The following is a 115,343-nucleotide window of genomic DNA, read 5'->3' as shown; positions in this document are numbered from 1 at the left end:
CGCCCATCGGCTTAAACGTGACATGATCCGGGAACGCGTCAAACACCGCTTTTTCTCCGGTCGTCATCGCGCCTTTCACGAACTGGACCACGCCCACCTTCTTGCCATGGCCGATGGCGCGCACGACCATGCCCAGCGCGGCGGTCGTCTTGCCCTTCCCCTTGCCGGTGTGGACGATCAACAGGCCCTTTTCCTGCGTCTTGGTGGCCATGATCTTGTCGTGCGCGGCCTGTTTCTTCTTCATCTTTTCGGCATGTTGTTCGGGCGTGCGTTCAATCATGATTGGGATCCTTGACTTGAGAGAGGAGCATGGCGGCGCTGTTGGACTTCGGTTTCCACATCCCCCGGTCCAGCGCTTCGAGCAGGCGGGCGGCGGTTTCGCGCAGGGCGGCGGGGTTCGCTTGCGCCATGAAGTCCCGCACTGCTTCATCCTCGATGAAGGCGGCGTGGACGGCGTCGAAATGATGATCGCGTACCGCATGGGTGGTGGCGGCGAAGGCGAAGAGAAAGTCGACGGAGGCGGCGATTTCGAACGCGCCCTTGTAGCCATGGCGCATCATGCCCGCGATCCATTTGGGATTGGTGACGCGCGCGCGGACGACCCGGCCGATCTCATCTTCCAGCGTGCGCACGACCGGGCGTTCCGGGCGGCTATGGTCGTTGTGGTAGCTGAGCGGCTTCTTGCCGGACAGATGCTCCACCGCCGCCGCGATCCCGCCTTCGAACTGATAATAATCGTCGCTGTCGAGCAGGTCATGCTCACGATTGTCCTGGTTCTGGACCAGCGCGTCGGCCCCCGCCAGCCGCCGCGCGAAGAGGCCGCGCTCGGCGTCCCCCTCCACCCCGCCGCCATAGGCATAGCCGCCCCAGTCCAGATAGATGTTGGCCAGGTCGGCGCGATCATGCCACAGCCGCTCGTCGATCATCGCCTGAAGCCCCGCGCCATAGGCGCCGGGCTGCGATCCGAAGACGCGGCTTCCCGCGCGGCGCTCCGCCGCCTTTCGGGACGCGCCCTCCGCCATCAGGGCAGCAGCTTCCGTGCGATGCCGGGCGGCGGCGGGATTGTCCTCGTCCGGTTCGTCCAGCGCCATGACCGCGCGCGCGGCGCTGTCGATCAGGTCGATCTGTTCAGGAAAAGCGTCCCGGAAAAAGCCCGACACGCGAAAGGTCACATCGACGCGCGGGCGATTGAGCTCCGCGATCTTCATGACCTCAAAGCCGATGACGCGCCCCGATGCCCAGTCCCAGCGTGGCCGCACACCCATCAGCGCCAGCGCCTGCGCAATGTCGTCTCCGCCCGTGCGCATATTGGCCGTGCCCCATGCGGACAGGGCAATCGCGCGGGGATAGTCGCCCTCGCGCTGAAGATAATCCTGCACGATCAACTCGGCGGATCGCTGGCCCAGGTTCCAGGCGGCGACCGTCGGCACGGCGCGGGTGTCCACCGAATAGAAATTGCGCCCGGTCGGCAGTACATCGGGGCGGCCGCGGGTCGGCGCGCCGGAAGGGCCGGGCAGGACGAAATGGCCGTCCAGCGCGTTCAGCAGCGCGGCCTTTTCCGCGTCTCCGCAGGCGTCGATCCGTGGGCCAAGGTCTTGCGCCATCGCCCGCAAAACCGCCGCGCTTCGGGGGCCTGGCGCTTCGGCTTCGCTGTCGAGCAGGTGGATGGCGTACAGCTCAAGCCGCTCCACCGTGTCGCCGGTCGTGCGCCATGGCGCAGGGTCAAGGGGGTGCAGCGGCGCGGGGCGCGGCCCTGCCCAGGGCGCGCCCATCGTGCAGTCCAGCGGATCGAAGTCCAGCGCCAGATCGTCCGCCAGCGCGCGCAGCAGCGACAGCTGGCCATCCTGATCCATCCCCCGTGGACAGCGGGCCAGTGCGATCAGCAGGTCACGGCGCAGCGGCCCCTCGGGTGATCGCGTAAAGATATGCAGGCCATCCCGGATCTGCATTTCCTTCAATTCACACAAATAGTTGTCAATCGCTGCTAAGGCATCGTCTCCACTGCCTTGCGCGCCTGCATCCTTGTCCAGCCCCTGTGACGCGGCCAGCGCCAATATATCGCGGCGCAGCGTTTCTAGACGGCGCGGGTCCATTCCCGCCGCCAGATAATATTCATCGACCAGCGCCTCCAGCTCCTTGAGCGGCCCATAGGTTTCGGCGCGGGTCAGCGGCGGCGTCAGATGATCGATGATGCAGGCCCCGATGCGCCGCTTCGCCTGCGTCCCTTCGCCCGGATCGTTGACGATGAAGGGATAGATTTGCGGAATGGGACCGGCGCAGATTTCGGGAAAGCAATCGGCAGACAGCGCGATGGCCTTGCCCGGCAGCCATTCCAGATTGCCGTGCTTTCCCGCATGGATCACCGCATGGGCGCGAAATTCCTGCGCCAGCCAGATGTGAAAGGCCAGATAGCCGTGCGGCGGCGGCAGGGCGGGGTCGTGATAGCTGCTCTTGGGATCGATATTGTAGCCGCGAGAGGGCTGGACCGCGACCGCGATCTTGCCAAAGCGATGGACCGGCAGGTGGAATGCCCCGTCCCGCATGAAGGGATCGGAAGCCGGATCACCCCAGCGATTGGTCACGGCCTGCCGCACCCCCTCCGGCAATCGCATGAACGCCGCCTCATATTGCCCAAGCGGCAGCATGACTTCCGCCGCGCGACCGGGGCAGGCATTGGTGACGCCACCGGTCATCACCTGCATCAGCGCAGCGCCGTCACGCGGCGCATCGCCCGTCGCATAGCCCGCGTCCGTCAGCGCGCCCAATATGGCGGCGGCGCTTTCCGGCGTATCCAATCCAACGCCATTGCCGATCCGGCCATTCTTGTTGGGATAGTTGGCCAGGACCAGGGCGACGCGGCGGTCATGGACAGGCGTGCGGCGTAATTGTGCCCATGAAGCAGTCAATTGTGCAACGAAGCTGACACGATCTGCCATCACATGCGGCACGACGATGCTGCATTCGGTCCGGGCATCGAACCGGGCAGCGGCCTTGAACGCAACGGCTCGGGTGAACAGCCGCCCGTCCACCTCGGGAAGGGCAACATGCATGGCAAGGTCGCGCGGGCCAAGCCCGCGTGCGCTCGCCCCCCACACGCTCTGCTCCGCGCTGGCGAACAGGGTCTGGAGAATGAGGCAGTCCGCTCGCTCCAGGATGGAGAGCGTACGCGGATCGCCCGGCGCGGAGGCGGCAAAGGCGGTGGCGTTCAGGATGACGTCAGGCGGCGTCCCGTCCATCAGATTGTGCAGATAGTCCCGGACGAACGGCTCGCGCAGCGCCCGGACATGGACTGGCAGGACATTCAACCCCGCCTGCTCCAGCCCCGCAATCATCGCGTCCACCGCGTCGAGCGTGCCGGCGATCAGCAGCGCGCGGTAGAAGAGGAAGAGGGCGGTGGGCCGACCGGCGAGCCACCCTTCCTTCACCTGATCCAGTGTCGGTCGCTCGACGCCCGGCCGGTAAAGCCCGGCGTCCGCGACGGGAACAGGCGCGTCCGGTGCCCCGGCGTCAAAGCCCGCGACCCGCGCGGCTGTCTTGAGGAAGGCGGTCGCGTTGGCAATGCCGCCCTGCCGCAGATAGTCGCGCAGCCGGTCGCACATGTCGGGTGGCAGGGTGGACGCAGAGCGCAGGTCGGGATCGTCCTCCCGGCCATCTGCTATGGCGGCAAAGGCGATGCTCTTTTCCCGTGCAATATTGGCAATTTCCTCAATGCCATATGGCCAGTAGCTCTTACCGCCCAACAGGACTACGCAGACGAATTTGGCGTGGGCGATCACCTTTTCGACATAGAGATCGACCGAATAGGGATGCTTGAGTTGCAACAGGTTCGCCAGACGCACGGTGGGCGCGTTCGGCCCCAATGTCGCGGCGGCGTTGGCAAAGCAGGCAAGGTCGCTGTCGGCCACAGTCAGCAGCACGATGTCGCCCGGACTCTGGCCAAGGTCGATCGCTTCCTCGCCGTTGGAAACGGTGCCGGGCGTGGCGGTCAGCAGGTGCATCAGGCGGCGACCGGTTGCTGCCTGAGCATGGCCGCGATCGCGGCGCGGTCCATCCCGGCCTGACCGATCACCACCAGGCGGGAACCGCGCTGTTCCTGCGCCTGCCAGTGGCGGTCATAATGATGCTGGATGCGCGGGCCGACCGCCTGGATCAGCAGCCGGGCCGGGCGTCCCGCAACCGCGACGAAGCCCTTGATCCGCAATATGTCATGCGCGGCGATCGCCTGTTCCAGCGCCGCCAGCAGTGGTGCGGGATTGCCCAGTTCGCCAAGCTCCAGGACGAAACTGTCGAAATCCTCATGGTCATGATCTTCCTCATCGTCATGATGCGATGGGCGGGCGTCGATCTGATCCTCCACGCCTGCGTCCAGGCCCAGCAGGACAGCCGGGTCGATCTCCCCGCGCGCGGTGCGCAATATGCGCACGCCGGGGCGGATCTCGGTAACCAGAGAGGTTTCCAGCTCCGCCAGCCTGCCGGGTTCCACCAGGTCGGTCTTGTTCAGCAGCACCAGGTCCGCGCAGGCCAGCTGGTCCTCGAACAGCTCCTCGATCGGACTGTCATGGTCCAGCGTCGGATCGGCCGCGCGCGCGGCGGCCAGCGCGTCCTCGTCATGGGCGAAGCGGCCCGCCGCCAGCGCGTCTGCGTCGATCAGGGCGATCACGCCGTCCACGGTGGCGCGGGTGCGGATGCCGGGCCATTGGAACGCCTTGACCAGCGGCTTTGGCAGGGCAAGCCCGGAGGTTTCGATGATGATGTGATCGGGCGGCACATCCCGGTCCAGCAGCCGCTGCATGGTGGGCAGGAAATCGTCCGCGACGGTGCAGCAGATGCAGCCATTGGCCAGTTCGATGATGTCCTCGTCCGGGCACGCCTCGTCGCCGCACCCCTTAACCAGCGCGCCATCGACGCCGACATCGCCGAACTCGTTGATGATGAGGGCAAGGCGGCGACCCCCTGCATTTTCTATCAGGTGGCGGATCAGCGTCGTCTTTCCAGCGCCCAGAAAGCCGGTGATGACGGTGGCGGGAACCTTGCTCATATGGATTGTCCTTGTTTGGCGAGGAGCACTTCGATCTCGTCGAAGCGTTTCCAGCGGTAGATGGCCCAACTCACCAGCCAGCAGGCGGCGAACAGGCCGATGATGAAGAAGCCCAGGCTGTTGAAATGTTCGCCAAGATTGGCGGCGATCGACCAGACGCCGCCGGTCAGGCCCAGTTTGTCGCCCAGCAGCGCCGCCGCTTCGATCCCGCCGATGACGATGGCGACCAGCGCGGACACCAGCGTGATGGTGATGTTGTAGTAGAGCTTACGGATCGGCTTCACGAACGCCCATTGATAGGCGCCCATCATCAGTGCCCCGTCCGCCGTGTCGATCAACGCCATGCCCGCCGCGAAGAGCAGGGGGAAGATAAGGACCGTCGCGATTGAAAGCCCGCTCGCAGCCTGCCCCGCCGACAGGCCGAGGATCGCGACTTCCGTGGCGGTGTCGAACCCCAGTCCGAACAGGAAACCCAACGGAGCCATGTGCCAGCTGCGCGTGACAAGCCGGAACAGCGGTTTGAAAATGCGTGCCAGAAACCCGCGATTGCCCAGCAATATGTCCATATCCTCATCGACATAGGCACCGCCGCTGCGAACATGGTTGAAGGTCTTGAGGACGGATCGCAGGATGATGAGGTTCATCGCCGCGATCGCGAACAGGAATGTGGCGGAGATGATCGTGGCGATCGTGCCGCCCACTTCGCCTACCGCCTCCACCCGGCTCAGCGCGCTTGCCGCCACGGCGATCAGCACCGCCGCGATCAGGACGATGCCGCTATGCCCGACCGCGAACCACAGGCCCACGGTCAGCGGCCTTTGCCCTTCCTGCATCAACTTGCGCGTCACATTGTCGATGGCGGCGATATGGTCGGCATCGACCGCATGGCGCATCCCCAGGCTCCAGGCGAGCAGGGCCGTGCCCAGCATCATCGTGCTGTCGGCGAAGATCAGCGCGGCCCACAGCCATAGCGCCAGGTTGGCGGCGATCAGGGCGGCGAACATCCACGTGGCGCGACCACGCAGCGCCGCAAAACTCATGTCCATCGGAGACCAGTCTCCCGTCGGCGTCAGCGAACCTTGACGGGAACCTCCGCATCGCGGCCGACAGCACGCGCCGGACGGACACCCAAACGGCGCCCGGCACGCATGCCGGTGCAGCTCCCGCCGCACGCGTCGCTCAGACGGAAAACCGTGCCCCGGCCATCCCCTGGACCAAAGCAAGAGCGACCAGACGCTGGCAGGTCTCCTGGCTTGCGGGTCATCGCTCGACACATGGCCTTCCCAGGCCTCGCAGGATTTAGCGTCCGGCCCAGTGGCTGACCCCCGATCGTCACGGAAGGTCGATATGCGTCTCGCTCACCGCTTACAGTTGCAGGGACAGCCGCGGATTTGGACGCCGTAAGCATCCGCACCGCATTCCCATTTTAAGCCCCTTGCGAGGCACCGGCGCGATCAATGCCGTCCATAGAGAGCTTGGGGGACAAAGGGAAGCGGGAAGGAATTGAAATAAAAGAGTCACACGTCGGTCACGCATCCGTCATCTAAATGAAATAGCGGCCCGCTGCACAGAGACATGAGGGAGTTTAGCAAGTGCAAGGTTTAAGGGCGAGTGGCGCGGCGATGATGGTGAGCTTGCTGGCGTTGATGCCGGAAGTGGCGCAGGCGCAGAGCAACGAAGCGTTGCAGCGCCAGATCGACGAACTCAAGGCGCAGGTTCAGGCGCTCACGAGTGCGCTTGCCGCAAACAAGGGCGCGACTCCTGAGACCGCTGCTGCGGCTCCGGCTCCCGCTGCTCCGGCGACACCGGCTCCTGCCACGCTTGCCACCGCCCCCGCGCAGCCGCCTGCGGCCGCGCCAGAGGCGGCCACTGCTCCAGCGCCCAAGTCGAAGGCCTGGTATGAACGGCTGTCGCTGCGCGGCTACACGCAGATGCGCTATAACGCATTCCTGTCCGGGGATGATACGGCGCCCGCTGGCCAGTCCCGCCTCCGGTCGGTCCATGACAGCTCGATATCCGATCGCGGCAGCTTCTCTCTACGCCGCGCGCGCCTTGTGGTTCAGGGCGATATTTCCGACCGCGTCTCGCTCTATCTGCAATCGGACTTCGCGACTGCCGTGAGTAATCAGGCAGGCAGCGAGCGCCGCGAAGGCTTCGCCCAGCTGCGTGACGCCTATGCCGATGTGTTCCTTGACAAGGCCAAGACCTTCCGCCTGCGCCTCGGCCAATCCAAGGTGCCCTATGGCTGGGAAAATATGCAGTCCTCCTCCAACCGCCTGACGCTCGACCGCAGCGACGGGATCAACAGCGCGGTTCCGGGCGAACGTGATCTGGGCGTCATCGCCTTTTATACCCCGCCTTCAGTCCAGAAAATCTGGGACCGGCTGGGGGATGACGGGCAAAAGCTGTTCGGGAATTACGGCGCATTTGGCTTTGGCGTTTTCAACGGCCAGGGCATCAACCGGACGGAACAGAATAAGGGCCTGATGAAGGTCGCCTTCGCCACATGGCCCATTGAACTCGACGGCCTGGGCGATGCTTTCGCTGGCCAGGTGTTCGAAATCGGCGGATCGGCGATGATGAACGATTTCCAGCCTGAACTGCGCAGCGGGTCAGTCGGTGGACCCGTTGACGACAACCGCGCCGGCATCCACGCGATGCTCTATCCGCAGCCCTTCGGCATTCAGGCCGAATGGAACTGGGGCAAGGGACCACAGTATGATCCGCTCAGCCTGTCTGTGGAATCGAAAAAGCTCAGCGGCGGCTATGTCCAGATGATGTACCGCGCCCCGACGGAATCGATCGGCTCGCTGATCCCCTACGCCCGCTGGCAACATTATCGTGGCGGTTGGAAAGGCTCCACCAGCGCGCCGCGCCTGGAGACCGACGAATTCGAACTGGGCGTCGAATGGCAGCCGTGGAAGGCGCTCGAAATCACGCTGGCCTACGCCCGCATGAAGCGCGCCGAAGCGGATGAACGCCGCGCCGGGCGCGCGGAAGGCAATCTCATCCGTACGCAGGTGCAGTGGAATTATTGATTGGTGCCTGGAACGGCGCGGCGGGTGTTTTGTCGCGCCGCTCCGGCTTGGATCATTTCAATAGCGTGAAGGGGTGACTTGGCTGCATATTGCAGCACCCCTCCAGCGCGCGTAGATCGTGGCCATGCCCTCAAACTTTTCCTTCACCCGGATCGCGTCCGGCGGCGCGTTTTCGGTGGAGGAACGGGAACTGGCCGATGAAGTGCCGGTTGCCATTGAATTCAATGGCGTCGGCTATGCGGTGTTGATGGCGACGCCGGGCGACATTGCCGAACTGGTGCTTGGCTTTGCTCTTTCCGAACGACTGGTCAGTCCGGCGGACGCGCCATTCACGGTCGATGTTCACACGACCGCCCAGGGGGTCGTCGCCCGCGCGACTTTGCCCCCCGACCGTGTCGAAGGGCTGCTGGGCCGGATACGCCATCGCGTGTCGGATTCTTCCTGCGGCCTGTGCGGCGTCGAAAATCTGGAACAGGCCATCCGCCCGCTGCCGCCCGTTACCGCGCAATCGCGGGCGGATCGTTCCGCGATCTTCCGCGCACTTGCCGCCCTTTCGGGTCATCAGCCGCTCAATGCCCGGACGGGCGCGGTCCATGCAGCCGCGCTGGTCGGTGCCGATGGTTCGATCCGCCTGGTCCATGAAGATGTCGGCCGCCACAATGCGTTCGACAAGCTGATCGGGGGGATGCGGCTTGACGGGATGGACTGGGACGGCGGCTTTGCGCTGCTGTCATCCCGCTGTTCCTACGAACTGGTGGAAAAGGCGGTACTGGCTGGCTGCCCCTTGCTCGTCACCATTTCCGCCCCGACCCGCCTGGCGGCGGAACGCGCCGAAAGCGCCGGCCTGCCGCTGGTTGTATTGGCGCGGGCGGACGCGATGCTGGCGACGATGGTCATTCCCGAATGAAGATCGCCCCATAGGCGGGCAGTGTGCCGATCGACGCGCCATTGGTGGCGAACAGGACGGTCCCTTCCGCTGCTCTCTCCTCTGGCCATGCGACGGGGCTGTCCGACAGGTTGAACAGGCACATTATCCTGTCCGCGCCCTCGGTCCGCCGGAACAGCAACCGGCTTTCATCCGCCAGCAGCACCTCCATGCTGCCGTAACGCAGCGGTGCGTTCGCTTTTCGCAGGGCAAGCATCTTCCGGGTAAAGTTCAGCAGCGACCCTGCATCGGCCTCCTGTCCATCCACCGCCAGCGCCAGATTGTCATCCCCCACCGGCAGCCAGGGCGCAGCGGTGCTGAACCCCGCTTCGCTGGCGGCCATTTCCCAGGGCAGTGGCGTGCGTGCCCCGTCGCGCGACAATGTGAGCGGCCAGTTCGCGATCGCTTCCGGGTCCTGCAACCGCTCAAAGGGGATATCGACCTGCGTGATCCCCAACTCCTCGCCCTGATACAGGATGGCATTGCCGCGCAGCGCCATCAGCAGCGCTATCTTCATCCGCGCGAAAGCGGCGCGATCCCCCGCCTTGCACCATCGCGACAAGGCGCGCGGGGCGTCATGATTTTCAAACGCCCAACTGGGCCAGCCCATGCCCGGTTCATTCGGCCAGCGCGCCGCCGTCTCCGCCACCAGCGCCGGGGTGAGCGCGGGGGCATAGAGGAAATCAAAGCCATAGGCGCTGTTCAGCAGATCGTCCCCTGCCGTGTACGCCTTCATCTCCATCTCGGCGCGGTCGCCCCCGACTTCCGCCATGGTGAAGATCGCGCCATAGCGGTCGGTCAGCGTCCGGATGCGCTCGACAAAGCCCACCACATCGGGGTGCGACTGGCTGTAACGGCGGATCTGATAGTCGAAGGGGCGGGTGCGCGGCTTGCCGTCGTCGGGGGCAGGCGGGTTGTCGCGCAGCAGCGGGTCATGCATCGCATGATTGAGCGCATCGAGCCGGAAACCGTCCACGCCCCGGTCCAGCCAGAAGCGCATGGCGTCCAGCAGCGCGTCCTGCACCGCCGGGTTGTGGACGTTGAGCTGCGGCTGGCTGACCAAAAACTGGTGCATATAATATTGCCGCCGCCGCGCATCCCAGGTCCATGCCGGGCCGCCGAACACTGACTGCCAGTTGCAGGGCGGCGACCCGTCCGACTTGGGATCGGCCCACACATACCAGTCCTGCCGCGCATTGGTCCGGCTCTCGCGGCTTTCCCGGAACCAGTCATGCACGTCCGATGTATGGGCATAAACCTGATCGATCGTGACTTTCAGGCCCAGCGCATGCGCCCGCGCCACCAGCGCGTCGAAATCCTCGATCGTGCCGAAAATCGGATCGACCCCGCAATAATCGGCGATGTCATAGCCAAAGTCCCGCATGGGCGAAGTGAAGAAGGGCGAAATCCAGATCGCGTCCGCGCCCAACCGGGCAATATGCTCCAGCCTCTGCGTGATCCCCCGCAGGTCGCCAATCCCGTCACCGTTGGAATCCTGAAAGCTGCGGGGATAGATCTGGTAGATGACGGCGCCCTTCCACCATGGCTGGCCGGAATCGCTCATGCGCTGCTGCTCCCTTTTGCTGCGGGTGCAGCATACACATGTCCGCGTCGCCATCTACCGCTTGCGGGCGGCGCGCGTGCGCTTTATCAGCAGGCCCGCGACAGGTTCCCCCACCAGGGATGAAAAGGGAAGTCGGGTGTAAAACCCGCGCTGCCCCTGCAACTGTAAGCGGTGAGCGGACTGGCCACAGCGCCATTGGGGAATGAACGTCCCCGAGAAGGCGGCCGGAACGCACTGACCCGTGAGCCAGGAGACCTGCCTGACGCAGTCGTTCTTCGACCGGACAGGGTGTGCCGGGCGGACGGGGTTTCCCTCGCGTAGCGACAGCCATCGCCTTGCCGGTTCGGTTGTGCAGTCCTCTGCGCGCCCGCGCCCACAGGCTGTTTGCGGGTCAGGAAAACGAAGGGGACCATCATGACGGTCTTTCATGTCACTATGGTTATGGATTGGCGGCGCTGATGCTGCGCCCGGTGGAAAACCGCGCTTCGGTCGTCGTCTGCTCGACGTGCCGCCTCTCGGCTGACGCGCGTGAGGATGGCGAAGGACGGCGCGGCGGCGCGCTGCTCGCCGACGCGATGCGCGCGCTTCAGGCCGGTGATCCAGCCTATGCGGCGGTCGATGTTCAGGACATGCCATGCCTGTTCGCGTGCCAGCGCCATTGCGCCGTCCATTTGCGCGGGCCGGGCAAGGTCGGCTATGTGCTTGGCGATTTCACCCCTGACGCAGACGCCGCGCGCGCGATACTCGACTACACGCTGCGCCACGCCGCCAGCGAAGAGGGCGTCGTGCGCTATGCCGATTGGCCGCAGGGGGTGAAGGGGCACTTCATCGTCCGCACCCCGCCAGAAGGCTTCATCTGCACATGATCCATTTTCAGGATGGGGCTGCCTTCGCCCGAGCGCTGGAGGCGCTGCCGGGACCGGACGAGCAGGCGATCGCCGCCGCCGCCGCACGACAGGCGACGCTGACCAAGCCCGCCGGTTCGCTCGGCCGGCTGGAGGAAATCGCCCTGTTCATGGCGGGCTGGCAGGCACGGGAACGGCCCCGCGCCGACCGCCTCCACGTCGCCATCTTCGCGGGCAACCACGGCGTCGCCGCGCGCGGGGTCAGCGCCTATCCGGCAGCCGTCACCGCGCAGATGGTCGCGAATTTTCGAGGCGGCAGCGCGGCGATCAATGCGCTCGCCGCCGCATGCGGGGCGGAGCTGTCGATCGTCCCGCTCGACCTTGACCGCCCCACCGCCGACATCTGCGAAGCCCCCGCGATGAGCGAGACGGACTGCCTCGCCGCGCTCAATGCAGGCGCAGCGGTCGTCCACGCGGATTGCGACCTGCTGATCGTCGGCGAAATGGGCATTGGCAACAGCACGCCCGCCGCTGCCCTGTGCGCCCAGTCCTTTGGCGGCCTGCCGCGGGACTGGATCGGGCGCGGCACCGGCGTCGATGAAGCCGGTCTGGCGCGAAAGGCCGACGCGGTCGCGCGCGCCCTTCACCTCCACGCGCCCCATTGCACAAACACCTTCGAAACGCTCCGTCGCCTCGGTGGACGAGAGATTGCCGCCATGGCCGGCGCCGTGCTCGCGGCCCGGCAGATGCGCGTGCCGGTGCTGCTCGACGGTTTCATCTGCGGCGCGGCGGTGGCCCCTCTCGCGCGCGACAATCCCGCCATCACCGACCATTGCATCGCGGGCCATGTGTCGGCGGAGGCGGGCCATGCGCGCCTGCTCCGCGCCTTCGGGCTAACCCCGCTGCTTCAACTCGACATGCGCCTTGGCGAAGGCAGCGGCGCAGCGGTTGCGGCACAGATCGTCCGCTCGGCCCTCACCGCGCACGATCAGATGGCCACCTTTACCGAAGCCGCGGTCTCAGAAGCCGTATGAACGCCCACATGCTTCACCTGATGCGCCACGCCGCGCCGCAGACGACTGGCCTGCTGCTTGGCCAGCTGGACATGCCGCCCGATCCTGACGCCGTGCCGCTCTGCGTCGAACGGGCCCGCGCCATCCATTTCGCGCAGGTCATAAGCTCCGACCTCACCCGCGCCAGCCGCCCCGCCGAGCGGATCGCTGCTGCCGCCCAGGTGCCCCACCATGCCGATCCCCGATGGCGCGAATTGCATTTCGGCGCGTGGGAGGGAGCCGACCCTTCAACCCTTCCCGCTGCTGAAACAGCCCGCTTCTGGGATGCCCCCGACGACAATCCTCCACCGGGAGGAGAACGCTGGTCCGACCTGCGCCGCCGTGTCCAGGGCGCGCTCGTCCATATCGACCAGCCGACCTTGGTGCTGAGCCATGCCGGATCCATGCGTGCGGCGCTGTCACTGCTCTGCGGCTTTTCCTATCGGCAGGCCTGGGCCATCGACCTGCCCTATGCCGCGCTGCTCTCCCTGCGCGTCTGGCCCGGAGATGCTCCGAACGCACAGATAACGGCGCTGACTACATGAAGCGGCTGATCCTCGCCCTGCAACTGATGACCAGCCTGCCGCTGCCATCCGTCAAGGCGGACGACAGCGACTTTGCCGCCTCCATCCGCTGGTTTCCCGCCGCCGGTATAGCGGTGGGCGGGGCGGCCGCGATGGCGATGATGCTCGGCCTGCGCGCGGGGCCGTGGGCGGCGGCGCTGCTTGCGCTGCTGGCATGGGTAGCGATGACCGGCGCGCTGCACCTCGATGGGCTTGGCGACATTGCCGATGGCGCAGGCGCGGCGCATGGCGACCGGGCCCGGCTATCTGCCGTGTTGGCCGATCCGCATATCGGCAGCTTCGGCGTGGTCGTGATCGTGCTCCAGCTGCTGACGAAATTGATCCTCCTGCGCATCTGGGCGGAGCAGCTTGCCCCTTGGACTCTCATCCCGCTTGCCCTGATCGCGCGGATCGGCCCGCTCGCCTGGACACTGTGGCTGCCGCCGCTGCATGAAGGGCTGGCCAGCCGCTTCCGCCACGGGGTCAAGCGCGCGCATCTGCTCCCATGGTCCGCGCTGGCGCTTGCGTCATGCGTCATGCTCCCCGCCCTTGCATCCGCTGCCCTGTTCATCCCGCTCTGGGCATGGTGGCTGCGCAGCCGGATCGGCGGCATTTCGGGCGACGGCCATGGCGCGGGCATCGAACTGGTGGAAAGCGCGCTGCTCGCCGCGCTGGTACTTGCCCAATGAGCGATATGTTCCGCTGGCATGGAGGGCGCCTTGCGCAGGCCCGCGATCATTATGGCGCGGACGGTCAGCCCTGGATCGACCTGTCCACCGGCATAAACCCGCGGCCATGGCCCGGTGCTGCCCATATTGCGCCGGACTGGCAATCCCTTCCCGATCCCGCAGCGCTCGCCGACATGGAAACCGCCGCCGCCAGTCATTTCGGCGTCGCCCCCGCCCATGTCTGCGCGCTTCCCGGCAGCGAGATCGGCCTTCGCATGCTTGGCAAGCTGCTGGATCGGCCCGGCTGTCATCTCGTCCCCTCCTACCGCACCCATGCCGCCGCTTTCCCCGGCTCCCTGCCGCTCGATGCGCCGGAACAAGCGCCGCCGGGCACGGCATTGCTGCTCGCCAATCCCAACAATCCCGATGGCCGCCTGTTCGCGCCAGCAAAGATGCAGGCACTGCTCGCCCGGCAGGAGAGGGACGACGGCTGGCTGATCGTGGATGAAGCCTTTGCCGACAGCGTCCCCGGCTCCAGCATCGCCGGTGAAGCGGGGGAGGGCAGGCGCCTCATCCTGCTGCGTTCCTTCGGCAAGTTCTTCGGCCTTGCGGGTGTCCGCCTTGGCCTCCTTGTCGGGCCACCCTCAATCATCGCCGCGTGTCGCGCCATGCTGGGGGACTGGCCCTTGTCGGCGGCAGCGATCGACTTTGGACGCGCCGCCTATCGCGACCGGCTCTGGATCAACCGGACCGTCGCGGATTTGCGCAACCGCGCCGCCCATCTCGACCGGATGCTCGCCCGGCACGGCCTCAACCCGCGCGGCGATTGTCCCTTGTTCCGCCTCGTGGAAACGCCCGCCGCCGCCGCGCTGTTCGACCGTCTGGCGCGTCAGGCCATCCTGACCCGGCCGTTCGACGATCAACCGGACTGGCTGCGCCTGGGCCTGCCTGCGGACGATGCCGCCATGGCCCGACTGGACGAGGCGCTTGGTTGAACTGGTTGCCCTTATCCTTGACGCGGCGCTTGGCTGGCCGGGGTGGCTCTATGCGCGCATCGGCCATCCGGTTGGCGCTTTCGCGCGGATCATCGCCGCCTGCGAACGCCGCTGGAACCGGCCCGGCCTTGGTAACGGGCGCAGGCGGATGGCGGGCGTCGCCACGTTCCTGATCCTGCTGCTGGTCGCAACCCTTGGCGGGTGGCTCATCCAATCGGCCCTTCGCCGTCTGATGGGCGCATGGGCCTGGACAGGGATCGCGCTCGCGGCCTGGCCCGCGCTCGCCCAACGCAGCCTGTTCGATCATGTCCTGCCCGTCGTGAAGGCGCTCAAGACCGGCGATCTTCCGGCAGCGCAGCAGGCTGTCGGGCATATTGTCGGCCGCGACACCGCGTCGCTTGACGAGGCTGGCGTCGCCCGCGCGGCCATCGAAAGCCTCGCCGAAAGTTTTTGCGATGGCGTCGTAGCGCCGCTCTTCTGGCTGTTCGTCGGCGGCCTTCCCGGCGTCTGGGCCTACAAGGCTGTGAACACCGCCGACAGCATGATCGGCCATCGGGAAGAACCGTTCGCCGCCTTTGGATGGGCCGCCGCGCGTTTCGACGATCTCCTGAATCTCGCCCCGGCGCGCCTGTCTGCCATCCTCCTTTGCGTTGCCGGGCCGGGGGGCTGGCGCGTCCTTCGCCGCGATCACGCCCTTCACGCTTCGCCCAATGCCGGGTGGCCAGAGGCGGCGATGGCGGGCGCGCTGGACGTCCGCCTTGCCGGGCCGGTTCAATATGATGGCGTTCGCCATGACAAAGCGTGGATCGGGGGCGATGGCGCGGAAGCGACACCGGCCGCCGCCAGCGCCGCGCTTGCGCTTTATGTTCGCGCCTGCCTCCTGCTCTGGCTGGTGGCCGCGATGATCGGAGGTATCGGTTGATGACCGCATTTCGCAGGCTTCTGGTGCTGGGCGGCGCCCGTTCGGGCAAAAGCCGGCTTGCGGAAACGCAATGTGAAGCGATGCCGGGCGCGCTCACCTACATCGCCACGGCCCAGGCGTTCGACGCGGAAATGAGTGACAGGATCAGCCATCACCGCGCCCGCCGCAGCGCCCGGTGGCATACGGTGGAAGCACCCATCGACCTGCCGGCCGCCATTGCCGGCGCGCATGGATCGGGGGCGATCCTGGTTGATTGCCTGACCCTCTGGCTATCCAACCTGCTGCTGGCGCAAGAGGATATCGCGGGCTGGACCCGCGCGCTGACCGCCGCCATTGCGGATTGTGGCCCGCCCATCCTGTTCGTCAGTAATGAAGTCGGCCTTTCCATCGTCCCCGAAAACGCACTCGCCCGCCGGTTTCGGGACGAATCGGGCTTGCTCAACCAGCATATCGCCAAAGCCTGCGACCGGGTTCTGTTCGTTGCGGCGGGCTTGCCCTTGATCCTCAAGCAGGACGGGCGCGCCATCATATCGTCTTAATAATGCATTCAACTTCGCATTGATGCGGGAACCTCAGCCGGCATTTTCGTCGCAGCCGGGAACGTCGGCTGCGCATGGATCGGGGCATATGCGGGGAAATAGCAGGGCTATTCGCATGGGCGGAATAAATTCATTGTGCGAATCGTCGGGGTGATATTTGGGTGCGACCGGCTTGCCTGCGATCGATCGGATCAATATGGCACCGCCCAAGAATATTTGGAGGGGTTTTATGGAAGCCATCAATCATGGCAGGGGCGATCGGCCCCGGACTGGCGGAAATGGGAAGACCACCAGCGTCTCGACCGGATTGCGGCTTCTGGACAGGGGATATAGCAAGTGAACGCTCTTAACGCAGATTATCTGTTCGTCTTCATATTGGCGGCTTTCGTCGGTTTTCAGCTGATCAAGAAGGTGTCGCCGCTGTTGCACTCGCCGCTGATGTCGCTGACCAATGCGATCGCGGCGGTTGTCATTGTCGGGGCGATCGCGATCACGGGTGAAGAAGGGGCGACGCCGCTTGGCAAGACGCTTGGCTTCATCGCGGTATTCTGTGCGACGGTGAACCTGGTCAGCGGGTTCATGATTACGGACCGCATGCTCAAGATGTTCAAGCCGCGGGGGAAGTAACCGATGGACGCCTTCGTTCCTTTCGCGGCAATTGCCGCCTCGTCCCTGTTCATCCTGTCGCTGATGTGGATGAGCCATCCTTCGACTGCCCGTCGCGGCGTGCGCGCGGGCGAGATCGGCATGGTCATCGCAATCATCGGCGCGCTCGTTCACCATGAGGTGGTCGATTATAACCTGATCCTCATCGCGATGGTTGCCGGTGCGGCTGTCGGCATTCCGATGGCGCTGCTGATGCCGATGACGGCGATCCCGCAGCGGACCGCCATCTCCCACGCATTCGGCGCGCTCGCCGTCGGCCTGATCGGCGCCGCCGAATATTACAAGCATGCCCATGCCGAATATGCAGGCAGCTTCGTCATGTGGGCGCTGATGTTCGAAATGGCGCTGGGTTTCCTGACCTGCACCGCATCGGTCGTCGCGTTCGCCAAGTTGCAGGAATTGATGGGCAGCCGTCCGGTGTCCTTCCCCGGCCAGCGCATCGTCAACGGCGCCGTCGCGCTTGGCGCGGTCGTCGTGGCGGTCGTGCTTGCGCTGGACCCGACCCAGACCTGGCTGTTCCCGGTCTTTGCGGCTCTCGCATTGCTGTTCGGTATCCTGCTGGTCATCCCGATCGGCGGGGCGGACATGCCGACCGTCATCGCGCTGCTCAACAGCTATGCGGGGCTTGCCGCCTCGGCCATGGGCTTTGCGCTTGGCAACAAGCTGCTGATCGTGGCGGGCGCGCTTGATGGTGCGTCGGGCTTCATTCTGGCCGTCATCATGTGCAAGGCGATGAACCGCAGCTTCGCCAACGTCATGTTTGGTGGCTTCGGTACTGTCGCCGCGGGCGTCGCAGGCGGCAAGGATGACCGCGTCGTCCGCTCCGCCTCGGCGGAGGAAGCCGCCATGCAGCTGGAAAACGCCAGCACCGTGGTGATCGTGCCCGGTTACGGCATGGCCGTCGCGCAGGCGCAGCACAAGGTCAGCGAACTCTACCAGGCGCTGACCAAGAAGGGCGTGGATGTGAAATTCGCGATCCACCCGGTCGCTGGCCGCATGCCAGGCCACATGAACGTGCTGCTGGCCGAAGCCAACGTGCCCTATGAGCAGCTGGTCGATCTGGACGACATCAACCCGGAACTGCCGCAGGCGGACGTCGCGGTGATCATCGGCGCGAACGACACGGTCAACCCCTCGGCGCGCGACGATCCCAAGAGCGCGATTGCGGGCATGCCGATCATCGAAGCGGACCGGGCCAAGTCGGTGTTCATCATCAAGCGTTCGATGAATGCGGGCTTCGCCGGGATCGACAATCCGATCTATTATAACAGCAACACCCAGATGCTGTTCGGCGACGCCAAGGACATGGTCGGCTCCATCGCCAAGGAATTGAGCGGGGGCAGCGGTCTTCACTGACCCGCGCTTTCGCACCGAACAGGGAAAGCCCGCTGCCCCGCGCAGCGGGCTTTCTTTTTGCCTGCCAAAATGCCCATCGGGTCCGATTCTACCGCCATTTTCGCCATCACATTCCAAAGTGCCGACAATGACACTTTACCCTCCGGCAAAGTGTCATTGGTGACAAAAGCGACCGGCGGCATGATCAGGGGATTCACATTGGCCTCTACCTGTGCTTGATTCATCCCCGTTATGTTTCACGGTTCGATCAAGCCTCGCTCTGCTGGCAGCGGAGACCTTTCCGCCCTGCTGGACCGGCTTGCCCATGCCAGCACGCGTCCGCGCTATGCGTTCATGCTGCTCACACTGATCGCAGAAGTGGCGCGGCCGGACGGCAGCGCCGGACCTTTCATAGCCAAGGATGGCGCGTTGGAGCCGCTACGCGACTGGCTTTGCGATGCGCTGACGCCGATGGGCGGTCGCGATCCGCGCCGCCTTGCCCTTGCCGAGCGGGTGCGCGCGGAACTGGCGGGGCAGGGGATGTTGCCCGCCGATCCTGGCGCCGCCAGCGCTGCGGTCGAAGAAGAAGTGAAGCTGCGCGTGCGGGCATCCGGCAAGACCAATCTAAGTCGCGCCGTGTCGGAAATGGTCGCCGCTGGCCTCCTGCGCCGCCATTATCAGGGTTACAGGGTCGATCATCATAATCGTGGAGCGCGGCGGCAGGCGGTCTACACCCTGACCGGCCTTGCCCGCATCCTGATCGCACCCGTCGCGCCGCAGCCAATGGGTCCGCCACCCGCGCCAAAGCTACAGCCGCGTCAGGGCGAACTCAGCCTTTGAACGGGTCGCTGCGCCCTCACATCCCGCCTCTCTTCCGTTAGCGCCAAAGCGCGTCCAGGAGCGGCAGCGCCCATCCTTGCGGCCTGTGACGGAAGCAGTCATGCGCCAGATCATTCTTCAGCGGCTGGGCGGCGCGCGCGCGTTTCCGTGCCACTGGTCGGCTGCATCGTCAGCCTCCGCCTGACCCGCGACGCATCGATCATGCCACGGCAAGCGCCACCGGCGAGGCGGGTCAGTAGCAATCAAGGCAAACGAGCCATCGCCTTGTGGGCAACGGCTCGTCTTGCATCTTTCAGGAAATAACGATCAGCCGACGGTTTCCGTCGGGGCCGGGGCCGGAGCAGCCTTGGCGCGAGGCTTGCGGGCCCCTTTCTCGGCCTTGACCGCTTTTGCCGCCTTGGGCGCGTCGACCGACTTTGCCGGAGCCTGTGCCGGAACCTTGGCGGCGGGCTTCGCAGGCGCCTTGGCCGGCTTTGCTGCCTTGACCTTGGCCGCAGGTGCTTTCGCTCCGCTTGCCGCTGCGGCCTTGGGCGCCTTCACCGTGGCGTCGGCCGCCTTGGGCGCTGCCGCCTTCTCTCCGCCAGCCGCAGGCGCGGGCTTGCGGCCAAGGCCAAGGCGCGTGGCGACGGCGCGGCGGGCCTCGGAATAGCTCGGCGCGACCAGCGGATAGGATTTGGGCAGATTGTAGCGCTGGCGATAGTCGTCCGGCGAAAGGCCGTGGGTCGCCAGATGCCGTTTCAGCGTCTTGTACGGCTTGCCGTCGATCATGCTCAAAATATGCTCGGGCGACGACAGGCTTTTGCGTACGGAAACTGCGGGGGTGTAAGTCGCGGCCTGCGCATCGCCAGCATTCGGCGACAGATCATCAGTCAATGCGGCGCGCGTTGTACGGATCAGGTCGGCCAGCGTTTCGCTGGGAACCGAGTTGTTGGAGACAAACGCGCTCAATAGCTGAACAGTGAGCGTCGTGATGTCAGGCTGCGAATTTTCAGACATTGGCACGCTTCTCCACGCAAAATAACGACGGTGGCCTTCTGCGCGCTTTGCATTCAAATGTAAATCGCCTTTGCCGGTCGAATCTCCGACATATCTGTCCCTCTCGTGGACGTTTCTGATCTTTCGGCGACGTCGCGGTGTATATCAAATGTTCGTCTTGGCAAAATGGGCCGGCGACATGTCAGGCCAAGATGTCAATTGCCGTGCAAGCAGGGAAATATTGTCATGCTGCTGGTCGATGCAACGGCAAGTCATATCATTGCATGGGCTTTGCGGCGGATGACAAAAAAAAGGCCGGTCCCGAAGGACCGGCCAGCTGAGTTTTTAGGAGAGGATGCCTGAAAGGCAGGGACGCCTCTGGCCCCCCGGGCCTCTCCTGACAATTGTTTAGATCGCTACTTCGATTGCATGTCATGCAATCGTAACATAGCGGCGCTCACTCCCTTTCAGGAGGCGCGCGGCGTTCAGCCGTTCAGCTGGTCCTTGACCGCCTTGGCAGGCGTGAAGGTCAGCTTCTTGGAAGCGGCGATCTGGATGGTGGCGCCGGTCGACGGATTGCGGCCTTCGCGCGCGGGCTGGTCCTTGACCTTGAACTTGCCAAAACCGCTCAGCGAAACTTCTTCACCCTTGGCGGCGGCGCTGGCGATGGCGGCGAAAACCCCATCGACATATTTGCGGGCATCGGCCTTGGTCAGGCCATGCTCGGCGGCAACAGCTTCGGCGAGTTCGGTATTGTTCATGGATCGTCTCCCTTTCGTGGACGATGCGTCTTAACCTGTCTCATCGCCCGCAACTAGGGGGGTTTTGGGCCGTTAACCGATATTTTCGGGCCGGATTCGTGTTATTTGGCCTGACTTTACCTCTGATTGCCCTTGTCCGCCCTGCCGAGTCTGCCGTCGCGCGCGATTCAGGCCGGTCGAAACCACTTCATCCGCGACCAAAAAGCCGCCCGCCCATCGCGCCGTCCTTCAACACCACGCGCGCCGCATTATGGCCCGGCACGCCGCTCACCCCGCCGCCCGGATGCGTACCCGCGCCGCACATATAGAGTCCCTTCACCGGCCCGCGATAGGCGCCATGCCCCAGCACCGGGCGTGCGGCCCACAATTGGTCCAGCGTCATCGCGCCATGCATGATGTCGCCGCCGGTCATCCCGAATGTCCGCTCCAGATCGAGCGGGGACAATATGTCCCGCGCAATCACGGACTGTGCAAAACCCGGCGCATAAGCGTCCACCGTCGCGATCACATCATCGGCCGCCGCCTCGCGCACATCGTCCCAACTGCGCCCGTGAGGCAATTCAGGCGCGAACTGCTGGCAGAATAGGCTCGCCACATGCGCGCCGGCCGGCGCCAGGCTGTCGTCGATGATCGAAGGTATCAGCATTTCGACGATCGGCGCGCGCGACCAGCCCCGCGCCTTCGCATCGGTGAAAGCCTGATCCATATAATCCATGGTCGGCGCGATGATGATCCCGGCCTGCAAATGCTCGCCCGTCCCCGGCAGGCAGGAAAAGCCGGGCAGCGCCGACAGGGCGACGTTCATCCGGAAACTGCCCGACGCCGTCCTGAACCCCCGGATACGTTTCAGGAAATCGGGCGGCAGGTCGCCGGGCGTCATCATCCGCTCATAGAGCAGCTTTGGCCCGACATTGGCGATGATCGCGCTACCCATCACTTCCTCGCCGCTTTCCAGCCTGACGCCCACCGCGCGGCCGCCATCGACCAGCACGCGCGCGACGGGAGCATCCAGGCTGATCTCCACGCCCATGGCTTCGACAATGCGCGCCATGGTCTGCGTGATCGCGCCCATGCCGCCGACGCAATGGCCCCATGCGCCCTTTTTCCCGTTCACCTGGCCAAAGACATGATGCAGCAGCACATAGGCGCTGCCCGGCGTGTCGGGGGACGCATAGTTGCCGACCATTGCGTCAAAGGCGAAGGCGGCCTTCACCGCCTCGCTCTCGAACCAGCCATCCAGGAATCCGCGCGCCGATTTCAGGAACAGGTCCATCACGTCGCGCTTCTGCTCCAGCGACAATGATCCGACACGCCGCCCCTGGGAAAGCGCCGCCATCACCATGGACAGCCCGTCGCCAACATTGGGCGGTGCTTTCAGCAGCATGTCGCGCAGCAGGCTCGCCACCACCTCCAGCGCATCCTGATAGGCGGGCAGGGCGGCGGCATCCTTCGCGCTGAACTTTGCAAATTCGGCCTGCGTCTTCTCCATCCCGCCGCCGACCTTCAGATAGCGGCCATCGGGCTGCGGCAGGAAATTGGCGATCGGCCGCTCGATCACGCGATAGCCATGGTGGGCCAGCCGCATGTCGGCGATCACCTTGGGATGCAGCAGGCTGACGGTATAGCTTGCCACCGAATTGCGGAAACCGGGGTGAAACTCCTCCGTCACCGCCGCGCCGCCGACAATGGGCCGCCGCTCCAATATGCGCACCTTGTACCCGGCCCGCGCCAGGTAGAATGCGCAGACCAGCCCGTTATGCCCGCCGCCGATGATGACGGCGTCGCGCCGCCTGCTCATCAAGCTTCAGCCTGCCTGTTTACGCGTCCCCCGACACCCATCCCCTCGCACCCTCCTTGTCGAACTTATACATATGTATAACAGTCCCGGACGAGCGCGCAAATCGCTTTCAATTCTCTATTTCATTCGCGACTTTGCCATAACGCCGCGCCAATCCCGCGCACACCATCAGCTGAATCTGGTGGAACAACATCACTGGCAAAAGTATCGGCCCAACCGCACTTGCGGGGAACAGCACGCCCGCCATCGGCACGCCGGTCGCCAGGCTCTTCTTCGATCCGCAGAATTGCAATACGATCGCGTCCTCCCGCGACAGACCCAGCAAGCGCGCCAGGCCCCATGTGAAAAGCAGCACGACCGCCAGGATCGCGATGGACAGCAGCGCCAGCAGCAAGAGTTCCTCCCGCGACACCTTCTGCCATAGCCCCTCGACCACCGCCGCGCTGAAGGCTGAATAGACGATCAGCAGGATCGACCCGCGATCCACCCGCCCCAGCATCGCCCGGTGCCGTTCGACGATCCCGCCGATCCACGGGCGCGCCAGATGGCCGAGGACGAACGGCAGCAACAGTTGCAGCACGATCCCCTCCGCCGCCGACAGGGAAATCAGGCCGCCCGTCCCCCCGGCGCCTTTCTGCATCAGCAGCGCGACCAGCAACGGCGTCAGGATAATGCCCAGCAGGTTGGAAAAGGACGCGCTCACCACCGCCGCGGCGACATTGCCCCGCGCGATCGCGGTGAAGGCGATCGACGACTGCACCGTTGAAGGCAGCAGCGTCAGGAACAGCAGTCCTGCCCGCATCGCGACCGGGATCGCCTCCACCTGTTGCGTCGCGAGGCCGACCAGCGGGAACAGCGCAAAGGTCGTCCCCAGCGTCGCCAGATGCAGCTTCCACGCCCGCGCCCCGATCCAGATCGCGTTGCGCGACAGCTTCGCGCCATGCAGGAAGAACAGCAATACGATCCCCGCATCGGCAAGGATGCCGATGACATACGCCCCGTCGCCCCGCGCTGGCAGGAAAGACGCCAGCACGACCATCGCTATCAGCAACAGCAGGAATGGGTCGGCGAATTCCCGAAGTCGGCTCATCCGCGCGGCTGTAGTCAGTCCTGCATGAAAAGGATAGACGGCAGGCGATTGGGCCGCTTAGGTCGAGCAGGGCAGATGGAGAAAGTCATGAGTAGCGGGGTGGAAATTGTCGAGCGGGACGACGTGCTGGAAATCCACATCGATCGTCCGGAAAAGAAAAACGCGCTTACCGCCGCCATGTACCGGACCATGATCGCCGCGCTTGCCGACGCGTCTGCGCGGGCCGGGATCGGCGCGGTCCTGATCGCTGGCAAGGGCGACGTCTTCTGCGCGGGCAATGACCTCAAGGATTTCACCCAGGGTCCGCAAGGTGGAGAGGCCGCCTTCGCATTCATCCGCGCCATCGCCCGTTTCGATAAGCCCGTTGTCGCCGCAGTGCAGGGACTGGCCGTTGGGGTAGGCACCACGATGTTGTTCCATTGCGACCTTGTTTATGCTGCGCCGGACGCTCGCTTCATCACGCCGTTCGTGAATTTGGGTATCGTGCCGGAAGCCGGTTTCAGCCTTTTGGCCCCTGCCACCATCGGCCACGCCAAGGCGGCGGCGATGTTGCTGCTCGGCGAACCCATGGATGCCGATACCGCCGATCGCGCGGGGCTAGTAACCGCGATCGTACCCGCCGAACGCCTGCTCGACCATGCGCGGGGTAAGGCTGCGCTACTCATGAGCAAGCCGCCCCATGCTCTCGCGGCGACTCGTCGCCTGCTGAAGGGGGATCAGGCGGTGCTGCTTGAACGTATCGAAGAAGAAGCGCGACTGGTCGAGGACATGCTCGACGCAGCCGAAGCGCAGGAAGCCTTCGCCGCCTTCTTCGAAAAGCGCCCGCCAGTTTTCCGCCGCGACTGAAGCAGAAGCCCTGATCCGAAGGCCATTGGATCGTTGCGAGGCCGGCATTGCCGCCCTTCGCGACGATGGACAGAAACGGGGAAGCTGCTACCTGAAGCCAGGCCATGACAGGCCCTGAAAGCAGAAGAAGGAAATGTGGATGAGTGATGAGGCGCGGGCTGTATCCGATACCGCGCCTGCGGCTGCACGCTTCACCCTGCTGGAACCGCTGCGCCAGCGGACCTTCCGCACGATCTGGATCGCAAGCCTCATTTCCAATTTCGGTCAGCTGATCCAGGGCGTCGGTGCCGCATGGCTGATGACGAAGCTGAGCTCGTCGCCGCAGATGGTGGCGCTGGTGCAGACCGCCATCATGCTGCCGCTGATGCTCGTCGCCCTACCCGCGGGGGCGATCGCGGACATGTTCGACCGGCGCAAGGTTGCGCTGACGGGGCTGGCCTTCGCCTGTGTCATGGCGATCTGCCTGACGCTGCTGAGCTGGGCCGGGTTGGTTACTCCCTGGATATTGCTGCTTTTCTGCTTTCTGATCGGTACGGGCGTGGCGCTTTACGCGCCGGCCTGGCAAGCATCCATCGGCGAGCAGGTAAAGGGTGAACATCTGCCCGCCGCGATCGCGCTGGGCACGATAAGCTATAATGTAGCGCGCAGTTTCGGGCCTGCTGTCGGCGGCGTCCTGGTGGCCGCGCTGGGGGCCATGGCCGCCTTTGCCGCCAACGCATTCTTCTACCTGCCCTTGTTTCTGGCGTTCCTGTGGTGGAACCGCGACCATCAGCCCTCGCGGTTGCCGCCCGAACGGATCGATCGCGCGATCGTGTCGGGCGTCCGCTATGCGTTTCATTCGCCCCCGATCCGCATAGTGCTGATCCGCACCCATGTGGCGGCGCTCGCGGGTGCATCGGTATCCGCATTGACGCCGCTGATCGCGATGGATCTGCTGCAAGGGACAGCGAGCACCTATGGGCTGTTGCTCGGCGCCTATGGCGTCGGTGCGGTTCTTGGCGCCATGGGGCTGGACCTGGTCCGCCAAAAACTACGGCCGGAACAATCCGCCCGTCTGCTGGCCGTCCTGCTTGGCGCCATGATCGTCCTGACCGGCGTCAGCACGCATATAGTTATCACCTGCGCAGCTCTGCTGGTTGCGGGCGCGGCATGGATGATGCTGGTCGCGCAGTTCAACGTCGCCGTGCAGATGTCGGCGCCCCGATGGGTCACGGCGCGCGCGCTCGCCTGCTATGGCTCGGCGGTGACTGGTGGTCTGGCGATCGGTGCGTGGGGCTGGGGCTCTGTCGCCGGTGCGCTCGGCACGGGGCAGGCGATGATCCTGTCTGGCGCAGCCATGGCGTTGAGCGCCTTGTTGGGATTTGTCATTCCCTTGGCCCGGTCCGTACCTGACGGGCTGGAAGAAAGCGTGCTGGCGCATCAGCCCAAGGTGTCGCTGGCGTTGACCCCCCGCAGCGGCCCCGTGGTCATCGAGATCGATTACCGCGTCGATCCGGACCAGGCCCGCGACTTCTACGTCGCGATCCAGAAGTTGCGCGGCGCCCGGCTGCGCAGCGGTGCGTTTGGCTGGTCGGTGGCGCGCGACATCGCCGATCCAGAGCTATGGACGGAACATTATTACTGTCCGACCTGGGGCGATTATCTGCGCCAGCGCGATCGCATGACGACAGGTGACCGTCAGGTGGAGGACGCCGCGAACAAATTCCATACGGGCGAAAGCGAAGGGCGGGTGCGCAGAAGGCTTGAACGGCCAACCGGTTCGGTCCGGTGGCGTTCCGATACCCCCGACCGGCGGGACGAGGGCGTCGATTTTTTCTATCGGTAAGGCAGGCGGACAGACGCCCGGCGGCATGCGTTGTCAATATCGCCGGCGGCGCTAAAGTCGCTCTGGGTCGAAGTAGGAGAGCGGCATGCCAAGACAGGCGAAACGGACGGTGGGACGTCCTCGAAGGCTGACGCTGGAGGCGATCGTCGATGCCGCCTGCGATGTGGGTATCGCGAAGCTGGAGATGAGCCTGGTGGCCGAAAGGCTGAATACCGGCGTCGCCACGCTATATGGCTATGTGCGTGGCCGCGACCACCTTCTCGAACTGGTGGCGCAGCGTCTGGTGGGGCAGGCGCTGATCAAGGATGAAGGGCAAAGCTGGCAGAATATCCTGCGCGAACATGCGACGATCACCTACCGCCTGTTCCGATCCCTGCCGCACCTCATCACCAATCTGATGGGCAAGCAGCCGGAGCAGCATTCGTTCGACTATTCGCGCAGCGTGCTGGCCCTGATCGAGTCCAGGGGCGTTCCCGAAACGGCTGCCGTGAACGCCTATATCGAAATCAATCAGGTCGTGATCGGGGCGGCCATCAATATGATGCGGCGCGAGGCGCTCGAAAATGTGTCTATCGACGACGAGGGACGTCGCGTGCTGCTGCCCGAGATTCTCGGGGATTATCGACCGACTCTGGAGCGTATCATCTCCGGCTATGAGGCGGGACTGACCACCGGTGATGGCGACGGGACCGACTAACGGTCAGGCTACCCGGCCTGAAAGAACAGGCTCCAGCACTGCAAAAATCGCTTGTCGCGCTTTTCTCCCATTTGGGAGGTTTGATGATTCCCGCCTTCTGTCATTCCGAAACTCCCGAAAGGCTGGAAAGATGATGACTGATAGCAAAACGCTGACCCACCTGGCGCGCCTGGAAGCGGAGAGTATTCATATATTGAGAGAGGTTGTCGCCGAAGCTGAAAAGCCGGTGATGCTGTATTCCGTGGGCAAGGACAGCGCCGTGATGCTGCATCTCGCCCGCAAGGCATTTTACCCTTCGCCGCCGCCGTTCCCCCTACTCCATGTCGATACGACATGGAAGTTCAAGGCGATGTACGACCTGCGCGACCGCATGGCGCAAGAAAGCGGCATGGAACTTCTGGTATATCAAAACCCCGAAGCAAAGGAGCGGGGGATTAACCCGTTCGACCATGGCGCGCTTCACACCGACATGTGGAAGACCGAAGGATTGAAGCAGGCGCTCGACCTCTATGGTTTCGACGCAGCCTTTGGCGGCGCGCGCCGCGACGAGGAAAAGAGCCGCGCCAAGGAGCGCATCTTTTCCTTCCGCACCGCTTCGCATGGCTGGGATCCGAAAAACCAGCGCCCGGAACTGTGGAACCTCTACAACGCCAAGAAGAACAAGGGCGAGAGCATCCGCATTTTCCCCATCAGCAACTGGACCGAGCTGGACATCTGGCAATATATCCACCTGAACGACGTTCCGATCGTGCCGCTGTATTTCGCCCAGGAACGGCCCACCGTCGAGCGCGACGGCATGCTGCTGATGGTCGATGACGAACGCTTCCTGCTGAAGCCCGGCGAAGAGCCGGTGATGCGGTCGATCCGTTTCCGCACGCTGGGTTGCTACCCCCTGACCGGCGCGGTGGAAAGCAGCGCCCAGACGCTGCCGGACGTCATCCAGGAAACGCTTCTGACGACCACGTCCGAACGCCAGGGTCGCGCCATCGACAAGGACGCGGGCGGCGCCGGCATGGAGAAGAAGAAGCAGGAAGGGTATTTCTGACCTGAGCCGTCATCCCAGCGAAAGCTCGGATCTCAGGCCGGCAGAACCTTCCCCAGATCAACGAGATCCCAGCTTTCGCTGGGACGACGGGACTAGACCAATGACCGACACTCTCGACGAACCTATCTACAAGACCGATGCCCTCATAGCCGAGGATATCGACGAATATCTGAAAGTGCATGAGCACAAGACGATGCTGCGCTTCATCACCTGCGGGTCGGTGGACGATGGCAAATCGACGCTGATCGGCCGCCTGCTCTATGACAGCAAGATGATCTTCGAGGATCAACTCGCTGCACTGGAGGCGGACAGCAAGCGCGTCGGCACGCAGGGGCAGGAAATTGATTTCGCCCTGCTGGTCGATGGTCTCGCCGCCGAGCGCGAGCAGGGGATCACGATCGACGTCGCCTATCGCTTCTTCGCGACCGAAAAGCGCAAGTTCATCGTCGCCGACACGCCCGGTCATGAACAATATACGCGCAACATGGTCACTGGCGCTTCGACCGCCGATCTCGCCGTCATCCTGATCGACGCGCGCAAGGGCGTGCTGACGCAGACCAAGCGTCACAGCTATCTGGCGCATCTGATCGGCATCAAGAACATCGTTCTGGCGGTGAACAAGATGGATCTGGTCGATTATGACCAGGCGGTGTTCGACGGCATCGTCAAGGATTATACTGAGTTCGCCCGCTCGATCGGCATCCAGCATTTCGTGCCGATGCCGATTTCCGGGTTCAAGGGCGACAATATCACCGGTCCTTCGGAAAACACGCCCTGGTACAAGGGACCGACACTGATGGCGCATCTGGAGACCGTGGAGGTCAACGGCGCGACTGACGCGGAAAAGCCGTTCCGCATGCCCGTGCAGTGGGTGAACCGCCCCAATCTGGACTTCCGCGGCTTTTCCGGGCTGATCGCCACCGGCGCGGTCAAGCCGGGCGACGCGATCCGCGTCCTTCCCTCGGGCAAAACCAGCACAGTGACGCGGATCGTGACGCTGGACGGTGATCTGGGCCAGGCGGTTGCGGGTCAGTCAGTGACCATCTGCTTCGCCGATGAGATCGACTGTTCGCGCGGAGACGTCATCGCGCTTGCCGACAGTCCGCCCCAGGCCGCCGACCAGTTCGAAGCGACGATTGTCTGGATGGCTGACGAGGAAATGCTGCCCGGCCGTCCATATTGGCTGAAGATCGGCACGCAGACCGTGACAGCGACCGTGCAGCAGCCGAAATATCAGGTGAACGTCAATACGATGGAGCATCTGGCGGCCAAGACGCTGGATCTGAACGCGATCGGCGTTGCGAACCTGTCGACCGACAAACAGATCGTGTTCGAGCCCTATGAGCAGAACCGGACGCTGGGCGGTTTCATCCTGATCGACAAGATCACCAACGCCACGGTGGCGGCAGGCATGCTGCACTTCTCGCTGCGGCGGGCGCAGAATGTCCATTGGCAGGCGACCGATGTCACCCGCGAATTCCATGCAGGGCTGAAGAACCAGAAGCCGGCTGTGCTGTGGTTCACCGGCCTGTCGGGCGCGGGCAAGTCGACCATCGCCAATATCGTCGAAAAGAAGCTGGCGCGGATGAACCGCCACACCTTCCTGCTCGACGGCGACAATGTGCGGCATGGCCTGAACAGGGATCTGGGCTTCACCGACGCCGACCGCGTGGAAAATATCCGCCGCGTGGGCGAAGTGGCGAAGCTGATGACCGACGCGGGACTCATCGTCATCACCGCCTTCATTTCGCCCTTCCGTTCGGAGCGCGAAATGGTGCGGCAGATGATGCAGCCTGGCGAGTTCATCGAGGTGCATATCGACACGCCGCTCGCCGAAGCCGAGGCGCGCGACGTCAAGGGCCTCTACAAGAAGGCGAGGGCGGGGGATCTCAAGAACTTCACCGGGATCGACAGCCCCTATGAAGCGCCCCAAGATCCTGAAATCCGCATCGACACCACGTCGCTGACTGCGGATCAGGCAGCTGACCTGATCATCGCCAGGCTGATCCCGTGAGCGCCGCAATGGATGACGGAGATCTCGCCGCGCATCTCGCCGAAGTGGCCGGGCGGATCCTGATCAATGTCCGGCAGTCCGGGCTGTTCAGTCCCACGGCGCTGGGCAAGGCGGGGGATCAGACCGCCAATCAGTTCCTCGTCCACGCACTGCGCGAAGTGCGCCCGGACGATGGGCTGTTGTCGGAAGAGGAAAAGGACAATCCGGAGCGGCTTTCCAAGAGCCGGGTATGGATCGTCGATCCGGTCGATGGCACGCGTGAATATGGCGAAGAACGGTCCGATTGGGCCGTGCATGTCGGCATGGCGTTGGATGGCGCGGCGGTTCTCGGCGCCGTCGCGCTGCCCGGCCTTGATCTGACCGGCACTGGCGGTGGGACTGTGCTGCGGTCCGATCAGCCACGCTCCGTGCCTCCGGCGCCCGAAAAGCTGCGCATGGTCGTGTCGCGCACCCGGCCCGCGAAGGAAGCCGTGGCGGTGGCCGAACGGCTCGATGCGGAACTGGTGCCGATGGGGTCTGCGGGCGCAAAGGCGATGGCCGTGATCCTGGGGCAGGCTGACATCTACCTGCATTCGGGCGGCCAATATGAATGGGACAGCATGGCCCCGGTGGCGGTAGCGCAGGCGCATGGCCTGCACTGCTCCCGCATCGACGGCAGCCCGCTGGTCTATAATCAGCAGGATGTATATCTGCCCGATCTGCTGATCTGCCGGAAAGAACACGCAGAGGCGGTTCTGGGCCTCATTGCAGAGGTGGCAGTAAGCGCCTGAGGAAAGGGCCGGTTGAGCCATTCGACTGCGCCCATGACGGGCTGAAGCCGTCCGGTCGCATCGCGCGACCGGATAGGCCCGGACCTCGTGCTGGTGATGCATTCCGCGCTCGGCCCCGACAGGCTGATCGGGCAGCGGGCGCTGGACCTGGCGCAGCTTGGTTTCGTTGCGCTGGCTACGGACGCCGACGGGCTGGGCGCCGCAGGTCCAGATTTGGACTGTGCCGCTCTTTCAGCAGTTTCAGGAGCAGCCCGACTTTCTGCGCGGACGCATTCTTGCCGGATATGATGCGCTGCGGACGCTGCCCGAAGTGATGCAGGGCGTATTTCGGCGATCGGCTACTGTTTTGGCGGCCGGTGCGTGCTGGAATTGGCGCGCAGCGGTGCCGATGTGCGGTCAGTGATTAGTTTTCCGCAGGGTGGATAATGCTGCCTATTGGCCATGCTCAATGAAAAAGGAGGCGGAGCCGTTCAGTCGGGCCCATCTAGTCTCTAAAAAGGGACTGCTGTCTTCCTTCCAGCGCCCCTTGCGGGCACGCGAGTCTGTCACACGCGATGATGGAAAATCATAGCAATTCTTTGAATATAACGGAAAAGCTGAAAATGGCTGGGGCGGCAGGATTCGAACCTGCGCATGGCGGCATCAAAAGCCGCTGCCTTACCGCTTGGCGACGCCCCAACATGCATACCGGTTTTGACCGGTGCGGATCGCCATATAGCGTCTGTTGCGCGAAAGGAAAGCCTAGTCATCACTGTTTCGCTACGCCAATATGGCCGTGTTGTGACCCGATTTCTGGATGACCGGCATGAGTGCAAATAATTCTCCCGCAACCGCATCGGCATCACAGATTTCGCCGGCGTCGCCGCTGTTCCTGCGTGAGGATGAGATCAGGCGGGGGATCGAAATGCTGTATTTCGGCTACACCGCCCTGACCCGATCGATCGACGAAAGGCTGGCGGCGCAGGGGCTTGGCCGGGCGCATCATCGCGCGCTGTATTTTATCTCACGCCAGCCGGACCTTACGGTCAAGGACCTGCTGCGCTTGTTGGCCGTCACCAAGCAATCGCTGGGCCGCGTGCTCAATGACCTGATCGAGCAAGGCTATATCGAAACGCGCCAGGGCGCGATCGACCGGCGACAAAAGCTGCTCCGCCTCAGCGCGGCGGGCGCAGCGCTCGAAGCGGAACTGTTCCGCGCGCTGCGAGAGAAAATGGCTGCGGCCTATGCCCAGGCAGGTCAAGGGTCGGTCACCGGTTTCTGGCGCGTTCTGGAAGGGTTGATACCCGATGCCGACCGATCCATGGTCTTTGGCCTGCGCAGCCGTTGAACTGCGACGCAACCATATCCGCCTGACGGCGGTTAAACACGTGCGTTCAATCGCAAAAAGAGGGACATCATGAAGAGAATATTGCTCGGAACTGTGGCGATCGTGGCGGCAACCGGCCTGACCGCCTGCTCGGAAAAGGCTTCGGACAGCCTTGAAAATGCGGGGTCGGCAATCGGCAACGACGTCAGCCGGGCGGTAGACGAGGCCGGAGAGAAAATCGACAACGGCTTGGACGAGGCGGGTCGGGCCATTGATGACAGCGCGGACAGCATGGGCGCAGCGACCGAGAATGCGGCGCGTGACGCACGGCGTGAAGCTGGCGAAGCGAAGCAGGATGTCGGGTCCGCCATGGAGCGGGCAGGAAACGACCTCAAGGACGAGTGACGATGCCGGTGCGGGGCATATGGGAAGCCCCGCGCCAGCAACGACCGGATCAGGATTGCCCGGCGAGCCGGTCGAGCGCCTGAGTTATGTAGCGGCGGCGTTCCGGCTCCCGGTTGATTTCCAGCATCGCGGTCAGGCTGGCGCGGGCCGATTCCACTTTGCCATGCACCAGTTGCAAGCGTGCCAAGGCCCACCATCCGGCGTCATGCTCAGGCGCTATGACGGTCATTCTTTCGTACAGCATGCATGCGCGCCATGTGTCGCCCGCCTGCTCGGCTCGCAGGCTCTGGTTAAGCAGCATGCGGACCAGCGTCATACGGTTCGACATCGGCTCCAGAGGTTCATGGCCGGTCTGGGGGAAGGCGTCTGACGCCTGCGCAGGCAGGGCCGACAGTTGTTCGGGTTGCACCAGCGCCCCCCGATTAAACGGATCTATCACCGCTTCGCGGTCTTCAGGACCGATACTGACAAGGACATGGCCGGGCGTGTTGAGCGCGTAAGCGGTCCAGCCCATGCGCCGGGCGGCCGCGACATAAAGGATGGATAGACTGACCGGCAGGCCTCGCCTCCGGTCCAGAACCCGGATCATGTCGGCGTTGAGCGGGGCGTCATAGGTCGCTGTGTCGCCCGCGAAGTCAAACTGTGCGCCAAGGACGCGAGCAAGCAACGCCCCTTGCGCTTCCCCCGAATCCAGCGCAGCTTCCCCGGCGTCCTGCCGTTCGGCGTCCACGGCGGCGCTGATCGTGCGGAGCAGGCCGAGATAGGAATCAAGATCGACCCCTTCATGATCGAGGCCGCTCAGCGCCAGCGCGGCACTGTCCAGTTCGATCTCCGCGTCCGCTAGGAGGCCAATATAGGTGATGCTCTCGTTCACGACCGGACCCGCTCCTGGCGTTGGCCCGGTGCGTCGCGGCTAATTCGATCATTGATCCTGAATCTATCCATATGACCAAGATGGGTGTCGATTGCGCCGCTTTCCACCTGTCGTGCTAAACAAGACGCATGGCAAAGCGAAAGAAGCGATATCTGATAGCCGCCATGCCGGACGGATATGTAAAGCGGATCGGCCCGACGGCCGACCCGTTTACGCATTATTGGCGGATCGTCGGCGAACTGGAAAATGGCAGGACGGAAGTATTCTGGGGCCATGCGAAGTCATTGGCGGAAGCCAGGAAGAAGCGCGCTGCCGCCACCGACGCGTCGAAGGCGCGGGGTTGGCGCAGCTTTGCGTTCGAGGTCACCGAACTGGTCGAGGAGCCAGCTTAAGGATCAAGGAGTGGGCCCGACTTCCTGAGCAGAGACGGCAAGAGCCGCCAGCTTGGATGCACATTGGACCAGCGATTTGCGATCGAACGGCTTGCTGATCAGTGGCCGATCCTCTGAATATCCGGGCAGGCTTTCGCGACCATATCCAGTGACGAAAGCGAAGGGAAGCTGCCGGGCCGTCAGCGCAGCGGCGACAGGATCTACCGGCTCGCCCTGAAGATTGCCGTCCAGCAGCGCGGCGTCAAAATCGCCGGTCTGAAGCAGGGTCAACGCTTCGTCGGCGGACGCGGCGATGGTGACGACGGCGGCCTCATCCTCCAATATGCTGGCAATTTCCATCGCCACCAGCGGCTCATCCTCAATGATCAGGAAAGATCGGCCCGATATCGCCCCCTCGCGCCCGGCTGCCATGTCCTCATCCGAGCTGGCGGGGGAGGCGGCGGTGTTGATCCGGCTGATGCGCGGGCCGCAGGGCAGGGTCATCGTCCACCGAACGCCAGCCTTGTCATAAGCGACGCTGGCCTGCCCGCCCTCAGCCTTTAGGCTTCGTTCTATGAGCGCGGTGCCGAAGCCCCTGCGCGTTGGTGGAGCGACAGCAGGGCCGCCATCTTCGGCCCAGATGATCGCCAGTTGCTTGCCGTCAATCGTCCACGATAGTGACACCGTTCCGGCCGGCGTGCATAGAGCGCCATATTTGTGGGCGTTGGTGACAAGCTCATGCAGGATCAGGGCGACGTGCAGCGCCAGTTCGGGCGCCAGTTCAAGGTCCGGCCCCACGATGTCGAGCTGGGTCGGGTCGATCGCCCCGATCTCAAGCTGGCCGCTGATCAGTTCACGCAGCGAAGCACCCTGCCATGTGGTACTGCTCAGCAGGGAGTGTGCTCGCGCCAGCGCATGGATGCGCCCGGTAAAGGTCGGCGCGAAGTCGGATGGGCCGGACGAATGGCGCAGTGTCTGCACCGCGATCGCTTGCACGGAGGCCAGGGTGTTCTTCACCCGATGGTTGAGTTCGCCGATCAGCAGGCGCTGCGTATCTTCCGCCCGCTTTCGTTCCGTGACGTCCAGCACCTGAACATTGATGGAAACGAGCCGACCCTGTCCATTGAGCAGCGCGGAGCAATAGCATTCGCACTCCAGCGTCAGGCCTTCAGCCGTTCGCATCCGCAAATGCTGCATCGCCCGGACGGATCGCCCGGCGATCAGGTCGCTCGTCAGTTCATCGAACAGTGCCTCGTCTTCCGGGTCGATCCAGTCCAGCTCGACAGCCCTGAAGCCCGCGACTTCTGGCGCGCGCCATCCAAAGAGGCGCTCTGCCCCCTTTGACCAGGCGACGATATGCCGCCCGGCATCGAATTCGATGATAGCCAGCGGGGAATTGTCGCTATGGGCGTTCAGCCGCGACAGCGCCCCGGCAAGCTCGTCGCGCTGCCGGGCGAGTTCTTCCCGCTGGCGGAACAGTTCGACGAATATGGCGGTCTTGTTGCGCAGGATGTGCGCATCGACGGGCTTCAGCAGATAATCTACAGCGCCTGTCTCATACCCCCGGAAGCGGCGCCGTTCATCGGTCGCGACGGCGGTCAGGAATATGATGGGGACGCGGCGCGTGCGTTCCGTGCCGCGCATGAGTTCGGCCAGTTCAAAGCCGTCCATCCCCGGCATCTGAATGTCCAGCAGCGCCAGCGCAACGTCATGCACCAACAGCAGTTCGAGCGCCTGCACCCCCGACCGCGCCTTGAGCAGTTCGACGCCTTCTTCCGCGAGCAGCGCCTCAAGCGCGGTCAGATTTTCCTCGATATCATCGACGGCCAGGATCTTGGCGGGTTCAGGCGGCATCGCTGAATTCCTCCAGTGCCTTGAGGTTGCGGCGATATATTTTTTCCGCCTCATGGAAATCGGCAAAGGCGTCGGAATAGCGGGAGAAGCGCAGCGTTTCTTTCGACCCCAGCCCCAGGAAGCCGCCGCGCACCAAGGCCCCGCCGAACAGGCCCAGCGCGCGATCTTGCAATTCCCGGTCGAAATAGATGAGGACGTTGCGGCTGGACACAAGCTGGACCTCGGCGAATACCTGATCGCTGGCCAGATTATGTTCGGCAAAAACCGCCCGGCGGCGCAGCGACTTGTCGAACACGGCCGCGCCATAGGCTGCGGTATAATAGTCGGACAGCGATCGCTTGCCCCCGGCCAGACGATGATTTTCGGTAAATTGCTGGATGCGGTCCAGATCGTAGATCCCCGCCTGCGCCTTTTGAAGCGCCGCCGGGCTGATGTCGGTGCAATAGAAAATCGTACGGTCTTCCAGCCCCTCTTCGCGGAACAGGATGGCGAGGGAGTAAAATTCCTCGCCATTGGCGCACCCGGCGATCCATACTTTCAGCGACGGATAGGTTTTCAGATGCGGCACCACCAGTTCCCGCAGCGCGCGGAAGTAGGCCGGGTCGCGGAACATCTCGCTCACCTGGATGGTCAGGAAACCCATCAGGTCGGCGAACACGGCGGGGTCTCGCAACAGCAGGTGCTGGAGGTGGGATAGGCTGTCGCAGTCATGCCGTTGCTGCGCGCGGGCCAGGCGGCGGTGGAGGGAGCCGCGCGAATAGCCGCGAAAATCATAATGATAATGCCGCCAGATCGCCTCCAGCAGCAGGTCCAGTTCCAGTTCCTCGTGCGCGGCGAAAGCCTCCTCGCTCATCGCGGCATCCACACGCGGGTGAGGCTTAGCAGCTTGTCGACGTCCAGCGGCTTGGCGAGATAGTCATTGGCGCCCGCGTCCAGGCAATCCTGTTGATCGCGCGCCATCGCCTTGGCCGTCAGGGCTATGATCGGCATCTGCTTGCCCCACGGTTGGGCACGAATCTCGCGCGTGGCGGTAAGGCCGTCCATCTCCGGCATCATCACATCCATCAGCACCAGATCGACAGCGTTGGACAGGCCGCGCGCAGCCTCATCAAGCGCCTGGAGCGCTTCCCGGCCATTCCGCGCTATCCGCACCTTGGCTCCATGCGGTTCGAAGATGGATGTCAGCGCATAGACGTTGCGGATGTCGTCCTCGACAACCAGGATCTCGCGCCCGTCCAGCGCGGCGTCGCGGTTGAGCGATTTGGCGATCAGCGCCTGTTGCGGCTCGGGCAGGTCGGACACGACCTGATGCAGGAACAGCGTGACTTCGTCCAGCAGCCGTTCGGGTGATTTGGCGCCCTTGACGATGATGGACTTGCTGTACCTTCGCAGCCGCATCTCCTCTTCCTGGGCGAGATCACGGCCAGTATAGACGATGACCGGAGGGAAACCGACAGCTTCGTCCGCGCTCAACCGCTCCAGAAGGTCGAGGCCGGAAGCGTCGGGCAGGTTCAGGTCCAGCACCATGCAGTCGAATGTTTCGCGGCCCAGCAGGTCGAAACATTGCGCGGCCGAACGCGCCTCAACCGTCTCGACGTCGCGGGATGCGAGCAGCAGCTTGACGCTTTCGGCCTGCTGCGCGTCATCCTCCACCACCAATACGCGGCGCAGGCGCTGCGACATCCGGGCTTCCAGCCCCTCCAGCATCTCGACCAGCGCATCGCGCTTCACCGGCTTGAACAGATAGCCGATCGCCCCGCTGGACAAGGCAGCCTGGCTGTCATCATCGACCGATACGACATGGACGGGGATGTGCCGGGTGCGCACGTCGCGCTTTATCCGGTCCAGCACGGACAGACCCGTATGGTCGGGCAGGTTCATGTCCAGGATCACGGCATTGGGCACATATTGCCGCGCCATCAGCGCGCCTTCATCGGCGGTGCTGGCGATCAGGCACTGGAAGTTCAGTTCATGCGCCACATCGCACAGGATTTTGGCGAAGACCGGATCATCCTCAACGATCAGGATGACGCGGGCGTCGCCCGACAATTGTTCGCGGTCGTCCTGCGTCACCACGGTCGGGCGGCGTCGCGCGGGCTTGGGGTTGGATGGCCGGGGCCGCGCCTGCTCGACGGGCGGCGGCAGGTCAGCCCGCACCGCGGCTGCGCCATCATATCGCTCGGGCAGGATCAGCCTGAAGGCGCTGCCTTCTCCCACCACGCTCTGCACTTCCACTTCGCCGCCCAGCAGTCTGGCCAGTTCGCGGGAAATGGACAGGCCAAGGCCGGTGCCGCCATATTTCCGGCTGACCGTGCCATCGGCCTGGCGGAAGGCGTCGAAGATCAGCTGTTGATGTTCGGTCGGTATGCCCACGCCCGTATCACGCACGGTGAAGGCGATGCGGCCATCGGCCAGCCTGTCGGCTTCCAGCGCCACTGATCCGCTATCGGTGAACTTGATCGCGTTCGACAGGAAATTCTTCAGCACCTGTTCGATGCGCTGCGGGTCGCTTTCCATTTCGACTGGCGCGGTCCCCCCGGCGCTGAAGGCAAGGCCCTTTGACTGCGCAGAAGGTGCGAAGATCGCATCCATTTTTTCCAGCAGCGCCGGAATGCTCATGCAGCGCGGCTGCAGTTCCAGCTTGCCTGCCTCTATCTTCGAAATGTCGAGAATATCGTTGATCAGCGCCAGCAGGTCGTTGCCCGACGTTTCGATCGTCTCTGCATGCCGCACCTGTTCCGCCGACAGGTTGCCGCCCCGGTTTTCCGCCAACAATCGCGCCATGATGAGCAGCGAATTGAGCGGCGTGCGCAGTTCGTGGCTCATATTGGCGAGGAATTCGGATTTGTAGCGGCTAGCCTGCTCCAGTTCCCCGGCCTGATTTTCCAGTGAACGCTGGGCGCGGGTCAGGTCATCACGCTGAATTTCCAGCTGCCTTGCCTGTTCCTCCAGCTGGGAATTGGTCTGTTCCAGTTCGGATTGCTGGGCCTCCAGACGGGCAGCCGATTCCTGGAGATGGCGGCTCTGCTGCTCCAGCTCCTCATTATTCGCGCGCAACTCCTCGCTCTGCGCCTGCAGTTCTTCAGCCTGCTGCTGCGTTTCTTCAAGCAGTTCACGCAGGCGGGCGCGATATTTGCCGGATCGGATGGCGACGCCCAATTGTCCGGCGATCCGTTCGAGCAGGGCGAGCGCCTCTGCATCCGCGCCTTTGGGCAGGCCCAGCTCAACCACTGCATTGATGACGCCATCGGCCTGGGTGGTTGCGATCAATAGGCTTTCCGGTTTGGCCTGTCCCAGCGCCGATCCATAACAAAGATAGCCGTCCGGCACATCATTCAACAAAAAGCTGCGCCGGTCGGCCACTGCCTGACCCAGCAGCCCGTCGCCGACATCAAATCGTTCTGGAAGCAGCGCGTCCGCAGGCACCGCGTAGGTCGCATAGCGGCGGAAGCCCTCGCCATTGGCGATGTATAGCGCGCCCGCCTGCGCCTTCAGATAGTCGGCCAGAAAAGTAAGGGCGCTGGTCGCCAGCGTATCGAGCGGCTGCTCGCCGCCCACCGCCTTGGCAAGGCCCACCTGTCCGCCCTGCATCCACTCCTCCCGCGCGATGGCCAGGCGATTGCGGATGAAAAAAAGGCCGACAATCGCAAGTGTCCAGCATGTGAAACAGGCCAGTGCACGGTTGGTGATCGCGACTTGCGGATCGACGCCTGCCGGTGCCAGGGGCATGCCGACGATCATCAGCACTGTCGCACCCGCCGCGACGAAAAGAGGTAATTGAGGCCGCGCCGCCACATAAGACAGCACGACCGGCAGCAGATACGCCACCCACACAGCCGTCCCCAAGGGGAAGATCAGGTCTGCGGCGAAGGGGAGGGCAAGCAGCAGGATCAGTGCGGCATGAAGCCAGACTCGCGTGTTTAACGACTTTGTTTGCAGCATCTTCCAACAGAGACGGTGTGCGCCTCTCGACGCGGCACCTTACCCCCCAACCCCCTTCGCAATAACTTCACCGGCAAGGCCGCCAAGGCCCAGCCGGATTCCAATTCACCTTGGCGCGTTCAAACCAACGAAAAGAAAATTGGTTCCCTATTCTGACCTATTGGACGCCGTCCGCGCCAGAAATGTGACTTTGTTCGATTCATCCGGACAGTCTGATTAACAGGCGATTGAATTTCGCGGAGAAGGTCGTAAGCTATTGGCTGCGGACCGGGCCCCTCTGGCGCGCTTGCCTTGGCTTTGGCGCGTGATGTCGGACCGCATCGGATGATCCGGTGCGAAAGGCATGGGAGTAGCTTCTGCTTTTCCTTCGTTTCTGAATCTTCCGATCAACATGATGTTGAACTGGAGGAGCGTTTTCATGGAGTTTCTGTTTGCCGACTGGTTGGGCACGCCCGCCTGGTTCTGGCTTGTATTCATCGCGTTGGTCACAGCCCTGACCGCTTTCGACCTGGGTTTCCTGCATAAGGATGACCGGGAAATCGGCATTCGGGAAAGCCTGGGCCTTTCGGCTTTTTACATCAGCGTGGCGATGCTGTTCGGCGGCTGGATATGGTTCGCGCGCGGGCCGGAGCCGGGGATGCAGTATTTCACCGGCTTCTTCATCGAAAAGGCGCTGTCGATCGACAACGTATTCGTGATCAGCCTGATTTTTTCCTATTTCGCTATCCCGGCCCGCTATCAATATCGCGCGCTGCTATGGGGCATCATCGGCGTGATCGTGCTGCGCGGCCTGATGATTGCGGGCGGCGCGATGCTGCTGCATGAAGCCTATTGGGTGCTCTATCTGTTCGCTGTTTTCCTGATCTTTACCGGGATCAAGATGCTGTTTTCGGGCGATACGCCCATGGACATCAGCAATAATCGCGCGATCAAATTCATCGCTGCGCATATCCGCATGACGCCGGAACTGCATGGCGAACATTTCTTCGCCCGCACGCCCCATCCGAAGACGGGCAAGATGGTGCTTGCCGCCACGCCGCTGTTCCTGGCGCTGGTGATCATCAACTTTGCGGACCTCGTCTTTGCGGTGGATAGCGTCCCGGCCATATTCGCCATCACGACCGACACGTTCATCGTCTACACCTCGAACGTCATGGCGATCCTTGGCCTGCGCGCGCTCTATTTCGCGCTTTCGGCGATGGTGCATCGCTTCCATTATCTGAAATATGCGCTGGCGCTGATCCTGGTCTATATCGGCACGAAGATCTTCGTGGCTGATTTCCTGCTGGACGGCGGCAAATTCCCGCCTGTGCTGAGCCTGGGCGTCACTTTCGCGCTCATTGCCGGTGGCGTGGGCTGGTCGCTGTGGAAAACGCGGCAGGAAGCGCGCGGCGTCGTGTGATCATTCGGGCCGGGGTGGGCACATCCGCCCCGGCTCCTCTGATGCCCCTTGTTAATTCCGCCCCTTCGCCTCTATGCAGGCGTCTGGCACATGAAGGGCAGGAGGGGGCATGCCTACCGGATCAGCAGCAGCGACGGTGAAGGCCGCGCCACCGGGCGTCAGTCGGCGTGAATTGCGCACCGTCGTGGGCGCCAGCGTGATCGGCACGACGATCGAATGGTTCGACTTCTTCATCTATGGAGTCGCGTCGGCTCTTATTTTTAATCGGTTGTTCTTCCCGTCCTTCGAACCGCTGACGGGCACGCTGCTGGCATTTTCCACCTACGCGCTGGGTTTCCTGGCGCGGCCGTTGGGCGGCGTGATCTTTGGTCATTTCGGCGACCGGATCGGGCGCAAGACGTTGCTGATGATCAGTTTGCTGATGATGGGTCTGTCGACAACCGCCATCGGCCTACTGCCGACATACGAACAGATCGGCAGCTGGGCGCCGATCCTGCTCGTGTTGTTGCGGCTTATCCAGGGCTTCGCCGTTGGAGGCGAGTGGGGCGGGGCCGTGCTGATCGTAGCGGAAGTAGCGCCGCCATCGCAGCGCGGCTTCTGGACGAGCTGGCCGCAGGTGGGTGCGCCGGCGGGCAACCTGCTGGCCGCCGCGGTGTTCGCCGCTGCGTCGGCGCTGCTGACCGAGGCGGATTTCATCGCCTGGGGCTGGCGCATCCCCTTCCTCCTGTCGATCGTGCTGGTGCTCGTGGGGTGGTGGCTGCGCCGGGCCGTCTCGGAAAGCCTGGTTTTCGCCCGCGAGGCGGCGGAGGCGGGAGTGGAACGCTTTCCGGCGGTGGAGGCGATACGGCGTAAGGGCCGCGCGCTGCTGACCGGCGCGGGCCTGCGGTTCGGCGAGAACATATGCTACTATGTCGCCGCCACCTTTTCCATGACCTATCTCACCGAAATCCGGGGCGGCGACCGGTCGCTCGTGCTGAATGCGGTGCTGATCGGCTCCGCGCTGGAATGCCTCACCATGCCGTTCTTCGCGATGCTGTCCGACCGGGTAGGGCGCAGGCTGGTCTATGGCGGCGGGGCTTTGTGCATGGCGGCCTGGTTCCTGATCTTCTTCACGCTGCTGGATCAGGGGAATGCGTGGAGCGTAGGGGCGGCGATTACTGTCGCGATGGTGGCGCACGGGGCGATGTATGCGCCACAGGCCGCGATGATAACCGAACTCTTCCCCACCCGCTTGCGCTATTCAGGGGCAAGCATCGCCTATCAGGCTACCTCGATCATGGCAGGGTCGCTGGCGCCCCTCATCGCCCTGTCCCTTTATCAGGCGAGTGGCGGGACGACGCTAGTGACGGCTTATGTCGTCGGCAGCCTGATCCTGACAATCGTGGCTGTCATCGCGGCGTCCGAAACGCGCGGCGTCGATCTCGCCAAAGTGGAATAGAATCTCGTTGATATAAAAGACTTCATGACGGACGACGAAGTTCAATCCAAGGCGGCCGGGAACAAGGTGATGAGCTGATTGTTCAATGTCCGTCAGGAGGAGGTTGATTATGGCTGAAGTTCATAGAGATCCTTATACCGGTGATCGGACCGTCGTTCACAAGAGCAAAGGCGGCAGAACGCTTGCCATTGTGCTGATCGCCATTCTGGCGATCGTCGGTATTCTGTTTGCGACTGGATTCTGGAAGGCCGACGTTTCGGGCGGCGATGTGCCAGAAGTGAGCGTCCAGGGCGGCGAGCTACCCAATGTGGATGTGGACTCCAAGGAAGTGGTGGTCGGCTCCAAGCAGGAAACGATCGATGTTCCAACCGTTGGCGTGAAGGATAATGGCGAAGAGTAACCTGCATATCCAGGTTGCTTGTTGAAAGCCGTCAGGGTCAGATGTCATCGATGCCGATGCGGCCCAGGTGATGTCTGGCCCGTTTTGGTGCGCCCGCCGGGCCGAACGATCAGGCCCTTCCGCCCCTGTCCAGCCGACCGCCATCGCCGGATCGATACGAGCCATCGATCAGCGCTTCTGTCGTCGCTTCGGGCTCGTTCCAATATTCCGTCATAAGGCTTGGCCCGCTGACGCAGATTTCCCTCGGCGCGTCGATGGCAGTAGTGCGCCGTCCGGTCCCGGATCGCAATGGCAAAGCCGGGTAGGGGGCGACCGACCGCAACAGCGTAGGGTTGCGCGCATCATGCTGATCCGGCCCCATCCCGCCCAATATGCCGAATACACCCTGGATGAAGAAGGGCGGCTTGACCATTCGCGCTCGACAAAATGCGCAAGATTGTAGAGATGGCCGACATCACAGCATTCGAACTCGAACCTTGTACCCTGATCTGAAAGTTCGATCATGGCGCGCTCTATCTGGGCGAAGGTGTTCGACAGGATGAAGTCCCTGGTCATCTCCAGATATGGCTTTTCCCAATCAAACTGCCAGTCCGAAATCTTCCCGGCCGCGCCCGAATGTTGAAATTTACCGAACCCATGTTAATCGAACAGACTTCGGGTCGGAACCGCTTGGCGGGAGCCAGCTGGTCTTCTAGTGTCATGCCTAGTCCGCCCACCGTGGTGATATTGACGATGGCGTCGCAGGACTGCTTGATGCGCGGAAGGAATTGAGCGAACAGGTCCGGGTCTTGCAAAGGCTGGCCCGTCTGGATTGCGGGCGTGCAGGTGAAGCATGGTCGCTTCCGCTGGCGCAATCGCATCGGCCGCGATTTGGTCGGCCGTGATCAGCAAATGCGGCGACATCGTCGGCGTGTGGATCGACTCCGTAATCGCGCAGGTGATGACCACCTTGTCAGTCTTTTCATGCCTTATTGGCGCCTCGGCGACACCCTTCGCAACTCTTGCTGCCTGTGTCCAATCCGGTGTGGCGTGTCAGTCGATTTCGGCGAGTATCGTCCCGGCTTCGTAGGTCTCGTCGGTCTGCTTGAGAATCTTCAGCGTTCCCGTTGCCGCCGCTTCGACCTCCTGAGCGGATTTGCCGCTCTCGAGAGCAAATAGGAGCTGGCCTTCCTTGACTTTGGCTCCGTCTGCCACCAGTCATTCGGACAGCATGCCTTCGTTCATCGAAATCCCAGCTTCGGCAGGATAACCTTAACAGCCATTTTAAATCTCCACACTATTGCAATGTCGCCCTTGGTCGACCGGTCTGGCCCTCATGGTATTTAGGCATGCCGTCGCCGACCAACGAATCCATCCGTTAGCCCGACGCCTTTTCGGCAATTGCCTCTAGCGCGAAACCATCCTATGAGATATATGGTACGCAAGCAATCAATATACGCACGAACAGATTTGGAGGGAGCATGCTGATACCTGCCGACCGGCTGTTGGAATCGGCGTGCCGTGAATTCTCTCGCCTCACGCCCCTCTGGGCCTTTGTCCGCGACGCGAGCGGCGCGAACGTCCTACCCAAGAGATTGACCTCCAGCCGAGCCGGTGATCTCAATCCCGGAATCTTACCATTTCTAAAAGGTGCGCCAGCCCTGAGCGAGCAGTCCATTTGACTGACACGGTGGACATTCACGGACGCTATGTGTCCCTCGCGGACGCCGTGCACGCACAGGGCTTGCGCCTCGTTGTCACGGCGGGCATCCCTGGCCCTTGGGTGGAAGCGGCCAAGAGCATCTTGTGGGTCAAGCGTATCGACCATCTGCGCGTCCATCATCAGGCGGGTGCCGTCAACGCGCCGCTTACCGAATGGACCGGGGCCAACAGCGCCCCAGTTGCCATCTTCGAGGACGAGCCGCCGCGTGCGGGGTGGGCGGAGATCCTGGCGCTGGCGGAGCGTATCGCGCCCCTACCGGCGCTGATCCCTGCCGACGAGCGCGACCGTGCGACGATGTTCGGCCTTGCCCATGCGCTGTGCGGCGAAGACGGTTTCGGCTGGAACAAGCGCTTGCTGTTTTTCGCACGCGCCGAGGTGGCGATGGCCGCCGCGCCTGACGAGGCGCGCGAAGGCTTCGACCGGATGCGGCGCAAGTACGGCGCCGGCGATGCTTACCGCGCCCATGGGCGCGTCCTTTCGGTGCTGGGTCTCCTGACCGATCGATTGCGCGAACAGATGGCGCGGGGCAGCCGCTATCTTGTGGGCGACACGCTGACGGCGGCGGACATCTATTGCGCCTGTTTCATGGCGATGGTTCGACCCTTGCCGCAGGACCATTGTCGTCTCGATGACGCGATGCGTGCGACCTATACCGAGCATGACCCGGCACTGGTCGAGGCGGCCGCCGACCTTCTGGCGTTCCGCGATCGCATCTACGCCGATCATCTCGAACTGCCGATGCGTCTGTGACGCCAGGGCAGGAATGCGCCACGGTCCAGAGGACGGGGACGACGTGGCCAATGCGCTGTTCATGGCCGCCTGCGGTAGGGACGAGGCGCGGGCGAATTTTTCAGAAATTCGGTCTGAAATAGGGCCACCAGCCAAAGGCGGGAGAATGACGGGATGACACAAGCGATGCAGGGTAAGGCGATCATCGTGACCGGCGCGTCAAGCGGAATTGGACGTTCGATCGCCGTGGAACTGGGCCGTGCGGGGGCCGAGCTATGGCTGGTGGGTCGCGATGCCGGAGAGCTTGCCGCAACGACGCGGTTGATCGCCGAAGCCGGCGGGCCGCAGGCGCATGCGGCACCCATGGACCTGCGTGAACGCGGCCCGCTCGCCACGCTGGTGGCAGAGGTGGCAGGCGCACATTCGCATCTGTTCGCGCTCGTGAACAATGCCGGCGTCATGTACCCGGAACCGATCCTGAGCGGCACCATCGACCGGTGGCAGGCGATGTTGGACATCAACGTCATGGCGACGCTCGAAGGGTGCAAGGCGGCGGTCGAGGCAATGCGCGCGCATGGCAAGCCCGGCCACCTCGTCAACATCGGTTCGGTGCAGGCCCGGTTCGAGGTTCCCGGCGTCTACGGCATCACCAAGCGCGCTGTGCTCGCTATCGGCGATACCTTGCGCGAGGAGCTTGAGCAGGACGACATCCGCGTCTGCTCGCTGGTCCCCGGCGGTTTCGCGACCCAACTTGCACGCGGATTTCAGCCGGAGCAGCTTGCGACAATCGCCGCTGCTTTTGCCGAGAACGGCTTTGAATTCGGCGGTCCCGGCACGGAACGGCTCATTTCCGACCCGCAGCATATCGCCAACATGGTGCGCTATGTTCTCGAACAGCCCATCGACATCAATCTGCAGGAAATCGTCATCCGGCCTCCGGTCAGCACGAAGGCTTGAGGCATCAGGAGAATATACATGGAGATCGAACTTTCCGCCGAGCATGAGGCGATCCGGGACGGCGTGAAGCGCGTGGTCGACCGGTTCGATGACGAATATTGGTCGGATAAGGAGGAGACAAAGAGCTTCCCCTTTGAATTTCACAAGGCGATGGCCGATGCGGGCTGGCTCGGCATCACCATGCCCGAGGAACTGGGCGGCGCCAATCTGGGCGTGACCGAAGCCGCGATCATGATGCATACCGTGACGTCGGGCTGCGGCGGCTATAATTCGGCAAGTACGCTGCACCTCAACCTGTTCGGGCCGCACGCCGTCGTTGTGTTCGGCACGCCGGAGCAGAAGGAGCGGATGCTGAAGCCGCTGATCGCGGGCACCGATCGCGCATGCTTCGGCGTGACCGAGCCCGATGCCGGCCTGGACACCACCAGCATCAAGACTTTCGCGACCAAGGTCGACGGCGGCTACCGCGTCACGGGGAGAAAGATCTGGACCTCGTCGGGCCAGGTCGCGAACAAGATCCTGCTGCTCACCCGGACTACTCCAAAGGAGGAGTGCCGTAAGCCGACCGACGGCATGACGCTGTTCTACACCGATCTCGACAAGTCGCAGATTGAAGTGCGGCGCATTCCCAAGATGGGCCGCAACGCGGTCGATTCCAACGCCACCTTCATCGACGATTACTTCGTTCCGGACGAAGACCGCATCGGCGAGGAGGGCAAAGGCTTTCACTACATTCTGCATAGCCTCAACCCCGAACGGATCCTTGTCGCAGTTGAGGCTGTCGGTTTTGGCCAGAATGCCCTGTCGCGCGCCGCTCAATATGCCCGCGAGCGACAGGTGTTCGGCCGCCCGATCGGCCAGAACCAGGGCATTCAGCATCCGCTCGCCGAGAACTGGATTGAGCTGGAAGCCGCATTCTGGATGACCATGCGGGCTGCTTATCTGTACGACGCTGGAAAGCCCTGTGGCGCGGAAGCCAATGCCGCCAAGCTGCTGGGTGCCCGCGCCTGTTTCGAGGCATGCAAGCGCGCGGTAATGACTCATGGCGGCATGGGCTATGCCAAGGAATATCAGGTGGAGCGATTGTTCCGCGAATCGATTCTGCCGGTGATCACGCCCATTACCGAGCAGATGATATTGAGCTTCGTTGCGGAAAAGGTGCTGGACCTGCCGAAATCCTACTGATTCCGGTGTCGGCGTCTGCTGCCGATGCGACAGAAGCCGACATCGACATAGAATTCGCGGCCTGAACTTGCCTCAATCGATTCAGAAAAAACAAGTGATATGCGGAGAGAAACGATGTCTGCGGGATCAACGGACGAGCATCGGGTACCTGTTTCGTCTGGCCGCGCATGGTATATGGTCTGGGTTCTTGTCGCGGCCTATTCGCTGTCCTTCGCGGACCGGATGGTGATGAGCCTGCTCATCGACCCGATCAAACAGAGCTTTGCCATCTCCGACTTTCAGGTGAGCCTCCTCATCGGCGCGGCGTTTGCTCTGTTCTACGTCATCATGGGGGTGCCCTGCGGCTATCTGGCGGACCGGATAAACCGGCGTAATCTGATCGTCACTGGCATATTGATCTGGAGCGTCGCCACCGCAGCATGCGGCATTGCGGGGAGTTTCGCCGCAATTTTCATCGCGCGCATGATCGTCGGAGCGGCGGAGGCCACATTATCGCCGTCGGCTTATTCGATGATATCGGACAGCTTTCCTCCCAACAAGCTCGGGCGCGCCATATCGACCTATGTGATTGGTAATCCTCTGGGAACGGGTGCGGCGCTTGCCATTGGCGGAAGCGTGATCGCTTTCGCTTCGAGCGTCCCCTTTGTCACCTTGCCGATCGTGGGAACGATTGAGGGCTGGCGCCTCGTTTTCGTCGCGCTCTGCCTCCCCGGGATCATACTGTCACTTCTCCTCCTGCTCACGGTGCGCGAACCTGCGCGCCGGGTGCATCCGGAGCGGGTCGGCAAGTCCGTGAGCTGGTTGGAGGCACCGCGATATATCCGCAGCCACGGCCGCGCCTTTCTCTTCCAGTTTGGCGGAACTTGCATGCTGTCCCTTGCCGTCTATGGATCGATGGCTTGGATTCCCGCCTTTTTCATCCGCAGCCACAGTATGCCCGCCTCGACGATCGGCATCTATTTCGGCGTGCAGTTGGGCGTTTGCGGCGTCGTTGGCCTTCTGTTGGGAGGCGTCCTCGGCGACCGGATGCTGCAGGCGGGATACAAGGACGCCTATCCCCGGGTCATGGCCTTTGCCGCGGTCCTGGCCCTGGCACCGTCCGTGAGCATGTACCTGGTCGACAGCGTGAATCTGGCATTGGGCCTCATGGCGTTCAGCCTCATGGCAACCGGCCTTACGACAGGCATAGCCGCTGCTGCGGTGCAGTATATCACGCCATCGCATCTCAGGGGGCAGATGGGCGCCATCTATATCCTTACCGCGAGCGTCGCGGGGGTGGGCCTTGGCCCCACGGCAGTCGCCGCGCTGACTCAATTTGTCTTTGGGGAGGAGGCGTCGCTGCGTTATGCTTTGGCCGTGCTTGCGGGCGTTTCCCTGCCGTTGGCGGCCGTCCTTCTCACCGCTGGCCTGCCGGCTTACCGTGCCTGCGTGTCGGCGCAAGTGTGGCCGTCCGAAGAAGACCGATGATGTCCGACCAGAGCCAAGCCCGAACCACTGACATGCAATCTGGTCGCCAGACATGAATTTCCGTCGACTTCAGTGTTTTCTCGCCGCCGCCGATGAAGAACATTTCGGTCGCGCCGCTGATCGTCTGAACATCGTCCATTCCGCCTTCTCCCGGCAAATCCAGCATCTGGAGGCGGATCTGGGCGTGGAACTGTTCGAACGGTTCGGACGACGGGTGAAGCTGTCTGCGGCCGGCGTCATATATGCGGACCGGATCCGCGGTCTCATGGCTGCCTTCGAGAAGGCCAACGAGGATCTGCGCGCCTTTGCCGCGACCCAAGAATCCAGCCTTCGCATGGGGCTACAGGAAGATATCGGACGCAAGAGCCGGCTCGCTGCCATCCTGCGCGACGTGCGCCTCGACGTTCCTGGTCTGACCGTCAGCTATGTGCCCATGCCTTCTATGGACCAGCCGGGGGCGTTGCAACGACGTGAGATCGACATCGGCCTGATCTACGGCGATCCTGCTCTGACCAAAGATGTCGAGCATTTGACGGTCGTGCAGGACCGCTACCTTCTGGCGCTGCAGAGGGATCACAGGCTTGCCGGTCAGGATGTTGTGCGGCTCGAGGAACTGGCCGATGAAAATTTCGTCCATATCGCGACCGACCGCAATCCCGGCCTGCAACAGGATCTTCTCGAAAAATGCCGCGCGGTCGGCTTCGAGCCGCGCATCGCCAACCGGGCGGCTACGATATCAGGTATTTTGACGTTGCTGGCCACAGAAGGCGGTGTCGCCTGGATGCCGGAGTTGATCGGAACACCCGAAGACTTCAAGTGCGTCGTCGTGGAGGGAATCGAAATCAGCATACCCGTCGAGATCATCTGGCGCAGGGGCGATAAGAGCCGCTGGCTGGCGCGCTACATCGATGCCTGGCGCCGCCTGGTGGACGCCAATCGGCAATCGGTCGTGGCGTGACATGGGCGGTCAAGCCCTCAGTCGTCGGGGCGCGCGCTCTTCAGCTTTGCTGGTATCGCCATGCTGTTGCCGATCGTCAGGCCCCCGTCGACAGCGAGCGTTTGGCCGGTGACATAGCTGGCAAGACCTGAACACAGAAACACAACCGGTCCCGCGATCTCGTCGACCGTTCCGCGCCGCTGCATCGGCATCGGGCTGGCCTCGACCCGTTCGCGCCAGTCCGGCGTATCGGGCAAGCGCGGCGTGACGATCGTGCCTGGCGCCACGGCATTTACGCGAATGCCGTGAACGGCCCATTCCGCTGCCATCGTCTTGACGAGGTGCATGAGACCAGCCTTGGCCGCGCCATAAGGGGCGTGCCTGTTGGCCGCCATCATTCCGCTGACTGACGCGACGGCGCAAATTGCCCCGCCACCGCCAGCCGCGACCCGCGCGGCGGCGAATTCGCGCGCCACGATGAATACATAGCGCAGGTTGATCTGCTGCTCTTTGTCCCAGTCGTCGGCGCTCGTTTCCAGAAGCGGCCGGAACGCCGTCGATCCGACCACGGTGATCAGAATGTCGACGGGGCCGAGCGCCTGCTGGGCTGAAGCGACGACGCCAGCGGCCTCATCGTCATCGAGAATGTTTGCCGCGATCGCGCAGGCACTGACCCCCAAATGGCGCGCCTGCCCGGCAACTGCCTCGGCCCGTTCGCCATCCACATCCACACAGGCGACGTTGCAACCGTGCCGTGCCAGAAGCCCGACGATCGCTTCGCCGATGCCCGCACCAGCACCAACCACTAGCGCGGTGCGGCCTGAGAAATCGAGGCCTTCGCCTTTGTTCATCATAGTCTCCGAAAATGCACGAAGCGCCCGGCACCTTTGGCGATGCCGGGCGGATCAAATTAGAATTGCGTCGCGAGCGTCAGATACCATTCGCGCGGTGGCTGATAGCTGCGCGTCTGATTCTCGGTGCCAAGCAGATAATAGGTCTTGTTGGTGATGTTGGTGCCGCCCAACGTGACGGTGTAGCGCTCGTCTTCGCTGCGATAACCGATATGGGCGTTGACGAGCGTATAGGCGCCGCTCTTCTGATCGATGGTGTTCGCGACATTACGAAACGCCTTCCCCTGATACCGGACATCGGCGCCCAGGAAAATGTTGCCTTTGATCTGCGGCACGCCTTGATCGTAATTGAAGCCAAGCAGAAAGCTCTCCCGCGCCAGATGCTTAAGCCGCCGCGCGTAGAACAGACCCGGCGGCTGCTTGAGATACTTGTCTTTCATCAGCGCGAGGTTGCCGAAGATATTGAGGCCCGGGAGCGGCCGAACCGAGGCTTCCAGCTCCAATCCCTGAATGCGGGCATCGGAAGTGACCACGATGGTCTGACCGTTGGCGGTCAAAGTCGCCTGAAGGTTGTTATACTCGGCCTGAAATGCAGCGAGATTCAGCGTCAGCCTGCGGTCGAAGAACTGCGACTTGATCCCGGCCTCGTACGATTTCTCGTCCTCGGTTCCAAATTCCAGCATCAGATTTGCGAGCGACGTCGCTGTGGTGTTGGCCCATCCAGCCGAGCGATAGCCCTGGGAATAGGTTGCATAAAGCAGCGCATCTTCGAGTTGATAGCTGATGCCGATCTTTGGCGTGAAAACGTCGGTCTTGATGCTGCCCTTATAGGTCAGGCTGGGAGTCGTGGAGGCAGTGGTCGGAAACAGCTGGCGGTCGACATCCTTGTTGTCCCACGACATCCGTCCGCCAAGCGTCAGTTCGAGACGCTCCATCGGATGGATATAGATCTCGCCGTAGACGGCATAGCTGTTCGTTTTCTGCGAATCGAGATTGAGGCGGGGCAGGGGAAGCGGCCCGGCTCCCGCACCGATCTGTGTGCGGTAATCGGAATCGACCTTCTCATTGTAATAGAACAGGCCGACCGTGTAATCGATGAAGGACCGGCCATTGGAACTCAGTTGAAACTCTTGCTGGAACTGCCGTTGCTTGAGCCGGTTGACCAGGTTGACGTTAAGCGACGGCAGCGGCTTTGCATAAAGAGCGCTGACAAAGATATCGCGGAACCCGCGATATCCGGTGACCGACTTCAACGTGGCCCAGTCCAGATCATAGGCGATCGTGCCAGATATGCCGGCCGAGTCAAACTTCGGATCATTATAGTTGAACGGGCCAATGTAGCTTGCATAGGGATCATTGTAGAACAGCGGGCAGCGTTCCAGCTGCCCCGCATTGACCTGTCCGGGGCCGAAGCTGTCCGTCGCTGCATCATACACCGTGCCCGGGCGCGTGCCGAGTGCGGCGCAGTTAGTCGGTGTCAGCGACTGAAGCCCCGAACGATTGTGCGAATAATCTCCTGTAATATCGATCGTCATCGCATCGCTAGCCTGGTAGCGCAGGGCAAGGCGATAATCCTGGACATCGCGTGCGTTCGAACGCAGTCCCGTGTCGGCGCCAGCGGCGTCGTAGAGGGTGATATATCCCTCCTGCTTGTGCCACTGTGCGCTTGCGAGCAGGGCAAGCTTGTCCGGGACCAGCACGATATTGGCCGAGCCGCGTAAGGTGACGCGATCGCGACTCCCGACCGTGGCGGAGAATTTCGCGCTGCTGTCGTCAAGGTTGGGCTTGACGGTCACGTATTTCACTGCGCCGGCGGTGGCATTGCGCCCGTAGAGCGTGCCCTGCGGCCCGCGCAGCACCTCGATGCGTTCCATATCAAGAGCGCCGACCATCGATCCGACCAGGCGGCCGATGAAAATATCGTCAAGATAAACGCCAACCGTGGGATCGGTGTTAAAGCCGGTATTGTCGATGCCGATGCCGCGCAGGAAGATCTGTGATCCCGAGGATGAGGTGGTCGCCTGCTCGACAGTCACGTTCGGCACATACCCGCTGAGGGCGCGAAGATCCGTCACCGCTCGGGTTTCCAGCGATTCGCTGCCGACCGCTGTGACCGTGGTCGGCACGTTCTGGATCGTTTCTTCCCGCTTGCGTGCGGTGACCACGATTGCATCGTCGACCGGACTGCCCTGCGTCTGCTGAGCGGTGGCGGGTTGCGTTGTGCCCTGCGCCTCGGCCACGGTCGGCAACGCAATCGCCGCCATGGCCAAGGCCATCGTCGAGACACTGCGGCAAAATGTTAGACTGGATGTCATTATATGTCCTCCCCATTCAAAAAAATTGGCCATGCTTTACTGTCGGCGACCTGATGGCCGTCCGGCTGACATGAACCGGCCTTTTATGTCGCTGTCATAGACCCACTCCGGTATGCCGGACGGACAGGGCTGCGCCTGCCTCCGGTTGACCAGGATTTACCTCGCGGTGCTTGCGCTCCTGATCTGGGCAGGCGGGGGCCGAGGCCCTGCTCTTCGACGGAATGAAGAATCGCGAAGGCGCAGCCGAAATCGGCTCTGCCGCTAGCTTCGGTTTGGCCTTGGCATTCATACCCATAGCGCGCGAAGGCACTGGATACTGCAAATGCTGGCGCGATTTGGCGATAATGCCCGATGCGGCGCCAGTCGCAAGCGTGCGACCCCATATAGATTCGGCACAACTCCCCCTCTCTTCGCCGCACTGCCGGCATCAGGCAGATTTTTTGCCAGTGCCGAAGCTCAGGGGCGAAGACATGTTAGTATATAGATTGTAACTATGCGCACCATATGGTGCGATGGTGTGTCGGTCAAATGCACTCTGGGCAACTGCTTGTTGTCTTTCTTGATGTCATTGACAGACGTCGCTGCTCCATGGCCGCAACTCATGCTTTTGGAAAGGCGACGGTTCCCTGCTCCCTGATGTCCTTTGCATTGTCGGCCCTGAAAAAGGTGCGTCCGCTTCTGCCACTTGCACAAAAAGGCATCAAGCTGTGGCTCAACGAGCGATGGACGAAGGCCGACCTCTGCGGCGATATCGTTCGCATCGTTACCACAGCATCACGCAGGCCCCCACAGGGTCGCACAAGGAGAGGAAGGGCATGCCCAGTACCATTGACGTAGCAGCGTTCGATCCGGCGCTCGTTCGCCGCGCGCTCGACATGGCGTCCATGAACGTCCTGCGGATGGCGATTCATCAGCTTACCGGCGATCCGGAACTCGCAGCGATTCCCACGATCGAGTCCCCGATCCGCGGCGGAGCGCTGGTCGCCTACGCGACGCCGCCCGAATATCAGCAATTGATCAAGGACAAGGCGCTCGAATGGGTGGAAAATCACCATAGACGAGATCTCCTTCCCCCGCCGCCCTCACGCGCCGAGGCAGCGACGCTGATGGCAATCTTTGCAGGCAAGCCGCTGTCGGAGAATGATGAGCGCTTCGGTTACGAGGAACTCGCCTTCGAAGACTATCCGCGCGACGTTCGGTGGTCCGGCGGCTCCGTGCCGCCGAACGCAGACAAGTTCGACATCATGATCGTCGGGGCGGGAATCAGCGGCATCGCTGCGGCCATCCAGCTCAAGCGGCTCGGCATTCCTTTTCACGTCTATGACCGCAACCCCGATATCGGCGGCACCTGGTGCACGAACGACTATCCGGATGCGAGGGTCGATACGTCGAGCTACCTGTATCAGTTCAAGTTCGAAAAAAACTATCCTTGGTCAGAGTTCTTCGCGGCGCGCAACGAGTCGATGAAGTACCTCAATTACGTCATCGACAAATATGGCGTCCGCGACGACATTACCCTCGGCATGGAAATGGTGTCGGCGGAGTGGCTGGAGCCGGAGCGGTGCTGGGAGGTTGTGCTGCGCGGGCGCGACGGCGCGGAGACGGTGCACAGGCCGCATATCCTCATCAGCGCAGCGGGGCTTTTCAACAAGCCCAAGCGTCCCGACATATCGGGGCTAGACGGGTTCCACGGTCCGATCTTCCACACCACCGAATGGGACCGGTCGCTCGACGTCTCCGGCAAGCGGATCGCCCTCATCGGCACCGGGTCAACCGGCTCGCAGCTGGCGCCGATCGTCGCCGAACAGGCGGGGTTTCTCGGCATCTACCAGCGCACTCCCGAATGGGTGATGGCGTTCGAGAACTACAAACAGCCGATCGGGCCGGAACTGCGCTGGCTGTTCGACAATATTCCTTATTACTGGAACTGGTACTGCTTCTCAGCCCATCTGACCGGCCAGTCGATGCAGGGCTTGCAATATCATGATCCCGAATGGCAGGCGACAGGCGGCATCGTCAGCGAGCGCAACGACAAGGTCAGGGGCGTGTTGCGCGATTACATCCGGGGCAAGGTCGGTTCGATACCCGGCCTCGCCGAACGGCTGACGCCCGATCATGCACCGCTGGTGCGCCGGCTGGTCGTCGACAATGGTTTTTACGACGCGCTGTTGCGCGACAACGTCGAACTCTATTCCGGCGGGATCGATCGCATCACGCCGACCGGAATCCGTGGCGAGGACGGTGTGGAACGCCCGTTCGACGCCATCGTGCTCGGTACGGGATTTGCGACGCCGGAATATTTCTGGCCGACGCGTTACCGCGGCCGCAACGGCGCGACTTTTGACGACCTGTGGCTGAAGGATGGCGCCCGCTCCTATCTGGGCATCACCGTTCCCGACTTCCCCAACTTCTTCATCTTCTACGGCCCCAATGGTTCGCCGCGATCGGGTGGCTTTTATTCATGGGCGGAAATCTGGGCGCGATATATTGGCCAGGCTCTCGTCCACATGATCGAGCAGGGACATGAGGTGATGGAGGTCAAGCAGAAGGTCTTCGAAGACTATAATGCCGGCATGGACGAAGCCATGAAGAATCTTATCTGGGAAATGGGCGGTGCCAGCTACTATGTGAATGAGCATGGGCGTTCCGGCATCTTCATGCCTTGGGAAACGCAGGATTATCATCAGATGGTTGCGAAGGTGAATGTTGATGATTTCCAGTTCGATTGAAGATACCATGGATGTGCTGACCCGTTGGGGGTTACCGCCACTGCAACCTGGTAAGCCAGCCGACGCCGAACTGTTGGCGACCCGCGAACAGGTGATCGGGTTAGAGGCGATCCAGATCGGCGATCCCGCAGTCAGCCTTTCTCAGCGGCAGATCGGAGCGATTCGGTGCCTGGTGGCGACACCTGCCGCCGTCAGCGGCACGATGATTTATTTCCATGGCGGCGGCTACCGCGTGGGCAGGCCGGAGCTTTCGGCGGGGTGGGCTTCACGGATCGCCGCCCGGACCGGCCTGGAGGTCGTCCTGCCTGCCTATGCGCTTGCGCCGGAGCATCCCTACCCGGCGGCGCTGGCGAGCGCGGCCGAAGTCTATGATTCTTTGCTCGGCCAGCCGCGCCTCATCGTCGCCGGCGAGTCGGCCGGCGGTGGGCTGGCCGCTGCGTTGGCGCTCGCGGCCGCGACATCGGGAAAACGCCGCCCCGATGCCTTGATCCTGCTGTCCCCCTGGCTCGACCTCTCTGCAAGCGGTGAGAGCTTCGTGTCGGCCGCCGCGACCGACACGATGTTCTCCAGACAGGCGGCGCTCGACGCTGCGGAAGGCTATCGAGCGGATGCCACGATCCCGTCAGTGCTCGATGCGGACGCCGGATTGTTCCCGCCAGCTTGGCTGTGTGCCAGTGCGCATGAGGTGCTGCGTGACGATGCGGTCGCGTTCGCGGGACTGCTGGCGAGGGCAGGGGGACGCGTGGAGTTGACGGTCGCGCCCGACCTTCCCCATGTTTGGCCGATCTTCCAGCCAGACAGCAGCGAAACGGCCCGGACACTTGCGTCGATCGCCGCCTTCGCCGATACGATCGGCTGACCTGGAACAGAACGAACACATATCGTTTGCCAGCACACCAATTCGGCAATAACGATAGCGCCGAGCGTGCGCGACAGGAGAGAATATGGACGAGCGCAAGGCGGATCAGATCCGGCAATGCTATGAGAGGGACATGCGCGAAGATCGCCCGGCACGACGGCCCGGCGACATTCCCTGGCGCTATGAAGCGATCACGCCCGAATGGATGACGCACATCTTGTGCAAGGATCATCCGGAGGCGGAGGTAACCGCCATTCGGCTCGACCTGCCCGATTCCGGTACGTCCAATCGCCGCCGCATCTTCGTGCAATACAATGCCGCCGGACAGGCGCTGGGCCTGCCTGCGTCGGTCTTCTGCAAGGCCACGGTCGATTTGCGCAACCGTCTGCTTCTTTCGACCTCCGGATTACTCAGCGAAACGACCTTCTACAATGTCATCCGGCCACAGCTCGCCATCGAGGCGCCGCAGGCCTATCTCGCTGCCTACGATCCGGTATCCTATGCGTCCATCGTGATGCTGCGCGACTTGGGCGACAGCGTAACCTTCTGCAACCATCATACGCAGATGACGCGCGAACGGGTCATCGACCAGATGGACCTGCTGGCGACACTGCACGGCCAGTTCTATCAGTCGCCGCAACTGGAGGAGAGGGGACAGCTTGCACATCTCTTCCGTTACGACGACCGATTCGCCGCGCTGGACCGCGACCATGATTTCAAAGGCATGTGCGAGGCGGGTCTGCGCGCAGCCGAGGACGTCGTGCCGCCCCGCCTGATGGCGCGCGAGGCGGAAGTGTGGCCAGCGACACTGATGGCCTCCGCCCGGCACGGCGAACTGCCGCTGACGGTGACACACGGCGACGTCCACCTCAAGAACTGGTACATCACCGACGCCGGGCGGATGGGCCTCGGCGACTGGCAGGTGACGTCCAAGGGGCACTGGTCACGCGACGTTGCATACACCATCGTGACCGCGTTGACGGTCGAGCAGCGGCGGGCATGGGAACAGGATCTGCTCCGCCATTACCTCGACGCGCTCGCACGCGCCGGCGGCGAGACCATGTCGTTCGACGATGCCATGCTCAACTACCGCCAGCAGCTCCTTACCACGCTCGCCTGGTGGACCATGACCCTGACACCGCTCGGCGATGTGCCGGACATGCAGCCACGGGACATCACCGTGGAGTTTATCCGGCGCATCGTCGTGGCGATCGACGATCTCGACGCGCTGGACAGCCTGAAGCGGAACGGGTGAGGATCCGGCGACAGTGGTTTGCACGTTAGAACAGACCCCGCGTCCAGCCTCCGTCGATGGCGATCGCCTGCCCGGTGATATAGCGTGCCCGGTCGGAACAGAGGAAGGTGACGAGCCCGGAGACTTCCTCGGGCAAACCGTCGCGTCCCATCTGGATGCGCGGCGGGTCTTCACGCCGGGCCAGGTCGCTACCTCCGCCGCTCTGCGTCTCCTGCTGCAGGCCGGTGTCGATGCTGCCTGGGCAGACCGTATTTACTGTGATGCCATGTTCCGCGAACTCATTGGACAGGCTGCGGCTGAGCCCGAGCGAGGCGACGCGGAACGTGTTCGACAGGACGATGTCGTAGAATCGGTGGGGCTCCTTCATGCAGACCGAACCGATATTGATGAAGCGACCCCAGCCCTTGGCCTTCATCGCCGGTGCCGTTTCCTTGGTGACATGGACCATATGCAACACGACCTGCTCGCAGCTTTGCCGGAAGTCGTCGGCGGATGCCTCATCGAAGCTGTAGCGCAGGATCGAGCGGACATTCCAGATGACGATATCGGGATCGCCGAAGCGCGCGCGTGTTGCGGCGACCACGCGCCGGACATCGTCGCTGCGAGACATGTCGCCCGCGATCCAGTCAATGCTGCCGCCGGAGGCCGCAATCGCCTCGGCGGTTTCCCGAAGCGGTTCTTCGCGCCGGGCCGCAATCATCACATGTACGCCTTCGGCCGCCAGATCCTGCGCGATGGCGCGCCCCATTCCGGCGCTGCCGCCCGATACCAGAGCGACCCGGTCGCGAATGTTCAGGTCCATAAACTCTCCCGTCAGATTGTGTTGGAAAACCGGTCAACTGCACCAGATTTTCGGAGATTGTCATGAAAGACTATAGCGTTGCCAAATTCCAGACGGAACTCGCTGACCGCGAGGCGATCCGCCACTGCCTGCTGCGCTATTGCCGGGGCGTCGACCGCCTTGACCGGAGCCTGCTCGACACCGTCTATTGGCCGGGCGCGATCGACGACCACATCAACTTCGTCGGTAGTGGCGAAGAATTCGTCGACCACGTGCTTGTCGCACTGCAGCCGATGCACCAGACGCAACATCTGCTCGGCAACATGCTAATCGAACTGGACGAGGCGGATGCAGCGGCCGACAGCGAAACGTATTTCCAGGCGTTCCACGCTATTCCTCGGGAGGATGGCACAGTGTGGGACCTGCTGGTCGGCGGGCGGTATGTCGATCGTTTCGAAAAACGCGATGACCAGTGGCGCATCGCCGCGCGCACCGTGATCATCGACTGGTTCAGGGAATATCCCGACTCCGGGGATTTTGCCGCACGACCCATCGGTCTGGAGATCAAGCCCGGCACGCGCGCGCCTGACGACCGTAGCTATGATCTCGTCTTCAAGTCCGGATTCTGACACAAAGATAGGAAACACATCTATATCACGCGTTGCACTTGGCGCGGAGCGTCGCGGCATGACGTCGCGGCGCTTCGAAGGCCGCGTGGCCATCGTGACCGGCGCGGCGTCCGGCATAGGTGCCGCCATCGCCCACCGTTTCGTATTCGAAGGGGCCAGCGTCTTTGCGACCGACGTGCAGACCGAAAAGGGGGAGGCGGTCGCATCGGCGTGTGGTGCTGATTTCAGAAGCCTGGGCGTCGCGGATGCCTCGGCATGGGACGCTCTGATCGCCGAGGTCGGGGAGCGGCGCGGACGCCTCGACATCTTGGTTAACAACGCCGGCATCCTGAGGAAGGGGGGCATTGAGGATCTCGATCTTATCGCCTGGAACCGTAGATTCGCGGTAAACGTCGATGGCGTGATGCTGGGCTGCCGCGCCGCGATCGGGCTGATAAAGCGCAACCACGATCCGTACGGCGGTGTCATCATCAACACCTCGTCAACCGCGGCGTTCGGGGCCATCGCCGGCGATGTCGCTTACACCGCCAGCGAGGCTGCCGTGCACATGCTGTAGAAGGCAATCGCGATCGACTGCGCACACACAGGCTATGCGATCCGTTGCAACTCGCTGCATCCGCGCGCGATTACCTCCGCAATCCATGATGGCCTGCGCGCCGAGATCGGCGACACTCAGACCGACAGCTTCTTGGCCGGGATGTCGCCGCTCGGCCCGGTGGGCACGGCGGAGGAAGTCGCCTCGTCGGTGGCATTCTTGGCCTCTGATGAAGCGCAATTTTTGACCGCTTCCGCCTACTTGGCCGATGGCGGTTGCCTCGCTCGGCATCCCCTCGTGTGATTGGCGGCCGGGGAGGGCGCATTTGGGCATTTCCCCGCTGATGGCATGCTTGATGCCGTCAACGGCGCGGGGCCGAGCGCCCTAAATTTCTGAAGCACCATTCGTTCACGGTCGCGCCAGTCCAGATTCGAAAGGCCCGGCGAAAGCTCTCCACCCCATCGAAATTCAGCGTGTAGGCAATCCGCTTGGCGACCATTTCACCACTCCGCAAAAGCGCAAATGCGTAATCGCGCCGATAGACATGGACAGCCTTGGTGTATGTCCAGCCGCGCTGCGCCAGCGCGCGATTGAGCGTGCGTTTGCTCATGTCTAGATCGCATGCCATTCGTTCCAGCTTTGGCGGGCGTCCGCATGAGAGCAACAGCGCGTGCCGGAGGCGGCACAGCAGAGCATCGCCCTTCATCTCGACCGCGATGTCGGCGCATTGCTGATCGATGAGCTGGGTCAGGACCAAACGATCCGGTCGCACGATCTGGGATCGACTCGCAAAGGGGCAAACGAGCGCGTAGCGCCCGGCATCGATCATGACCGGCAGCGTTGTCGCCTTCGCCAGTTGCTGCGCAAGCGCAGCGTCATCATCGCAGATTTCGAGATAGCTATCTTGCAGGTCATGACCGGTCAGCTGGTTGTAGATTGGAAATACGCTGGTTGCGGCTTCCAATATCGAAAGGAGCATCGCCGATCGGGGAATGTTGCCCCTCGGCGTCATCTCGAGTGCCCAGCCGCGTTCGTCGACCCGCGATTCAAAATCCAGCGGGATGCCGAGGTAATCGAAATGCCCCAACCAGTGATCGGTGAAATCGCCAAAGGTCCGGCTCGATAACAAGGCATAGCCGAATATGCGAAAGTTCCGCAGATGCCATTTCCGGCCCAGACTGACACCGAGTTTCAGCCCGCCTTCGTCGGCCAAGGCCGAAAGCGCCAGCCCCAGCGTCGATAGGGGAAGCTGGTTCTCTTGCGTCAGCGCTGCGGACAGGCCGTGGCGCGCCATGATCGCATGCGGGTCAAGCCCGGCTGCCCGTGCCTCTTCCAGGAATTGCCGGAATTTCCATGTCGGAATGAACGGATCGGCATTCGGACCCTGGATGGCCGAGCGTGTGACAAGACAGGGCGCGGGAAAGGGCTCGGACGACTGCAGCCGGGGCGACGGGTCCTTGGCGAATGGCGCGGGATATGACGAAGCGACGACATTGGCCGCTTGGTAGCTGATCATGAACCTCGTCCCGAACGTTCTCGTTTTAATACGGATGTGCACCATCCGTTAGCATATTATCCGTCCAGGTTAAAGCCGCACATTGCGCCACGCGCTGTCACCGCATGTGCTTTCCTATCGTGAGTAGGGCCGGTCGCGCTGAAGCGCGAAGCGGGGCAAGCCCGATTCGCGATCAGCGATCTAACGGTGCGATGCCCTTGCGATGCATTGCGCCACCTCGGCGTCATCGCCCTCCTCGACCTCTATCGAAAGCAAGGTTCCGTCAAACGTGGCTTCCACCACCGACGTTACCTTGTCGGTTTCGATCTCATACAGCGGCTCGCCGCAAGCAAAGGTTTCGCCAGGCCGCTTGAGCCATCGCACGATGGTCGCTTCGGTCATGTTCATGCCGAATCGGGGCAGCAAGATGTCTTCGGTCATCGCGCGCCTCCAGTGGCCGGCTCGCCGGCCAGCGACCGGATCGTCACGGCGATCCGCGTAACATCGGGGATGAGCGCCTTTTCCAGCCCAGGTGCGTAGGGCAGGGCAATGTCGGGAGTCGTGACGCGTCGCACCGGCGCGCGGAGCAGGCCGAAGCCCTTGTCCGCCACAACCGCCGCGATGTGGCTGGCGGCGCTGCAACAGTCGCGCGCTTCGTCGACAATCACAAGGCGACCCGTCTTTTCGACCGATCGCAGGATCGCGGCCTCATCCAGTGGAACGAGCGAACGCGGATCGAGCACTTCTGCATCGATCCCCTCAGCCATCAGGGTCTCGGCCGCTGCGAGCGCCGGGGCAACGCACGACCCGATCGCCACGATCGTAACGTCCCGGCCTTCGCGATGGATGCGCGCCTCGCCAAACGGGATGAGGACGTCCCCGTCGGGCACCTCGCCGTTCGATCCACACCGCACCCGCGGCATCATGTACATGGTCGGATTATCGTTGCGCAGCGCGGTCTTCAGCATGCCCTTGGCGTCGGCGGGAGTGCAGGGAACGACCACCTCAATACCGCCGACATTCATGAACATGGGATAGGCCGTGTCGCTATGTTGAGCGCCGGTCGACGTTCCGCCGCCTTCGGCCGCAAGGAAAGTGATCGGCAGTCGCGCCTGCCCACCGCTCATGACCCGCATCTTTGCGATCTGGTTCGCGATACCGTCCATGCCGAGATAGGCGAAATTGGAGAACATGAGGTGACAGACGACCCGCCCGCCCGCCATGGCCGCGCCCGCCGCCATGCTGGTCAGCGCGGCTTCCGATATCGGCGTGTCGCGCACGCGTTCCGGGCCGAAGCGATCGAGCAGCCCCCGCGTATCGCCGTAATAGCTCGCGACTATGTCCTCGCCGAAGATAAACAGCTTCGGGTCGCGCTCCATTTCCTCAAACAGCGCGTCGTTTATCGCCTGGGTGTAGCGTCTCTTGGTCATTGCTTGATCACCCCTTCCGCAGTGCAAGACTGATTACGGCGTCCATTACCGGTGGCGGACTACTGATCGCGAACGCCCGCGCATCTTCCGCCTTGTCCTCGGCGTCCTGCCGGATCTGGTCGATCCGTTCCTGCGGAACCCCGCGTTCCCCGGTCAATAGGCGCGACGCGACGATCAGCGGGTCACCCTTGGCTCGTTCGGCAACTTCCTCGTCCGTCCTGTATTTCTTGACGAGAAAGGACATCTCGGTCTCGATATGGCCTTTCAACCGATAGGATTTGGCCTCGATGAAGGTAGGACCCTGGCCCTCGCGCGCCCGGGCGGCGGCGACCGCCATCTCCTGCCAGACCGCGACGACGTCATTGCCATCGACCACCGCGGCGGGCATGCCATAGGCGGCCGCGCGTGCCGCAATGTCGCCGGCGACGACATACCGCGTCGCGCTGATGCCCGAATATTCGTTATGTTCGCATACGAGGATGAGCGGCAGCTTCCATAGGACCGCGACATTGAGTACCTCGCTCAATATCCCCTCGCTCGTCGCTCCGTCCCCAAAAAAGCCGACGGCGACCTGGCCCTTGCCGGCATTCTGGGCCGCGAGCGCCGCGCCAGCGGACAGGCCGATGCCCCCGCCTACGATCGCGTTGGCGCCCAACATCCCGCGCGAGAAGTCGGCGACATGCATCGACCCGCCCAGACCCTGGCAGGCCCCCGTCGCCTTGCCATGGACTTCGGCGAACAGCGAACGCGGTGATCCGCCCTTGGCAATGAAATGTCCGTGGCCGCGATGCGTGCTGGTGATGAAGTCTTCATCTGACAAATGGCGGCAAACCCCGACCGCGATTGCTTCCTGCCCCGCATAGAGATGGACGTTGCCAGGCAGCCTTCCCTGACGGGAATCCTCGCCGAGCTTCTCCTCGCACGCGCGGATCAGCGTCATCCGCGCGAACATTTCCACCAGTTCCTCTGTCCCTACTTCATTATTCGCCCGTGCTTGCATGTCCCTCTCCTGTGCTGCGCCCGAACGGCGCTTTGGCGTCTGGCCTTGTTCAGTGAAGCGAGCGCCCGCCGTCGATCGCGATGGACGATCCGTTGATGTAGGAGGACTCGTCTCCGGCAAGGAACAGGATCAGCCGGGCGATTTCCTCCGCCTCCGCTGCCCGCTGCATCGGATAGCCTGATCCGGGCTGTTTCAGCCGTTCGCGGAACATTTCGGGGAGTAGCGGCGTATCGACCGGGCCGGGACACACCGTATTCACCCGAATCTGCGGAGCCAGTTCCTGCGACAGCGCCCGCGCAAAGCCGATCAGCCCCGCCTTGGATGCTGCATAAGCCGTTTGCCCACGGGTCGCCGGGAGAAGTCCTGTCGCCGACGCAACCAGGACGATGGAACCGGCAGGGGACTTGCGAAGATGCCCGAGCGCTGCCTTGCAGGCGCGAAAGCAACCAGTCAGGTTGATCTCAAGCGTCCGGTTCCAGTCGTCTTCCTCCTGCTGTTCGAACGGCGTGACCGAACCGACGCCCGCCGTCACGATCAGCGCGTCGATGCCATTCATCGCATCGGCGGCAGCATCGATGGAACGTATGATGCCGTCGCGGTCGAGCAGGTCGACTTCGCAGGTGAAAGGCGGAGATGCACCTTCCGCGACCACATCCTGCAATTCGCCGCCATTCCTGTCGAGCAAGGCAAGCCGTGCTCCTGCTTGCGCCGCAAGAGCGGCGGTCGCGCGCCCGATACCCGACGCAGCACCCACGATCAGCAGGCGCTTGGTATTTAATCCGGTCATCCTCGTCTATCTCTCCTCGTGGTTCGTCAGGCGTATTGGGCGTCGAGCATGACGAACGCCATCCGGCACATGGCGCCGGATCGATTGGACCAGGCATGGTTGGAACCGCGTTGGATCACCACGTCGCCCGCTTTCAGAGGAACCTCCTCGTCGTCGAGCACGAGGATGATCTCCCCCTCCAGCACGATGCCGTAATCCAGGGAGGGCGTGCGATGCATCAACGCGCCGCCATGGTCATCGGAATGTGTGGATGCATGGGCGTCGCCCATCGCCTCGAACATCTTGGCCGCCTCGTCCTTGCTCGTCGTTTCAGGGTCTGGCGGAATGTCCGCGATCCTGAACACGCTGCCACCGGGGGGCGGCTGAAGCGCCATAGGACCCGCCGCCGGCTCCTCGTTTCCGCAGCCCATTTGCTCAGGCGCCTGCCCGCTTTTCCATATCTCGACGAGATGGAGGCCATTCGGAAATGCATGGACCGCAGGGCATTCGCCACGGTTGGCGACGCTTGATGTGCGATCATTGGCCTGTGCGGTGACGACGCGATAGACTTTGCCAGCTTCCATAGCCTCTCCTGTTTTCATGCCCGCTGACCAAGTTTCCTGCCGCGGGCCGACGATATACTGAACCTAGCTTGATTTTGGGCCGGCGAAACCGTCGCTTCAGTGGCAAAAGACGCCAAAAAACGATGATGGCGTCTTTTGCCATCGTAGGCATCGTTACATTCCGGCATCGCCTTGGCTAGCAAGGGGCGGTAAGCGGGAGAGCGCAATGCCCATGGTGTTTGACGATCATTGTGAAAGCTTCGCCCCTGTCTGCCGTCCCCATGCTGGTCCTGCGCTATCAGCCCGAAATGCTGGTCGCCGAATCGCAGCGCATCGCCAACGACCATCTGGGCAAGAGGCTGACGCTGGAAGGGTTCTTCGCGGGCTACGGCTTGTCGGGCAGCACTCTACGCGGCTGAGGGGGCGGGGATTGACTCAAGGCTCGGGCGTGCGCGGATCCGAAGAGGGAAGGCAGCAGTGATGCCGGACTGTACGATGGATGGCCGGGTGGTCATCGTCACCGGGGCGGGACGCGGCATCGGCCGCGCGCACGCCATGCTGCTTGCCGAACGGGGAGCAGCCGTGCTGGTCAACGATCTTGGCACCGATGCGAACGGTCTGGGCGCTGACTCCGGCCCGGCGCAGGAAACCGCCGATGCGATAGTCGCCCTTGGCGGCCGCGCGGTCGCCAACACGGACGACGTCGCATCCGAAGCCGGGGGGCAGGCGATGGTCGATGCAGCGCTCTCTGCCTTCGGCCGCATCGATGCGGTGGTCAACAATGCCGGCATCGTCGGCGTCAAGGGCTTCGCCGAAACGAGCATCGCGGATTTTGAACATTATTGGCGCATCCATTTTGTCGGCCACTATGCCGTGACGCGCGCCGCCTGGCCGCATTTCGTGCGTCAGGGATATGGGCGCGTGGTGATGACGACATCGGCGTCCGGTCTTTACGGCTTGAAGGACCAAACCCCCTATGCGGCGGCGAAGGGCGCCATCCAGGGGTTCACGCGCGCGCTGGCCCATGAAGGGGCGGACCATGGCATCTTGGTCAACGCCATCGCGCCGGGCGGCTTCAGCCGGATGCACATGGCGTCCGAACTCAACGAAGCGACGCTCCAGTGGGGCAGGAAGATGATGCCGCCGGAACTGGTCGCCCCCGCCGCCCTGTGGCTGGCGAGCGAGGCCTGTACCGTCAACGGAGAGATGTTCTCTGTCTGGTCGGGCCGGGTGGCGCGCGTCCATATCGGCACCGCCGAAGGCTATTTCGATCGCGACCTTACCGCCGAAAAGATCCTTGAAAATTATTCGCAGGTAGCGGTGATGGATAACTTCCACGCTCCGCATAATGCCCTGGAAGAAGTCAGCCATTGGATGGCGACCGAGTTTGCGCGATGACGGGAGAGAAGAGCATGAACCGACTGGAAGGACGTTGCGCCATCGTTACCGGTGCCGCACGCGGCCTGGGGCTTGGCATAGCGCAGCGGCTGCGCGCCGAGGGCGCGCGGCTGCTGCTGTTGGACATATTGGCGGACGAGCTTGCGCAGACCTGCGAAGCGCTTGGCGGTGGCGATCTGGCAATCCCGCTCGTCATTGATCTCACCGCGCCGGACGCGCCAGATACGCTGCTGGCCGCGGTCGCGGAGAAGCTGGGCCAGGCCGACATCCTCGTCAATAATGCCGGGATCGGCATCTCCGGAACGATCGAGCAGTTCGACGATGCCCAGTGGAGCAGGACGATCGCGATCAACCTCACCGCGCCGTTCCGCCTGACGCGGGCGCTGGTGCCGGGAATGGCGGAGCGCGGGCATGGCCGGATCATCAACATCTCGTCGATGAACGGATCGATCGGTGCCCGGGCGGACACCGCCTATGCCGTCACCAAGGCCGGTCTGGAGGCTCTCACCCGCTCCGTCGCGGCAGACTATGGCCGCTTCGGCGTCACCTGCAATGCGGTCGCCCCCGGCTCGATCACCACACCGCTCAACCGCGACATATTGGCATCGCTTCACCCGCGCGACCCGCTGCTACGCATCGCGGTGCTGAACAAGCCGATCACGGGCAATGGCGACATGGAGGATATCGGCGCAGCGGTCGCCTATCTGGCCTCGGACGACGCAAAATTCGTCTCCGCGCAGGTGCTGGCTGTCGACGGCGGCCTTAGCGGCACACGTTATGTTCCCGATGACGAGGGGGTGGAGCAGGCGCGCTACCTCCCCCGGAACTGAACGACCATGCGTACTCCTGCGCGCGCGCGCTATTCGCACTCCGGGATCTGTGTAACGAATATGGCGCGATCCCACGCCTTCTATCGGGAGGTCTTGGGCTTCGAGGAAGGCGAATCCCTGGCGATCGACGATCAATATCATGCGTTGCTCGGCGTGACCGGTTCCTTTTCGCTGCGCAGCCAGTTTCTGCGGCTGGGAGGTCTGGTGATCGAACTGCTCGACTGGTCTGCCATGCGAGAGGAATCCGCCGGCCTGCTGCCCCTGTATCGCGTCGGGCTGACGCATTTGTCGTTCGAAGTGGATGACCTCGATGCGACATTGACGAAGGTGACGGCGTTCGGGGGCACGGTCCTGCACGACAGTCGTTCCACCTTCGCACTCCCGCACATGTCCGGCGAGGTCGTCTTCGTTACCGATCCCGACGGTGTCAGGATCGAACTCAATGCCTTTCCCGCCCCGCTGTATCTTGGGGGACGCTCCGCTAATGATGAGCAGGGCGGATGAAATGAACGGCTACGGGGGAATATCTAGCGCTCGATCGTCAGGGCCCCGTCCATCTCAATCGAGTCCCCGTTGCCCTGAGGCTGACTGGCGGTCAGGTCCACGACAGCCAGGAGGGCGAGGCCCTGCTTGAGAACGTGCAGGAGGGTGCGATCCTGTTGGGTGACAAGGGCTACGACAGCAACGTCATCCGTGCTGCCGCCGCCGCCAAAAACGTCTGGGCCAACATCCCGGGCCGATCCAACCGCAAACAACGCTTCGCCTTCTCGGGCTGGGTCTATCGACGCGCAATCTTGTTGAACGATTATTAAACAGAATCAAGTACTTCCGCGGGCATCTCCACACGATACGACAAAGACCCCGCCAACTACCTCGCCGCCGTCAAATCCATCTGCACGCGCATCTGGTGCCGAGCGTAATGAGTCTACGCCCTAGTTGGGCAATCGACCGACCCGCGGACGAACCGGCAGCTGTCCATCTCTTGACGGCAAACGTCGGGATGGTGCCGCACCACCCATCCGCTTGGCAGCTCCCGCCGCATGCGATGGTGCTATCGGCAATTTGATACTTCAGCCTATGGTATTGCAGCAGATTTTTGTCAGGTCTATGCCTTGCATAGTCGGCCGATGCGCCGAACCAATACGCAAGGGGACGATGATGGACGGCACTGTGCCACACGCTTTTTACGAGCGCGACAACCTGGCCAATCCGTTTCCGCTTATGGCGCAAATGCGCGCCGAGGCGCCGGTCGAGCGCACGATCGATCCCGCCGGGCGTGAAATCTTCGTGGTAACGGACGTCAGGCTGATCGAGGAAGTTGCAAAGCGCACTGGCGACTTCTCCAATCGCTTCGGCCATCTTCTCATGGCCGGCGGCGGTGCGGACCAGGAAGTTGCATCGATCCTCGCATCGGAGCCGCTCGAGGCCACGCTGCTGCTAACCAGCGACGATCCCGAGCATCAGCGGTATCGCGCACTCGTCAATGCTGCGTTCGCCACGGGTCGTGTTTCCCATATGGAGGATCGGATCGGCGAACTCATCGACGAATTGATCGACGATTTTATCGAGGACGGAAGGGTCGATTTCGTCGACCAGTTCGCCGTCCTGCTGCCGACCTACATCATCGCCGATATCCTCGGCCTGCCGCGTGACAAGTATGACAAGGTCAAACTCTGGTCGGATGCCGTCATCACTGTCGTCGGGCGCATGGGGACGCGAGAGCAGGAGATCGACGCCGCGAGGCTGATGGTCGAATTCCGGCGTTATGTGAAGCAGACGGTTCGTGAACGCCGGCAAGAACCGCGCGACGACCTCATCTCCGACCTTGTCACTGCGCGGGTCGACGGGGTGTCGCCGCTGACCGACGACGAGGCGGCCGCGCTCGCCTTCGAGACGGGCGTTGCGGGTAACGAGACGACGCGTAACACGCTGATGAGCGGCATGGTCCAACTGCTTCGCCGTCCCGACCAGATGCAGGCGCTGATCGACGACCCGAAGCTTGTCGGCAATGCCGTCGAGGAAATCCTGCGCTATGAAACGCCGGCGTCCTCGATGTGGCGCATCGCGCGGCACGACACCAAACTGGCCGGCGTTTCCATTCCCGCCGGTGCGACCTTGCTGCTGCGTTATGACGGGGGCAATCGTGATCCCCAGCGTTTCGAGGAGCCGGATAGCTTCGACATCCGGCGCAAGAATGCCCGCCTGCACATCGCCTTCGGTGCGCCCAGCATGCATCGTTGCCTCGGCCAGATGCTCGCGCGCAAGGAGCTCACCATGGCTTTCCCGCGCTTGCTTGCGCGCATGAAAAACATCCGCATCGCGGAGGGCAGCGTCACCGATTACCAGCCCAGCCTGCTGTTCCACACCATCGGTAGCCTCAATCTCAGCTTCGATCCGGGGCCGCGGCTCACAAAACGCGCAGGATAACGAAGGGCCGGCAAGGCCAGCACGGCAGGAGAGGCGTCGCATAGCAGGCAGCTACGACATCATCGTGGACCGCCGGCTCGGCAGGGCGCGTGCTGGCCAACCGTCTGTCGGAAGATCCCGCACATCGCATCCTCCTGCGCGAGGCGGGGATGCAAATGGGCCTTCCCCGCCATTATGAAGACTTGAAGCGCGAGGATCAGGAAAGTGTCTCGGCTATGACTGCTCCAACATCACGCACCGACGGCGGCAGAGCACGGCCCCTGACCATCGTCACCAACGCTCATACCGAACCGCATCCGCTTCGACGGTCGGCGCGCCGCACGGCCTATCTGTTCCAGCTCGACGCCGCCCGCGGTCATGCGAGGCTGGTGGGGACGGCCATCCTCGTCGTCGCCTTCTTCAAGGCATGGCTGATCGGCATGCGATATATGGAGCTCGATCACGCCGTGCTCCCGCTCCGTTTCGTCTACGGGGTGTGGGTCTTAGTGGTCGGTATCAGGCTTGGCGTGCTGCTCTGGATGGCTTAGGCCCGATCAATCGGGAGCGGGTTGTGCGGATCGCGGTGATCGGCAGCCCGCCGCTCACCGCGCGCGTTGCCGCTGTGCGGCTGGCACAAAGCCATGGATCAGGCTTAGCAGCACCCCTCATAGTCGACCCATGCGGCTGAATTGTCGGGATAGCGGCACACCGGGCAGGGTGCATCGCTGTCTGGCGAACGGTCGATGTGCGTCCCGCAGCAGGGGCAGGTGCCCTGCGGCGCTCGTCTGTCGCTCTCGCCCGACAAGGCATCATGTCTGTTGGGTCGTTCCCCCGCCATAACCCGTGTCCGCTCAGGCGGTCTTGTCGGATTTATAGGCATCCTGCCCGGTCGGGATATCCTCAAGCTTCGGCATGCCGGTCAGGTGATTGCCGCCGCTCAGCGGCAGGTTGACGCCGGTGATGTAGGTCGGCCCCGACAGAAAGACCACCGCATCGGCATAGTCGCGCGGGAGCCCCACGCGGCCCAGCGGGACATGGCTCGCATAAATCTCCTCGACCCCTGGAATGGCGTAGAGCCCGGCGGCAAGAGCCGACTTGATCGGGCCGGGCAGCAACGAGTTCACGCGGATGCCGCGCGGCCCATATTCGAGCGCGGCATAGCGGACCAGGCAGTCCATCGCGGACTTGGCGCAGGCATAGGCGAAATGCGGCGGCTGTGGCTGGGTCGTGCTGTTGGACGATATCAGCGTGATCGAACCGCCGTCGCGCATCCGTTCGGTCATGTATCGCACGAACCAGACATGGGCGAAATAATTGACGTCGACACCGGCCTGAAGCTGTTCAGGCGTGACGTCCGCGATCATGCTGATGACCGGCAGCGCTGCCGAGTTGACCGCGATGTCGATAGGGCCGAACTGCTCGTGCGTGACGAGGGCGAGCGCCTCGATATCCTCGCGCCGACCCGCATCGCAAATGATCGCGGTTCCGCCAATCTTAGCCGCCAGCCGATCCAGACCTTCCCTGCTACGCGCCGCGACGACGACTCTCGCGCCTTCTTCGGCCAGCGCTTCTGCGATGGCCCACCCGGTGCCACCCTCCGCCGATGCGCCCAGAACCACTGCCACCTTGTCCTTCAATCGCATCACTCTTGCCCTTTCCGCGCGTGCCAAAGCCAACTCAAGACGGTACGATAGCATATCGCTCACCACGGATCAGTACTTCATCTTCCAATTAGTCGCGATCGTCGTTGCCTGCCTTGGTTTCTGCAATAATGATGCGCTGTCGCCGTTTCCCGTTGGTACGGATATTACACTCTGCGGACCGTTTTTATGTTCGAGATCGGCGCCTCTGCTTTCATTCCACGCACCGGCCCGTTTGCCTGGCATGGCTTCTTCATCTACTGGATTCCGCTCGTGATCTTCGGGATTTGGATCTTGGCCACCTCAATTATGCTGCTTGCCGCGCTGAAACCGCAGGAGCAGGCGGGGCTCGGCAATATCGACTGAGCGCCAGAAAGTTCGACGGTTGTGCGCAGGAGAGGCACCCCTATGAGGGCGCCTCTCATTTTTTGCATTCAGACCATGGTGGTCCCAGCCTCAGCTAGCAGGTGCTGGTTGCAACCTTCGTTGCGGTCACGTTTCCTGCACCGTCACGTTCCTGCGATTGAGCCTCGTCTTGAGCCTGCGCATTGATCGCGCGCAGGGTGAAGTACATCAGCATGGAAATCCAGAACAGGTATGTGACGGCCGGCGTCCAGAACCCGAACAGACCGTTCCAAGCGAAGGGGCCGTGCATGAAGAACGGCATGATCCCGCCCCCCGCAAGAAGGATCGAGGTCCACAGGTTGAAATAGCCGAACCAGCGCGGGTAGACCGGGGCGCTGCTTTTGTCGGTAAGGATGCAGGCACCGACGATGATGTTCTGGATGGATGCAGTTGAGAACGGCCAGAGCATGAACATCCATGCGGTATCGTTCAACAATTCGATGAGTGTCGGATCCCGATCAGGACGAAACGCGAGAGCGGTCCACATCACCACGGGTATGAGCAGCAACACGGTGTTGATGACGCCGATGGTGACCTGGCTGACCGCCAGCACCGGCCATCGTCCTTCGATGCGGGCGAGCTGCACGCTGACCGAAGCCATGAACGGCATCAGGCACCCGACGCCTACCATGACGACGAACATTCCGGCGATGATAATGAAGCGATGATCGGCATAAAATGCCGCGATGTCGGCGGCAGGGGTTGTCGGCGGAGGGGGCGGGACAAAGCCTGCGATCAAAGCCCATCCGATCCCGAAAAGGACCACGAAGACAAGACCGCCATACGTGCAAGCTTGGTGTATTTTCCTGTTCATGCCGCGCCCTCCAATGCATTTTTACAGTCCCCGCACAATATGCGGCCGGATTTTGTAGCGGGCGCGCAAAAGCATCGCATATCGCGCCAGATCGGGTGCCATGGGCCTCTCCCCGCCCGGTTGCCATACGGTGAGGACGTTCGCGTGTAACGCTTAAGATGATCAAAACAGGCGGTGTGAACGACAACGGGAGTCAGCCTGATCCCGCCGCCAAACTGTCCAGCAACGCGGCGACACCTCACGGCTGGATGGCGCGGACGAGGTGACGGGCTGCCGATCGGAGTGCCCGCCGCACATCTAAGTTACCCAGCCGCCGGAGAAGGGGACAACCTGGCCCGAAATAAAATTGCTGTTTTGGGAGGCGAGGAAAAGCACTAGCTCTGCTTGTTCCCAGCCTTCGGCGAACCGCCTGGCCGGTACATCGCGCATGACTTTTTCGCGGATCACGGGATCATCCATCGCGTTGGCCGGATAGCCTCCATAAACGTAATTTTGGCCAATCGCGTTGAACTGGATGTTGAAGGGCGCGATTTCGGCTCCAACAGCCCGGACATACGCGTTCTGCGCGCCCCGCGCAGCCGTGTAGCTTGAGACCGCTTCTATCGCCCGAAGTGGGGCTGCGCTCGTAACGGCAACGATTTTGCCCGATCTGCGCTCGATCATTTGAGGAAGCACAGCTTTGACGAACCGCATGGTCGGATGAACCAGCAACTCAAACATCCGCAACCATTCTGTCTCATCCGTATCGGTGGCCAGTTGCCGGATGAAGTTTTCGGGAAGAAGATTGAGAACTAGAATATCTATGTGGCCAGCTTCTGCGATGATAGCGGCAGGTTCATCAGGAGCGCTGTATCGTCCCACATCTGCGGTTACATCAGCGTCTTCACCGGTGAAGCGATCCACGATCGCCGGTCCCATGTATATATCGGCGCTCGTCACCAGCACACGCTGACGAGCAAACCTTCCGTATTTTTCGGACATTCTCGCTCTCCTTTTGTGTTCGACCAGATGGATCAGGGAAATGTGAGGTTGTGCCGCCTTTCTGGATAACTTGGCGGCTGGATTAACCTAAGGCCTGTGGTCGTTCATGCCGCCTCTTTGATCACCGGGCCATGGGTGCATGCTACCATGGCATGATAGCCCGTTCCGTCGATCGGCCTCAACCGGGGCTCTCCGCTCAAGGTTCCGGGGGCAATTGCCAGATGGCGTAGCGCTTGTCGAGCAGACGGGTGGCGAAGTGGAGGTCGATCCCTCCAAGACGATCCTCAGCGGCCCGGCTTCGAGATCGGGGTTGATGACATTAGGCCGGGATCCGTTTTCCCGACACATCAAATGCCGACATACCGTTTGGCAGGCATAATTGATCTTCGTCAAAGCCGTTGCAAAGGCAGCCCGGCATATTTCATTCCGTGGAGGCCGGGAGGTGGGGCCGGGCGACGGAGAAAAGCGCATGAAAATTGGGGTGCTGCGATCCAGCAAGGAGGAAGCAGGCCGGTAAACCCGAGATGCCAACAACTGCTGGTCACCGATTTCCGTGTGCCCAAATCCTGCCATACCGTGCGCGAAAAATGATTTCGTCAACGTCACAATTGTATCGGCCTAATGATCCGCGCTCATTAGTAGCGCTATTAATATCTGTGGAGAGTGAATATTATGTCTTCTGGTAACGATCCATTTTTCGATGCAATTGTCATTGGTGCCGGTTTCTCTGGTTTGTACCAGCTTTATAAGCTTCGCAGCATGGGAATGTCTGTAAAGGGCTTCGAAATGGCGGCGGACATTGGCGGAACCTGGTTCCAGAACCGCTATCCTGGTTGCCGGGTGGACACCGAAAGCTACGTCTACGGCTATTCCTGGTGCGAGGAACTGGCGAGCGGGTGGAACTGGTCGGAACGGTTCATCGGACAGCCCGAGGTTCTCGAATATATCCGCTGGGCGGAAAAGCGCATGGACGTGCGTAAGGACTACACCTTCAACGCGCGTGTCGTCAGTGCCGAATACGATGCAACCCGAAACGACTGGACCGTGACACTGGAGGACGGCTCAACCGCCTCGTGCCGCTACCTCATATCCGCCACCGGGCCGCTATCGATCCCGCAGATGCCCTCCTATGCCGGTATCGACCGCTACCAGGGCGAGCTTTACTCCTCCTTCTTCTGGCCGCATGATCCGTCCGGCGGCACCGGTCCTGCGCCGACCGATTTTCGCGGCAAGCGCGTGGGCGTGGTAGGAACCGGCTCGACCGGGGTCCAGATCATTACCGAGGTGGCCAAGACAGCCGGTGAGTTGTTCGTGTTTCAGCGCACGCCGAACTGGTGCGTGCCGCTGGGCAATGCTCCACTGAGCGAGGAAGATCGAGCGCAGATCCGGGCCGAACTCCCCCAGCAGATCGCGCTGTGCATGGAAACCTTTGCGGGTTTTCCGCACAAGTTTTCCGAAACATCCGCGCTGGAAGCCGCACCCGAGGAGCGAGAGCGGTTTTTCTCTCAACTCTACAAGGCTCCCGGTTACGGGATGTGGCTCGGAAACTATCACGATGTATTGTTCGACAAGGACGCCAACGCCGTCGTTGCCGAGTTTGTGGCCCGCAAGGTCCGCGAACGGGTCAAGGATCCTGCAATTGCGGAAAAGCTCATCCCCACCAATCATCCCTTCGGAAGCAAGCGCGTTCCCATGGAGTCGGGCTATTACGAAGTGTTCAACCAGCCGAACGTGCATCTCGTCGATCTCCGGGAAGACCCGATCAAGGAACTCACCGAGACAGGCATCGCGACCCAGGGGGGCGTCGAATACCCGCTCGACGTGATCATTTTCGCCACCGGGTTCGATGCGGTAACGGGCGCGCTCGATCGCATCCGCATCGTGGGTGACAAGGGCCAGACGCTCAAGGACGTCTGGGCGGAGGGGCCCCAGACCTACCTCGGATTGCAGATCGTCGGCTTCCCGAACTTCTTCACGCTCGTTGCCGCGCACAACGGAGCGAGCTTTTGCAACATTCCTCTGTGCGGACAGCATCAGGTGGAATGGGTCAGCTCCATGTTGGCACATATGCGCGACCATGGGATGAGCTACGCCGAACCGATCCAGGCCGCTGAGGACAAATGGACCGCCAGCGTCTACGAAACCATCGCCAAGACCTTGCTCGCCGATGCCGACAGCTGGTTTCTCGGCGTCAACACCAACGTCGCAGGGCGGCAGGAACGCAAATCCCTCGTCTATGCCGGGGGTGGCCCCGCCTATCGCGCAACCTGCGCGAAAGTCGCCGATAACGGCTATGAAGGGTTCGAACTGCGCAGAGCCTGCTGATATCGCTCCTCCCGGCCGCCGAAGCGCACCATCAGCCACTAGCGGCGGTCGGGCTCGCGAGCGAGGACGACCGTTGTTACGCCATGATGTGGAGTGTAGGACAACCTCCGTTTAGAGGGTCTGGAAACTCGAGGGAACAGCAATGTGCCTCCGGCCTGATAACCGCATGGATTTCGGAGTTCGTTGCTATGTCGCTTACCCATATTCTCACGCCTCAACGCATCGCAGACGTTGAAATTCGCAACCGCGTGGTGCGAGCGGCTCACGCCACTTTCCTGGGCGGAGGCGTGGTCAATGACGATCTGATTGCGTACCACGTTGCACGGGGCAAAGGCGGCGTGGGCTTGTCGATCATCGAGATTTTGGCCGTTCACTGGTCTTCGCCCGGTTCGATTAACGCGTTTTTGCCGGATATCGAGACGGGCTATCGCAAGCTGATCGACGCCGTTCGCCCTACTGGAATGAAACTGTTCCAACAGCTCTGGCATGGCGGCCACAATTCGCAACCGTTGGACGGGAGCCCGCCCTGGTCGTCCTCCGATCTGCCCGGCCTCATCGTCGGCGTCCCGGCTATTCCCATGACCAAGGCGATGATCGATGAGGTCGTAGAGTCGTACGCGGCAGCGGCCTGCCGATGCGTGGAGTGGGGTATTGACGGAGTCGAGGTTCATGCGGCGCATGGCTATCTGCCGCAGCAGTTTTTCTCGCCGGCCCTGAATGCGCGTACGGACGATTATGGCGGCACGTTCGAAAACCGTATCCGTTTCCTGCGCGAAGTGCTGGAGGGGATCCGCTCGTCGGTTCCCTCCGGTTATCCCGTCGGCATCCGCGTTGCATCGGATGCGATGGTGGGCGGTGTCGGGGTCGAAGACAACCTGGAACTTGCGCGCTATTGCGCCGACCGCCAGCTTATCGATTATGTCAACGTTTCGCTGGGCAACTACCAGACCGCCGCGAAGATGATCGGCGCGATGCATGAACCGGCCGGATACGAAATGCCGACGAGTTCGCCGATCACGCGCGGCGTATCCCTTCCCAGCATCGTCACCGGCCGCTTCCGCACCCTGGAGGAGGGCGATCAGGTCATACGCGATGGCGATGCGTCCATGATTTCCTATGTGCGCGCCCTGATCGCGGATCCGGAGCTTGTCAACAAGACGGCGGCAGGCCATCCCGATCATGTGCGACCTTGCATCGGCTGCAATCAGGGCTGCTCGGCACGGTTGTTCGAACCGCCTTACCGTATGGGCTGCACCGTTAATCCAGGAGTAGGTTTCGAACGGGAGATCGGAGACGATCGTCTGACCCCCGCCTTGACGTCCAAAAAGATCCTTGTGGTGGGGGGCGGCCCGTCCGGGATGGAGGCGGCGCGGGTTGCAGCCATCCGTGGCCATCAGGTGACGCTTGCGGAAGCAAGCCCCAAGCTCGGCGGATCCGTGTTGGCGGCCGCCCGGGCGCCCGGGCGTCAGGGAATTCTGGATTACACCACCTGGCAGGAACAGGAAATATTCCGCCTTGGTGTATCCGTGCGGCTATCGACATACATGGATGCAGATGACGTTCGACAGGAGCCGTGGGACGCGGTCATCGTTGCGACCGGCTCCTCGCCCCGCATGGATGGCGTTCAAAACAGCAATCCCGGTGAGCCGATCGCGGGCATCGATCTGCCACATGTGTTGTCCAGCACCGACGCCATGTTCGCTAATCCGTCACGTCTTGGCCAGAATGCGGTAGTGGTTGACGATGCGGGTCATTACGAGGGCATCGCGGTCGCGGAATATCTCGCATCACACGGCTTGAACGTCCATTTCGTCACAAGGCATCTGTCCGTGGGACCAAAAGTCGAGAACGCCTGGGTCGTGGAACCCGCGCTGCAGCGGCTGGCGAAACTCCGCTTCCAAGCACATACAAGGATGCGGGCGATCACTATCGATAGCAGCACGGTCGTAATCGGGCCAATATACATGCCATCGACCGATTTGCGCAAAGCGATCCCCGCCGACACAGTGGTTTTTGTCTCGCTCAACCACTCCAATCGAAAGCTGTATGACAACCTTGCAGGACAATTTCCTGCGGTCCTCATCGTGGGAGACGCCCAATCCGCGCGGCAATTGCCGGTGGCAGTGCGTGAGGGTCACATGGCGGGCGCTACAGTCTAGGGAGTGGTTTCGTCTATGAGAGCATCGTGGACTCAATCGAACCCCTATCCGGCGGCCTAGAGGTGGTTCCGGCATATCTCCGTTGAGCAGAGGTCGCAGACGCGTCGGCCAGCGTGTCGAAAATCTCGCCGTTCAAAAGCTCGTTACGGTTCGAGCCATCGAAGGACTCGCAGTAGCCGTTCTCGCAAGGCTAATGGGCGTGTATGGACGATAGCGGCTTTTCCAGTTCCATCATTGGGCTGCGTATTGCAACACTGGAGGTCAACGAAGACAATAGCGTACTGGCAGGGACTTGAGCCCGCTGACCATGAGTGAGGCAATGCATTTCGGTTCATCCGCCAGTTCGGCGGGATCGCGCGCCGGGCGATCTCCTCGAACAGCAGGCGCATTTTCAGCCGGGCCAAATGTTCGCCAAAGCATATGTGCCGTTGCCGTAAGAGATGAGCTTGTTGGGCTTGCGATCGATGCGGAACATGTCTGGATCGGGAACAGGGCCTCATCCCGGTTGCCCGAAGCCCAAGCCATGGCGATCCAGTCTCCAGCGCGGAACTGCCGGTTGCACAGCTCGATGTCCTGCGCCTCAGTGCGCATGGTGATCTTCGACGGCGAATGCAGCCGCGCCGCTTCCTCGACAAACGCCTTGATCGCATCCTGGTCGTGGCGAATGGCCGACAAGAGCGAGAGATTCTCGCATATTGTCTTGAAGCCGCCGGCGATCACGCCTGCCGTGGTTGGCACCGGTCGGCGTACTCGCAGGCGGGAGCAATCCCGCTGTCGGGATCGCCCTCCGCCTCGTCATAGACATGCCTGCAATAGCCGCAGACGTACCGCGCCATCGCCGCCTCCGATCAGCCCGGCGGACGGCCCAGCCAGGTTTCCACCATGCGGTGCAGCATACGGATTCGGCTTTCCTGATAGCGGCCCAGTGTGACGCCGGGCAGTTCATCGGGCCACATGTGCATGCCGATCTGCACCATCGGCATGTTGAAATCGTCCTGGTCGAAGATGGTGCCCATCGCGCCGATATGCGGCTCGAACGGATCGTCGGGGCCAAGCTCGATCAGCTTGCCGGCCGGCGGGCGCGGCGCATTGTCGGGAACGCGGATCAGCATCCAGGCGTCCATGTAGCAGGTTTCGGCTGAATCCGCATCGGGACGGAACACATAGGCCAGCGGCAGGCCTTCGCCCAGCCATGGGCAGAAGTTGGGGAAGAGCCAGTACTGCACCGAATCCAGCATCATCGCGTCGGATAGGCCGGAATAATCCGCCCCGGTCATCTGGGCGAGCGCACCGCGCCGCCATTCTGCGAGGCTCGCGCGGTCCTTGATGTTCTCAGGCAGCGGCGGAGCATCATCCATCCGCAGTCCATTGAGCAGCGCCCACATGTCCTTGATAGCGTCCAGTGCCGTCGTATCCTTGGAATGATAGCTGGGCACGGCCGCCGGCGTGATCGAGCGGCTGAAAGCCGTCTTGCCATCCTGCCAGAGATCGTACTGGGTTCCTTGCTCGGCCACCGACGGCAACGCCTGCGGATGCGTCATCATCAGGTGATAGCCTTCAAGAAAGGCTTCCATCGCCACCTTCCAGTTGGATCGGATGGTCTTGCGTACGTGCCAGATGGCAAAGCGCTTATCGAGCGGCCAGGTGGCGAAGTGGCGGTCGATCCCGCCCAGGTGCTCGCTCAGCGGCCCGGCTTCGAGATCGGGATTGATGAAGATAAAACCGTTCCAGCGCTCCAGCTTCACCCCGCGCAGATCGTGGCTGCCATCCTTAACCGCAGGGAAGTCCCATTTCCCCGGAAACCAGGCCAGGTCGCCTTCGATCGACCAGGTCCACGCGTGATAGGGACACTTGAAGTGGCTGGCGCCGCAACCGCTGCTATCAACCAGGCGGCGGCCGCGGTGGAGGCAGACGTTCTTGAACGCCTTGAAGCTGTCCTCACCGGTACGGACAACGATGTAGGATAGCCCGGCGACGTTGTAGACGAGGTGATCGCCAACCGCTGGAATCTCTTCCTCGCGGCAGGCAACTTGCCAGCACTTCTTCCAGATCTTCTCCACTTCCTCGCGGTGGTATTCGTACGAGGTATAGCGGTGGGCCGGAATAGGCTCGTTGCCGATGTCGGGCGCGCTTTCCTCAGTTAGGCAAGCCTCGACGGGCTTGCTGTCTGTCCGGGCGATCGCACGGAACGTGGGTGAAATCTCAGTGCCGAAGCCCCTTAGTTCTTCCGGAAGGGCGCATTTCGTGGCAGCCATCTCCATTCTCCTGCGATAGCCCGGATCCAATTGTCGGGCACATCGTGTGCTAGCATATCGATGCGCAGCCATGATTGATCTTCGTCAAATCCGTTACAAAGCTCGCCCGGCATATTTCCGTCTGCCGAGACCGGCGGATGGATACCCGCTATCTCAGCAGTCGCCGGAAAATTGTACCCGCAGCTTGAATGCCCGGGTCGGCTGGCGGCGTCTCTAACCAGCGATGCGCTCTAATGGAGCAGGTAGGGAATAGGCGCTGGCGGAACGCCGCGCACGGGACAGAAATTTTCGACATGGTCGACGGCGGCATCCTCCGCGGCCACGATGAACTAGATCATTCTGCGCGCCGGTCTGAAAAGAAGGCGCTTTAGGAGAGCTGCCTTCATCTCGGCCGCAATCCCTCACCGAAAATAAGGGTGATCCCGCCATCCAGAACTATGCCGCAATCGGTGGTCGGCGTGCGAGGTATGAGGACGCTGACGGCACCATCGCGTGAATGGAGGCATCTGTCGCACCTATAGGCGAGATGTTGACGATCCCGCTTCCGTCCGCCGAAGGGTGCAGCGAAACGGCATATGATCCGGGGCCTTCCGACCGCGCGTGGGTTACCGCATTCCACGCCCCATGTGGATCCGGCCATTTGAAACGATGCGGGGCAGGCATGGGGCAGCATCGCTGCCATGCCTGCCCCGCATGTCTTTGTTAGCGGATTTCCGGCCTGCCGATCAGAACTTCTTTGACGCCCTAATGCCGAAGGTGCGGGGCAGGGCAGCCGTGTATTGCGCGCCGAACGTCGTTGTCGCGGCCGTCACAAAATACTTCTTGCCAAGCAAATTGTCGCCGTAGATTCCGATCTCGAACGTTTCGTCGGGGCTGATTAGCGAAGCCGCACCGTTCACGAGCACCAGGCGATCCTGATAATCGAGCCCGAGTTCACCACCCCGCGCGGCATAGAAATCATAGCGGGAGGTGTACTTGCCGGTCACCGAGAGATCGCTGAGCCAACCGTTCTCGGTCAGCGGTGCGCGATGATGCAGGTTGGCATAAGCCGACAGCTTCGGGGACCGTGGCAGCGGATAGCCGGAAAGGTCTGCGGCAGCGTTGGCCAGCACGGGGAACCCGTTGCCCACCACCACGATCGCGGCGGCCGGATACTCGTCGAACGTGTTGTCGAGGTACGTGGCACCGGCTGACATGTCGAAGGTGGAGCTCACCTTCCATTGCATGTCCAGTTCGATGCCCTTGATCGTGGCCTTGGCCGCGTTCTGCGTTTCGACGCCGGCCAGACCGACCCGCGATACCTGGATATCTTTGAACTTGCCGTAGAACGCCGCTGCCTGAACCCTGAGGTCCGGCGTCAGCCGGCCCTTATAGCCGATCTCGAAGTTGTCGAGCGTTTCGTCGCCGATGACGTTCGGCGGCGCGAACGACGGAGTGGAGAAGCCGCCGCTCTTCACGCCGCGGCTCGCGCTGGCGTAGAAGTAGTGATCGCCGGTTTCGTATGAGAGAACGACGCGCGGTGTCCAGTTCTTGAACTTTGCCGAAGTTGTGTAAGTTGCCGGAAGCGCCGCGCCAAGCGAACCGAAAAGGGCCAGCGCCTCGGGTGAGTTTTCGCCGCGAATGGTCTTTTCGTCGATGTTGTAGCGGGCACCAGCAGTCAGCTTCACACCTTCGATGATCTGCCAGTACAGTTCACCATAAAGCGAGTAGCTGTTGAGGCTGACCTTGTTGCGGCCGGTGATATTGCCGAACGGCACGCCGTTGAGAACGCCACTGTAGGCGAGGCCGACGAGGTTGGTATTGAGTGTTCCGCGGTCCCGTTCGTAGCTACCCCCGACCAGGACATTGAGCGGCGATGTGAAGTTGGTCCGCGCGAAAATATCCTGCGTGAAGGTTGGCCCCTTCTCGTTCACTATGGCGTTGGCGAACGGTGCCGAAGTAATATCCTGCTCGTTGTAGGCCCAGGAGTTGAGCGAGCGGTTGGCGGTGACCGAGCTCACCGTGACGTCACCGAGATAGAGGTTCATCTTCAGGTGATGCAGGTAGGACTTGACGGTATTCAGCGGGTTCGGGCCTGAGGTCCCATCGTAGAAGCTGTCGTTTTCCGGATCAATTCCGTAGGCGACGCATGCGGCGCACAGCGGCGCGTCGACCCGCATCTGACTGGTATAGCCGTTGGAACGCCGGTTGCTGTATTCGAACGTATAGACGGCGTCGAAGCTGTCGCCGGGCGCGAACCGGAGCTTGGTGCGCAGGAATTCGCTCTGGGAAACGCCCGCCTTCTTGCCGTTGACGACGCCGGTGTTGTTGATGAACCCTTCGCGGTTCTTGACCTGCCCGGCCACCCGGACCTGGAACACGTCCGAGAGAGGCAGGTTCAACATCGCGTCGGCCGTGGCATCATTGAAGCGGCCGAAGCTCATGCCGAAGCGGGCGCGGAAATCATCGACCGGGTCGTTGGTCTCGAGCAGGATCGCGCCGCCGGTGGCGTTGCGCCCGTACAGAGTGCCCTGCGGTCCCTTGAGGACCGAGATGCTCTTGACGTCGACCACGTCCAGGCTGGCACCCTGTTGGCGCTGCACGTAGGCGCCATCGACATAAGTGGCGACTGACGACTCAAGGCCGGAAAGCAGGAAGAGCGAGCCGATGCCGCGGATATAGGCCTGCGCGAAGTTGGTCGGGCTGTCGTAGCTGAGGCTCGGCGTACGAATCGCGATGCCTTCGACGGTGCGAATGTTTTCGCGCTCAAGAGCGGCGGCATCAAGCGCGGTCACCGAGACCGGCGCGCGATCGAGACGGCTACCAAGCTTGCTGCCGGTTACGACGATTTCGCTGGTGGCGGCATCGCCGCCAGCGGTGGCTTCTGCCGCCTGATCGCTGGCCTGCGCCTCTGCCTTTTCGTCGGCGGCCAACGCTGCGCCGCATGTCCCCAGAGCGAGCAACAGAGCGCCCAACGCCGTGCCCGCACGCAATGGTGTCTTGTAACCAAAATTCATTGATGCCGCTCCTAGAAATTTGTCTCGCGGCGCCCAATCGCGGCGCGACACGGCTGTGTCAATTTAAGGCGGTGGTTGAAACCATTGCAAATTACGCCAAATTCCGGCGTGCCCCTGATATGGCGCGCCAGCCCGAATGCAGTCAGATGTCGAATGGTTTAGCATCGAATTTACAAGTGCTTGGGGAGGGCGAGGCGGTTGCCGTTGCGGCGTCCAACCTCCTGCGTCGCGAGATAGTAATCAATATCCTGCGGCTTCAAATCCTCCCGCCGGCGGTCGGTCTCGTCGCACCACGGCAAGAATCGGCCCGCCCTGCGGCCCCATTGCTCCACCGTAGATGGTGATAATCCGCGATCGTCACGCATCCAAGCGACGTACTGTTCGAATTGACGCTGGCATGATGAAGGTCGAACAGTAGGCTCACGCCACCAGCCGAGGAACTTCAGCCAGGGTCGCCCACAAGGTCGATAACCCGCCGTGCAGCGGTTACCGCGCCGTGAAGGTTCTGCTGGGCTTCTGCAATCGGCATCAACGCCGCTATATCGACTCCCGCCGCCGCGTCCGGGGCGAGGTGTTGCGCAAAAAATAGTATTTCATTGGGCTTCATTCTGAGGACCGTCGGCTGCGATTCGTGAGCTTCGCAGTGGCTTAAGTATCGGGTCTGATGGAGGCGACAGGAATAAGCCCGCCGGGATCGGGCCAGCAATATCGGTCCTGATTTTCCATCCCTCCGTCGCAACGGTAGCTCGACACAGGGCGCTCGCGCAGGCGATGGGACATATTCTCGCGTGGCCTGCAGATTACACGGCCTTTAGAGTAAATTCGCAATTCATCCAATCTTCGCTGTTGCGAGGGAGTAGGCCGACACTAGCGTATTGCGATCAAGCAAAAATAGGGGGGCAGGATGTCAAAAGCTGCGCAGCGCATGGCCATTTGGGCTGGCCCGATAGGGCTTATTTTATTCGGCAGCTCGTACGGTCCGTTTGCGGCAAACTTCTTGCCGCCGCCGTCCCCAGGCTGGACCGTCGAACAGGTCGCCGAGCACTACCGCCACTATGCCAACGGCGTCCGTCTCGGTGCCATCTTCATGCTCCTCGGCGCTGCGGCGCTTTGCGTTTTTGCCGGTGCGATCGCGGCGGAAACCAAGCGCATCAAGGGAACAACGGCTCAGGCTTATGGCCAGATCGGAACGGCTGCCTTGACGTCGGCGACGTTGATCATCGGAGCGATTCTTTGGGCGGTAGCCGCTTTGCGGCCGGATCGATCCGCCGAGGATATAGCGCTTTTGCACGACATCGCCTGGCTTTTCATGGTAATGCCGGCTGGCCCCGGCTTCTTCCAACTGCTCTCTATTGGCACGGCAATCCTCGTGGATGACAGCCCCGATCCTGCTCTTCCGAGATGGCTCGCCTATCTGAATTTCTGGACGGCGCTTCTCTTCCTGCCCGGATTTCTGGTGGCCTACTTCCTGTCCGGGCCATTCGCATGGAACGGATTGCTCGCATTCTGGATGGTGGCAGTCGTATTCACGCTGTGGATCGTGGTCATGACGGTCAGCCTGCTGAAAGCGGTGAAGCGGTGGTAGCTGAAGGCAGCGAGACCAAGCCGTCAGCCGGACATCTTCCCGGAGAAGCGGGGGTCTGGGTAATGATTGCGGGGGACATGGTGGTATTCGCGGTATTTTTCGCGACCTTCATGGTCTATCGCAGGACGGAGCCCACGCTTTACGCAAGTTCTGCGGCAACGCTGTCACAGCCCATTGCCTTGATCAACACGCTCCTGATGCTCTCGAGTTCGTGGTTCGTCGCTCGCGCCGTTGGGGTGGTGCGCTCTCGGACGGGGGGATCCGCCGTTCCCATGCTGTTCGGCGCGATCGCCTGCGGTCTTGGATTCGTTGCGATGAAAGCTGTCGAATATTCAGAAAAGATCGATGCGGGCGTCGGCCTGACGACCAATATGTTCTATACATTCTATTTCATGCTGACGGGCATTCATCTGCTGCATGTACTGATCGGAATCGCGGTGTTGATTTATCTGTCGCTGCGACTGCGTAGGCCGGGCTGGTCTGGAGCGGATGTCGTAGCGGCAGAAACGGGAGCTTCCTTTTGGCACCTGGTAGACTTGTTGTGGATCTTCCTGTTCACCCTCCTGTATCTGGTGGCGTGACATGGAAGACAGTGGGTCAGACGGCAAGCGACTGACAATCGTCCTGATCGGTCTGGTTCTCCTAACCTTGCTGTCGACCGGGGCGGTGGACATGCGCCCGCTGGACATGCCGAAGACAATCTCTGGCACCATCGCGGTATTCATTGCGGGGTGCAAGACGCGGATCGTAGGTCATGAGTTCATGGATTTGCGCGTGGTGTCGTTGACATTTCGCCTGCTATTCGACGCCTGGCTGCTGATAGTAATTCTGTTCATAATTATACTAATGTGACAAGGGAGAAGATTATGTTAGGTAAGTGGTTGCTTGCCAGCGCAGTGTCGCTGCAGGCCTTCAGTGCAGCGTCAGCGCAAACCGGCACCGACGCGAGCCAGCCCGAAATTGAAGTGGTCGTGACAGGATCGCGTCTGCGCCCGGAAGCTGCGCAAGACACGCCCATCGCCGTGTCCGTGTTGCCTGCAACGCAGCTTGAGGCGCTTCATAGCGTGAGCATCGCCGCGCTATCGGGTCTTGTTCCGAACCTCACATTGAACGAGACGGGCACATCGCCGGGCCTGGCGACCATCAGCTTGCGCGGCTTCAATACGCGCAACAGCGACATTTCGTCGGAACCCGGTGTCGCGGTCTACGTGGACGGCGTGTATCAGACAACGTCGTCCGGGTCGCTCGCGGACTTGTACGATGTCGAGCGGCTAGAAGTGCTGCGCGGGCCGCAGGGAAGCCTTCTGGGAAAGAATTCGGGCGCGGGTGCCATCCTTCTCAGTCGAACCCGTCCGACAGGAGAGTTCGGCGGACGAGTAGGGGTTGAATATGGCAGTTACAATCTTGCCCAAGTTCAAGCGCTCGTGAATTTCCCGGTTATTACAGATGTACTTGCCGCGAAGGTGACCGCGAACTTCCGGCGCCGCGACGATTGGGTCGACAACGTGCTGGTCCCCGGTGCAGATACGGGCGGAGAGAAACGCGGGTCTGTCCGCGGCGCTCTTCTCTTCACGCCGAGCGCCGACTTCAAGCTGTATCTGACGGCGGATTACATTTGGGATCGGTCCTCGCAGGCGGGCGCGCGTAACGTGTCACCGGCAACCGACCTCGGTTGCGTCTTTTTTGGCGTCTGCAATCCTGGAGCCGGACGACGGGGGGAGACGGGGATTGGCTTCACGGCAAAGCCAACGCAGGATGAGAATAACGTCACCGCGAATGCCGAATGGGTGCTGGGCGGGGTGAAGCTGACCTCAATTACGGGCTATCGCCACTACGAGACGGTAAATAACGTCGATCTGGATATGAGCCCGTTTCCAATCCTCGAGGTCTTTGATTCGCCTATCAAACTGAACCAGTTTTCGCAGGAATTGCGGCTTTCCTCGGAAAAGGGCGGGTTCGATCTTGACGGTCGGCTGACTTGGCTGATTGCCGGTTACTATGGCCATAGCAACGGCACGATGACGCAGCGTATTCTCGCCTTCGGTGCTCCGAGCCCGCAACAGCAGAAGGTGATCCGCGACAGCTACGCCCTATTCGGGCACGCCGATTTCGACGTGACGGACGAGCTGACAGTCTCAGTCGGCGGACGCAGAAGTTGGGACAAGGTGAAGCACGCCTTCGGCTTGCCCGGGACAGGGGAAGCGCCCCCGCCTTATATTAGGGAAGACAGTGAGGACTTCAAAAACACATCTTTCGAGTTGGGTGCCCAGTATAAGTTCGCACCTGGCAAGATGGCCTATGTCCGGTACGCGGAAGGCTACAGAGGCGGCGGCTTCGTAGGGCTTCCCGGATCGCTGGCCGCAGCGGTAGGCTTCGACCCGGAGACCTCGGAGTCCTACGAGCTTGGCCTCAAGACGAGTTGGCTCGACGACCGTCTTACGCTGAACCTGACGCTGTTCGAAACCAAATTCAAAAACCTGCAACGCGACATCGTCGGTGCCGGCCCTAACAACACCTTCATCCAGATCGTGGCCAATGCTGCAGATGCCACGACCAAAGGCGTCGAACTCGAAGCAAGCTTGCGTCCGGTACGTGGCCTCACGCTGAGCGGAAACGTCGGCTATCTCGACGCCAAGTATCAGCGCTATCAGGTGGTCGATGCCTTTTCCGGAGCGACGATCGACCTTTCCGGTCAGCCGCTTACTTATGCTCCGAAGTGGACGGCAAGCGGCATAGCCGAATATCGCCATGAGGTAAATCTGCCATTGGCATTCGATTCGCTGACGTGGCGGGCAAAAGGGGACTGGCGCGACAACTTCCAGATGTCGAACAGCGCCAACCCGGTCGGTTTGCAAGATGCTTATGCAGTTGTTGACCTGTCTCTGGCAATTGGAAGCGGGAAGGGTTACAGCCTCACCTTGTATGCTAACAACGTGTTTGATAAGCGGTTCACGACATTGGGTGAAAACGTCAGCGGCCTGATATCGTTCAACTACGATAACATCGGCCGCACAGTAGGTGCAGCATTGAATTACGAGTTCTGACACTTCTGGCGACTGCCACGCCGGGACGGTGCGGCAGTCGCCTCTCGTGAGTACGGCGTCACGTTGGCGTCGCCCTGAATAGTGGTTCCGGGGCTTGGAGATTTTCTGCCACCCCAAATTTTCTGCGAACGAGGTCAAGATGTCCGATACGGTAGAACGCTCATGGGTTGAGCGGCTCGATGCCGTTTTTGCCAGTCAGGACATCAGCGGATTGTCCGACCTTTTCGACTGGCGCTGCGTATGGCGTGATTTGCTCGTCTTCGACTGGCGATTTCAGAGCTATTCCGGCCTCGATTCGATGCGGTCCGCGCTGGAGCGAGCGTTTGCTGACCGCGCGCCGAGGGATGCGCGGCTCGACCATCCCTGCATCACGACGAGCGGCGGCGACGATACGCGCAATGGCTTTTTCCACTTCAGCACCAATGTCGGAAAGGTCCGGGGATATTTCAGCTTGAAACGCGCATCGGGGGGCGATCATGGCTGGCGGGCAGTCGCTCTCGTGACCGAGCTTCTGGAGATCAACGGGCACCCTGCGCGGCTGGGCAAGAATCGCCCGGAAGGCAGGAAGATGGGGCCGGTCATCGGCAGGATCGGATGGCGCGCGCAAAGGGAGGCGGAAGCGGCCTTCAGCAGCGAAGATCCTGCCGTGCTGATCGTTGGTGGAGGACATAGTGGCCTGATGATGGCCGCTTATCTAAAGACATTGGGGCTGACGGCCCTGATCGTCGAACGCAATCAGCAGACGGGCGATAATTGGCGCAAACGCTATCCGTCGCTGGCGCTGCACGATCCGCAAAGCGTTGGCCACTTCCCCTACATGCCGTTTCCAGAGACGTGGCCGCAGTTCACGCCGAAAGACAAATTCGCCGATTTTTTAGAAGCTTATGCGACCCTCCTTGACCTCAATGTCTGGACGGGAAGTTCCATCAAGAACCTCCGTTTCGATGAGACCAGCGAACGATGGGAGGCTGAGATCGAGCGGGGGGACGCGCAGGGCGGTCGCCGGGTGCTGCATCCGCGCCACCTCGTCATCGCAACGGGTGCCAACGATGGCGTCAATATCCCCGAGATACCGGGAGTATCCGACTACGCCGGCACAATCGTCCATTCGCAGGACTATCGTGGTGCGGAGGACTGGGTCGGCGGCCGCGCCATCGTTGTCGGCAGTGGCGTGAGCGGCCATGACGTTGCGCAGAACCTCGCCGAAGCCGGCGTCGAAGTGACGATGATCCAGAAATCATCGACCTACGTCGTCGATGCAAAGACCTTTCACGCCGTAAATTATGCCTTCTACGAAGACGAGCGTATAGCGACAGCGGATGCGGATCTGATGGGTGCGCTTCTGCCATTCGGCTTGCTGCCTGAAGCTGTCGGTCCGGCCATGACGTCAGCATTGCGTGAGCAGGACGAAGTGCTCCTGCAAGGGCTCGAACGGCGCGGTTTCAGCCTGAATTTCGGACCGGACGGTCAGGGCGTGGTCGGCATCGTCTTCCGCAACAACAAGCACGGATATTATTATAATGTCGGCGCTTCGGAGCTCATAATCGAAGGTCGTATTGGCGTGCGGAGCGGTGTTTCGGTCGACCGCTACACCGAAAAGGGTGTCCAGCTGACCGACGGCGAGCGGCTCGACGCCGATCTGATCGTGTGGGCGACAGGATATACGCCGCCTATAGGCCAGTTGGAAGCATTGCTTGGTCAGGATATCGCGTCGAAACTCAATCCGATCATGAAGGTTGGCGAAGATCGAGAATTTAGCGGGGTTTGGCAAAAAGGACCGCAGAAAGGCCTGTGGCTGGCTCATTCGTTCGGGATTGCGATGAGCAGATTTTATCTGCGACTGACCGCGCTTCACATTCAGGCTATAGAGGCGGGGCTATGCGACAGGTAACTTCAGGACGGATATTGCTACGATCGGGCCTCACCGATCACGTCGAATATTCCAAAGCGGCCAGCCAAGTCTCCATAGCCTCACGATGCGTGCTCGTCACCGCGTTCATCAATCGTGCCGTGGTGCCTCGCACCATTTCACCTGCGGATTCGTCGGGTTCGCAAGTTCCGCTCATGAAGTCGAGAACGAGCATCGACTGGATGGCAGCGGTTCCTTGATCGCCCTTTCTTCTTCTTCTTCTGTATTCCGCTGTTTGGGCGGGGGCACGACTGTCGCGTCGATGATCTGCCCTCCCATGGCGAGATAGCCCCTGTCCGCGAAAAACTTCGAAATCCACCACGGCCGCTGGCCGCTCCAGCGGATCGCCAGCAGCGATCAGCGCCTCATATCGGTCCGCAAGATCGAAAAACCCAGGCTGTCCTACCATCCCTGCCTCCGCTGTCGCGCACCGGCAGTGAATCACCGCAAGCCGTCAAACACCACCGGTTTTTCGAGGTGTCCAACGGGCTGACTTGGTGCTGTTGGATATCTCAGGCCTCCCTGAACTGGCCACCGGTTCCTAAAGCGCTCGCGCCGCAATGCAGAGGCGGCGCGCAGGGCGCGAGGTCTCGTGACGGCGCGCGCTCCACAAGTGGCGCGTTTTGCCATGTGTCTGCACCTTGCGGACCGGTATGCCATTGGGCCAAGGTTGCCGCGAAGAGTCTATCTTCAATCTATAAAAATGTGGGAGGATTACCATGATCAAAGCCCTTGGAGTCACCAAGGCAACCAGGGCGGCGTCCCTGAGCCTTTTTTCAAGCATTCTTGCAATGAGCGTTTCGTCAGCGGCTCATGCGCAGACTTCCGAAGATGCCGCCGCAGGAGCCATTGACGAGATTGTCGTCACGGCGCTCAAGAGCGGTCAAGCCCTTGAAAAGGCGCCCGTTTCGGTCTCGGTCGTCACTGGCGAAGAGCTCAGGAACCTGCAGGTCGAAAACGTCAGCCAGATTACGGTGCGCACGCCGAGTGTCGTTTACAATACGGCCCAGGGAAGCGCCCAGATCTTCATCCGCGGCGTGGGTTCCAGCTTCTCGCTGGCAGGTGCCGAGAGCGCCGTGGCCACTTACATCGACGGAAGCTATATCCAGCGGCAGTTCGGTGCCGACGTTGGCGTCTTTGACGTGTCGTCAGTTCAGGTCCTGCGTGGTCCGCAGAGCGTTCTGTACGGTCGCAACGCGACCGGCGGCGCCGTGGTGATCGAGACGAACAAGCCCACCCACGATACGGAAGGCTACGTTGAGGGCACTGGCGGGAACCTTGGATCGTACCGGGTCGAAGGTGTCGTCAACACGCCGCTCAGCGACACGCTGGCCCTGCGCATCGCCGGTGCGGTGTGGGGCAGGAACAACTGGATCAAGAACTTGGGCGACGGCGGAGATATGGGTGGTAGCGATGCCAAATATATTCGTGGCAAGCTGCGCTGGGAACCCAATGACCGGCTGGATATGGTGCTCACGGTCGAGCATTCGAGCGTCGGCGAAAATGGCTATGCCCTGCACAGGGTCGAAGACGCACCCTGCCTCGCCTGCGTGTTCTATGGGCTGAGCAATCAGGGAACGGGCTATTACGAGGTCAGCACCAATGACAGGAACAGCCCGCTGCCAGGGGGGGAGAGAGATTACATCCTCAACACCAAGATTACGAACATTGCGCTGAATGCCCAATATCAAACCGATAATTTCGATGTGACGAGCGTCACCAGCTATAGGCGGACCAGCGTATTCCCGTGGTCGGACAACGACCTGTCGACCGCGCCGATGTTCTATTCCTATGTCGCCCAGACCGGACCGACCTTCAACCAGGACCTGTATGTCCAGACAAAGTTCGACGGCCCCCTGAACGTTCTTGCCGGCGTCTATTACCAGCGGGAGCGGCAAACGCAGGTTACGCGGTTTGCCGGCGGGTACTGGGACGGCTTCCTCGGCGTCGCGGGCTCGATGCCCAGCGCGAGGCTTAAGGCACCGGTCGATTCCATTTCATTGTATGGCGACGCAACCTTCGATATCACACCCGAGCTACGCCTTACGGCTGGCCTTCGTTGGTCCAGCGACAAAAAAAGGCAGGACAACTATAACGATGCGCAGGGCGCTTTGCTTGCGGGCGGCCTGACCGAGTATCACAGCAAACGGACTTATAGTTACGTCACGCCGCGGGCGGTCATTTCCTATGAAACCGGCAATAATTATTACTATTTTTCCTATGCCGAAGGCGTCCGCAGCGGCTTCTTTACATCGCCATCCTTCGCACCGGTTCCCGCACTCGAACCGGAACGGTTGAAGAACTTCGAAGCGGGCGCGAAGAACAGTTTCCTTGACGGGCGACTGAAGACCGCACTGACAGTCTTTTATGGCACGTTCGAAAACATGATCGTCCAGTTCAACAATCCCGCCGGCGGGGGCATTTCGGCCCAGAATGCGGCCAAGGCCGAACTCTACGGGGGCGAGTTGGAAGTAACCTACAATGCCGGTCGCGCGTTTCAGATCTCCGCTGGTGCATCATATTTGCACAACGAGTTCACCGATTATCAGAACGCGGCAGTCTTCACGCCGGGGCCGAATGGGTATTATGTGCCTATCACCCAAGACCTGAGCGGCCATACTGTGCCGCGCGCACCGGAGTTTACAGGTTTCGTCAGCCTCAACTACAATCATGAATTCGACAATGGCTGGGCCATGCAGGCCAATATCAACGCCAACTATTCAACGTCGTTCGACTTCACTGCAGGCGCCGGCGGCACCGCCCGTCGCGACAGGCAGGACGCTTACGAGCAAGTCAACGGTCAATTGAAGGTTACCTTGCCGGGCGACAGAGTCTACATGAAGGCGTACGTCAAGAACCTGACTGACGCGAAATACAAGCTCTACGCGGCGACCGACGATTTCGGATCGCAGTATGCACCGGGAATGCCTCGGACTTACGGTGTCGGGCTCGGCGTGCGTTTCTGACAGGTAGGATGGCGGCGGATGCGGGCTTGATCGCCCGGATCCGCCGGCTTTCCTTGCCCGCAGTTTGAAGAATCGGGAGGAGACAAGCTATCGCTAAGGAGCAAGCCTGGCCCTTTGGCCTGCATGGCCGTAGGGCCGTCGTCACCGGCGGCGCGCGCGGTATCGGACTGGCGATCGTCGATCTCTTCAAGGCCTATGGCGCGACCGTCATCATCGCCGATATCGATGAGGAGCTTGCCAGGTCTCGCGTCACGGACGAGCGCACGTCTGCGCTGTTCCTCGATCAAGGTGATCCGGCCTCGATCGAGCGCGCCTTTGCCATCGTGGCACAAGGCGGCGGTCTTGATGTGCTGGTCAATTGCGCGGGTATATATCCACGCGCTCCGCTGGAAACCGTGGACACGGAATTTCTGGACCGGATGTGGGATGTCAATCTGCGCGGCGTGCTCCTGTGCACGCGCGAAGCGGTGAAGCAGATGAAGCCGAAGGGAGGGGCGATCGTCAATATTTCGTCCATCGGCGCGTCGCGGGTCTGCATTCACGACGCCATCTCCTACGGCGTCACCAAGGCCGGCGTAAATGGGCTGACGTCACTGGTCGGCCTTGAATATGCCCAATATGGCATTCGTGTTAATGCCATTATGCCCGGCGGTATCGACACCGAGACCGCAGTGGCGACGAATCCTGATCGGCCGATCCGCGGTCCTTTCGCAGAACCGGGTCGAGTTCCTCTGTGCGGCGGACAACTCGGCAAGCCCGAGGACATTGCCGCTGCGGCGCTTTATTTCGCCAGCGATGCATCTCGTTATGTGACTGGTCAAATCTTGGCTGTAGACGGCGGCTTTCTAATCAGCTGATCGTTCCGGGAGCGGACGAGATCAGGGAATCGCGCCCGCGCCCGTTCAATCAGTGACGCGGTAGCCTACGCCTATTTGATCGCGATCGGCGTGATCGGGCTGCCGACTCCGTTGCTGACCTTAAGCGGCGGGGCAATGAAGAAGAATTCCCACACTCGGTCACTCTCGCAATCCGCGGCTAGCGCATCAAGATCGAACATTTCACCGAGCGTCATGCCCATGTCGCGTATCAGGACGCAGTGAACCTGCATGATGAGCCGTTCGGGGTTCGGGGGTACCACCTCTATCCCCCAGTTGTCGGAAGCCAGCGCCGCGATCTGTCGATTGTGCAGCCATTCGACGCAGCTCAAATCGATACCGGGTTCGCCGTTCCAATAGGCGCCGGGTGCCCGATCCACGGTAAAGTGGCGCAGATAGCCGGTGCGGAAGAGCAGGATGTCGCCTGGGCCTGCCGTGACCTTCTGTCGCCTTTCGGCCGCCTCCATGTCTTCGGGCGTGATCACATAACCGGGGTCGAGACGATCCACTCCTTTCAGTGCGGCGATATCGAGCAACACGCCTCTGCCTGCGATGCCCTTGGCGATGGTCTGGTGGATGGACAGGCGTGTCGATCCGGCATTGGTGGTGATCGTTTTCTCAGGTACGTTGTTGTAGAACAGGTTGTCGTAGCCGACATGGGCCAACCCGTCCCACTGAGTGGCGCATTGCAGCGGCATCATGATGAAGTCATCGACATTGATCATGCCCTTGGGACCGATCAGATGTTCGTTGAAACTCTCCGTATCCGATGGCGAGCAATTGAGAAGATGTACGGGATTGGTCCGCCCCCCCAGGCCCATTTGCGGGCCGTTCCGGTCGAGCGGCAGTGCAAGGTCGAAAATCCTACCGTGGCGAATGAGTGCAGCCGCCGCAACGAGATGTTCCGGCGCGATGTGGTTAAGCGTCCCGATCCGGTCCTCCTCGCCCCAGCGCCCCCAATTGCTGAACCTTGCTCCAATCGTTCTGAAGTCTTCCATCCATTCAACTCCTCAGCCAAACTTTCCTGGTGACATTCTCGTGGTGTCAATCCGGCATCTTGTTTCCGGTCGCGTGGATAAAGCGCGTCTTTCGCGTCTGCGATGAGAAACGAAAGGGTCTTCATTCCGCGTGCTTGCGTAGCCCCGCTGGCATCCTATCCCGACCCTTAGTGAGCTATGCGCTGCGAACAGCCTGCATTCAAGGCGGATGACATAAAAATGGTTCAACAGACGCGGGCAGAGGCGCGTCGGTTTGGGTGTCCTGGCGCAATCTGCCCTCCCAACAGTTTTGCCTTCCATTCACGCCCGGTTATACCCGCTGGTATAAAATCGTCGGCAGAACCACCCTGGTGGCCTATTGTATCGAAAAAGCCTTGGCGGCTTCGCGCACGGGCGTAAAGCCGCTGTTTCGGTAGGATTTGCGTGCCCACCAATTCGCCTAAACCGCGGTGGGACGTCGGCGCTAAAAGCAATGAATGTGGAAGGATGAGAGGATGACTGGGAGATTGGACGGCCGCGTGGCGGTTGTGACGGGCAGCGCGCGCGGGATTGGCAAAGGCATCGCCGCCCGCTTCGCCGAAGAGGGCGCGCGAGTGTTGCTGGTGGATATCCGCGCCGACGACCTGGAGGCCGCCCTTGAAGACATGTCGGCCGAGCATTGTGCGATGCTGGCGATCGATCTGACCGATCGTGCTGCTCCGGAACGGGTTCGTGCTGCCGCCAACGAGGCGTTCGGCAAAATCGACATCCTCGTCAACAATGCCGGGGTGGGGATCGGTGGACAGATCGAGGATTTCAGTGATGAGCAGTGGGATCGAACGATAGCCATCAACCTGACCGCGCCGTTCCGCCTGTCCCGCAGCATCGTGCCGCAAATGGCCGATGCGGGTTATGGCCGGGTCATCAACATTTCATCAATGAACGCGCAGATCGGCATGCGGCAGGACACGGCCTATGCGGCGACAAAGGCGGGGCTTGAAGCGCTGACCAGATCCATTTCGGTCGATTATGGCCCGCGCGGAGTGACCGCCAACACGATCGCACCCGGAACGATAGAAACGCCGCTGAATAGCGACATCCTGTCGACCTGGGGTGACGAGAGTGCGTTGAAGCAGATCGTCCTTATCAACAAGCCGGTGCCAGGGAACGGGGCGGTGGAAGACATCGCTGCCGCAGCAACCTATCTCGCCAGCGAGGAATCGCGGTATGTCTCTGCGCAATGCCTGGCCGTGGACGGTGGTCTATGCGGCACTCGCTTCGTACCCGACCCGAAAGGCGAGACCCCGCGCCGCTATGTCGAGCACGACTGAAAACGCCTCCGGGTCGGGCGAATGGCGCGCTTTGCCATTAAGACGGCTTTTACACGACGATGGCGTGCTAGTAGCGAAGTCGAAGTAGAGGAGAGAACGCGCGATGGCGCTAGCATTCGATGAGTACAAGGACCGGTTTCGGTACGTCGCCATCTCACGTGATCAAGGCGTGGTAGAGATGGTCCTGCATGACAAAGGCGATACCTTGCTGTGGAACGATGCGATCCACGAAGAGCTGGTCGACGCCTTGCTGTACGTGGGGCGAGATCCGGAAACCAAAGTCGTGATTTTAACGGGGGCTGGCGAGGATTTCTGTCCCGGCCCCAATCCAGAAAGCTTCCATTTCGACGGGTCGGTGCCGCCGGTCGGTTTGGATCACATATATGCCGAAGGCAAAGACCTGATTCACAACCTGCTCAATGTGCGGGTTCCAGTCATCGCGGCGGTTCACGGGAGGGCGCATTCGCACAGCGAACTGGCACTGCTGTCCGACATCGTGCTGTGCACGCCGCAGGCCAGTTTCCGCGATCCTCATTTTGAATATGGCATCGTCCCCGGCGATGGCGTGCAAATCGCGTTCCTGATGGGGTTCGGGATGAACCGAGGGCGCTATTACCTGCTGACGGGGAAGGAGATCTCGGCGGCGGAGGCTCTCGCTGCCGGCGTCGTCGCCGAAGTAGTGGGGCGTGATGGCCTGCTGCCCCGCGCTCGTGAACTCGCCGCGCAACTGGCGCGGCAGCCAATTCTCACATTGCGATATACGCGCGAGACGCTGGTCGCCGAACTGCAGCGTTTTGCCCACGATCATCTTGGGCATAGCTTGGCGCTGGAAGGCTTCTCATCGGGTTATGGCGCATGGGGTGGGTCGCTGCATAATGACTGACGAATCCGCGGACATCAGGCTGGACGGCTTGGTCGCAATCGTTACCGGCGCTGGTCGGGGGCTGGGGGCCGCCTATGCGCACGAACTGGCGCGGCGTGGCGCTGCGGTCGTTGTCAACGATCTGGGCACGGACGGCGACGGCAGCGGCGAAAACGCCGAATGCGCAGAGGCTGTCGTCGCAGCAATCGTTGCGCAGGGCGGCAGGGCGATTGGTGATGATGGCGACGTGACCAGCGAAGCCGACATGGCGCGCCTGGCGAGCAAGGCGCGCGAGGCGTTCGGCGGGATCGACATCGTTGTCGCCAATGCTGGCATTTGCGGCTCGAACCCATTCATAAGTACCTCGCTCGACGAATTCCGGCGCTATTGGGAGATACATGTCGCCGGCACGATCAACATCGTTCGTGCCGCCTGGCCCATGCTGCTGAAGAGCCGCTCGCCCCGGATCGTCATGACCGAATCGGCGGCCGGCCTTTATGGGATGGCCGGCCAGGCGAGCTATGCCGCGGCTAAGGGCGCGGTACACGGGCTGATGCGAACGCTGGCGATCGAGGGGGCGGAGTCGGCCATTCTCGTCAATTCAATTACGCCTGGCGGCTACAGCCGGATGCACGACGCGGCGATCAAGGACCCGGCAATGCTGGAAGCCACCCGTCAGATCATGCCCGCGTCGCTGGCGGCGTCCGTGGCGGTGTGGTTGGCAAGCCCTGCATGTTCGTTCACCGGGCAGGTCTTTTCCGGGTGGGGAGGGCGGGCGGCCCGCGTGGCCATCGGACCCGGCCGCGGCTATTACGATCCCGCGCTCAGCGTCGAGATGCTTGTTCAGCATGCCGACGAAGTTGGCGCCACAACAGCAATGTACGAACCGACCGATTCTCTGGATGAGGTGGTCGCCTGGCAATCGGGTCGGTTCGCAAAATCCAAGGCGGAGTCTTCCGAATGACCAAGATTGTGACCGAGGCCCTGCGCGGTGCCGACGACGGATGGCTGCGCAAGGCGCTGGCCGCTGCCGATCCGATGGTGCTGATGGGGCTGATCTACCACGCGACCCAGGACGGATCGCTGGACCGTATCGAAACGCAGCGGTTGCGGGTAGGGCTGAGCGAGGCGACGATCGTCCCCGACGAAAGCGATTTGGCGACGATCAGGGACAAGGCGTTTGCGCTGCTGCGCGGCTATCGCGATGGCACGATCTCTCCGCCCTCTGCCCAGGATGAAGAAGTCCTGCGCCACGCGATGAGCCTTGCGGCGGGCGATCCCGTGCCGATCGAAGAGATGGATCTGCATCGCGACGTCCTCGCGTTGCAACCGAAGGTGGACGGCTGGGACAATCCGCCGGCCTGCGGCAACCCCGCCGAATTTTCCGTACTCGTAATCGGGGCCGGCCTTGCGGGCATCAACGCCGCGGTCCAGCTCAAGGCCTCGGGCTTGTCGTTTGAACTTTTCGACCGCAATGCCGGACCGGGCGGAACCTGGCAGAAGAACCGCTATCCCGGCGCCCGTGTGGACTGGCCCAGCCGCCTCTATTCGCACAGTTTCGGCGCGACGTTCCCGTTCCGTCACGGTTTTGCGCCGCGCGCCGAAATGGAGGAATATCTGCAGTGGTGCGTGGAAGAATACGACCTCGCCGACCATATCCGTTACGGCATGAAGGTCGATAGCCTTGTCTGGAGCGAAGATCGCGGCGAATGGACCGTCAGCGCGACCGATGCACAAGGGAACCAGGTCACCCGCAATTATCGTGCGGTGATCAGCGCGATCGGGCTGCTGGACCGTCCGAAAATTCCGGCGATTGCCGGGATGGCGGATTTCCGCGGCAAGGTGATGCACTCGAGCTTGTTTGATCCGGAGACGGACTTGACCGGTAAGCGTGTTGCGGTTCTGGGTACGGGCGCAAGCGGCCTGCAAATGGTGCCGGACCTCGCGCCGCTTGTCGCGCAACTGACCGTCTTCCAGAGGTCACCGGCCTGGGTCGTTCCGGCGCATGGCTACCGTCAGCCTCTTTCCGAAGAGGCCCAGTGGCTGGATGCGAACGTGCCCTATTACGCCAACTGGACGCGCTTTGCGCTGGGGTGGGTGCTCGGCGATCACCGCCTGCTGCGCGTCTTCGACGTTGATGCCGACTGGGACGATCCCCTGTCGTCAAATCCTGTAAACCGCGAGGCGCGCGAGTTTGCCTTGGCGCACATTCGGCAAGCTCTTGCGGACCGGCCGGATCTGCTTGAAAAAAGCATCCCCGATTACCCGATCTTTGCTAATCGGCCAGTAGTCGACAACGGCTGGTTCGATGCGCTCAAGCGCGATAATGTCGAACTTGTGACCGACGGGGTTGCGCGCTTCACCGAAGGCGGCATCGCGACCGTGGACGGCATCGAACGACAATTCGACATTGTCGTCATGGCCACCGGCTTCGATCCCAATAACTATTTCGCGGAAATCGATATCGTGGGGCGGGGTGGCAAACGGATCGCCGACCTCTGGGCGGATACCGGGCCACAGGCCTTCTGGGGCATTGCCGCCCCAAACATGCCCAATTTCTTCATGCTTTATGGTCCCAACGCGAACCCGAGGAACCTGGGTCCCGTCCAGTATGGCGAATGGGCCATCACCTACATCCTCGATCTGCTTGCGCGCGAGATCGAAAACAACTGGAAGTCGGTCGAAATAAGCGAGCAGGTCTACCGCGATTTCAACGCCGAGCTCGAGAAGAGGCTGCTCGGCATCGTATCAGTCAACCCGAAGACGACCCATGCATCCTATTACATCACGACGCCGGGTCGATCCGCCGTGCAATCGCCCTGGACCTCGCGCGAGGTGCATGACGCCTTCGCCAAGGTCAACCTTGGGGATTTCAGGGTAGAAGCCTGGAACGCGGATAGCATGACATCCCAGGATGACCGGGTGCGAAAGTCGGAGCGGGCATAACCCGATGCCGGACGGTTGGCGCAATTTGCCCCCAGACAGGTGAATGCCCTTGGCAGACAGACAGCCAGGAAAGCCTGTAAGGGTGCACCATTGAAATAGAAATCAAGTGCCGGAAATCCGGTCGGGGACGGGGAGTAGCTCGGGCGATCAATGGCATTTGTCAGATTGATCATAGTTGCGGGGCAGGCTGCACCAGACGGTTGTCGGCATATCCTGTGCACAAATTCCCTTACTACCGCGCATTGGAAGGAATATCATGCCCAACAGGCTGGACGAAATTCGCGAGAGGTACGATCTGGAAGTCGCGTCGCACCGACCGCCCGAAACCGAAAACGACCTGCCGCTCTCGTACGAAGAGATCAGCGATGAATGGCTAACCCGGATCGTCTGTGGTGATGTCGAGGGTGCGCGAGTTGTCGGGCATCGTCTTGGTGACGCGGATGATGGTACTTCGACCCGACGCCGCATTTTCCTCGATTATAACGAAGCAGGGATGCAAGCCGCTCTGCCCCGTTCGGTGTTTTGCAAATCGTCCTTTCGCCTCGCCAACCGATATTCGGTCGGTTTCTGCGGCGGCGTCGAGGCCGAAGTAGAATTCTATAATAGGGTAGAGCCGCAACTCGATATCGAAACACCGAAGCCAGTCTGGGCCAAGGTCAATCCCGACACATACAACTCGTTCATTATGCTCCACGATCTCGATCCGGAGACGGAATTCTGTACGCTGGAGAGCAAACTGACCGAGGAGCATTGGCGAGGCCAGTTATCCTTGCTCGCCTCCATCCATGGCCGCTTCTGGAAGAGCGAGGATCGCGACGCCATACTGGGCGGCTTGCAGACCTGGCCACAATATTTCGACAAGGTCATCGAACTGGGTTTCGAGCAGCTTTGTGCCAAGGGCTTCGATGCCGCCAAAGCGGTCATCCCGGCTGACGTCGTTGCGCTTGAGGACAAGGTTTGGCCTGCCACGATCGCTGCGATAGACAGGCAGCGCTCGTTACCGCATACGCTGATCCATGCGGACGTGCACTTGCGCAACTGGTATATCACGCCAACCGGTCACATGGGCATCAACGACTGGCAGTGCGCGACCCGCGGCCATTGGGGTCGCGATCTTGCCTACACGCTCAGCACCGCGATGCCCATCGAAGTTCGCAGGGAGCAGGGCGAGGCTTTCACGCGACATTACCTCGATCAGCTGTCACGAAACGGCGGGCCAGACGTCAGCTACGAGGAGGCGCTCGAACATATACGTCACGAGTTGCTGCCTGCACTCGCATGGTGGACCGTAACCATGTATCCAGGTGACGATCTGCCGGACATGCAACCGATGGATCATACTTTAGAGATGATTAAGCGCATCACAGCGGCAATATCCGATTACAGATCACTCAGCTAGTCTGAGGTGGTATCGACTGCTTCGGCCTGCGGACTACCTGTTGATTGCCGCTGAGGAGTGCCTCTGGAAGGGCATAAATTTTCGCTGAGAATTGACCCATGTTGAACTCGCCCCTGGCTTTGACGCGGGGGATCATGGAGAGTTGGACATGGCGTCATTGAGCGCTATCCGACGCTGGCATTACCGCGATCATCTATCGATCCGCGAGATTGCGACGTACGGGGCTGTCAAGAAATACGATCCGTAAATATCTGCGGTCAGACACAAGGACGCAGCAGCCCGCCGATCTGGCGAGCCTGGGCCATGATGGCTCCTATGGCCGTGTCGCCGCCTTTGCGCGGGACTGGCGCGATGATTATCGCCGCCAGCAACAGATGGGCGGGCGCGGAACAGCGCTGCAAGGCGCTGTGGCAGGATATCCCGCACGGGACCGAGCCGGGCTCTGCCGCCGATGCCAGGGCCGATGAGGTGGAATGCCTGATGCCGGTGGCCAGGCCCTTCGACGGCGTCGTGGGATATGGCAAGCGGGTGTCGCCGACCTGTCTGGTTCATCTGGAGCGCAACCGCTACAGCGTGCCGACGTCGTTCGCTAATCGGCCTGTCAGCCTGGGCTTCGCCCCATCCCGACCACTTCCTGGTTGTCGCCGGGGGACAGATGCCTATCGCGCGATGGCGGATGCCGCCGCAGGGAATCATGAGGGTTGGGATGTCTGATGGCGCTCAACATGATCATCGTCGATGCCGATTGCGGCTTGGGTGATACTCGCCGCCCTTGGGTTGGCCGATCAGACCAGTTGACCGGAAAGGGAGCCGGTGCGGTCGAAACCGCACCGGCGCACGATCATGCGTTGGCGAACACGGCCTTTGAGGCCTCTTCGCCCGCAAGCCGCCCGAAGGTCAGCGCGTTGCCGACGCCCATGCCACCGCCGGAATAGCGATTGCCCTGCACGCAGCCCAGGATTTCTCCCGCCGCGAACAGGCCGGGGATGGTCGCGCCGTTGCGGTCGCGCACGCGCCCATGGACGTCGATGTCGAGGCCCGCGCTCGTTTGCCCGATCACCGACGCGCGGACTTCCACGGCGAAGAAGGGCGCCTGGTCGATCGGGAAATATTTGGGTGCCTGCTTGGCCCATTCGCTGTCCACGCCCTCATGTGCATCCGCATTGTAGCGGGTCATCGTCTCATTGAGAGCCAGGCGGTTGACGCCGATCTTGTCCGCCAGCGCCTCCAGCGTATCGGCGGTGCGAATCTTGCCCGACTTGACGTGCTTGCGGATCAGATCCTCGTCCCATGTCTGTGACACTTCGCCGGTATGATACGGGTCGGAGAAGCGCTTGTCGGCGCTGCCTTCGATCAGCGTCTTTTCATCGAAGATCGCCCAGGCATGGGCGCGGGGCTGTTCGTTGATGAGATAGCCGGAGACGGCATAGGGTGAATTTTCCGGCATGAACCGGCGCCCATCGTCATTCACCAGCATGCACCAGGGCGGCAGGAACGCTTCCACCGAATTGGGCACCAGGCCCGCTGACGGCAGGACAAGGCCGGTATCGATGCCGGTGATCCGGGCGCCGACGCCCTCACCCAGCTTGATGCCGTCGCCCAGGATGAAGGGCGCGTCATTGTGCACGGAATAGACGATGTCGCCATGCTGCGCGGCAGAGGGGAAATATTTGGCGCGCATGCCGGGGCTGTTGCCAAAGCCCCCGGTCGTGATGATGACCGCCTTGGCCCGCAGGTCCATGCCCGACGCATGAACGCCGACGACGCGGCCGTCCTCTACAAGCAAATGCTCCACGCGCGTCTTGAGCGCGGTTTCGATCCCCTTGGCGCCCACCTCGTTGATCAGCAGACGTCCGATGGTATCGCCGGCGCCCACCGTGCAGTGGCCGCGCGGGACCGTGTCGACGCCGGACTTCACCACCCACTGATATTCCGCGCCCAGGCTGACCAGCCATTCGACCGTGGCGGCGCTGCGTTCCGCGAACAGGCGGATGATGTCGGGCCGCGTCTGCCAGCCGTTCAACGTCATGATATAGTCGTACATGGCTTGCGGGCTATCCTCGATCCCCATGGACTTCTGGACACTGGTCCCGGCGGCGTAGACCACCCCGCCCGAGAGGCGCGTCGCGCCTCCCAGCTTGTCGTCCGCTTCCAGGATGATGACCGACGCGCCGGCCGCATGCGCGAACAGCGCCGCCGTCATGCCCGCGCCGCCGCCTCCCACCACGATGATGTCGTAATCTGTTGCGGTTTCAGCTTCGTTAGGCATGTTTCGGTCTCTCTCTCACGATTAAACGATGAGGCCCTGTGGCCCTGATGATTCAAAATGCGGTCGAGCCTTGGCTTTGTGACGCCTCATTTGCAACGTGGTTTTTTGCCTTGAGGCCGTCGGCCGGTCATCAGCGCGTATAGCATATTGTTGAGCGATGTCGCCCGCTGCTGCCGTCAGGCCAGAGTATACCCAAGTGGTGGTGGCCGGACGGCGGGGCGGGCGGACATTGATGTTCGCTCCCATTGTTCCAGAGCCTTCTCTTGGTGACCGCGGCGACATGGCTTACAAGAAGCGGGCAACAGTAATGAAGAGGATGGGTCATGGCAGACTGGTTGGTGGACACGCGCACGCGCCCCGGCACGGCTATCATGCCAGGCGAAGCGCCGCATGAGGTCTATCAACGGCTGATCTCGAATGATGAGAATAAGGCACCCGAGACGATCGCGACCACCCTGCCCGAGGATCTCGGCCTCGGCGGCATCGACAAGAGGCGCTATTATGATCCCGCCTTCCATCGGCTGGAGGTGGAAAGGCTGTGGACGCGCACCTGGCAGATGGCCTGCCGCGAGGAGGAAATTCCCGAAGTCGGCGACGTGGTCGTCTATGACCTCGCCGAACATAGTTTCCTGATCACCCGGGTGTCTCCCGATGAGATCCGAGCCTATCGCAACGCCTGCCTGCATCGTGGCACGCGCCTCTGCGACAGCGACACCAGCGTGCGACAGTTCCGCTGTCCGTTCCACGGCTTCACCTGGTCGCTGGAGGGCCAGTTGAGCGAAGTGCCCTGCCGCTGGGATTTCCCCCAGGTGGAGGAAGCGCGCTTCCGCCTGCCGGAAGCGAAGGTGGACCGGTGGGGCGGCTTTGTCTTTATCAACATGGACCCGGACGCGTCCCCGCTGGCCGATTATATGGGGATATTGCCGGACCATGTGTCGGGCGAGCATTTCGCCGGCAAATATATCGCGCGCTATTTCCGAAAGGTGCTGCCCGCCAACTGGAAGGCCTGTATCGAAGCCTTCCTGGAAGCCTATCACTCGGTTGAAACTCATGCCTGGTCGCTGGGCTTCACCAATGACGCCAACGCCCAATATGACATTTTCCCGGACTCGCCGCACGTCACGCGCTTCATGCACGCCTTTGGCGTCCAGAGCCCGCACGTCGACCGGACCTTGACCGAACAGCAGGTGCTGGAGGAACTGTTCAAGATCTTCTGGAACGGTGAAGCCGCACCCGAGCTTGCGCCGGGCGAGAAAGCGAGACCCTTCGCCGCGGCCCTGGCGCGGCAGAGGCGCTCTGCCGAAATGGGCCGCGACTATTCGCATTATTCCGACGCCGAAAGCATTGATTCCATCGAATATACGCTGTTCCCCAACCTCGTGCTGTTCAAGGGGCTGATGGTGCCTACGGTCTATCGCTTCCGTCCCAACGGCAACGATCCTGACAGCTGCATATTCGACCTCTATCTCTTGCTGGAAGTCCCGGAAGGCGAACCCCGGCCGGAACCCGCCATGGTCTTTGAAATGGGCGAGATGAGCTATGCGGAGTTGCCTGGCCTCGGCCATTTCTTCGGTACGACCTATGATCAGGACACAAGCAATTTGGGAATGCAGCAAAAGGGCATGAAGACCTTGCTGCAGGAGGATCTGGTTCTGGGCCGATATCAGGAAAGCCGCCTGCGGCACTTCGAAAAGATGATTGACCAGTATATCGCTAGGGGATGAGCGGGACCGACGAGAAACTGCTCGCCCGGGTCGAAGATCTGGAGGCCCGTCGCGACATCATGGATTGCGTGTGTCGCTACATGCGGGGACAGGACAGGCTGGACCCGGACTTGCAGAAGTCGGCCTTTCATCCCGACGCCTATGTTGATTGTGGTCCGCTTGCGGGATCGGTGGATGAATTTGTCGCCTATGCCCAAGCAGGCCTCGAAGGTTGCGCCTTCACCCATCACATGATTGGCCAGATGCAGCTCACCATTGCTGGTGATTGCGCGGAGGGAGAGGTCTATTTCATCGCCTATCATCGCATGATGCTGGATGGGACGGAAAAGGACATGATCTTCGGCGGCCGGTACATCGACGAATATCGGCGGCGTGGCGGAGAATGGCGGATTTTTCGACGTAAGGAGATTGCCGACTGGACACGTGTCGATCCGGCCGCCGATGATTTTTTCGCGATGGAACCGGCCTATGTACGCGGCGGACGGCGGGGCAAGGATTTCAGCAACAGGCGGATCTGGCCGGCTTGAGGAGCTGGCCTTGTACCATCAATATCGCCTCACAGCGGATTTCGATCAGCCCGCGTTCCGACTTGTCGAGATCTTGAAAATCCCGCTCGTCGGGAACGCCGATCAATCGTCCGTCGAGGCCATAGGTCCAGCTATGATATTGGCAGCGTCGCAGTGACGCCTTGCCGGCGGACGGCCTGTTCAAAATCGTCGATCGTCGACTGTCTCATGACTTCTCCCTCTCGAGGGAGCCGGGGCGGGATCACCCGTCCCGGCGTCTTTCGCACCCTTTTCCCTTGGATCATTTCGGTATTATTCGGTGCGATCGCGGTCGTTCGCGGGCGTGGATGTAACAGAGCTTGCGAATGGGAATACCGGCCGCCGCGGTCAAGTCTGGAAGAAGCCATCAATTCATTCAAAATGCCCGCAAACCAATGAGGTGCAATTGTGCCGATCACGCGGCTTGCAACGCAGCTTGACTATGAGCCTACAACAGTTAGCCTGCGTACGATACGATTATAAAGAATCGGATTTGGAGAGGATGTATGGGATATTATACGGCCATCGTTCCAAAGTCGCTCGCGTTTCACAGGGAAGACTTTCCCGATCCTTTTCACGCGGTGCCGCTCGCGCGCAAGCAGATGGCCTGTGCCAATCAGAGGCTGCGGCGAGCCGAAATACTCTGTAACGTGCGCCGCTTGCTTGCGCAGGACGGCTATGCCGGCGTTTCCCTGAAAGAGGTGGCGCAAAGCAGTAACGTGTCGATTCAGACCGTCTATAATCTGGTGGGAAACCGCACGACGCTGTTAGCCGAGGCTGTGGTCGAACATATCGGCGCTCATGGCAAGCTGGCCTTTTCCAGAAAGGGGTATCCCAATCCCATCATCGGCCTTTGCGATCTTTATTGGGAAGGCGCCGCGTTGCACCCGCAATATACGCGTAATGCGACGCTCACCTACTTCCCGCCCGACCGCCCGCTGTTCGAGCATATCCACAAGCGGGGCGCGCTGCTGCTGCGGGAGGGGTTTCGCGTCATGGCGGCCGAAGGCAAGCTGCGGCCATGCGATCATCAGGCGCTGTCCTCTCGGATCGCAGGTCTGCAAAGTATCACGGTGCTGGACGGGCTGACTGGTTTTGGTGATCTATTCGACCTGCGCCGTGAACTCGTCAACAGCATCGGATTGATGCTGATGCCGGTGGTCACCGGTCAGCATGCCGCCGACATGGAGGTCTGGCTGAATGCCTTCGACCCCCGCGCAATCAACACGCCGATCGGAGAGTGAAATATGGCGTTCAAGATCAAGGCTTTCCTCACGCGCAAACCCGGCATGAGTCCGGCCGCTTTTCGTGCCCATTATGAGGAGCGACACGTGCCGCTGGCACTGGCGACTTTCCCTGAAATCATTCGGCACCAGCGCAACTATGTGGCGCCCGAAGGGATGATGTTTCCGCCGCAGATCGGCATGCCGCAATGGGACGCCGTGTCGGACATCTGGTTTGCTGACAGGACAGGCTTCGATGCGATGCTGGCGCGGCTGGGCACGCCGGCCACTGCAGCGGTCGCGGCGGACGAGGCGATGTTCCTTGATCGGGATCGCTGCGGTATGATGGTCGTCGAAGAGGTGGATACTGTTCCGGCAGTCGCTTGACCTGCTGCTTGGAGGACGGGCCACCAGGATAGTCTGACCGGCAAAATGAGGCCCGTTGTTCCATCGTCCTATCCCTGCTGCAAAATGTGCAATGGTCGACCGCCGGCCTCATTTGGCTGGATTCATCGATTCATCGCCAGTTGCTTATCTGAAACTGCATTTTCATAGCCTACGCGCTTCTCGGAAAAGCGCTGACCTCGAAGGACTGTCAGGACATGATCAAGGGCATTCATCATATCGCCGTATCAACGCCCGATCTTGATCGGATGGTCGCCTTCTATGGCGACGCGCTGGGCTTTGAGAAAGTCGATTGGGACGGCGGCTGGAAGCGCGGCAACCCGGTGATCGACCAAATTGTCGGCCTGCGCGATTCCTCCGCGCGTTCGGTGATGCTGCGCGCGGGGAATGTCTATCTGGAATTGTTCCAGTATCTCACGCCAGAGGCCCGTCCCGGCGATCCGGAGCGGCCTGTGTGCGATCATGGCTACACGCATTTCTGTCTCGATGTCGAGGATGTCGAGGCAGAGTATCAGCGCCTTTCCGCGCTTGGAGTTCGGTTCAACAGTCCGCCTGTGTTCGATCATGAACAGGGCATCGGGGCGACTTATGGGCGTGATCCCGACGGAAATGTCATCGAGATTCAGGAAGTGCTGAAAAAGGCGCATCCCTTTCATGCCAGCCGATCGGGGCTGACGAGGTCGGAGTGAGCATAGGCTCGTGGCGAGGCGGTCGCGCCTGTCCGGGAGCGGACGCCTCCATTTGAACGCGACGGGCGCAGCGTTGGGCGAGTGAAGCCCGCCGAGGTGAAAGTCGTGAGGCTCTATATGATACGCGGTCTTTGATCGGGCAATCCTGCGCAAGAGACATCTAAGAGAGGAATGCTACCACCTCTTTGCGATGCACTGATTCATCATCCCCTTGCTACTTGCTGACCTGTATCTTTTTCGGCGTGCGGCCGATTGAGCGGCTCGCCTTTCGGTTCCGCGGCCTCAAGATCCATCCACCGGACCGCGCGCTTATTCTTCGTCAATACTGAATGGAATCTTCCACGCGAGTAGCATGTCTTGGAAACTGTCGTTTCCAGTAACATGCTACGCGGGAACGCAACTTGGTTGTTGCGTCGCTGCAAATTTCTGCGATGCCTGCCTTCATTTGGAGGGAGAGAAAGTGCGGCTTTTCCGCTTCTCGATGCGTTTGGCTTGACTTTGCCCGCCCTCTCCCTTCCCATGCCGACCAAAAGCGATGGAAGGCAGACGATGACTGACGCAGCGAGCGCTACCACTTACGGGGCCCATTCAACTACGGACGATGTCTTAGACGGACGCGATCTGTCCGGCATGAGAATTTTTGTGACTGGCGTGTCCTCCGGTCTTGGGGTCGAAACTGCACGGGTTTTGGTAGCGCGAGGCGCCGAGGTCGTGGGCGCCGCACGCGATTTGGCAAAGGCCAGGCACGCGACCGAGATCGTCCGGCAGTCCGCGGCTAAAGCCGGGTCGTGTGAATTGGTCGAACTCGACCTTGCTTCAATGGCCAGCGTTCGCGCCTGCGCCGACGCGCAGCTTGCCGCGGGAAAGCCTTTCGATCTGATCATTGCCAATGCCGGGGTGATGATGTGCCCTGAGGGCCGGACGACAGACGGCTTCGAAACGCAGTTCGGCACCAATCATCTGGGCCATTTCCTGCTGGTCAACCGGCTCGCACCATTGCTGCGTCGGGGAGGGCGAGTGGTCAGCCTGTCCTCCATCGCGCATCGCGTGGCTGACATCGACCTCGACGATCCGAATTTCGAGAGCACAGCTTATGACCCTATCATCGCCTATGGCCAGTCGAAGACAGCGAATGCGCTCTTCGCTGTCGAATTTGACCGCAGGCACCGGGACCGCGGCGTGCGGGCAACCTCGCTGCATCCCGGTGGCATCCAAACCGAACTCGGCCGCTACACCGACGACGTTCTGCGCGATCGGCTGATTGCCGCCCTGCTGGCGACGTTCCCCGAAGGAACCCGGCCGCTGTCGCTCAAGACTGTCGAACAAGGCGCCGCAACATCCGTATGGGCGGGTATCGTCGCCCCGGCCGAGGAGGTCGCTGGCCGCTATTGCGAGGATTGTCACGTGGCCGGTGCCGTCCATCCGCAGCAGGATCCCGGCGGCGTCCAATCCTATGCGCTCGATCCCGAACGTGCAAAGGCGCTGTGGGCGAAGAGCGAGGAGCTGGTGGGCGAGCGCTTCTGACGTCCAATTGCGTCATCCGCTAGGCGATCCAAGCCATGCGCTGCTGGGCGCGATCGGCCGGGCGCCTTGGCCGCGCGCGGTCAGGGTCCTGTGTCAGCCATTCTACCAACAGTCGGCGCAGCTGGCTCGAACCATCGTTCTTCGGTTTTCGAGTTTTCGTTCTGCACCCTTTTCAGATTGACCGGTATCGCGCTCATCCGCGGCATCGCATTGACAATCTCGACATGCTCATGATCGCTGATCAGCGGGTTTATGCTGGTGCCACCGGCACGAGGATCACCTTGGCGGCCCGGTACGCCGCCCCAGCCATGGCTGATCGTGATAACACCGGGCTTCAACGTCGGATCGGATTTCGCGACCGCGCGCACGGTGGCTACTTCGGATTGGATTTCGACCTCGTCTCCTTCGGCGAGGCCGAGTGACGTCATGTCGTCTGGATGAAGCGCGACGGGATTGTAGGGATTGCGCGCGCGTGTGGTCCGCAAATGATACCCATTGCTGTTGTAAAGATCGCGCATCCGGCGCGTGGCGATCAGGTGGGTGAAATCTCCATTGGGGCAATAGGCGGTCGCGGCGCGAAGTTCATCCGCTACGTCGGCGGGCATGACATCGAATCGTCCCGTCGCTTCGGCGCGTGCGGGCTGAACATGGATATCGGCGAGATCGAAGATCTTGCCGCCAGGATGTGCCTTGATTTCGTCCAGCGGCACTGCCGACCGGCGCGCGCGAATGGCTATCAGATCTTCGGCATCCGGCCGTACCGTCATGTCAAGATCGACGGCGTCGTCGAAACGGACCTGCTTGCCCATTCGCTGCGCAATCGCCCAAAGCGCGTACCAGTCATCGACCACATCGGACCCGGGCGGAGGAGGAACGAGGGCGGGCGTATATTGGGAAAAGGCAACCGGCCAAAAGGACATGCCCGGAACGCTGAGCGGCATGTCCGCATGCTCAAACATAAGTGTGGTGGGCAGGATATAGTCGGCCAGCTCACTGGTAACGGTGGGATAAGGGTCGATCACCACCAGCAGTTCAAGAGACTTCAGCGCTTCTATGATGCGTTCCTGGTCTGGAACGGAGTTGGCTGGGTTGCCGCCACTTACAATCAGCGCGCGTATCTGACCCTCTCCGGGCGTGAGTATTTCATCGGCGAGGGTTCCTGTGAGCCTTTCGCCGTATATCATGCCTACGCCGCGGATCCTGCTTGGGGGAAATGCCTCCCAGCTGCGCGGTGCGGGTACAACCTCCTCGATATAGGCGGCGGGTGGGTCGAGCACGTCCACGGCCACCACCTTGTCGCCTGCACGAGGAAAGCGCCCGCACACGACGTTCAGGCAATCGATCAGATGTTGGGCGAGGTTGGAAAAGGGTGAGAAGTTCGGACCGGTCGACCCTATCGCCACGCCGCGTCCGCTTTCCAGCGCGAACAATCTGGTCGCCCGCGCGATGTCGCCTGGGTTCAGACCCGCTCTCTTTTCTGCAAACTCAGGCGTGTACGGCTCCACAGCCTGGCGCAGATCATCGAGCCGGTCGGCGCCGACGAACCGTGCGCAGAAATCGGCATCGTGCCAGCCTTCCGCCAGGATCATCCGCAACATAGCAGCAGCGATCGGCACATCCTGGCCGGGGAATGGCTGAAGGAAGACTTCCGCATGTACTGCGGTTTCCGTGCGGCGAGGATCGACCACGATCAGCTTCATGCCCCGCGCCTTCGCCTGCTTCAGGCGTTTCACGGGATCGACACACAAGACGCCGAGTGCCGCGTGGGAGATCAGCGGATTGCCGCCGAACATCATGACCACGTCGGACGTTTCCAGCTGTTCCGTTCCGCCAGCCCATCCGCCTAGGCGCTCAAACGAAACGAATTTGGCAGATTGATCGATGGTGAAGGTGGTGAAGCGCTGGCGAGAGCCGATCGCGGACATGAAGGCGCGCTGCATGGCAAAGGTGATGTAGCCACTCATCGAACCATTGCCGCAATACATGCCGATTGCTTCGGCCCCATATTTCTCTTCAATGGCCTTCAATCGGGCACCGATTTCGTCAAGCGCGATTTCCGAGCCAATCTCGCTGAAGCGGCCATCTGCCTGCCGTGCCAATGGCCGCAGCACTCTGGCGGGGCCATAGTGGGACTCCGGGGCCTGTAAGCCCTTGAAGCAGGCGTAACCGTGCGAAAGGGGATGGTCCGGATCGGCGCGCACCCTGGTGACTCGATCATTCTCGATCGTCACTTTGACGCCACATCCTCCTGAGCAGAGACGACAAAAACTCGGCACTTCGCGCGAAGTCATATCCTTCTCCCTTGTCTCGCTGCTGGACGCCTGACGATCTGGCTGCGCAGTTCTGCCTCAACCATCTAACGTCGCCCGGCATTTGACGGTAGCCAAAAGCGCCATATTAACTGGGCCGGCATGTGCATCGCCGGCGAGCACGGTCATCCGGCTGCGGGGGCCAAGGAACCAAGCCAGGCTCGCCATTGATCTGCGGAGGGTCGGCCTTTTTCGACATCAGCCACTGCAAACTGCTTCCAGGCGCCGTCGACCAGCCGGTACATGTAGACAGCATCCCAATGATTCAAAATCGAACCGTCATCAAGGTAACGAGTGCCCCGCGTCTCGATCATGCCCATGACCGACCCGATCAAACTCGCGTCCCCTCGATCGAGTTCGATTCTACCCCGCCATCCCATATCGTAAAAGCGGCGATATATTCCGCGGACACCCGCGTCATATTCGGCCAGCGTCTGGATACCGGCATAGGTTGCTTCCCCGCCAGCACCTTCCGTCCCGGCGATGAACAGCATGGGAAATGTCCAGAAGCCAAGCGCATCATAGTCGATCGGCTGGCCGTCTTGCAGCCATTTCCAAAGTGCCGCAGGGTAACGGACGATGTAGTCCCGGTATGCGGCTTCTATCGCGCGTTCGCTTGCCTTTTCGTCGGACATTGTCTTCTTCCCCGTTCACTGCAGGTCCCGCAGCGGCCGATGCTCAGTTGAGCAGCTCGATGGTTGCGGGCGACGATCATAACCGCGCTGCCGGTTCGACCAGCGTGCGCGCCAAATGGTCGGCCTGACGCGTGAAACCGTCCAGATCGCGATCGAAGCAGATGACAACCACTTCCGATGCGCCCAATTCCGCGTAGCGCGCCAGCATGTCGGCGTCGCAGGCATGTTCGCCGGGGGAGATGACGATATCGATGTCGTTCAGCGTGCGACCCTCTTCATCCAGCAGTTCGCGAAGGATCGCAAGCCGAGACGCCAGCGCATCCGGCAGGGTTCGGAAGCCGACCCATCCCTGGCCATGCCGAGCCACACGGCGCAAGGCAGGGCGGCTTTCTCCGCCAAAATAAAGCGGTGGATGGGGGTGCTGGGCGGGCAGGGGCAGCTGGATACAGGCCGGCATAGTGTAATGTTCGCCTTCAAACGCTTTTTCTTCATTGCGCCAAAGCGATTTCAGGACTTCCACATATTCGTCGGCCCGTGCACCGCGATGGGCGAACGGCGTGTTGGTCGCCGCGAATTCCTGGGCGCTCCAGCCAAGGCCGATGCCGGCGACGAAGCGGCCGCCAGACAAAAGGTCGATGGCCGTGCCCATCTTCGCGAAATAAACCGGATTCCGCTGCGGCAGGATGGCGATGCCCGTGCATAGCCGTAGCGTGCTGCTGTGACAGGCTATTGCGGTGAGCGCGGACATGGGATCGAGCATCCCGAATTCCGACAGAAAGGCTGGCGGCCTGCCGTCGTCGGCATAAGGGTAAGGATAGGCGGGATCATAGTCGCGGAACGTGACGACATGTTCGGACATCCAGACGGCGCCGAAGCCGCGCTCTTCAAGGATACGGGACACGCCTGCAACATAATCGTTGAGCGGTTCACGCTGCTGGCCGTCGAAGAATGTCTGGATGCCGATCCGCATGCTCATCCCGCCTCCGCCGTTGCCAACAGGGATGCGAAGTCCACTTCCCGAACGGGATCGCTGCCATCCCAGTTCGTCGCCCCGTCCCGCACCAGAGCATTGAGCGCAGTGCCGACGGCACTTTCGTCGACCAGTTCGAGCATGCAGCCCGTATATGCGCGCGTGTCGATATAGCAGAAGCGGGCATCGCCGACCATGGCTTCAGTTGCGACTTCCACGCCCAAGGCACGAAGCTGCTCCAGCATTTCGTCATAAGCGCCCAAAGCGCGACAAACATGATGGAAGCCGGATGTCCCCTCGGGGATGACGTCGCGATAGGCGGATGGGCCGGCGCTGAGCTGCTGGATCAGTTCGATCTGGACCTCGCCCGCCTGCGCCAGCGCCACCCTGAAGCGTAGCGGTGTCGTCTTTCCGCGGTAGAGCGCGTCAGGCAGGTCGACAAGGAAGGTGAAGAAAGGCCCCACGCCCATTGCCAGCCAGCCCTCGATCGCCTGCTCCAGATTGGCGACCACCCATGCCGACTGGATCAGCGGCAGGGCGGGAGCAGCTTTCGCCTGCGGCGGGATGACGCTCATCCTGCCGCACCTGGCTTTGTCACAGCCTCATCCACGGAGCATATGTGCGTCACGATCTTCTCTCCTGGTCCTTTCGGATGCAGCTCGCCCCCCACGGGGGGTGCTGAAACCGGAATGCTCGTCACGGTTCATCGCGATCAGTCGGTCGTGATGCTGTCCAGGAAAGGCATGACCTTCTGCGGATCATAATATTCGGTCCACGCAGCGATCTTTCCGTCCCGGAGCCGGAAGATCCAGCAATAGATGTTGGCGTAATTTCGCCCATCCGCCTGCCTGCCTTCCGACCTGCACGTCGCCACCCAGCGATCAGGGTCCTCGGTGGCGAGTATTTCGACATCCAGGAAGGTGAAGTAAGGCATAGGGCGCCGGGCATCGCCAAAACGCGCGTCAACCTCATCCCGGCCGTTGAAACGCGTGGGCAGCCCCTCGGGCGAGAAAGGTGTATATACGGCCACGTCCGGCGTGATCAGTTCCAACAGCCCGTCGACGTCATTCTCGTGTCCCAGCTTGTCCAGGAACTGCTGCACAATCGCGCGTCCGTCCGTCGCCATCTTCCACCTCTCCAAGTCACGATTTGGCTGGCAGGCTAGGTTGCGGCAGATCAGCACGCCATGGCCGAGTTTTGATGTATCTCGGGATTCTCCCAAAATGCCTGGGATGCGGCCACCCCGCCGATGCTCTCCCCGGATTGACAGCCATGACCATGCGGTTAGCGTCAGCCCATACGCGCAATCGGGTGGAGGATGTGAATGAGCCGGATCTTTGGTCCGACACGGCAACTGGGCCTGGTTGTCCGGGATTTTGACGCGACGCTGCGCCACTGGACGCAGGTTCAGGACGTCGGCCCCTTCTGGTTTTTCCGTGACATGCCGGTGCAGGATTTCCGCTACCGGGGACAGCAGGCGGAGCCGCCGATCGTGTCGATCGCCTTCGGCTACACGGGCGACCTGCAGATTGAGATCATTCATCAGCAGAATGACGCGCCCAGCATATATCGGGAATTTCTGGACAGCGGGCGAGAGGGGCTGCAACATATCTCCGGCTTCACCGATCGGCCGGGCTACGACCGCATCCATGCCGAAGCGATCGCGAGCGGCCTTTCGGTCGTGCATGAAGGATCGATCGGCGGCACGCGCTTCGCCTATTTCGATACAGAGAGCCTTCCCGGCGCCGTCACCTGCGAGATTTCCGAATCCGACATGCCGGGACCGCGTGAGCTGTTTGAAGGGATGAGGCTGGCTGCGGCAAGCTGGGACGGCAGCGATCCGTTGCGTCCCCTGGGCGTGCAATGATGGCGGATGCTTTCGACTATATCATCGTTGGGGCGGGTTCTGCAGGTTGCGTATTGGCCAACAAGCTCTCCGCGCAGCCGGGATGCCGCGTG

The 115,343-nt window shown here is 61.8% G+C and carries 103 protein-coding genes, 1 tRNA gene, 8 pseudogenes and 2 riboswitches (2 of these 114 running past the window's edge); of the genes and pseudogenes, 66 read left to right on the top strand and 46 right to left on the bottom strand.

Annotated elements, in window-relative coordinates:
* The 4 genes in view from cobO to K663_RS18345 are tightly spaced (each overlapping or abutting the next) and all read right to left on the bottom strand, a layout consistent with a single transcriptional unit that may run on beyond the window.
* A protein-coding gene (gene cobO / locus K663_RS18360) for a cob(I)yrinic acid a,c-diamide adenosyltransferase (protein ID WP_062121505.1) crosses the window boundary here: on the bottom strand, positions 1-280 show its 5' end (the start). It extends 326 nt beyond the left edge of the window; the window shows 280 of its 606 coding nt (coding positions 1-280); it begins with the start codon at positions 278-280; its stop codon lies off the left edge, out of view.
* Positions 273-3,998 (bottom strand): cobaltochelatase subunit CobN, encoded by a 3,726-nt coding sequence (gene cobN, locus K663_RS18355; protein WP_062121504.1) that lies wholly within the window; start codon positions 3,996-3,998, stop codon positions 273-275. The genes cobO and cobN overlap by 8 nt, the downstream gene beginning before the upstream one ends.
* Positions 3,998-5,038 carry a cobalamin biosynthesis protein CobW gene (gene cobW / locus K663_RS18350; RefSeq protein WP_062121503.1) on the bottom strand — a complete coding sequence of 347 codons (1,041 nt, stop codon included), beginning with the start codon at positions 5,036-5,038 and terminating at the stop codon, positions 3,998-4,000. Before cobW ends, cobN begins: the two co-directional genes overlap by 1 nt.
* A complete protein-coding gene (locus K663_RS18345; protein ID WP_062121502.1) occupies positions 5,035-6,084 on the bottom strand; it encodes a HoxN/HupN/NixA family nickel/cobalt transporter in 1,050 nt (349 codons plus the stop codon). Before K663_RS18345 ends, cobW begins: the two co-directional genes overlap by 4 nt.
* A gap of 175 nt (positions 6,085-6,259) precedes the next feature.
* Positions 6,260-6,503: riboswitch (cobalamin riboswitch) on the bottom strand.
* Positions 6,504-6,660: 157 nt separating this feature from the next.
* Between K663_RS18345 and K663_RS18340 the strand changes: the two genes are divergently transcribed.
* Entirely contained in the window at positions 6,661-8,076 is a 1,416-nt protein-coding gene (locus tag K663_RS18340; RefSeq protein WP_062121501.1) for a porin, read from the top strand.
* Between the two features lie 124 nt (positions 8,077-8,200).
* Complete coding sequence (fdhD, locus tag K663_RS18335; protein ID WP_062121500.1) at positions 8,201-8,983, top strand: formate dehydrogenase accessory sulfurtransferase FdhD; 783 nt, start codon at positions 8,201-8,203, stop codon at positions 8,981-8,983.
* Here the strand turns inward: fdhD and K663_RS18330 are convergent.
* Positions 8,970-10,565 carry an alpha-glucosidase gene (locus K663_RS18330; RefSeq protein ID WP_062121499.1) on the bottom strand — a complete coding sequence of 532 codons (1,596 nt, stop codon included), beginning with the start codon at positions 10,563-10,565 and terminating at the stop codon, positions 8,970-8,972. The two genes, fdhD and K663_RS18330, sit on opposite strands and share 14 nt — an antisense overlap.
* Before the next feature lie 85 nt (positions 10,566-10,650).
* A riboswitch (cobalamin riboswitch) is annotated at positions 10,651-10,842 on the top strand.
* Between the two features lie 181 nt (positions 10,843-11,023).
* On the opposite strand from K663_RS18330, the gene K663_RS18325 reads away from it, so the two are divergent.
* From K663_RS18325 to K663_RS18280, 9 genes are all read left to right on the top strand, one after another.
* Positions 11,024-11,431 (top strand): DUF1636 domain-containing protein, encoded by a 408-nt coding sequence (locus tag K663_RS18325; protein WP_062121657.1) that lies wholly within the window; start codon positions 11,024-11,026, stop codon positions 11,429-11,431.
* Positions 11,428-12,444, top strand: a complete 1,017-nt coding sequence (gene cobT, locus K663_RS18320) for a nicotinate-nucleotide--dimethylbenzimidazole phosphoribosyltransferase (protein WP_062121498.1) — start codon at positions 11,428-11,430, stop codon at positions 12,442-12,444. Before K663_RS18325 ends, cobT begins: the two co-directional genes overlap by 4 nt.
* An 8-nt stretch (positions 12,445-12,452) precedes the next feature.
* Complete coding sequence (locus tag K663_RS18315; protein ID WP_335339097.1) at positions 12,453-13,007, top strand: histidine phosphatase family protein; 555 nt, start codon at positions 12,453-12,455, stop codon at positions 13,005-13,007.
* A complete protein-coding gene (locus K663_RS18310; protein WP_062121496.1) occupies positions 13,004-13,714 on the top strand; it encodes an adenosylcobinamide-GDP ribazoletransferase in 711 nt (236 codons plus the stop codon). Before K663_RS18315 ends, K663_RS18310 begins: the two co-directional genes overlap by 4 nt.
* Positions 13,711-14,688 (top strand): threonine-phosphate decarboxylase, encoded by a 978-nt coding sequence (locus K663_RS18305; protein WP_062121495.1) that lies wholly within the window; start codon positions 13,711-13,713, stop codon positions 14,686-14,688. The genes K663_RS18310 and K663_RS18305 overlap by 4 nt, the downstream gene beginning before the upstream one ends.
* Positions 14,651-15,610 (top strand): adenosylcobinamide-phosphate synthase CbiB, encoded by a 960-nt coding sequence (gene cbiB, locus K663_RS18300; protein ID WP_062121494.1) that lies wholly within the window; start codon positions 14,651-14,653, stop codon positions 15,608-15,610. Before K663_RS18305 ends, cbiB begins: the two co-directional genes overlap by 38 nt.
* Positions 15,610-16,149: a bifunctional adenosylcobinamide kinase/adenosylcobinamide-phosphate guanylyltransferase gene (cobU, locus tag K663_RS18295; protein WP_062121493.1), complete on the top strand. Its 540-nt coding sequence runs from the start codon at positions 15,610-15,612 to the stop codon at positions 16,147-16,149. The genes cbiB and cobU overlap by 1 nt, the downstream gene beginning before the upstream one ends.
* Positions 16,150-16,485: 336 nt before the next feature.
* Positions 16,486-16,776 carry an NAD(P) transhydrogenase subunit alpha gene (locus K663_RS18285; protein WP_062121491.1) on the top strand — a complete coding sequence of 97 codons (291 nt, stop codon included), beginning with the start codon at positions 16,486-16,488 and terminating at the stop codon, positions 16,774-16,776.
* A gap of 3 nt (positions 16,777-16,779) precedes the next feature.
* Complete coding sequence (locus K663_RS18280) at positions 16,780-18,171, top strand: NAD(P)(+) transhydrogenase (Re/Si-specific) subunit beta (protein ID WP_062121490.1); 1,392 nt, start codon at positions 16,780-16,782, stop codon at positions 18,169-18,171.
* On the opposite strand, the gene K663_RS18275 is transcribed toward K663_RS18280, so the two are convergent.
* On the bottom strand, positions 18,165-18,395 hold the full coding sequence (locus tag K663_RS18275; protein ID WP_062121489.1) for a hypothetical protein: 231 nt from the start codon (positions 18,393-18,395) through the stop codon (positions 18,165-18,167). The two genes, K663_RS18280 and K663_RS18275, sit on opposite strands and share 7 nt — an antisense overlap.
* A 7-nt stretch (positions 18,396-18,402) precedes the next feature.
* Between K663_RS18275 and K663_RS18270 the strand changes: the two genes are divergently transcribed.
* Entirely contained in the window at positions 18,403-18,990 is a 588-nt protein-coding gene (locus K663_RS18270; RefSeq protein ID WP_062121488.1) for a hypothetical protein, read from the top strand.
* Positions 18,991-19,296: 306 nt separating this feature from the next.
* Here K663_RS18270 and K663_RS18265 read toward each other — a convergent pair whose 3' ends face one another.
* The 4 genes from K663_RS18265 to K663_RS18250 all read right to left on the bottom strand — a co-directional run bounded on the left by K663_RS18265 (position 19,297) and on the right by K663_RS18250 (position 23,614).
* On the bottom strand, positions 19,297-19,986 hold the full coding sequence (locus tag K663_RS18265; protein ID WP_083536029.1) for a MucR family transcriptional regulator: 690 nt from the start codon (positions 19,984-19,986) through the stop codon (positions 19,297-19,299).
* Between the two features lie 464 nt (positions 19,987-20,450).
* The gene (locus K663_RS18260) at positions 20,451-20,726 is read right to left on the bottom strand and encodes an HU family DNA-binding protein (RefSeq protein WP_062121487.1); all 276 of its coding nucleotides are present in this window, start codon (positions 20,724-20,726) and stop codon (positions 20,451-20,453) included.
* A gap of 187 nt (positions 20,727-20,913) precedes the next feature.
* The gene (locus tag K663_RS18255) at positions 20,914-22,524 is read right to left on the bottom strand and encodes a phytoene desaturase family protein (protein ID WP_062121486.1); all 1,611 of its coding nucleotides are present in this window, start codon (positions 22,522-22,524) and stop codon (positions 20,914-20,916) included.
* A 109-nt stretch (positions 22,525-22,633) separates the two neighbouring features.
* Entirely contained in the window at positions 22,634-23,614 is a 981-nt protein-coding gene (locus tag K663_RS18250; protein WP_062121485.1) for a bile acid:sodium symporter family protein, read from the bottom strand.
* Positions 23,615-23,701: 87 nt separating this feature from the next.
* On the opposite strand from K663_RS18250, the gene K663_RS18245 reads away from it, so the two are divergent.
* The 7 genes and pseudogenes from K663_RS18245 to K663_RS24005 form a co-directional block, all read left to right on the top strand.
* Complete coding sequence (locus tag K663_RS18245; protein WP_062121656.1) at positions 23,702-24,460, top strand: enoyl-CoA hydratase-related protein; 759 nt, start codon at positions 23,702-23,704, stop codon at positions 24,458-24,460.
* A gap of 139 nt (positions 24,461-24,599) precedes the next feature.
* Positions 24,600-26,285 carry an MFS transporter gene (locus K663_RS18240; protein ID WP_062121484.1) on the top strand — a complete coding sequence of 562 codons (1,686 nt, stop codon included), beginning with the start codon at positions 24,600-24,602 and terminating at the stop codon, positions 26,283-26,285.
* An 85-nt stretch (positions 26,286-26,370) separates the two neighbouring features.
* Entirely contained in the window at positions 26,371-26,982 is a 612-nt protein-coding gene (locus K663_RS18235; RefSeq protein ID WP_083536028.1) for a TetR/AcrR family transcriptional regulator C-terminal domain-containing protein, read from the top strand.
* The gene (gene cysD, locus K663_RS18230) at positions 26,963-28,027 is read left to right on the top strand and encodes a sulfate adenylyltransferase subunit CysD (RefSeq protein ID WP_256382208.1); all 1,065 of its coding nucleotides are present in this window, start codon (positions 26,963-26,965) and stop codon (positions 28,025-28,027) included. Before K663_RS18235 ends, cysD begins: the two co-directional genes overlap by 20 nt.
* 100 nt (positions 28,028-28,127) lie before the next feature.
* Positions 28,128-30,041 carry a sulfate adenylyltransferase subunit CysN gene (gene cysN, locus K663_RS18225; protein ID WP_062121482.1) on the top strand — a complete coding sequence of 638 codons (1,914 nt, stop codon included), beginning with the start codon at positions 28,128-28,130 and terminating at the stop codon, positions 30,039-30,041.
* 8 nt (positions 30,042-30,049) lie between these two features.
* Positions 30,050-30,811, top strand: coding sequence for a 3'(2'),5'-bisphosphate nucleotidase CysQ (locus K663_RS18220; RefSeq protein ID WP_062121481.1), 762 nt, complete (start codon positions 30,050-30,052; stop codon positions 30,809-30,811).
* A 321-nt stretch (positions 30,812-31,132) separates the two neighbouring features.
* Positions 31,133-31,237 (top strand): annotated as a pseudogene (locus tag K663_RS24005) (dienelactone hydrolase family protein); the annotation flags it as partial.
* A 177-nt stretch (positions 31,238-31,414) separates the two neighbouring features.
* On the opposite strand, the gene K663_RS18210 reads toward K663_RS24005, so the two are convergent.
* Positions 31,415-31,489 (bottom strand) — tRNA-Gln (locus K663_RS18210).
* Positions 31,490-31,616: 127 nt separating this feature from the next.
* Between K663_RS18210 and K663_RS18205 the strand changes: the two genes are divergently transcribed.
* Together K663_RS18205 and K663_RS18200 are read left to right on the top strand one after the other, a co-directional pair.
* Positions 31,617-32,138, top strand: coding sequence for a MarR family winged helix-turn-helix transcriptional regulator (locus tag K663_RS18205; protein WP_062121654.1), 522 nt, complete (start codon positions 31,617-31,619; stop codon positions 32,136-32,138).
* A gap of 69 nt (positions 32,139-32,207) precedes the next feature.
* Entirely contained in the window at positions 32,208-32,522 is a 315-nt protein-coding gene (locus K663_RS18200) for a hypothetical protein (RefSeq protein WP_062121479.1), read from the top strand.
* Positions 32,523-32,571: 49 nt separating this feature from the next.
* Here K663_RS18200 and K663_RS18195 read toward each other — a convergent pair whose 3' ends face one another.
* Positions 32,572-33,396, bottom strand: a complete 825-nt coding sequence (locus K663_RS18195; protein WP_062121478.1) for a transglutaminase-like domain-containing protein — start codon at positions 33,394-33,396, stop codon at positions 32,572-32,574.
* A gap of 128 nt (positions 33,397-33,524) precedes the next feature.
* Here K663_RS18195 and K663_RS18190 point away from each other — a divergent pair, with 128 nt between their 5' ends.
* On the top strand, positions 33,525-33,788 hold the full coding sequence (locus tag K663_RS18190) for a hypothetical protein (protein WP_062121477.1): 264 nt from the start codon (positions 33,525-33,527) through the stop codon (positions 33,786-33,788).
* A gap of 3 nt (positions 33,789-33,791) precedes the next feature.
* Here the strand turns inward: K663_RS18190 and K663_RS18185 are convergent, their stop codons facing one another.
* The 3 genes from K663_RS18185 to K663_RS18175 are packed head-to-tail and all read right to left on the bottom strand — an operon-like array spanning position 33,792 to position 39,563.
* Positions 33,792-35,621: a response regulator gene (locus K663_RS18185; RefSeq protein WP_062121476.1), complete on the bottom strand. Its 1,830-nt coding sequence runs from the start codon at positions 35,619-35,621 to the stop codon at positions 33,792-33,794.
* Positions 35,611-36,486, bottom strand: coding sequence for a CheR family methyltransferase (locus K663_RS18180; RefSeq protein ID WP_062121475.1), 876 nt, complete (start codon positions 36,484-36,486; stop codon positions 35,611-35,613). Before K663_RS18180 ends, K663_RS18185 begins: the two co-directional genes overlap by 11 nt.
* The gene (locus K663_RS18175) at positions 36,471-39,563 is read right to left on the bottom strand and encodes a response regulator (RefSeq protein ID WP_062121474.1); all 3,093 of its coding nucleotides are present in this window, start codon (positions 39,561-39,563) and stop codon (positions 36,471-36,473) included. The genes K663_RS18180 and K663_RS18175 overlap by 16 nt, the downstream gene beginning before the upstream one ends.
* A gap of 418 nt (positions 39,564-39,981) precedes the next feature.
* On the opposite strand from K663_RS18175, the gene K663_RS18170 reads away from it, so the two are divergent.
* From K663_RS18170 to K663_RS18160, 3 genes are all read left to right on the top strand, one after another.
* A complete protein-coding gene (locus K663_RS18170; protein ID WP_062121653.1) occupies positions 39,982-40,965 on the top strand; it encodes a TerC family protein in 984 nt (327 codons plus the stop codon).
* A 109-nt stretch (positions 40,966-41,074) separates the two neighbouring features.
* Positions 41,075-42,403, top strand: coding sequence for an MFS transporter (locus K663_RS18165; protein WP_083536026.1), 1,329 nt, complete (start codon positions 41,075-41,077; stop codon positions 42,401-42,403).
* 109 nt (positions 42,404-42,512) lie between these two features.
* On the top strand, positions 42,513-42,803 hold the full coding sequence (locus tag K663_RS18160) for a hypothetical protein (protein ID WP_062121473.1): 291 nt from the start codon (positions 42,513-42,515) through the stop codon (positions 42,801-42,803).
* 109 nt (positions 42,804-42,912) lie between these two features.
* Here the strand turns inward: K663_RS18160 and K663_RS24695 are convergent, their stop codons facing one another.
* The 5 genes and pseudogenes from K663_RS24695 to K663_RS18145 all read right to left on the bottom strand — a co-directional run bounded on the left by K663_RS24695 (position 42,913) and on the right by K663_RS18145 (position 43,997).
* A complete protein-coding gene (locus tag K663_RS24695; RefSeq protein ID WP_062121472.1) occupies positions 42,913-43,215 on the bottom strand; it encodes an AMP-binding protein in 303 nt (100 codons plus the stop codon).
* A 38-nt stretch (positions 43,216-43,253) separates the two neighbouring features.
* Positions 43,254-43,307: pseudogene (locus tag K663_RS25320) on the bottom strand (hypothetical protein); the annotation flags it as partial.
* A gap of 47 nt (positions 43,308-43,354) precedes the next feature.
* Positions 43,355-43,663 (bottom strand): 3-keto-5-aminohexanoate cleavage protein, encoded by a 309-nt coding sequence (locus K663_RS25315; protein WP_062121471.1) that lies wholly within the window; start codon positions 43,661-43,663, stop codon positions 43,355-43,357.
* Positions 43,626-43,751: pseudogene (locus tag K663_RS25310) on the bottom strand (3-keto-5-aminohexanoate cleavage protein); the annotation flags it as partial. The pseudogene K663_RS25310 and the gene K663_RS25315, both read right to left, overlap by 38 nt.
* Positions 43,752-43,835: 84 nt before the next feature.
* On the bottom strand, positions 43,836-43,997 hold the full coding sequence (locus K663_RS18145; RefSeq protein ID WP_235589581.1) for a lipoyl domain-containing protein: 162 nt from the start codon (positions 43,995-43,997) through the stop codon (positions 43,836-43,838).
* A 463-nt stretch (positions 43,998-44,460) separates the two neighbouring features.
* On the opposite strand from K663_RS18145, the gene K663_RS18140 reads away from it, so the two are divergent.
* The 5 genes from K663_RS18140 to K663_RS18120 all read left to right on the top strand — a co-directional run bounded on the left by K663_RS18140 (position 44,461) and on the right by K663_RS18120 (position 49,801).
* Complete coding sequence (locus K663_RS18140; protein ID WP_062121470.1) at positions 44,461-45,255, top strand: glutathione binding-like protein; 795 nt, start codon at positions 44,461-44,463, stop codon at positions 45,253-45,255.
* Between the two features lie 153 nt (positions 45,256-45,408).
* Positions 45,409-46,191: an SDR family oxidoreductase gene (locus K663_RS18135; RefSeq protein ID WP_063619089.1), complete on the top strand. Its 783-nt coding sequence runs from the start codon at positions 45,409-45,411 to the stop codon at positions 46,189-46,191.
* A gap of 18 nt (positions 46,192-46,209) precedes the next feature.
* Complete coding sequence (locus tag K663_RS18130) at positions 46,210-47,376, top strand: acyl-CoA dehydrogenase family protein (protein ID WP_062121468.1); 1,167 nt, start codon at positions 46,210-46,212, stop codon at positions 47,374-47,376.
* Between the two features lie 114 nt (positions 47,377-47,490).
* Positions 47,491-48,843 carry an MFS transporter gene (locus tag K663_RS18125; RefSeq protein ID WP_062121467.1) on the top strand — a complete coding sequence of 451 codons (1,353 nt, stop codon included), beginning with the start codon at positions 47,491-47,493 and terminating at the stop codon, positions 48,841-48,843.
* 52 nt (positions 48,844-48,895) lie between these two features.
* Positions 48,896-49,801, top strand: a complete 906-nt coding sequence (locus K663_RS18120) for a LysR family transcriptional regulator (protein ID WP_062121466.1) — start codon at positions 48,896-48,898, stop codon at positions 49,799-49,801.
* A 17-nt stretch (positions 49,802-49,818) separates the two neighbouring features.
* Here the strand turns inward: K663_RS18120 and K663_RS18115 are convergent, their stop codons facing one another.
* A complete protein-coding gene (locus K663_RS18115; RefSeq protein ID WP_062121465.1) occupies positions 49,819-50,634 on the bottom strand; it encodes an SDR family NAD(P)-dependent oxidoreductase in 816 nt (271 codons plus the stop codon).
* 56 nt (positions 50,635-50,690) lie between these two features.
* Positions 50,691-52,946, bottom strand: coding sequence for a TonB-dependent receptor (locus K663_RS18110; RefSeq protein ID WP_158511227.1), 2,256 nt, complete (start codon positions 52,944-52,946; stop codon positions 50,691-50,693).
* 815 nt (positions 52,947-53,761) lie between these two features.
* Between K663_RS18110 and K663_RS18105 the strand changes: the two genes are divergently transcribed.
* From K663_RS18105 to K663_RS18095, 3 genes are all read left to right on the top strand, one after another.
* Positions 53,762-55,675, top strand: coding sequence for a flavin-containing monooxygenase (locus K663_RS18105; protein WP_158511226.1), 1,914 nt, complete (start codon positions 53,762-53,764; stop codon positions 55,673-55,675).
* Positions 55,656-56,534 (top strand): alpha/beta hydrolase fold domain-containing protein, encoded by an 879-nt coding sequence (locus tag K663_RS18100; RefSeq protein WP_158511225.1) that lies wholly within the window; start codon positions 55,656-55,658, stop codon positions 56,532-56,534. Before K663_RS18105 ends, K663_RS18100 begins: the two co-directional genes overlap by 20 nt.
* An 85-nt stretch (positions 56,535-56,619) precedes the next feature.
* Positions 56,620-57,789: a phosphotransferase gene (locus K663_RS18095; RefSeq protein ID WP_062121461.1), complete on the top strand. Its 1,170-nt coding sequence runs from the start codon at positions 56,620-56,622 to the stop codon at positions 57,787-57,789.
* A 25-nt stretch (positions 57,790-57,814) separates the two neighbouring features.
* Here the strand turns inward: K663_RS18095 and K663_RS18090 are convergent, their stop codons facing one another.
* Complete coding sequence (locus tag K663_RS18090; protein ID WP_062121460.1) at positions 57,815-58,591, bottom strand: SDR family oxidoreductase; 777 nt, start codon at positions 58,589-58,591, stop codon at positions 57,815-57,817.
* Between the two features lie 62 nt (positions 58,592-58,653).
* Here K663_RS18090 and K663_RS18085 point away from each other — a divergent pair, with 62 nt between their 5' ends.
* Together K663_RS18085 and K663_RS24955 are read left to right on the top strand one after the other, a co-directional pair.
* On the top strand, positions 58,654-59,199 hold the full coding sequence (locus K663_RS18085) for a nuclear transport factor 2 family protein (RefSeq protein WP_062121459.1): 546 nt from the start codon (positions 58,654-58,656) through the stop codon (positions 59,197-59,199).
* Positions 59,171-60,037 (top strand): annotated as a pseudogene (locus K663_RS24955) (SDR family oxidoreductase). Before K663_RS18085 ends, K663_RS24955 begins: the two are co-directional and overlap by 29 nt.
* Before the next feature lie 58 nt (positions 60,038-60,095).
* Here the strand turns inward: K663_RS24955 and K663_RS18075 are convergent.
* The 6 genes from K663_RS18075 to K663_RS18050 form a co-directional block, all read right to left on the bottom strand.
* Positions 60,096-61,250: an AraC family transcriptional regulator gene (locus tag K663_RS18075; RefSeq protein ID WP_062121457.1), complete on the bottom strand. Its 1,155-nt coding sequence runs from the start codon at positions 61,248-61,250 to the stop codon at positions 60,096-60,098.
* Between the two features lie 180 nt (positions 61,251-61,430).
* Positions 61,431-61,670, bottom strand: coding sequence for a biotin/lipoyl-containing protein (locus K663_RS18070; RefSeq protein WP_062121456.1), 240 nt, complete (start codon positions 61,668-61,670; stop codon positions 61,431-61,433).
* Positions 61,667-62,659, bottom strand: coding sequence for an alpha-ketoacid dehydrogenase subunit beta (locus K663_RS18065; RefSeq protein ID WP_062121455.1), 993 nt, complete (start codon positions 62,657-62,659; stop codon positions 61,667-61,669). The genes K663_RS18070 and K663_RS18065 overlap by 4 nt, the downstream gene beginning before the upstream one ends.
* 7 nt (positions 62,660-62,666) lie before the next feature.
* Positions 62,667-63,659 carry a thiamine pyrophosphate-dependent dehydrogenase E1 component subunit alpha gene (locus K663_RS18060; RefSeq protein WP_062121454.1) on the bottom strand — a complete coding sequence of 331 codons (993 nt, stop codon included), beginning with the start codon at positions 63,657-63,659 and terminating at the stop codon, positions 62,667-62,669.
* 49 nt (positions 63,660-63,708) lie between these two features.
* Positions 63,709-64,446, bottom strand: coding sequence for an SDR family NAD(P)-dependent oxidoreductase (locus K663_RS18055; protein ID WP_062121453.1), 738 nt, complete (start codon positions 64,444-64,446; stop codon positions 63,709-63,711).
* A gap of 26 nt (positions 64,447-64,472) precedes the next feature.
* Entirely contained in the window at positions 64,473-65,009 is a 537-nt protein-coding gene (locus K663_RS18050; RefSeq protein ID WP_062121452.1) for a cupin domain-containing protein, read from the bottom strand.
* A 230-nt stretch (positions 65,010-65,239) separates the two neighbouring features.
* Here K663_RS18050 and K663_RS24425 point away from each other — a divergent pair, with 230 nt between their 5' ends.
* The 7 genes and pseudogenes from K663_RS24425 to K663_RS18020 all read left to right on the top strand — a co-directional run bounded on the left by K663_RS24425 (position 65,240) and on the right by K663_RS18020 (position 70,170).
* On the top strand, positions 65,240-65,407 hold the full coding sequence (locus K663_RS24425; RefSeq protein WP_158511224.1) for a hypothetical protein: 168 nt from the start codon (positions 65,240-65,242) through the stop codon (positions 65,405-65,407).
* A gap of 61 nt (positions 65,408-65,468) precedes the next feature.
* The gene (locus K663_RS18045) at positions 65,469-66,386 is read left to right on the top strand and encodes an SDR family NAD(P)-dependent oxidoreductase (protein WP_063619088.1); all 918 of its coding nucleotides are present in this window, start codon (positions 65,469-65,471) and stop codon (positions 66,384-66,386) included.
* Between the two features lie 14 nt (positions 66,387-66,400).
* Positions 66,401-67,216 carry an SDR family NAD(P)-dependent oxidoreductase gene (locus K663_RS18040; protein ID WP_063619110.1) on the top strand — a complete coding sequence of 272 codons (816 nt, stop codon included), beginning with the start codon at positions 66,401-66,403 and terminating at the stop codon, positions 67,214-67,216.
* Positions 67,217-67,222: 6 nt separating this feature from the next.
* Positions 67,223-67,720, top strand: a complete 498-nt coding sequence (locus K663_RS18035; RefSeq protein WP_083536019.1) for a VOC family protein — start codon at positions 67,223-67,225, stop codon at positions 67,718-67,720.
* 65 nt (positions 67,721-67,785) lie between these two features.
* Positions 67,786-68,136: pseudogene (locus K663_RS23450) on the top strand (transposase); the annotation flags it as partial.
* Between the two features lie 235 nt (positions 68,137-68,371).
* Positions 68,372-69,643 (top strand): cytochrome P450, encoded by a 1,272-nt coding sequence (locus K663_RS18025; protein ID WP_062121447.1) that lies wholly within the window; start codon positions 68,372-68,374, stop codon positions 69,641-69,643.
* Between the two features lie 89 nt (positions 69,644-69,732).
* Positions 69,733-70,170 (top strand): cytochrome C oxidase subunit IV family protein, encoded by a 438-nt coding sequence (locus K663_RS18020; protein ID WP_062121446.1) that lies wholly within the window; start codon positions 69,733-69,735, stop codon positions 70,168-70,170.
* Between the two features lie 303 nt (positions 70,171-70,473).
* Here the strand turns inward: K663_RS18020 and K663_RS18015 are convergent, their stop codons facing one another.
* Complete coding sequence (locus K663_RS18015; RefSeq protein ID WP_062121445.1) at positions 70,474-71,265, bottom strand: SDR family NAD(P)-dependent oxidoreductase; 792 nt, start codon at positions 71,263-71,265, stop codon at positions 70,474-70,476.
* 186 nt (positions 71,266-71,451) lie between these two features.
* Between K663_RS18015 and K663_RS24420 the strand changes: the two genes are divergently transcribed.
* A complete protein-coding gene (locus K663_RS24420; RefSeq protein WP_158511223.1) occupies positions 71,452-71,628 on the top strand; it encodes a hypothetical protein in 177 nt (58 codons plus the stop codon).
* 94 nt (positions 71,629-71,722) lie between these two features.
* Here the strand turns inward: K663_RS24420 and K663_RS18010 are convergent, their stop codons facing one another.
* On the bottom strand, positions 71,723-72,406 hold the full coding sequence (locus tag K663_RS18010) for a hypothetical protein (protein WP_145902367.1): 684 nt from the start codon (positions 72,404-72,406) through the stop codon (positions 71,723-71,725).
* A gap of 372 nt (positions 72,407-72,778) precedes the next feature.
* Positions 72,779-73,462, bottom strand: a complete 684-nt coding sequence (locus tag K663_RS18005; RefSeq protein ID WP_063619087.1) for an SDR family NAD(P)-dependent oxidoreductase — start codon at positions 73,460-73,462, stop codon at positions 72,779-72,781.
* A 672-nt stretch (positions 73,463-74,134) separates the two neighbouring features.
* Here K663_RS18005 and K663_RS18000 point away from each other — a divergent pair.
* Positions 74,135-75,787 carry a flavin-containing monooxygenase gene (locus K663_RS18000; protein ID WP_062121442.1) on the top strand — a complete coding sequence of 551 codons (1,653 nt, stop codon included), beginning with the start codon at positions 74,135-74,137 and terminating at the stop codon, positions 75,785-75,787.
* Positions 75,788-75,975: 188 nt separating this feature from the next.
* On the top strand, positions 75,976-77,946 hold the full coding sequence (locus K663_RS17995; protein ID WP_062121441.1) for an oxidoreductase: 1,971 nt from the start codon (positions 75,976-75,978) through the stop codon (positions 77,944-77,946).
* A 13-nt stretch (positions 77,947-77,959) separates the two neighbouring features.
* Here the strand turns inward: K663_RS17995 and K663_RS25150 are convergent.
* The 5 genes and pseudogenes from K663_RS25150 to K663_RS17975 all read right to left on the bottom strand — a co-directional run.
* Positions 77,960-78,124 (bottom strand): annotated as a pseudogene (locus K663_RS25150) (hypothetical protein); the annotation flags it as partial.
* An 83-nt stretch (positions 78,125-78,207) separates the two neighbouring features.
* Positions 78,208-78,684, bottom strand: coding sequence for a hypothetical protein (locus K663_RS17990; RefSeq protein ID WP_062121440.1), 477 nt, complete (start codon positions 78,682-78,684; stop codon positions 78,208-78,210).
* Positions 78,663-78,782 (bottom strand): rubredoxin, encoded by a 120-nt coding sequence (locus tag K663_RS25305; RefSeq protein ID WP_083536016.1) that lies wholly within the window; start codon positions 78,780-78,782, stop codon positions 78,663-78,665. Before K663_RS25305 ends, K663_RS17990 begins: the two co-directional genes overlap by 22 nt.
* Positions 78,783-78,794: 12 nt before the next feature.
* Positions 78,795-80,201: an aromatic ring-hydroxylating oxygenase subunit alpha gene (locus K663_RS17985; protein ID WP_158511221.1), complete on the bottom strand. Its 1,407-nt coding sequence runs from the start codon at positions 80,199-80,201 to the stop codon at positions 78,795-78,797.
* A 725-nt stretch (positions 80,202-80,926) separates the two neighbouring features.
* Complete coding sequence (locus K663_RS17975) at positions 80,927-83,197, bottom strand: TonB-dependent receptor (protein ID WP_062121437.1); 2,271 nt, start codon at positions 83,195-83,197, stop codon at positions 80,927-80,929.
* Positions 83,198-84,194: 997 nt separating this feature from the next.
* Here K663_RS17975 and K663_RS17970 point away from each other — a divergent pair.
* The 5 genes from K663_RS17970 (at position 84,195) to K663_RS17950 (ending at position 89,717) form a co-directional block, all read left to right on the top strand.
* Positions 84,195-84,782 carry a hypothetical protein gene (locus K663_RS17970; RefSeq protein ID WP_145902366.1) on the top strand — a complete coding sequence of 196 codons (588 nt, stop codon included), beginning with the start codon at positions 84,195-84,197 and terminating at the stop codon, positions 84,780-84,782.
* Positions 84,776-85,363, top strand: a complete 588-nt coding sequence (locus tag K663_RS17965) for a cytochrome c oxidase subunit 3 (protein WP_062121435.1) — start codon at positions 84,776-84,778, stop codon at positions 85,361-85,363. The genes K663_RS17970 and K663_RS17965 overlap by 7 nt, the downstream gene beginning before the upstream one ends.
* Before the next feature lies 1 nt (position 85,364).
* Positions 85,365-85,634, top strand: coding sequence for a cytochrome C oxidase subunit IV family protein (locus K663_RS17960; RefSeq protein WP_062121434.1), 270 nt, complete (start codon positions 85,365-85,367; stop codon positions 85,632-85,634).
* A gap of 14 nt (positions 85,635-85,648) precedes the next feature.
* Positions 85,649-87,826, top strand: a complete 2,178-nt coding sequence (locus K663_RS17955; RefSeq protein ID WP_083536013.1) for a TonB-dependent receptor — start codon at positions 85,649-85,651, stop codon at positions 87,824-87,826.
* 139 nt (positions 87,827-87,965) lie between these two features.
* Complete coding sequence (locus tag K663_RS17950; protein WP_062121432.1) at positions 87,966-89,717, top strand: flavin-containing monooxygenase; 1,752 nt, start codon at positions 87,966-87,968, stop codon at positions 89,715-89,717.
* Between the two features lie 210 nt (positions 89,718-89,927).
* On the opposite strand, the pseudogene K663_RS23440 reads toward K663_RS17950, so the two are convergent.
* A pseudogene (locus K663_RS23440) lies at positions 89,928-90,144 on the bottom strand (hypothetical protein); the annotation flags it as partial.
* 382 nt (positions 90,145-90,526) lie between these two features.
* On the opposite strand from K663_RS23440, the gene K663_RS17940 reads away from it, so the two are divergent.
* A complete protein-coding gene (locus tag K663_RS17940) occupies positions 90,527-92,701 on the top strand; it encodes a TonB-dependent receptor (protein WP_158511220.1) in 2,175 nt (724 codons plus the stop codon).
* On the opposite strand, the gene K663_RS24945 is transcribed toward K663_RS17940, so the two are convergent.
* A complete protein-coding gene (locus K663_RS24945; RefSeq protein ID WP_235589579.1) occupies positions 92,671-92,988 on the bottom strand; it encodes a hypothetical protein in 318 nt (105 codons plus the stop codon). The genes K663_RS17940 and K663_RS24945 overlap by 31 nt on opposite strands.
* Here K663_RS24945 and K663_RS17930 point away from each other — a divergent pair.
* Positions 92,869-93,558 (top strand): SDR family NAD(P)-dependent oxidoreductase, encoded by a 690-nt coding sequence (locus K663_RS17930; RefSeq protein WP_335339106.1) that lies wholly within the window; start codon positions 92,869-92,871, stop codon positions 93,556-93,558. The genes K663_RS24945 and K663_RS17930 overlap by 120 nt on opposite strands.
* Positions 93,559-93,629: 71 nt before the next feature.
* Here the strand turns inward: K663_RS17930 and K663_RS17925 are convergent, their stop codons facing one another.
* Positions 93,630-94,574, bottom strand: coding sequence for a cyclase family protein (locus K663_RS17925; RefSeq protein WP_062121427.1), 945 nt, complete (start codon positions 94,572-94,574; stop codon positions 93,630-93,632).
* Between the two features lie 494 nt (positions 94,575-95,068).
* Here K663_RS17925 and K663_RS17920 point away from each other — a divergent pair, with 494 nt between their 5' ends.
* The 6 genes and pseudogenes from K663_RS17920 to K663_RS25300 all read left to right on the top strand — a co-directional run.
* Positions 95,069-95,884 (top strand): SDR family NAD(P)-dependent oxidoreductase, encoded by an 816-nt coding sequence (locus K663_RS17920; RefSeq protein WP_063619107.1) that lies wholly within the window; start codon positions 95,069-95,071, stop codon positions 95,882-95,884.
* 103 nt (positions 95,885-95,987) lie between these two features.
* Complete coding sequence (locus tag K663_RS17915) at positions 95,988-96,767, top strand: enoyl-CoA hydratase/isomerase family protein (RefSeq protein WP_063619085.1); 780 nt, start codon at positions 95,988-95,990, stop codon at positions 96,765-96,767.
* Positions 96,760-97,710, top strand: coding sequence for an SDR family NAD(P)-dependent oxidoreductase (locus K663_RS17910; protein WP_062121424.1), 951 nt, complete (start codon positions 96,760-96,762; stop codon positions 97,708-97,710). Before K663_RS17915 ends, K663_RS17910 begins: the two co-directional genes overlap by 8 nt.
* Positions 97,707-99,692 carry a flavin-containing monooxygenase gene (locus K663_RS17905; RefSeq protein WP_062121423.1) on the top strand — a complete coding sequence of 662 codons (1,986 nt, stop codon included), beginning with the start codon at positions 97,707-97,709 and terminating at the stop codon, positions 99,690-99,692. Before K663_RS17910 ends, K663_RS17905 begins: the two co-directional genes overlap by 4 nt.
* Before the next feature lie 175 nt (positions 99,693-99,867).
* A complete protein-coding gene (locus K663_RS17900; RefSeq protein WP_145902365.1) occupies positions 99,868-101,091 on the top strand; it encodes an aminoglycoside phosphotransferase family protein in 1,224 nt (407 codons plus the stop codon).
* 363 nt (positions 101,092-101,454) lie between these two features.
* A pseudogene (locus K663_RS25300) lies at positions 101,455-101,718 on the top strand (Mu transposase domain-containing protein); the annotation flags it as partial.
* 214 nt (positions 101,719-101,932) lie between these two features.
* Here the strand turns inward: K663_RS25300 and K663_RS17890 are convergent.
* The gene (locus tag K663_RS17890; RefSeq protein ID WP_062121420.1) at positions 101,933-103,360 is read right to left on the bottom strand and encodes an FAD-dependent oxidoreductase; all 1,428 of its coding nucleotides are present in this window, start codon (positions 103,358-103,360) and stop codon (positions 101,933-101,935) included.
* A 323-nt stretch (positions 103,361-103,683) separates the two neighbouring features.
* Between K663_RS17890 and K663_RS17885 the strand changes: the two genes are divergently transcribed.
* The 6 genes from K663_RS17885 to K663_RS17855 all read left to right on the top strand — a co-directional run bounded on the left by K663_RS17885 (position 103,684) and on the right by K663_RS17855 (position 109,470).
* The gene (locus tag K663_RS17885) at positions 103,684-105,084 is read left to right on the top strand and encodes an aromatic ring-hydroxylating oxygenase subunit alpha (protein ID WP_062121419.1); all 1,401 of its coding nucleotides are present in this window, start codon (positions 103,684-103,686) and stop codon (positions 105,082-105,084) included.
* Complete coding sequence (locus K663_RS17880) at positions 105,081-105,611, top strand: nuclear transport factor 2 family protein (RefSeq protein ID WP_062121418.1); 531 nt, start codon at positions 105,081-105,083, stop codon at positions 105,609-105,611. Before K663_RS17885 ends, K663_RS17880 begins: the two co-directional genes overlap by 4 nt.
* A 524-nt stretch (positions 105,612-106,135) precedes the next feature.
* The gene (locus K663_RS17870; RefSeq protein WP_062121416.1) at positions 106,136-106,873 is read left to right on the top strand and encodes a TetR/AcrR family transcriptional regulator; all 738 of its coding nucleotides are present in this window, start codon (positions 106,136-106,138) and stop codon (positions 106,871-106,873) included.
* 3 nt (positions 106,874-106,876) lie between these two features.
* The gene (locus K663_RS17865) at positions 106,877-107,239 is read left to right on the top strand and encodes an EthD domain-containing protein (protein WP_062121415.1); all 363 of its coding nucleotides are present in this window, start codon (positions 106,877-106,879) and stop codon (positions 107,237-107,239) included.
* A 215-nt stretch (positions 107,240-107,454) separates the two neighbouring features.
* Positions 107,455-107,946, top strand: a complete 492-nt coding sequence (locus K663_RS17860; RefSeq protein ID WP_062121414.1) for a VOC family protein — start codon at positions 107,455-107,457, stop codon at positions 107,944-107,946.
* Positions 107,947-108,495: 549 nt separating this feature from the next.
* Positions 108,496-109,470, top strand: a complete 975-nt coding sequence (locus tag K663_RS17855) for an SDR family NAD(P)-dependent oxidoreductase (RefSeq protein ID WP_062121651.1) — start codon at positions 108,496-108,498, stop codon at positions 109,468-109,470.
* An 80-nt stretch (positions 109,471-109,550) separates the two neighbouring features.
* Here the strand turns inward: K663_RS17855 and K663_RS17850 are convergent, their stop codons facing one another.
* The 5 genes from K663_RS17850 to K663_RS17830 form a co-directional block, all read right to left on the bottom strand.
* The gene (locus tag K663_RS17850) at positions 109,551-111,761 is read right to left on the bottom strand and encodes a molybdopterin-containing oxidoreductase family protein (RefSeq protein WP_083536009.1); all 2,211 of its coding nucleotides are present in this window, start codon (positions 111,759-111,761) and stop codon (positions 109,551-109,553) included.
* Between the two features lie 143 nt (positions 111,762-111,904).
* On the bottom strand, positions 111,905-112,414 hold the full coding sequence (locus K663_RS17845) for a hypothetical protein (RefSeq protein ID WP_062121412.1): 510 nt from the start codon (positions 112,412-112,414) through the stop codon (positions 111,905-111,907).
* 76 nt (positions 112,415-112,490) lie between these two features.
* Complete coding sequence (locus K663_RS17840) at positions 112,491-113,390, bottom strand: LLM class F420-dependent oxidoreductase (protein ID WP_062121411.1); 900 nt, start codon at positions 113,388-113,390, stop codon at positions 112,491-112,493.
* A complete protein-coding gene (locus K663_RS17835) occupies positions 113,387-113,959 on the bottom strand; it encodes a VOC family protein (RefSeq protein WP_062121410.1) in 573 nt (190 codons plus the stop codon). Before K663_RS17835 ends, K663_RS17840 begins: the two co-directional genes overlap by 4 nt.
* Positions 113,960-114,096: 137 nt before the next feature.
* A complete protein-coding gene (locus K663_RS17830) occupies positions 114,097-114,510 on the bottom strand; it encodes a nuclear transport factor 2 family protein (protein ID WP_062121409.1) in 414 nt (137 codons plus the stop codon).
* 198 nt (positions 114,511-114,708) lie between these two features.
* On the opposite strand from K663_RS17830, the gene K663_RS17825 reads away from it, so the two are divergent.
* The gene (locus tag K663_RS17825; protein WP_062121408.1) at positions 114,709-115,251 is read left to right on the top strand and encodes a VOC family protein; all 543 of its coding nucleotides are present in this window, start codon (positions 114,709-114,711) and stop codon (positions 115,249-115,251) included.
* Positions 115,248-115,343 carry the start of a GMC family oxidoreductase gene (locus K663_RS17820; protein ID WP_235589578.1) on the top strand. Its footprint extends 1,503 nt past the window's final position, so only the first 96 of its 1,599 coding nucleotides appear in the window; it begins with the start codon at positions 115,248-115,250; its stop codon lies off the right edge, out of view. The genes K663_RS17825 and K663_RS17820 overlap by 4 nt, the downstream gene beginning before the upstream one ends.

This window comes from Sphingobium sp. MI1205 (assembly GCF_001563285.1).
GTDB lineage: Bacteria > Pseudomonadota > Alphaproteobacteria > Sphingomonadales > Sphingomonadaceae > Sphingobium.
This window is presented reverse-complemented; position numbering and strand designations above follow the sequence as displayed.

Coding starts and splice junctions, on each gene's coding strand:
- K663_RS17910 (WP_062121424.1), top strand. CDS start 96,760: ATGACTGACGAATCCGCGGACATCAGGCTGGACGGCTTGGTCGCAATC.
- K663_RS17985 (WP_158511221.1), bottom strand. CDS start 80,201: ATGGCTGCCACGAAATGCGCCCTTCCGGAAGAACTAAGGGGCTTCGGC.
- K663_RS18270 (WP_062121488.1), top strand. CDS start 18,403: ATGTTTCACGGTTCGATCAAGCCTCGCTCTGCTGGCAGCGGAGACCTT.
- K663_RS18280 (WP_062121490.1), top strand. CDS start 16,780: ATGGACGCCTTCGTTCCTTTCGCGGCAATTGCCGCCTCGTCCCTGTTC.
- K663_RS17880 (WP_062121418.1), top strand. CDS start 105,081: ATGAGCGGGACCGACGAGAAACTGCTCGCCCGGGTCGAAGATCTGGAG.
- K663_RS17865 (WP_062121415.1), top strand. CDS start 106,877: ATGGCGTTCAAGATCAAGGCTTTCCTCACGCGCAAACCCGGCATGAGT.
- K663_RS18305 (WP_062121495.1), top strand. CDS start 13,711: ATGAGCGATATGTTCCGCTGGCATGGAGGGCGCCTTGCGCAGGCCCGC.
- K663_RS17870 (WP_062121416.1), top strand. CDS start 106,136: ATGGGATATTATACGGCCATCGTTCCAAAGTCGCTCGCGTTTCACAGG.
- K663_RS18345 (WP_062121502.1), bottom strand. CDS start 6,084: ATGGACATGAGTTTTGCGGCGCTGCGTGGTCGCGCCACGTGGATGTTC.
- K663_RS18060 (WP_062121454.1), bottom strand. CDS start 63,659: ATGCAAGCACGGGCGAATAATGAAGTAGGGACAGAGGAACTGGTGGAA.
- K663_RS17850 (WP_083536009.1), bottom strand. CDS start 111,761: ATGACTTCGCGCGAAGTGCCGAGTTTTTGTCGTCTCTGCTCAGGAGGA.
- cysN (WP_062121482.1), top strand. CDS start 28,128: ATGACCGACACTCTCGACGAACCTATCTACAAGACCGATGCCCTCATA.
- K663_RS18075 (WP_062121457.1), bottom strand. CDS start 61,250: ATGATCAGCTACCAAGCGGCCAATGTCGTCGCTTCGTCATATCCCGCG.
- K663_RS18110 (WP_158511227.1), bottom strand. CDS start 52,946: ATGACATCCAGTCTAACATTTTGCCGCAGTGTCTCGACGATGGCCTTG.
- K663_RS18240 (WP_062121484.1), top strand. CDS start 24,600: ATGAGTGATGAGGCGCGGGCTGTATCCGATACCGCGCCTGCGGCTGCA.
- K663_RS18055 (WP_062121453.1), bottom strand. CDS start 64,446: ATGACCGGATTAAATACCAAGCGCCTGCTGATCGTGGGTGCTGCGTCG.
- cobT (WP_062121498.1), top strand. CDS start 11,428: ATGATCCATTTTCAGGATGGGGCTGCCTTCGCCCGAGCGCTGGAGGCG.
- K663_RS17960 (WP_062121434.1), top strand. CDS start 85,365: ATGGAAGACAGTGGGTCAGACGGCAAGCGACTGACAATCGTCCTGATC.
- K663_RS18025 (WP_062121447.1), top strand. CDS start 68,372: ATGATGGACGGCACTGTGCCACACGCTTTTTACGAGCGCGACAACCTG.
- K663_RS18205 (WP_062121654.1), top strand. CDS start 31,617: ATGAGTGCAAATAATTCTCCCGCAACCGCATCGGCATCACAGATTTCG.
- K663_RS18175 (WP_062121474.1), bottom strand. CDS start 39,563: ATGCTGCAAACAAAGTCGTTAAACACGCGAGTCTGGCTTCATGCCGCA.
- K663_RS18220 (WP_062121481.1), top strand. CDS start 30,050: ATGGATGACGGAGATCTCGCCGCGCATCTCGCCGAAGTGGCCGGGCGG.
- K663_RS18130 (WP_062121468.1), top strand. CDS start 46,210: ATGGAGATCGAACTTTCCGCCGAGCATGAGGCGATCCGGGACGGCGTG.
- K663_RS17925 (WP_062121427.1), bottom strand. CDS start 94,574: ATGGAAGACTTCAGAACGATTGGAGCAAGGTTCAGCAATTGGGGGCGC.
- cobW (WP_062121503.1), bottom strand. CDS start 5,038: ATGAGCAAGGTTCCCGCCACCGTCATCACCGGCTTTCTGGGCGCTGGA.
- K663_RS18165 (WP_083536026.1), top strand. CDS start 41,075: ATGCCTACCGGATCAGCAGCAGCGACGGTGAAGGCCGCGCCACCGGGC.
- K663_RS18200 (WP_062121479.1), top strand. CDS start 32,208: ATGAAGAGAATATTGCTCGGAACTGTGGCGATCGTGGCGGCAACCGGC.
- K663_RS18095 (WP_062121461.1), top strand. CDS start 56,620: ATGGACGAGCGCAAGGCGGATCAGATCCGGCAATGCTATGAGAGGGAC.
- K663_RS17995 (WP_062121441.1), top strand. CDS start 75,976: ATGTCGCTTACCCATATTCTCACGCCTCAACGCATCGCAGACGTTGAA.
- K663_RS18040 (WP_063619110.1), top strand. CDS start 66,401: ATGAACCGACTGGAAGGACGTTGCGCCATCGTTACCGGTGCCGCACGC.
- K663_RS18135 (WP_063619089.1), top strand. CDS start 45,409: ATGACACAAGCGATGCAGGGTAAGGCGATCATCGTGACCGGCGCGTCA.
- K663_RS17890 (WP_062121420.1), bottom strand. CDS start 103,360: ATGCCTAACGAAGCTGAAACCGCAACAGATTACGACATCATCGTGGTG.
- K663_RS18170 (WP_062121653.1), top strand. CDS start 39,982: ATGGAGTTTCTGTTTGCCGACTGGTTGGGCACGCCCGCCTGGTTCTGG.
- K663_RS18325 (WP_062121657.1), top strand. CDS start 11,024: ATGCTGCGCCCGGTGGAAAACCGCGCTTCGGTCGTCGTCTGCTCGACG.
- K663_RS18245 (WP_062121656.1), top strand. CDS start 23,702: ATGAGTAGCGGGGTGGAAATTGTCGAGCGGGACGACGTGCTGGAAATC.
- K663_RS18265 (WP_083536029.1), bottom strand. CDS start 19,986: ATGTCTGAAAATTCGCAGCCTGACATCACGACGCTCACTGTTCAGCTA.
- K663_RS18085 (WP_062121459.1), top strand. CDS start 58,654: ATGAAAGACTATAGCGTTGCCAAATTCCAGACGGAACTCGCTGACCGC.
- K663_RS18015 (WP_062121445.1), bottom strand. CDS start 71,265: ATGCGATTGAAGGACAAGGTGGCAGTGGTTCTGGGCGCATCGGCGGAG.
- K663_RS24420 (WP_158511223.1), top strand. CDS start 71,452: ATGTTCGAGATCGGCGCCTCTGCTTTCATTCCACGCACCGGCCCGTTT.
- K663_RS18315 (WP_335339097.1), top strand. CDS start 12,453: ATGCTTCACCTGATGCGCCACGCCGCGCCGCAGACGACTGGCCTGCTG.
- cysD (WP_256382208.1), top strand. CDS start 26,963: ATGGCGACGGGACCGACTAACGGTCAGGCTACCCGGCCTGAAAGAACA.
- K663_RS18275 (WP_062121489.1), bottom strand. CDS start 18,395: ATGAATCAAGCACAGGTAGAGGCCAATGTGAATCCCCTGATCATGCCG.
- K663_RS18070 (WP_062121456.1), bottom strand. CDS start 61,670: ATGACCGAAGACATCTTGCTGCCCCGATTCGGCATGAACATGACCGAA.
- K663_RS18120 (WP_062121466.1), top strand. CDS start 48,896: ATGAATTTCCGTCGACTTCAGTGTTTTCTCGCCGCCGCCGATGAAGAA.
- K663_RS17955 (WP_083536013.1), top strand. CDS start 85,649: ATGTTAGGTAAGTGGTTGCTTGCCAGCGCAGTGTCGCTGCAGGCCTTC.
- K663_RS17835 (WP_062121410.1), bottom strand. CDS start 113,959: ATGAGCGTCATCCCGCCGCAGGCGAAAGCTGCTCCCGCCCTGCCGCTG.
- K663_RS18050 (WP_062121452.1), bottom strand. CDS start 65,009: ATGGAAGCTGGCAAAGTCTATCGCGTCGTCACCGCACAGGCCAATGAT.
- K663_RS24695 (WP_062121472.1), bottom strand. CDS start 43,215: ATGGTCAAGCCGCCCTTCTTCATCCAGGGTGTATTCGGCATATTGGGC.
- K663_RS18160 (WP_062121473.1), top strand. CDS start 42,513: ATGGCTGAAGTTCATAGAGATCCTTATACCGGTGATCGGACCGTCGTT.
- K663_RS17825 (WP_062121408.1), top strand. CDS start 114,709: ATGAGCCGGATCTTTGGTCCGACACGGCAACTGGGCCTGGTTGTCCGG.
- K663_RS17855 (WP_062121651.1), top strand. CDS start 108,496: ATGACTGACGCAGCGAGCGCTACCACTTACGGGGCCCATTCAACTACG.
- K663_RS18065 (WP_062121455.1), bottom strand. CDS start 62,659: ATGACCAAGAGACGCTACACCCAGGCGATAAACGACGCGCTGTTTGAG.
- K663_RS18310 (WP_062121496.1), top strand. CDS start 13,004: ATGAAGCGGCTGATCCTCGCCCTGCAACTGATGACCAGCCTGCCGCTG.
- K663_RS25315 (WP_062121471.1), bottom strand. CDS start 43,663: ATGCGATTGCGCCAGCGGAAGCGACCATGCTTCACCTGCACGCCCGCA.
- K663_RS17860 (WP_062121414.1), top strand. CDS start 107,455: ATGATCAAGGGCATTCATCATATCGCCGTATCAACGCCCGATCTTGAT.
- K663_RS17975 (WP_062121437.1), bottom strand. CDS start 83,197: ATGAATTTTGGTTACAAGACACCATTGCGTGCGGGCACGGCGTTGGGC.
- K663_RS17940 (WP_158511220.1), top strand. CDS start 90,527: ATGAGCGTTTCGTCAGCGGCTCATGCGCAGACTTCCGAAGATGCCGCC.
- K663_RS17905 (WP_062121423.1), top strand. CDS start 97,707: ATGACCAAGATTGTGACCGAGGCCCTGCGCGGTGCCGACGACGGATGG.
- K663_RS17915 (WP_063619085.1), top strand. CDS start 95,988: ATGGCGCTAGCATTCGATGAGTACAAGGACCGGTTTCGGTACGTCGCC.
- K663_RS18100 (WP_158511225.1), top strand. CDS start 55,656: ATGATTTCCAGTTCGATTGAAGATACCATGGATGTGCTGACCCGTTGG.
- K663_RS17950 (WP_062121432.1), top strand. CDS start 87,966: ATGTCCGATACGGTAGAACGCTCATGGGTTGAGCGGCTCGATGCCGTT.
- K663_RS18000 (WP_062121442.1), top strand. CDS start 74,135: ATGTCTTCTGGTAACGATCCATTTTTCGATGCAATTGTCATTGGTGCC.
- K663_RS17840 (WP_062121411.1), bottom strand. CDS start 113,390: ATGAGCATGCGGATCGGCATCCAGACATTCTTCGACGGCCAGCAGCGT.
- fdhD (WP_062121500.1), top strand. CDS start 8,201: ATGCCCTCAAACTTTTCCTTCACCCGGATCGCGTCCGGCGGCGCGTTT.
- K663_RS17885 (WP_062121419.1), top strand. CDS start 103,684: ATGGCAGACTGGTTGGTGGACACGCGCACGCGCCCCGGCACGGCTATC.
- K663_RS18115 (WP_062121465.1), bottom strand. CDS start 50,634: ATGATGAACAAAGGCGAAGGCCTCGATTTCTCAGGCCGCACCGCGCTA.
- cbiB (WP_062121494.1), top strand. CDS start 14,651: ATGCCGCCATGGCCCGACTGGACGAGGCGCTTGGTTGAACTGGTTGCC.
- K663_RS18035 (WP_083536019.1), top strand. CDS start 67,223: ATGCGTACTCCTGCGCGCGCGCGCTATTCGCACTCCGGGATCTGTGTA.
- K663_RS17845 (WP_062121412.1), bottom strand. CDS start 112,414: ATGTCCGACGAAAAGGCAAGCGAACGCGCGATAGAAGCCGCATACCGG.
- K663_RS17830 (WP_062121409.1), bottom strand. CDS start 114,510: ATGGCGACGGACGGACGCGCGATTGTGCAGCAGTTCCTGGACAAGCTG.
- K663_RS18045 (WP_063619088.1), top strand. CDS start 65,469: ATGCCGGACTGTACGATGGATGGCCGGGTGGTCATCGTCACCGGGGCG.
- K663_RS18190 (WP_062121477.1), top strand. CDS start 33,525: ATGGCAAAGCGAAAGAAGCGATATCTGATAGCCGCCATGCCGGACGGA.
- K663_RS18255 (WP_062121486.1), bottom strand. CDS start 22,524: ATGAGCAGGCGGCGCGACGCCGTCATCATCGGCGGCGGGCATAACGGG.
- K663_RS25305 (WP_083536016.1), bottom strand. CDS start 78,782: ATGGCGCGGTACGTCTGCGGCTATTGCAGGCATGTCTATGACGAGGCG.
- K663_RS18105 (WP_158511226.1), top strand. CDS start 53,762: ATGCCCAGTACCATTGACGTAGCAGCGTTCGATCCGGCGCTCGTTCGC.
- K663_RS18235 (WP_083536028.1), top strand. CDS start 26,371: ATGCCAAGACAGGCGAAACGGACGGTGGGACGTCCTCGAAGGCTGACG.
- K663_RS18005 (WP_063619087.1), bottom strand. CDS start 73,462: ATGTCCGAAAAATACGGAAGGTTTGCTCGTCAGCGTGTGCTGGTGACG.
- K663_RS18250 (WP_062121485.1), bottom strand. CDS start 23,614: ATGAGCCGACTTCGGGAATTCGCCGACCCATTCCTGCTGTTGCTGATA.
- K663_RS18185 (WP_062121476.1), bottom strand. CDS start 35,621: ATGCCGCCTGAACCCGCCAAGATCCTGGCCGTCGATGATATCGAGGAA.
- K663_RS18330 (WP_062121499.1), bottom strand. CDS start 10,565: ATGAGCGATTCCGGCCAGCCATGGTGGAAGGGCGCCGTCATCTACCAG.
- cobN (WP_062121504.1), bottom strand. CDS start 3,998: ATGCACCTGCTGACCGCCACGCCCGGCACCGTTTCCAACGGCGAGGAA.
- K663_RS17920 (WP_063619107.1), top strand. CDS start 95,069: ATGACTGGGAGATTGGACGGCCGCGTGGCGGTTGTGACGGGCAGCGCG.
- K663_RS18340 (WP_062121501.1), top strand. CDS start 6,661: ATGATGGTGAGCTTGCTGGCGTTGATGCCGGAAGTGGCGCAGGCGCAG.
- K663_RS18260 (WP_062121487.1), bottom strand. CDS start 20,726: ATGAACAATACCGAACTCGCCGAAGCTGTTGCCGCCGAGCATGGCCTG.
- K663_RS18125 (WP_062121467.1), top strand. CDS start 47,491: ATGTCTGCGGGATCAACGGACGAGCATCGGGTACCTGTTTCGTCTGGC.
- K663_RS18090 (WP_062121460.1), bottom strand. CDS start 58,591: ATGGACCTGAACATTCGCGACCGGGTCGCTCTGGTATCGGGCGGCAGC.
- cobU (WP_062121493.1), top strand. CDS start 15,610: ATGACCGCATTTCGCAGGCTTCTGGTGCTGGGCGGCGCCCGTTCGGGC.